The 114,372-nt window shown below is 73.7% G+C and carries 99 protein-coding genes and 3 pseudogenes; 58 read left to right on the forward strand and 44 right to left on the reverse strand.

The genetic code is table 11. The features are described 5' to 3' along the window. Positions 1–124: 124 nt before the first annotated feature. From ACFYOV_RS18920 to ACFYOV_RS18960, 9 genes are read left to right on the forward strand one after another with little or no spacing between them, the layout of a single operon-like run. Complete coding sequence (locus ACFYOV_RS18920) at positions 125–625, forward strand: hypothetical protein (protein ID WP_389089101.1); 501 nt, start codon at positions 125–127, stop codon at positions 623–625. Next, a complete protein-coding gene (locus ACFYOV_RS18925) occupies positions 622–1,584 on the forward strand; it encodes a hypothetical protein (protein WP_389089102.1) in 963 nt (320 codons plus the stop codon). The genes ACFYOV_RS18920 and ACFYOV_RS18925 overlap by 4 nt, the downstream gene beginning before the upstream one ends. Beyond that, positions 1,571–3,070: a V-type ATPase 116kDa subunit family protein gene (locus tag ACFYOV_RS18930; protein WP_389089103.1), complete on the forward strand. Its 1,500-nt coding sequence runs from the start codon at positions 1,571–1,573 to the stop codon at positions 3,068–3,070. The genes ACFYOV_RS18925 and ACFYOV_RS18930 overlap by 14 nt, the downstream gene beginning before the upstream one ends. After that, positions 3,067–3,483, forward strand: coding sequence for an ATP synthase subunit C (locus ACFYOV_RS18935; protein ID WP_389089105.1), 417 nt, complete (start codon positions 3,067–3,069; stop codon positions 3,481–3,483). The genes ACFYOV_RS18930 and ACFYOV_RS18935 overlap by 4 nt, the downstream gene beginning before the upstream one ends. Continuing rightward, a complete protein-coding gene (locus ACFYOV_RS18940; protein ID WP_389089106.1) occupies positions 3,480–3,713 on the forward strand; it encodes a hypothetical protein in 234 nt (77 codons plus the stop codon). Before ACFYOV_RS18935 ends, ACFYOV_RS18940 begins: the two co-directional genes overlap by 4 nt. Continuing rightward, positions 3,710–4,237 (forward strand): hypothetical protein, encoded by a 528-nt coding sequence (locus ACFYOV_RS18945; RefSeq protein WP_389089108.1) that lies wholly within the window; start codon positions 3,710–3,712, stop codon positions 4,235–4,237. Before ACFYOV_RS18940 ends, ACFYOV_RS18945 begins: the two co-directional genes overlap by 4 nt. After that, positions 4,234–5,994, forward strand: coding sequence for a V-type ATP synthase subunit A (locus ACFYOV_RS18950; RefSeq protein ID WP_389089109.1), 1,761 nt, complete (start codon positions 4,234–4,236; stop codon positions 5,992–5,994). Before ACFYOV_RS18945 ends, ACFYOV_RS18950 begins: the two co-directional genes overlap by 4 nt. Next, complete coding sequence (locus ACFYOV_RS18955) at positions 5,991–7,403, forward strand: V-type ATP synthase subunit B (protein WP_389089111.1); 1,413 nt, start codon at positions 5,991–5,993, stop codon at positions 7,401–7,403. Before ACFYOV_RS18950 ends, ACFYOV_RS18955 begins: the two co-directional genes overlap by 4 nt. Beyond that, a complete protein-coding gene (locus ACFYOV_RS18960) occupies positions 7,400–8,077 on the forward strand; it encodes a V-type ATP synthase subunit D (protein ID WP_389089112.1) in 678 nt (225 codons plus the stop codon). Before ACFYOV_RS18955 ends, ACFYOV_RS18960 begins: the two co-directional genes overlap by 4 nt. Before the next feature lie 80 nt (positions 8,078–8,157). Here ACFYOV_RS18960 and ACFYOV_RS18965 read toward each other — a convergent pair whose 3' ends face one another. The 8 genes from ACFYOV_RS18965 to ACFYOV_RS19000 form a co-directional block, all read right to left on the reverse strand. Then, positions 8,158–8,814: a potassium channel family protein gene (locus ACFYOV_RS18965; protein ID WP_389089114.1), complete on the reverse strand. Its 657-nt coding sequence runs from the start codon at positions 8,812–8,814 to the stop codon at positions 8,158–8,160. Next, positions 8,811–9,470, reverse strand: a complete 660-nt coding sequence (locus ACFYOV_RS18970) for a potassium channel family protein (protein WP_389089115.1) — start codon at positions 9,468–9,470, stop codon at positions 8,811–8,813. Before ACFYOV_RS18970 ends, ACFYOV_RS18965 begins: the two co-directional genes overlap by 4 nt. Beyond that, positions 9,467–12,199, reverse strand: coding sequence for a cation-translocating P-type ATPase (locus tag ACFYOV_RS18975; protein WP_389089242.1), 2,733 nt, complete (start codon positions 12,197–12,199; stop codon positions 9,467–9,469). Before ACFYOV_RS18975 ends, ACFYOV_RS18970 begins: the two co-directional genes overlap by 4 nt. Before the next feature lie 846 nt (positions 12,200–13,045). Next, positions 13,046–14,638, reverse strand: coding sequence for an ABC transporter permease (locus tag ACFYOV_RS18980; protein WP_389089117.1), 1,593 nt, complete (start codon positions 14,636–14,638; stop codon positions 13,046–13,048). Then, entirely contained in the window at positions 14,635–15,639 is a 1,005-nt protein-coding gene (locus ACFYOV_RS18985) for an ATP-binding cassette domain-containing protein (protein WP_389089118.1), read from the reverse strand. Before ACFYOV_RS18985 ends, ACFYOV_RS18980 begins: the two co-directional genes overlap by 4 nt. Positions 15,640–15,737: 98 nt before the next feature. Continuing rightward, positions 15,738–19,301, reverse strand: coding sequence for a sodium/proline symporter PutP (putP, locus tag ACFYOV_RS18990; protein ID WP_389089243.1), 3,564 nt, complete (start codon positions 19,299–19,301; stop codon positions 15,738–15,740). 162 nt (positions 19,302–19,463) lie between these two features. Then, complete coding sequence (locus ACFYOV_RS18995) at positions 19,464–19,844, reverse strand: hypothetical protein (RefSeq protein ID WP_389089120.1); 381 nt, start codon at positions 19,842–19,844, stop codon at positions 19,464–19,466. Next, on the reverse strand, positions 19,841–20,428 hold the full coding sequence (locus ACFYOV_RS19000) for a TetR/AcrR family transcriptional regulator (protein WP_389089122.1): 588 nt from the start codon (positions 20,426–20,428) through the stop codon (positions 19,841–19,843). The genes ACFYOV_RS18995 and ACFYOV_RS19000 overlap by 4 nt, the downstream gene beginning before the upstream one ends. Positions 20,429–20,600: 172 nt before the next feature. Between ACFYOV_RS19000 and ACFYOV_RS19005 the strand changes: the two genes are divergently transcribed. Then, a complete protein-coding gene (locus ACFYOV_RS19005) occupies positions 20,601–20,975 on the forward strand; it encodes a hypothetical protein (RefSeq protein WP_389089123.1) in 375 nt (124 codons plus the stop codon). 51 nt (positions 20,976–21,026) lie between these two features. Then, on the forward strand, positions 21,027–21,539 hold the full coding sequence (locus tag ACFYOV_RS19010) for a flavodoxin domain-containing protein (RefSeq protein WP_389089125.1): 513 nt from the start codon (positions 21,027–21,029) through the stop codon (positions 21,537–21,539). Between the two features lie 174 nt (positions 21,540–21,713). On the opposite strand, the gene ACFYOV_RS19015 is transcribed toward ACFYOV_RS19010, so the two are convergent. Both ACFYOV_RS19015 and ACFYOV_RS19020 read right to left on the reverse strand, forming a co-directional pair. After that, entirely contained in the window at positions 21,714–22,001 is a 288-nt protein-coding gene (locus ACFYOV_RS19015; RefSeq protein WP_389089126.1) for a hypothetical protein, read from the reverse strand. A 107-nt stretch (positions 22,002–22,108) separates the two neighbouring features. Further along, a complete protein-coding gene (locus tag ACFYOV_RS19020; protein WP_389089128.1) occupies positions 22,109–23,041 on the reverse strand; it encodes a universal stress protein in 933 nt (310 codons plus the stop codon). Between the two features lie 544 nt (positions 23,042–23,585). On the opposite strand from ACFYOV_RS19020, the gene ACFYOV_RS19025 reads away from it, so the two are divergent. The 4 genes from ACFYOV_RS19025 to ACFYOV_RS19040 all read left to right on the forward strand — a co-directional run bounded on the left by ACFYOV_RS19025 (position 23,586) and on the right by ACFYOV_RS19040 (position 28,032). After that, a complete protein-coding gene (locus tag ACFYOV_RS19025) occupies positions 23,586–24,566 on the forward strand; it encodes an ABC transporter ATP-binding protein (protein ID WP_389089129.1) in 981 nt (326 codons plus the stop codon). 6 nt (positions 24,567–24,572) lie between these two features. Beyond that, a complete protein-coding gene (locus ACFYOV_RS19030) occupies positions 24,573–25,742 on the forward strand; it encodes an ABC transporter permease (protein WP_389089131.1) in 1,170 nt (389 codons plus the stop codon). Further along, positions 25,739–26,914, forward strand: coding sequence for an ABC transporter permease (locus tag ACFYOV_RS19035; RefSeq protein WP_389089132.1), 1,176 nt, complete (start codon positions 25,739–25,741; stop codon positions 26,912–26,914). The genes ACFYOV_RS19030 and ACFYOV_RS19035 overlap by 4 nt, the downstream gene beginning before the upstream one ends. A gap of 131 nt (positions 26,915–27,045) precedes the next feature. Further along, positions 27,046–28,032 (forward strand): GerMN domain-containing protein, encoded by a 987-nt coding sequence (locus ACFYOV_RS19040; RefSeq protein ID WP_389089134.1) that lies wholly within the window; start codon positions 27,046–27,048, stop codon positions 28,030–28,032. 205 nt (positions 28,033–28,237) lie between these two features. Here ACFYOV_RS19040 and ACFYOV_RS19045 read toward each other — a convergent pair whose 3' ends face one another. From ACFYOV_RS19045 to ACFYOV_RS19060, 4 genes are all read right to left on the reverse strand, one after another. Then, positions 28,238–29,128, reverse strand: a complete 891-nt coding sequence (locus tag ACFYOV_RS19045) for a universal stress protein (RefSeq protein WP_389089135.1) — start codon at positions 29,126–29,128, stop codon at positions 28,238–28,240. A 34-nt stretch (positions 29,129–29,162) separates the two neighbouring features. Beyond that, positions 29,163–30,041: a universal stress protein gene (locus ACFYOV_RS19050; protein ID WP_389089136.1), complete on the reverse strand. Its 879-nt coding sequence runs from the start codon at positions 30,039–30,041 to the stop codon at positions 29,163–29,165. A 211-nt stretch (positions 30,042–30,252) separates the two neighbouring features. Next, a complete protein-coding gene (locus ACFYOV_RS19055; protein WP_389089245.1) occupies positions 30,253–32,613 on the reverse strand; it encodes a glycoside hydrolase family 65 protein in 2,361 nt (786 codons plus the stop codon). Positions 32,614–32,653: 40 nt separating this feature from the next. Beyond that, on the reverse strand, positions 32,654–33,532 hold the full coding sequence (locus tag ACFYOV_RS19060) for a universal stress protein (protein WP_389089138.1): 879 nt from the start codon (positions 33,530–33,532) through the stop codon (positions 32,654–32,656). A 501-nt stretch (positions 33,533–34,033) separates the two neighbouring features. Between ACFYOV_RS19060 and ACFYOV_RS19065 the strand changes: the two genes are divergently transcribed. Both ACFYOV_RS19065 and ACFYOV_RS19070 read left to right on the forward strand, forming a co-directional pair. Beyond that, entirely contained in the window at positions 34,034–34,486 is a 453-nt protein-coding gene (locus ACFYOV_RS19065) for a cyclic nucleotide-binding domain-containing protein (protein ID WP_389089139.1), read from the forward strand. Between the two features lie 121 nt (positions 34,487–34,607). Then, the gene (locus ACFYOV_RS19070; RefSeq protein WP_389089140.1) at positions 34,608–35,273 is read left to right on the forward strand and encodes a CBS domain-containing protein; all 666 of its coding nucleotides are present in this window, start codon (positions 34,608–34,610) and stop codon (positions 35,271–35,273) included. A gap of 117 nt (positions 35,274–35,390) precedes the next feature. Here ACFYOV_RS19070 and ACFYOV_RS19075 read toward each other — a convergent pair whose 3' ends face one another. Both ACFYOV_RS19075 and ACFYOV_RS19080 read right to left on the reverse strand, forming a co-directional pair. Continuing rightward, on the reverse strand, positions 35,391–36,101 hold the full coding sequence (locus ACFYOV_RS19075) for a CBS domain-containing protein (protein WP_389089142.1): 711 nt from the start codon (positions 36,099–36,101) through the stop codon (positions 35,391–35,393). Between the two features lie 89 nt (positions 36,102–36,190). After that, positions 36,191–36,616: pseudogene (locus ACFYOV_RS19080) on the reverse strand (pyridoxamine 5'-phosphate oxidase family protein); the annotation flags it as partial. A gap of 544 nt (positions 36,617–37,160) precedes the next feature. Between ACFYOV_RS19080 and ACFYOV_RS19085 the strand changes: the two are divergent. Beyond that, on the forward strand, positions 37,161–37,895 hold the full coding sequence (locus ACFYOV_RS19085) for a dienelactone hydrolase family protein (RefSeq protein WP_389089143.1): 735 nt from the start codon (positions 37,161–37,163) through the stop codon (positions 37,893–37,895). A gap of 322 nt (positions 37,896–38,217) precedes the next feature. Here the strand turns inward: ACFYOV_RS19085 and ACFYOV_RS19090 are convergent, their stop codons facing one another. Together ACFYOV_RS19090 and ACFYOV_RS19095 are read right to left on the reverse strand one after the other, a co-directional pair. Beyond that, positions 38,218–38,784: a DUF4383 domain-containing protein gene (locus ACFYOV_RS19090; RefSeq protein WP_389089145.1), complete on the reverse strand. Its 567-nt coding sequence runs from the start codon at positions 38,782–38,784 to the stop codon at positions 38,218–38,220. A gap of 124 nt (positions 38,785–38,908) precedes the next feature. Then, entirely contained in the window at positions 38,909–39,418 is a 510-nt protein-coding gene (locus ACFYOV_RS19095; RefSeq protein ID WP_389089146.1) for a MarR family winged helix-turn-helix transcriptional regulator, read from the reverse strand. A gap of 75 nt (positions 39,419–39,493) precedes the next feature. Between ACFYOV_RS19095 and ACFYOV_RS19100 the strand changes: the two genes are divergently transcribed. Both ACFYOV_RS19100 and ACFYOV_RS19105 read left to right on the forward strand, forming a co-directional pair. Beyond that, on the forward strand, positions 39,494–41,626 hold the full coding sequence (locus ACFYOV_RS19100) for an MMPL family transporter (RefSeq protein ID WP_389089147.1): 2,133 nt from the start codon (positions 39,494–39,496) through the stop codon (positions 41,624–41,626). A gap of 300 nt (positions 41,627–41,926) precedes the next feature. Then, a complete protein-coding gene (locus tag ACFYOV_RS19105; RefSeq protein WP_389089149.1) occupies positions 41,927–43,066 on the forward strand; it encodes a polyprenyl synthetase family protein in 1,140 nt (379 codons plus the stop codon). A gap of 879 nt (positions 43,067–43,945) precedes the next feature. Here ACFYOV_RS19105 and ACFYOV_RS19110 read toward each other — a convergent pair. Further along, complete coding sequence (locus tag ACFYOV_RS19110) at positions 43,946–44,959, reverse strand: MerR family transcriptional regulator (RefSeq protein ID WP_389089150.1); 1,014 nt, start codon at positions 44,957–44,959, stop codon at positions 43,946–43,948. A 223-nt stretch (positions 44,960–45,182) separates the two neighbouring features. On the opposite strand from ACFYOV_RS19110, the gene ACFYOV_RS19115 reads away from it, so the two are divergent. From ACFYOV_RS19115 to ACFYOV_RS19160, 10 genes are all read left to right on the forward strand, one after another. Beyond that, a complete protein-coding gene (locus tag ACFYOV_RS19115; protein ID WP_389089246.1) occupies positions 45,183–45,737 on the forward strand; it encodes a sigma-70 family RNA polymerase sigma factor in 555 nt (184 codons plus the stop codon). 103 nt (positions 45,738–45,840) lie between these two features. Further along, positions 45,841–46,680, forward strand: a complete 840-nt coding sequence (locus ACFYOV_RS19120; protein ID WP_389089152.1) for a DUF4397 domain-containing protein — start codon at positions 45,841–45,843, stop codon at positions 46,678–46,680. Next, positions 46,673–47,317: a class F sortase gene (locus ACFYOV_RS19125; RefSeq protein ID WP_389089153.1), complete on the forward strand. Its 645-nt coding sequence runs from the start codon at positions 46,673–46,675 to the stop codon at positions 47,315–47,317. Before ACFYOV_RS19120 ends, ACFYOV_RS19125 begins: the two co-directional genes overlap by 8 nt. Before the next feature lie 79 nt (positions 47,318–47,396). After that, on the forward strand, positions 47,397–47,900 hold the full coding sequence (locus ACFYOV_RS19130) for a hypothetical protein (RefSeq protein ID WP_389089155.1): 504 nt from the start codon (positions 47,397–47,399) through the stop codon (positions 47,898–47,900). Between the two features lie 41 nt (positions 47,901–47,941). Further along, positions 47,942–48,169, forward strand: a complete 228-nt coding sequence (locus ACFYOV_RS19135) for a DUF2945 domain-containing protein (protein WP_389089156.1) — start codon at positions 47,942–47,944, stop codon at positions 48,167–48,169. Further along, on the forward strand, positions 48,166–48,507 hold the full coding sequence (locus ACFYOV_RS19140) for a DUF3140 domain-containing protein (protein ID WP_389089158.1): 342 nt from the start codon (positions 48,166–48,168) through the stop codon (positions 48,505–48,507). Before ACFYOV_RS19135 ends, ACFYOV_RS19140 begins: the two co-directional genes overlap by 4 nt. A gap of 321 nt (positions 48,508–48,828) precedes the next feature. Continuing rightward, positions 48,829–50,334: an amino acid permease gene (locus ACFYOV_RS19145; RefSeq protein WP_389089248.1), complete on the forward strand. Its 1,506-nt coding sequence runs from the start codon at positions 48,829–48,831 to the stop codon at positions 50,332–50,334. A gap of 158 nt (positions 50,335–50,492) precedes the next feature. Further along, positions 50,493–51,740: an arginine deiminase gene (locus ACFYOV_RS19150; RefSeq protein ID WP_389089159.1), complete on the forward strand. Its 1,248-nt coding sequence runs from the start codon at positions 50,493–50,495 to the stop codon at positions 51,738–51,740. Between the two features lie 53 nt (positions 51,741–51,793). After that, complete coding sequence (gene argF / locus ACFYOV_RS19155; protein ID WP_389089160.1) at positions 51,794–52,801, forward strand: ornithine carbamoyltransferase; 1,008 nt, start codon at positions 51,794–51,796, stop codon at positions 52,799–52,801. A gap of 4 nt (positions 52,802–52,805) precedes the next feature. Continuing rightward, on the forward strand, positions 52,806–53,729 hold the full coding sequence (locus ACFYOV_RS19160) for a carbamate kinase (RefSeq protein WP_389089162.1): 924 nt from the start codon (positions 52,806–52,808) through the stop codon (positions 53,727–53,729). A 192-nt stretch (positions 53,730–53,921) separates the two neighbouring features. Here ACFYOV_RS19160 and ACFYOV_RS19165 read toward each other — a convergent pair whose 3' ends face one another. From ACFYOV_RS19165 to ACFYOV_RS19175, 3 genes are all read right to left on the reverse strand, one after another. Further along, positions 53,922–54,719: a VOC family protein gene (locus tag ACFYOV_RS19165; RefSeq protein ID WP_389089163.1), complete on the reverse strand. Its 798-nt coding sequence runs from the start codon at positions 54,717–54,719 to the stop codon at positions 53,922–53,924. 159 nt (positions 54,720–54,878) lie between these two features. Next, positions 54,879–58,253 (reverse strand): pyruvate carboxylase, encoded by a 3,375-nt coding sequence (locus tag ACFYOV_RS19170; RefSeq protein WP_389089164.1) that lies wholly within the window; start codon positions 58,251–58,253, stop codon positions 54,879–54,881. Positions 58,254–58,421: 168 nt separating this feature from the next. Beyond that, positions 58,422–59,633: a S8 family peptidase gene (locus tag ACFYOV_RS19175; protein ID WP_389089166.1), complete on the reverse strand. Its 1,212-nt coding sequence runs from the start codon at positions 59,631–59,633 to the stop codon at positions 58,422–58,424. A 580-nt stretch (positions 59,634–60,213) separates the two neighbouring features. Here ACFYOV_RS19175 and ACFYOV_RS19180 point away from each other — a divergent pair. Beyond that, positions 60,214–60,588, forward strand: coding sequence for a hypothetical protein (locus tag ACFYOV_RS19180; RefSeq protein WP_389089167.1), 375 nt, complete (start codon positions 60,214–60,216; stop codon positions 60,586–60,588). A 200-nt stretch (positions 60,589–60,788) separates the two neighbouring features. Then, positions 60,789–61,154 (forward strand): ArsR/SmtB family transcription factor, encoded by a 366-nt coding sequence (locus tag ACFYOV_RS19185; RefSeq protein WP_389089169.1) that lies wholly within the window; start codon positions 60,789–60,791, stop codon positions 61,152–61,154. 9 nt (positions 61,155–61,163) lie between these two features. Here the strand turns inward: ACFYOV_RS19185 and ACFYOV_RS19190 are convergent, their stop codons facing one another. From ACFYOV_RS19190 to ACFYOV_RS19245, 12 genes and pseudogenes are all read right to left on the reverse strand, one after another. Continuing rightward, positions 61,164–62,375: a cysteine desulfurase-like protein gene (locus ACFYOV_RS19190; protein ID WP_389089170.1), complete on the reverse strand. Its 1,212-nt coding sequence runs from the start codon at positions 62,373–62,375 to the stop codon at positions 61,164–61,166. Between the two features lie 105 nt (positions 62,376–62,480). Beyond that, the gene (locus ACFYOV_RS19195; protein WP_389089172.1) at positions 62,481–63,452 is read right to left on the reverse strand and encodes an endo alpha-1,4 polygalactosaminidase; all 972 of its coding nucleotides are present in this window, start codon (positions 63,450–63,452) and stop codon (positions 62,481–62,483) included. Continuing rightward, positions 63,449–64,123 carry a spherulation-specific family 4 protein gene (locus tag ACFYOV_RS19200; RefSeq protein WP_389089173.1) on the reverse strand — a complete coding sequence of 225 codons (675 nt, stop codon included), beginning with the start codon at positions 64,121–64,123 and terminating at the stop codon, positions 63,449–63,451. The genes ACFYOV_RS19195 and ACFYOV_RS19200 overlap by 4 nt, the downstream gene beginning before the upstream one ends. Positions 64,124–64,404: 281 nt before the next feature. After that, positions 64,405–65,280: pseudogene (locus tag ACFYOV_RS19205) on the reverse strand (NAD-dependent epimerase/dehydratase family protein); the annotation flags it as partial. A 7-nt stretch (positions 65,281–65,287) separates the two neighbouring features. Beyond that, positions 65,288–66,001, reverse strand: a complete 714-nt coding sequence (locus ACFYOV_RS19210; protein ID WP_389089175.1) for an NDP-sugar synthase — start codon at positions 65,999–66,001, stop codon at positions 65,288–65,290. A gap of 51 nt (positions 66,002–66,052) precedes the next feature. Next, positions 66,053–67,054 carry a GDP-mannose 4,6-dehydratase gene (locus ACFYOV_RS19215; protein ID WP_389089177.1) on the reverse strand — a complete coding sequence of 334 codons (1,002 nt, stop codon included), beginning with the start codon at positions 67,052–67,054 and terminating at the stop codon, positions 66,053–66,055. A 110-nt stretch (positions 67,055–67,164) separates the two neighbouring features. Continuing rightward, complete coding sequence (locus tag ACFYOV_RS19220; RefSeq protein ID WP_389089178.1) at positions 67,165–68,577, reverse strand: hypothetical protein; 1,413 nt, start codon at positions 68,575–68,577, stop codon at positions 67,165–67,167. Next, entirely contained in the window at positions 68,574–70,208 is a 1,635-nt protein-coding gene (gene pelF / locus ACFYOV_RS19225) for a GT4 family glycosyltransferase PelF (RefSeq protein ID WP_389089180.1), read from the reverse strand. The genes ACFYOV_RS19220 and pelF overlap by 4 nt, the downstream gene beginning before the upstream one ends. Before the next feature lie 86 nt (positions 70,209–70,294). Further along, complete coding sequence (locus tag ACFYOV_RS19230; protein ID WP_389089181.1) at positions 70,295–72,433, reverse strand: hypothetical protein; 2,139 nt, start codon at positions 72,431–72,433, stop codon at positions 70,295–70,297. Positions 72,434–72,828: 395 nt separating this feature from the next. Beyond that, complete coding sequence (locus ACFYOV_RS19235; protein ID WP_389089182.1) at positions 72,829–73,353, reverse strand: hypothetical protein; 525 nt, start codon at positions 73,351–73,353, stop codon at positions 72,829–72,831. A gap of 1,073 nt (positions 73,354–74,426) precedes the next feature. Continuing rightward, on the reverse strand, positions 74,427–74,909 hold the full coding sequence (locus tag ACFYOV_RS19240) for a DUF3618 domain-containing protein (RefSeq protein ID WP_389089183.1): 483 nt from the start codon (positions 74,907–74,909) through the stop codon (positions 74,427–74,429). A 332-nt stretch (positions 74,910–75,241) separates the two neighbouring features. Continuing rightward, the gene (locus tag ACFYOV_RS19245; protein ID WP_389089185.1) at positions 75,242–75,790 is read right to left on the reverse strand and encodes a phosphatase PAP2 family protein; all 549 of its coding nucleotides are present in this window, start codon (positions 75,788–75,790) and stop codon (positions 75,242–75,244) included. A 405-nt stretch (positions 75,791–76,195) separates the two neighbouring features. On the opposite strand from ACFYOV_RS19245, the gene ACFYOV_RS19250 reads away from it, so the two are divergent. The 4 genes from ACFYOV_RS19250 (at position 76,196) to ACFYOV_RS19265 (ending at position 80,556) form a co-directional block, all read left to right on the forward strand. Further along, a complete protein-coding gene (locus ACFYOV_RS19250) occupies positions 76,196–77,914 on the forward strand; it encodes a SpoIIE family protein phosphatase (protein ID WP_389089249.1) in 1,719 nt (572 codons plus the stop codon). 95 nt (positions 77,915–78,009) lie between these two features. Beyond that, positions 78,010–78,990 (forward strand): hydroxyacid dehydrogenase, encoded by a 981-nt coding sequence (locus ACFYOV_RS19255; protein ID WP_389089250.1) that lies wholly within the window; start codon positions 78,010–78,012, stop codon positions 78,988–78,990. A 281-nt stretch (positions 78,991–79,271) separates the two neighbouring features. After that, complete coding sequence (locus ACFYOV_RS19260) at positions 79,272–79,469, forward strand: hypothetical protein (protein ID WP_389089187.1); 198 nt, start codon at positions 79,272–79,274, stop codon at positions 79,467–79,469. A gap of 331 nt (positions 79,470–79,800) precedes the next feature. Then, positions 79,801–80,556, forward strand: coding sequence for a carbonic anhydrase (locus tag ACFYOV_RS19265; protein WP_389089188.1), 756 nt, complete (start codon positions 79,801–79,803; stop codon positions 80,554–80,556). Positions 80,557–80,801: 245 nt separating this feature from the next. Here ACFYOV_RS19265 and ACFYOV_RS19270 read toward each other — a convergent pair whose 3' ends face one another. Genes ACFYOV_RS19270 through ACFYOV_RS19280 form a run of 3 tightly spaced genes read right to left on the reverse strand, consistent with a single transcriptional unit; the run spans position 80,802 to position 84,043 of the window. Beyond that, entirely contained in the window at positions 80,802–82,211 is a 1,410-nt protein-coding gene (locus ACFYOV_RS19270) for an NAD(P)/FAD-dependent oxidoreductase (protein WP_389089189.1), read from the reverse strand. Further along, entirely contained in the window at positions 82,204–83,394 is a 1,191-nt protein-coding gene (locus ACFYOV_RS19275; RefSeq protein ID WP_389089190.1) for an MAB_1171c family putative transporter, read from the reverse strand. The genes ACFYOV_RS19270 and ACFYOV_RS19275 overlap by 8 nt, the downstream gene beginning before the upstream one ends. Positions 83,395–83,443: 49 nt before the next feature. After that, the gene (locus ACFYOV_RS19280) at positions 83,444–84,043 is read right to left on the reverse strand and encodes a toxin-antitoxin system, toxin component (protein ID WP_389089192.1); all 600 of its coding nucleotides are present in this window, start codon (positions 84,041–84,043) and stop codon (positions 83,444–83,446) included. Positions 84,044–84,217: 174 nt separating this feature from the next. Between ACFYOV_RS19280 and ACFYOV_RS19285 the strand changes: the two genes are divergently transcribed. Beyond that, positions 84,218–84,511 (forward strand): ArsR/SmtB family transcription factor, encoded by a 294-nt coding sequence (locus ACFYOV_RS19285; RefSeq protein WP_389089193.1) that lies wholly within the window; start codon positions 84,218–84,220, stop codon positions 84,509–84,511. Further along, on the forward strand, positions 84,508–84,894 hold the full coding sequence (locus ACFYOV_RS19290; protein WP_389089194.1) for a VOC family protein: 387 nt from the start codon (positions 84,508–84,510) through the stop codon (positions 84,892–84,894). The genes ACFYOV_RS19285 and ACFYOV_RS19290 overlap by 4 nt, the downstream gene beginning before the upstream one ends. 33 nt (positions 84,895–84,927) lie before the next feature. Here ACFYOV_RS19290 and ACFYOV_RS19295 read toward each other — a convergent pair whose 3' ends face one another. Together ACFYOV_RS19295 and ACFYOV_RS19300 are read right to left on the reverse strand one after the other, a co-directional pair. Then, positions 84,928–85,176 carry a helix-turn-helix domain-containing protein gene (locus ACFYOV_RS19295; RefSeq protein ID WP_389089196.1) on the reverse strand — a complete coding sequence of 83 codons (249 nt, stop codon included), beginning with the start codon at positions 85,174–85,176 and terminating at the stop codon, positions 84,928–84,930. Next, positions 85,177–85,674, reverse strand: coding sequence for a DUF2975 domain-containing protein (locus tag ACFYOV_RS19300; RefSeq protein ID WP_389089197.1), 498 nt, complete (start codon positions 85,672–85,674; stop codon positions 85,177–85,179). It abuts the gene before it with no gap. A 604-nt stretch (positions 85,675–86,278) separates the two neighbouring features. Here ACFYOV_RS19300 and ACFYOV_RS19305 point away from each other — a divergent pair. The 6 genes from ACFYOV_RS19305 to ACFYOV_RS19330 all read left to right on the forward strand — a co-directional run bounded on the left by ACFYOV_RS19305 (position 86,279) and on the right by ACFYOV_RS19330 (position 91,489). Beyond that, a complete protein-coding gene (locus ACFYOV_RS19305) occupies positions 86,279–87,451 on the forward strand; it encodes a sensor histidine kinase (protein WP_389089199.1) in 1,173 nt (390 codons plus the stop codon). Then, positions 87,448–87,849, forward strand: coding sequence for a roadblock/LC7 domain-containing protein (locus ACFYOV_RS19310; RefSeq protein WP_389089200.1), 402 nt, complete (start codon positions 87,448–87,450; stop codon positions 87,847–87,849). Before ACFYOV_RS19305 ends, ACFYOV_RS19310 begins: the two co-directional genes overlap by 4 nt. Beyond that, positions 87,846–88,223, forward strand: a complete 378-nt coding sequence (locus ACFYOV_RS19315) for a DUF742 domain-containing protein (protein WP_389089201.1) — start codon at positions 87,846–87,848, stop codon at positions 88,221–88,223. Before ACFYOV_RS19310 ends, ACFYOV_RS19315 begins: the two co-directional genes overlap by 4 nt. Beyond that, the gene (locus ACFYOV_RS19320; RefSeq protein WP_389089202.1) at positions 88,198–88,791 is read left to right on the forward strand and encodes an ATP/GTP-binding protein; all 594 of its coding nucleotides are present in this window, start codon (positions 88,198–88,200) and stop codon (positions 88,789–88,791) included. The genes ACFYOV_RS19315 and ACFYOV_RS19320 overlap by 26 nt, the downstream gene beginning before the upstream one ends. A 16-nt stretch (positions 88,792–88,807) precedes the next feature. Next, complete coding sequence (locus ACFYOV_RS19325) at positions 88,808–90,160, forward strand: cytochrome P450 (protein ID WP_389089204.1); 1,353 nt, start codon at positions 88,808–88,810, stop codon at positions 90,158–90,160. 207 nt (positions 90,161–90,367) lie between these two features. Then, positions 90,368–91,489 (forward strand): tryptophan dimethylallyltransferase family protein, encoded by a 1,122-nt coding sequence (locus tag ACFYOV_RS19330; protein WP_389089205.1) that lies wholly within the window; start codon positions 90,368–90,370, stop codon positions 91,487–91,489. Positions 91,490–91,545: 56 nt separating this feature from the next. Here ACFYOV_RS19330 and ACFYOV_RS19335 read toward each other — a convergent pair whose 3' ends face one another. Then, on the reverse strand, positions 91,546–92,844 hold the full coding sequence (locus tag ACFYOV_RS19335; RefSeq protein WP_389089206.1) for a flavin-containing monooxygenase: 1,299 nt from the start codon (positions 92,842–92,844) through the stop codon (positions 91,546–91,548). Positions 92,845–93,072: 228 nt separating this feature from the next. Here ACFYOV_RS19335 and ACFYOV_RS19340 point away from each other — a divergent pair, with 228 nt between their 5' ends. The 4 genes from ACFYOV_RS19340 to ACFYOV_RS19355 all read left to right on the forward strand — a co-directional run bounded on the left by ACFYOV_RS19340 (position 93,073) and on the right by ACFYOV_RS19355 (position 98,662). Further along, the gene (locus tag ACFYOV_RS19340) at positions 93,073–95,751 is read left to right on the forward strand and encodes a SpoIIE family protein phosphatase (protein ID WP_389089207.1); all 2,679 of its coding nucleotides are present in this window, start codon (positions 93,073–93,075) and stop codon (positions 95,749–95,751) included. Positions 95,752–96,163: 412 nt separating this feature from the next. Further along, positions 96,164–97,054 (forward strand): class I SAM-dependent methyltransferase, encoded by an 891-nt coding sequence (locus ACFYOV_RS19345; RefSeq protein WP_389089208.1) that lies wholly within the window; start codon positions 96,164–96,166, stop codon positions 97,052–97,054. 109 nt (positions 97,055–97,163) lie between these two features. Beyond that, entirely contained in the window at positions 97,164–97,823 is a 660-nt protein-coding gene (locus ACFYOV_RS19350; RefSeq protein WP_389089210.1) for a lysophospholipid acyltransferase family protein, read from the forward strand. A 161-nt stretch (positions 97,824–97,984) separates the two neighbouring features. Next, the gene (locus tag ACFYOV_RS19355; RefSeq protein ID WP_389089211.1) at positions 97,985–98,662 is read left to right on the forward strand and encodes a CBS domain-containing protein; all 678 of its coding nucleotides are present in this window, start codon (positions 97,985–97,987) and stop codon (positions 98,660–98,662) included. Positions 98,663–98,676: 14 nt separating this feature from the next. Here the strand turns inward: ACFYOV_RS19355 and ACFYOV_RS19360 are convergent. Beyond that, a pseudogene (locus tag ACFYOV_RS19360) lies at positions 98,677–99,288 on the reverse strand (glycoside hydrolase family 16 protein); the annotation flags it as partial. A 780-nt stretch (positions 99,289–100,068) separates the two neighbouring features. Here ACFYOV_RS19360 and ACFYOV_RS19365 point away from each other — a divergent pair. The 10 genes from ACFYOV_RS19365 (at position 100,069) to cysK (ending at position 111,136) form a co-directional block, all read left to right on the forward strand. Further along, a complete protein-coding gene (locus ACFYOV_RS19365) occupies positions 100,069–101,316 on the forward strand; it encodes a GAF domain-containing protein (protein ID WP_389089212.1) in 1,248 nt (415 codons plus the stop codon). 115 nt (positions 101,317–101,431) lie between these two features. Beyond that, positions 101,432–102,949, forward strand: coding sequence for an aldehyde dehydrogenase (adh, locus tag ACFYOV_RS19370; protein ID WP_389089213.1), 1,518 nt, complete (start codon positions 101,432–101,434; stop codon positions 102,947–102,949). Beyond that, the gene (locus tag ACFYOV_RS19375; RefSeq protein ID WP_389089214.1) at positions 102,949–103,362 is read left to right on the forward strand and encodes a DUF779 domain-containing protein; all 414 of its coding nucleotides are present in this window, start codon (positions 102,949–102,951) and stop codon (positions 103,360–103,362) included. The genes adh and ACFYOV_RS19375 overlap by 1 nt, the downstream gene beginning before the upstream one ends. A 270-nt stretch (positions 103,363–103,632) precedes the next feature. Beyond that, positions 103,633–105,477 carry an AMP-dependent synthetase/ligase gene (locus tag ACFYOV_RS19380; protein WP_389089216.1) on the forward strand — a complete coding sequence of 615 codons (1,845 nt, stop codon included), beginning with the start codon at positions 103,633–103,635 and terminating at the stop codon, positions 105,475–105,477. A 115-nt stretch (positions 105,478–105,592) separates the two neighbouring features. Further along, positions 105,593–106,162, forward strand: a complete 570-nt coding sequence (locus tag ACFYOV_RS19385; RefSeq protein ID WP_389089217.1) for a redoxin domain-containing protein — start codon at positions 105,593–105,595, stop codon at positions 106,160–106,162. Positions 106,163–106,174: 12 nt separating this feature from the next. Beyond that, positions 106,175–107,020: a cytochrome c biogenesis CcdA family protein gene (locus tag ACFYOV_RS19390; RefSeq protein ID WP_389089218.1), complete on the forward strand. Its 846-nt coding sequence runs from the start codon at positions 106,175–106,177 to the stop codon at positions 107,018–107,020. A 115-nt stretch (positions 107,021–107,135) separates the two neighbouring features. Then, a complete protein-coding gene (locus ACFYOV_RS19395; RefSeq protein WP_389089220.1) occupies positions 107,136–107,567 on the forward strand; it encodes an NfeD family protein in 432 nt (143 codons plus the stop codon). Positions 107,568–107,570: 3 nt separating this feature from the next. Further along, on the forward strand, positions 107,571–108,638 hold the full coding sequence (locus tag ACFYOV_RS19400) for an SPFH domain-containing protein (RefSeq protein WP_389089221.1): 1,068 nt from the start codon (positions 107,571–107,573) through the stop codon (positions 108,636–108,638). Between the two features lie 1,000 nt (positions 108,639–109,638). After that, the gene (epsC, locus tag ACFYOV_RS19405; RefSeq protein WP_389089222.1) at positions 109,639–110,289 is read left to right on the forward strand and encodes a serine O-acetyltransferase EpsC; all 651 of its coding nucleotides are present in this window, start codon (positions 109,639–109,641) and stop codon (positions 110,287–110,289) included. Continuing rightward, a complete protein-coding gene (cysK, locus tag ACFYOV_RS19410) occupies positions 110,216–111,136 on the forward strand; it encodes a cysteine synthase A (RefSeq protein WP_389089224.1) in 921 nt (306 codons plus the stop codon). The genes epsC and cysK overlap by 74 nt, the downstream gene beginning before the upstream one ends. 290 nt (positions 111,137–111,426) lie before the next feature. On the opposite strand, the gene ACFYOV_RS19415 is transcribed toward cysK, so the two are convergent. Genes ACFYOV_RS19415 through ACFYOV_RS19425 form a run of 3 tightly spaced genes read right to left on the reverse strand, consistent with a single transcriptional unit; the run spans position 111,427 to position 114,339 of the window. Continuing rightward, positions 111,427–112,080 carry a NifU family protein gene (locus tag ACFYOV_RS19415; RefSeq protein WP_389089225.1) on the reverse strand — a complete coding sequence of 218 codons (654 nt, stop codon included), beginning with the start codon at positions 112,078–112,080 and terminating at the stop codon, positions 111,427–111,429. 7 nt (positions 112,081–112,087) lie between these two features. Then, positions 112,088–114,037 (reverse strand): ferrous iron transporter B, encoded by a 1,950-nt coding sequence (locus tag ACFYOV_RS19420; RefSeq protein WP_389089226.1) that lies wholly within the window; start codon positions 114,035–114,037, stop codon positions 112,088–112,090. Further along, complete coding sequence (locus tag ACFYOV_RS19425) at positions 114,034–114,339, reverse strand: ferrous iron transport protein A (protein WP_389089227.1); 306 nt, start codon at positions 114,337–114,339, stop codon at positions 114,034–114,036. The genes ACFYOV_RS19420 and ACFYOV_RS19425 overlap by 4 nt, the downstream gene beginning before the upstream one ends. Positions 114,340–114,372 lie beyond the last annotated feature (33 nt).

A 114,372-nucleotide genomic window follows, 5' to 3' on the forward strand; every position in this document is an offset into this window, starting at 1 on the left:
TCCACCGGTGGAGCCCGCGGGCCGAACGGTCCCCTGTCGGGGACGGATGGCCCGGCACGGCGCGACATGCTCGCGCCCGGCGTGGACACTGAGAATCGGGATCGCGCCTTCCGAAGGAGGGTTCGTGGCTGGTTTCCGCAGCTTGCTGCGACGCTTCCGCCCCGTGGCGTCGCCCGGCGGGGCCGCGCCCGTCGGCGTCCCGGCGGACCGCTCCGCCGAGCTGCGCGCGGAACTCGCCCCGCCGCTCCTCCTGCTGGAACAGGTACAGGCGGAGGCACGGTTCATCCGCGAGCAGGCCGGGGCCCAGGCGGCGGCCCGCAGGGACGAAACCGAACAGCGGGCCCGGGAGATCGTGGCCGAGGCGCACCGGGAAGCACAACGGGTCCGGACGCGCACTGCCGAACGCACCGTGCGGGCCGCCGAGGCGGAGGCGGCGGTGGTCCGCACCCGGGCGGAACGCGAGGTGGCCGGCGTCGCCGCTCGCGCCCGCGGCCGGATGCCCGCTCTCGCCGACCGCGTGCGCGCGACGGTGCTGACGGACGCCATGGCGGGTGCGCTCCCCGCCACCCGGCCGCGGGGACGGCGGGCACCGGGCCGGGACGGGCCCGAGGAGGACGATCGGTGACCGGCGCCGGATGGGTCGCGGGCGCGACCCGGGCTCGTGCGCTGCGGACCAGGTGCCTGGGCCCCGAGGGCATCGGCATCGTGGCCTCGGCCGGCTCGCTCGACGACGCGCTGCGTCACCTGGCGGCCAGCCCGTACCGGCGTGACATCATTCCGGGCGCCACCCCGGCGCAAGCCCAGCGCGCGGTGTCGGCGGCGTTGCTGTGGCACCTGCGGATCCTGGCCGGGTGGCAGCCGGGCACCGGCACGAACGTCGTACGGGCCCTGGCCACGGGCTTCGAGATCTCCAACACCGAACGCCATGTGGAGACCCTCGTCGGCGGTCCACGAGCACCGGACGGCGGCCTCACCGACCCGCCGCCCTATCGTCTGGGGGCCCTGGCGACGGCCTGGCCGCGGCTGGCGCGCACCCGCACGCCGGCGGAGCTGCGCGCGGCGCTGGCGTCCTCCCTGTGGGGCGACCCCGGGGACGACTCGCCGGCCGCGGTCGCCACCGGGATGCGGGTGTCCGCGGCGATACGGCTCGCCGCGGACGTCCCGGGCGCGGCACGCTGGGCGGCGGCGCGGCTGGCGCTGCTGTTCGGGCGCGAGATGTTCGTCGCCGACCGCCGCCTTCCGGACGTCTCGGTGCGCCGGGCGGCCCGGGTTCTGGGGGCGCGCGCGGTGGGCGCGACCTCGTATCCGGACTTCCGGCAGGCGCTGCCGGACACCGCACGGTGGCTGCTGGAGGACGTCGGCCGGGCGGCGGATCTGTGGCGGGCGGAGGCACGGTGGTGGGATGCGGTCGAGCAGGACGGCCGGGAGCTGCTGCGCCGGTCCCGCTTCGGTCCACCACCGGTGGTGGGGGCGGTGGCCCTGCTGTCCGTGGACGCGTGGCGGACCCGGGGCGCCCTCGAGCTGGCGGACCGGGGAGGCGGACCCCGTGGCGGACCGGGGGAGGTCCTCGGTGTTCCGGGCTGAGACGGCCGTCCCGGTGCGGATGCGCAGGGTGGCCGTGGTGGCCCCACAGGCCGCGCTGCGGGAGACCCTGGTGCGGATCGCCGAGGCGGGCTGCGTGGAGCTCGACCTGGCCCGTGATCCGGGGCCGGACATCCGCGGGCCCGCAGCGGCACGGCTGCAGCGGCTGCGCTCCGCGCCGGTCCGGGCCGTGCTCAGTCGGACGCCCCCCGACATCGAGAGCCTCGAACGGGAAGGCCGCACGGACCTGCTGGCCGGTGAGGCGGAGCTCGAGGAACGGCTCGCCGGCGCGGTGCGGCACGGCTCGGTGGCGGCGCTGGCCGGGTGGTGTCCCGAGGGGGCGGTGGGCGCGACGGCGGCCCGGCTCGCCGGGGCCGGAGGCACGCTGGTCCCGCTGCGGACGCCGCCGGGGGTCACGCCGCCGACCCTGCTGGCCGGGGCGGACGCCGCTCCTCCTGCATGCGCGGCGAGGCCGCTGCGCCGTTCCTTCACCCCCCTGGTCAGCACGTACGGCACCGTGCCGTACGCCGACCTCGATCCGACGATGGCGGCCGGAGTCGTCTATGTGGTGATGTTCGGCGTGATGTTCGGCGACGCCGGGCACGGACTGCTGCTGGTCGCCGCCGCCCTCCTGCTGCGGGCGGGACGGCCGCGCCGGGCGGCGGCGCTGCGCCCCCTGTGGCCGTTCGTCGCCGCGGCCGGTCTGGCCGCCACCCTGGCGGGGGTGGCGTACGGTGAGTTCTTCGGCCCCACCGGGGTCCTGCCCGTGCTGTGGCTGGAGCCCCTTCAGGAGCCCATGCGGCTGCTGACCGCCGCCGTGGCACTGGGGTCCGTGCTGCTCGCCGCCGCCTACGCCGCCGGGATCGTCAACCGATGGCGGGAGGGCGGGCCGGTGGCCGCCTTGTACGCGACGACCGGCGTCGCCGGGGCCGCCGTCTTCCTCGGTCTCGCCGCCCTCGTCGGCTTCCTGTGGCTCGGACGGCCGGGGTACGGCCTCGGGGGCGCCGCCGTCGCCGTCCTGGGGCTGGCGCTGGCGGGCAGGGGACTGTACGCGGCGACGGCGGGCGGTCCGGGCGGGGCCGTGCAGACCGGCATACAGCTCTTCGACGTCGTGGTGCGGATCGGCTCGAACGTCGTCTCCTTCGCGCGGCTCGCGGCCTTCGGGATGACCCATGCGGCACTCGCCGGGATCGTCTGGGAGGGCACGGCAGCCCTGGCGGGACGGGGCCCGCCCGGCGTCGTCGCCGCGGCGCTGCTGTTCCTCACGGGCAACGCCCTGGCGTTCACGCTGGAGGCGCTGGTGGCGGGTGTCCAAGCGCTGCGCCTGGAGTTCTACGAGCTGTTCTCCCGGCTCTTCGAGAACGAGGGCCGCCCCTTCAGACCCTGGCAGCTACCTGTGCGGCACCCCACCGGTGCGGCCGTCGGCGCGGCGCCGCCCGCTCCGGCGCGGTCCGCGCGGACCGGCCCGGCCACGGAGGAGGCACTGTGATCACCTGGTTCCTGGCCCTGCCCGTCGTCGCGGCGGGATTCGTCGCCGTACGGCTGGCGCTGCGGCGCTCGGGCCGGACGGCGCTGTGGTGGATGGTCACCGCCGACGCCGTGCTCCTGGCGGCCGCCACCGTGGTCCTGACCCTGGCGCTCGGCGGCGGGTCCGCCGAGGCCGCGACCTCCGCGGCCGAGGACTCGGGGTCCGGCTCCGCCGCCCTGATCGGTGCCGCGATCGCGGTGGCCGGCTCGACGATCGGAGCGGGCATCGCCGTGGCCTACACCGGTGCGGCGGCGCTCGCCGCGCTCAGCGAGCGACCCGAGCTGTTCGGCCGGGCCATGGTCGTCGTCGGCCTGGCCGAGGGCATCGCCATCTACGGACTGGTGGTCGCGATCATCCTCATCGGGCAGGCGTGACCGTGGGCCGGGTCGCCGCCATCGGCGAGCGCAGCCGGGTGGCCGGGCTGGCACTGGCCGGCGTGCTCGTCCTGGCCGCCGAGGACGCCACTGCCGTACGCCGGAGCTGGCGGGCGCTGCCGGACGGCGTCGACCTGGTCGTCCTCACCCCCGCGGCGGCCGAGGCGCTGGGAGTCCGCACGGAGCCGTCCGGGCCCCGCGGCCCGCTGATCACGGTGATGCCGTCATGACGCGCCCCGTCGCCGACCGCGCCGCGGAGGCGCTGGCCCCGGTGCGGGCGGAAGTGCTGCGGGCGGCTCGCGCCGACGCCGAGCAGATCCTGGCCCGCGCCGCCGCAGAGGACGCTGCCCGGCTTGAGCGGGCCAGGACCGAGGCCCGCACGATCCTCGGCGAGGCACGGCGTCTGGGCGAGGCGGACGGCGTGGCCGCGGCCCGCGGCCTGCTCGTCGCGGCCCGGCGCGAGGCCCGGGCCCGTGCCCTCACCGTGCGCCGGGAAGCGTACGAGGACTTGCGCCGCACGGCGGCCGAGCGGGTCGGGCAACTGCGCGACACGGCCGAGGGCGCCTTGCTGCGCGAACGGCTGGAGGAGCGGGCCCGTGCCCTGCTGGGGCCCGGGGCAGAGGTGAGCGGGCACCCCGACGGCGGCGTGGTGGCCCGGGCGCCGGGCAGACGGGTCGACTTCTCGCTGACCACGCTGGCCGAGCGGGCCCTGGACCGGATGGGGGCGGAGGTGCGGCACCTGTGGGAGCCATGACGGAGTCCGCCGGGATCCACCGGACGTCCCTCGGGCGGGCGGCCTGCCGGATCCTGCGTGTCACGGGGCCGCTGGTCGAGGTGGAGTACACGGCCGGCATCGCCATGCACGACCAGGTGGCGATCGGCCCGGCCGGGCTGCCCGGCGAGGTGGTGGCCATCACCGGTGACGTGGTGACCGTGCAGGCGTACGAGTACACCGGCGGGCTGGCGCCCGGGCAGCCGGTCCGGCCGGAGGGCCGTCCGCTCTCGGTCCGACTCGGCCCGCAGCTCCTCGGTGGGATCTTCGACGGTCTGCTGCGTCCTCTGGCCGGCGCCGGGGACTGGCTGCTGCCCACGGCGCAGCTCGGCGCGGCCGGGGACGGAGTGTGGGCCTTCTCCCCCTTGGTGGCCGGCGGCGAGCAGGTCGCCGAGGGGCAGGCGCTCGGGGAGCTACGGGGCACGGGGCCGGTGCCGGTTCGGGTGCTCGTGCCGCCCGGCTGTGGTGGCACGGTGGAGGAGATCGCCAGTGCCGGAGAACACCCTCCGGACGCGGTGGTGGCGGTGGTGGACGGCGTCGACGTGACGCTCGGCCCGGTGTGGCCGGTGCGCCGGCCGCGCCCCGTGCGCGAACGCGTCCGCACCCGGGAGGCACTCGGCACCGGACAGCGGGTGATCGATCTGCTCTTCCCCGTGGCGCGCGGCGGTACGGTCGCGGTGCCCGGCGGCTTCGGCACCGGCAAGACGATGCTGCTCCAGCAGATCGCCAAGTGGTGCGACGCGGACGTCATCGTGTACGTCGGCTGCGGGGAACGCGGCAACGAGATGGCCGACGTCATCACCGAACTGTCGGAACTGCAAGATCCGCGCACCGGCGGCCCCCTGGCGGACCGTACCGTGACGATCGCCAACACCTCCAACATGCCGATGATGGCCCGTGAGGCGAGCGTGTACACGGGCATGACGGTCGCCGAGTACTTCCGGGACATGGGACTGGACGTCGTGGTCATCGCCGACTCGACCTCCCGCTGGGCGGAGGCGCTGCGCGAGTTCGCCTCACGCACGGGAGCGCTGCCCGCCGAGGAGGGCTACCCCGCGGGGCTGGCGTCCTCCATCGCGGCGTTCTACGAGCGGGCCGCCGCCGTGACCACTCTCGGGGGCGACCGCGGGTCGGTGACGGTGATCGGCGCCGTGTCCCCGCCGGGCGGGGACATGACCGAGCCGGTGACCGCGCACACGGAACGCTTCGTGCGCTGTCTGTGGACCCTCGACCGTGATCTCGCCTATGCCCGCCACTATCCGGCGGTCTCCTGGGCGGGGTCCTTCTCCCGGGACGTCCCGGTCCTGGCCGAGGGTCACCGCGCGGCCGGCGATGGGGCGTGGGCCCTGCGGCGGGACCGGGTGGGGGGCGTGCTGGCGGAGGCCGACCGACTCGCCGACCTGGTGGACCTGATCGGGATCACCGCCCTGCCGCCCCGGGAACGGATCAGTGTGCTCGCGGGCCGGCTGGTGCGGGAGGGTGTGCTGCAGCAGAGCGCGCTGTCGCCGCGGGACGCGTACTGCGCCCCCGAGAAGACGGCCGCCCTGGCCGACGCCGTGCTCGCGGTCGTCGGGCGCTGCCGCGAACTGGTGGACTCCGGCGTCCCTGCGTCCACAGTGGAGGCCGTGGACTTCGGACCCCTGGTGCGTGCCCGGGAGGAGAGCGGCCCGCACGACGCCGCCGGGGTGGCGGCCCGCCGGGACGCTCTGCTCGCCGGGCTGGAGGAGGTGCGGTCGTGAACCCGTCCGGTGGTGGCATCGCGTACACGTCGGTGCGCGAACTGCGGGGCCCGCTCGCGGTCGTCGAGGGGGTGTCGGGCGTGGGCTGGGACGAGTACGCGGACATCACCCTCGAGTCGGGTGAGCGCCGGCACGGCGTGGTCCTGGAGGCCGACCGCGACCTGGCGGTGGTTCAGGTGCTGGAGGGCACGGCGGGGGCGGACCCGCGCGGCGTGCGGGTGGCCTTCTCCGGCAGCCCGCTGCGCGTGCCCGTCGGGACGGAATGGCTGGGCCGGGTCTGCAACGGCCGGGGCGAGCCGCTCGACGGGGGCCCGCCGGTCCTGTCCGGGCTCGACGCCGAGGTGGGCGGCGCTCCCCTCAACCCCTTGCGAAGGGAACCTCCGTCCGAGGCGGTGCTCACCGGTGTCGGGGCCGTCGACGCCCTGGCCACGCTGGTGCGGGGCCAGAAGCTTCCGGTGTTCTCGGTGGCCGGTCTTCCGCACCTGGAGCTGGCCGCCCAGATCGCCGCACAGGCCACGGTCGCCGGTGAGGCGTTCGGCGTCGTCTTCGCCGGGATGGGTCTCACCCACGCCGACGCGTCCTTCGTGCGCGACGCCCTCGAGGAACGGTCCGCGGCCGGGGAGCTGGTACTCCTGCAGAACACCGCCGACGATCCGGTGATCGAGCGCATCCTCACCCCGCGGATCGCGCTCACCGTCGCCGAGCACCTCGCCTTCGCCGAGGGGCGGCACGTGCTGGTGGTGATGACCGACATGACCACGTACGCGGAGGCGCTGCGCGAGGTGTCCGCGGCACGCGGCGAGATCCCGGCCCGCCGTGCCTACCCGGGCTACCTCTACAGCGACCTGGCCTCCCTGTACGAACGCTGCGGACGCATCCGCGGCCGTCCCGGCTCGGTGACCGTGCTGCCGGTGCTCACCATGCCGGCGGGCGACATCACGCATCCCGTGCCGGACCTGACCGGTTACATCACGGAGGGACAGATCGTGCTCTCGGCCGAGACGCACGCCCGGGGCGTGTATCCGCCGCTGGACGCGCTGTCGTCCCTGTCCCGCCTGATGCGCAAGGGGGCGGGCCCCGGCCGTACCCGTGACGACCACCTGGACGTCGCGGCACAACTGCTGGCCGCGCTGGCCCGGGCCCGGCAGGTCCGGGACCTGGCCGACCTCGTGGGTCAGGCGGCGCTGAGTCCCACGGACCGCCGCTACCTGGACTTCGAGGAGGCCTTCCTGCGGGACTTCACCGACCAGGGCAGAGAAGAAGCGCGCACACTCGACGCCGCGCTGGAGCGCGGATGGCGGGTGTTGCTCACCTTGCCCCGCGGTCAGCTCTCCATGCTGCCCGCCGCGATGCTCGACAGCCACGGGGCCACGGATCCCGACGGCCCGCCGGAGGAGGTGCCCGGATGACCGGTGTCCGCCGTACGCCTCCGGGTCGCGCAGGCCGGCTGAGGCTGCGGCACAGGCTCGAGGTGGCCGAGCGCGGGGCGGGCCTGCTGGAGCAGAAGCTCCGGGTGCTGCGGGTCGAGCACGAGCGGCTGCTCGCCGCGCAGGAGGCGGCGGAACGCCGCTGGCACGAGGCGCTGTCCGAGGCCGAGGGCTGGCTGCTGCGCGGAGTGCTGCTGGGCGGCGAACGGGCTCTCGAGGCAGCGGCGGCGGGGAGGGGCCCCGCCGGGATCTCGGTGCGCTGGACCACGTCCATGGGGGTGCGCCGTCCGGCGGCGGTCTCCGTGTCCGTTCCCGCCCGTCCGCCCCGCGCCGCCACCCCGGCCAACACGGCACTGCTGCACGCGGAGGCGGCCTACGGTCGTGCCGTGCGTGCGGCCGCCGAGCATGCCGCCGTCCGGGCCGCCACCGGGCTGGTCGGTGCGGAGCTGGTCGGCACCCGGCATCGTGTGAGGGCGCTGCGGCGGCACTGGATTCCCCGGCTGCGGCAGGAGCTGGACCGGGCCGGAATGGCGTTGGAGCAGGCCGAGCACGAGGACGGCGTACGGCGACGATGGTCGGCAGGGGCGGGCGGGTCTCCCGGTTCCGGAGGCGGGCGAGTCAGCGGGCCCGAGCCGGGCGGGTCGCCCGGGCAGTGACCGCAAGGCGTCCGTGCGCGTGCCGGGCAGTCTCCCGGGGCGGGTGCCGCGGTGCCCGTCGGGGCGCGTGCCGGGGCCCGTCACTGGAAGGCGGCGTGGATCTCCTGTTCGCTCGCCGTGTGCGAGACGAGGAGCAGTTCGTCGCCGGGCCGCAGGCGCACCGCCGGATCCGGCACGGTCGGCTGCCCGTCACGGACAATGGTGGCGACGACGGTCCCTGCGGGCAGCCGGACCTCGCCCAGGGCACGGCCGACGGCCCTGGAATGCTCCGTGATGGCTGTTTCGATGACGTCGACGCCGGCCTTGCTGAGGCGCAGCAGGGCGACCGTGTCGGTGGCTCCCGTGGCCTCCTCGATCAGGGAGATCAGGGGCGTGGCCGCGGGGACCGCGACATCGACGCCCCAGCGGTCGTCGAACAGCCAGGCGTTGTCCGCGTCGTTGACCCGGGCGGCCACGCGGGGCACCGCGAACTGCCGCTTGGCCAGCAGGCTGATCACCAGGTTGTCCTCGTCGTCCCCGGTGGCGGCGACGACGAGGTCGGCGGTCAGCACGCCGGCGTGTTCCAGGAGGGCCGGTTCGCAGGCGTCCCCGGCGACCAGCCGCGCCGGGACGCGGCCCTCCAGAGCGGCGACACGGTCGTCGTCGGCGTCGATCAGGGTGACCTCGTTGCGGGCCGCGGCGAGCGCCTGGGCGATCTGAGTGCCGAGCCGCCCCGCGCCTGCGATGAGCACCTTCACGTCCCCAGCTCCTTGTCGAGGAAGCCGCGCAGCCGACCCAGCGCGGTGGCGGCCACGGCGAAGGTGACCAGGTCGCCCGCCTGTGCCGGCGTGCCGTGGGCGGGAATCAGGGAGCGACCCGCGCGGGTGACCTCGACAACGCGGATCTCGCCGTCGACGTCGAACTCGGTCAGGCGCCTCCCCACCAGGTAGGAGGGCACCTCCGAGCGCAGTAGCAGGGTCTCGCCGTTGCCGAAGCTGAGTTCGGGGCTCAGGTGGCGGTGCAGCAGCATCAGGTGGATCTGGTGCACGGTCCAGCGGACGCTGGCAATCGTGGGAATGCCGAGATCGCGGTAGATGTCCGCGCGCCGGGGATCGTGGATACGGGCGAGGACGACCGGCACCCGGAAGGTCTCCTTGGCGGTACGGGCACTGACGATGTTGCTGTTGTCCCCGGAAGTGACGGCGACGAGGGCGTCGGCGTCCTCGATCCCGGCGGCCCGCAGCACGGCACGGCTGTAGCCGTTGCCCGCGTGGAAGCGGATGCGGGCGCTGTCCGGCAGCCGACGGGCCGCTTCGGGGCGGCGGTCGACCACGTCCACGTCGTGCCCCTCCGAGGCGAGCAGGCCGGCGAGGGCCGAGCCCACCCGTCCGCAGCCGACGACGATCACTTTCACCGTGGGTCTCCCTTCCGGTGGCCGGTGCGGTGGCGCAGCCATCCCTTGCGGGCCTCGTCGGCGATCAGCGGCAGGGTGCCGAGCCCGGCCAGGATCGCCCAGTCGGCGGCGTCGAGCGGAGCGGTGTTGAACACCTGCTGCAACGGTGGCAGGTAGCTGATCGCGGCCATGAACGCGACGCCGAAGCCGCCCGCCGCGAGCAGGGCCGGATTGGACAGCAGGCCGATGCTTCGCAGGCTCTGCCGGTCGGTGCGCACGGCGAGGGCGATGAAGAACTGGCTGAGCACGATGCCGCCCTGGGCCAGGGTGACGGCCTCCCGGTAGACGGGATCGTCCTCGGTGAACTCGCCGAACGGAATGCCGGAGGAATGGATGTGCCAGAAGAACACCGCGCACACACCGAGCGCCTGAATGCCCCCCAGGAACAGGATGCGCCCCACCACGGCGGTGGAGAACAGCCGCTCGCGCCGGGAGCGCGGCGGGCGGTCCATCACGTCCGGTTCCGGCCGCTCCGCACCCAGCGCCAGAGCGGGCATCACGTCGGAGCCCAGGTCGATCGCCAGGATCTGCACCGCGCTGATGGGCACCAGCGGGAAGCCCGCGAACGTCGCCACCAGGATGGGGCCGAGTTCGCCGATGTTGCTGCTGAAGACGTAGACCAGGAACCTGCGGATGTTCTGGTAGACGGATCTGCCGAGCCGCACGGCTGTCGCGATGGACGCGAACGAGTCGTCCAGCAGCACCATTGAGGCAGCCTCCCGGGCCACGTCGGTCCCCGAGGCACCCATGGCCACACCGATGTCGGCGTGTTTGAGCGCCGGGGCGTCGTTCGCCCCGTCCCCGGTGACCGCGACCACCTCACCCCGCCGCTGGAAGCCGGTGACCACACGCATCTTGTGTTCGGGACTGACCCGGCACAGCAGCAGTTCGGACGGCTCGGCCAGCAGCGCGTCCAGCGCGGCGTCGTCCATCGCGTCGAGCCGGGAACCGGTGACCACAACCGGGTGCGGCTTGCGCACGATCCCCACCCGGCGGGCGACGGCCTCGGCGGTCAGCGGGTGATCACCGGTCACCATGACGATACGGATGCCGGCCCGGTGACAGGCGGTCACCGCGTCGGTGACCTCCGGGCGCGGCGGATCCAGCATGCCGACCAGCCCGAGCAGGGTCAGCTGGGACTCGGCCTCGTCCTGCGCGGGGCGCGGGCCGGGCAGCTCCCGGCGCGCGACCGCCAGCACCCGCAGCCCCTGCGCCGCCAGCGCGTCACCCGCCGCGGCGACCTCGGTGCGGCCCCGTTCGGTCAGCGGCCCGCGCCGCTCCCCCCATTCCGCGTCGGTGCAGCGCGCCAGCAGCTCTGCGGGCGCTCCCTTGACGCACGCCTGATGACCCGCGGCACGCCGGTGCACGGTGGTCATCAGCTTGCGGGCGGAGTCGAAGGGGAACTCCGTCGTCCGGGGGGCCGCGGCCTCCTCGGCAGACAGGTCCAGGCCGGCCTTGACCGCGGCGACCAGCAACGCTCCCTCGGTGGTGTCCCCCAGCACCCGCCACTGCTCCCGGCCTCCTGGGCCGTCCGGAGGCACGAGCCGGGCGTTGCAGCACAGGGCGGCCACCCGGAGCAGTTCCCGCACCCCCGTGGGGTCGCCCACCACGCCGTCCGGTGCGTACCCGACCCCGCTCACCGGGTGGGTCACGCCTCCCGACCAGACCTGGGTGACCGTCATCTCGGCCTTGGTGAGCGTTCCGGTCTTGTCCGTGCAGACGACCGTGGTGGATCCGAGTGCTTCCACCACGAGCAGTTGCTTGATCAGGGCCCTGCGGCGTGCCATCCGCCGTACGCCGATCGCCAGCGAGACCGAGAGGGTGGCGGGCAGCCCTTCCGGCACCAGCGCCACCATCACCCCGAGCGCGAACACGAAGACGGTCACGGGGGACTCCCCGGTGGGCAGCCGCACGGCGAACATCAGCGCGCCGATGGCCAGAGCGGCGCCGGCCACCCGGCGGGCCATCGACGCCACCTGACGCTGCAGGGGGGTCCGTTGCCTCGGGGCCGTGGCGGCCAGCCGGTAGATGCGCCCGAACTCGGTCCCTGCGCCGGTGCCATGGACCACCGCCCACCCGGCACCGGTGACGACGTCGGTTCCCATGAACACGCAGTTGCGCGCCTCGAGCGGCGACCCGGCCCGCACCGGGGCGGCGGTCCGGCCGACGGCGTGGCTCTCCCCCGTGAGCGGCGCGTTGTTCACGGCCAGTTCGTGCGCCTCGACCACCCGGCAGTCGGCCGGTACGGCGTCTCCTGCCTCCAGCACCACCACATCGCCCGGGACCAGTTCCCCGGCGGGCAGCTCCCGCCGCTCGCCGTCGCGCAGCACCCGGCAAGTGTGCGGCACCATCGCCTCGAGTGCCTGGGCCGTCCGCTCGGCGGAGAACTCCTGGGCGAAGCCGATGACGGCGTTGAGCACGACCACCGCCAGGATCGCCACCGCCAGTTGGTAGGTCCCCTCCTCGCGCGGCTCCTCCAGGGCGTACGCCAGGAAGGTGATCCCGGACGCGACGACGAGCACGACCGCGAAGAGGTCCGTGAACTGCGCTGCCAGCTGCCGCCACCAGGCGCGGCCCCGCGCGCGGGGCAGTTCGTTCCGCCCGTACCGCTCCAGTCCGGACTGTGCCTGCTCAGTCGTCAGACCGCGCCGGGAGGTGCCGAGCGCGGTGAGGATCTCCTCGGGGGACATTTCCTGCACCGCGCGGTGTGGAGCGGCGCCGGACGCGGCTGCGAGTTCCTCCTTCCCCTCGCCGCCCGGAGTCCGCGATGTCGTCCCGGCGGTCATCGCACGGTCCCGTACGACCGCGGCGTCCTCGCCGCCAGTGGAGTCACCCGCGTTGCGCGCAGGGCTTCGGACACGGCTGCCATGACGGTCTCCCGGGGCCGACGGGCCTCTCGCCGGTGCGCCGACCGGCGGTGCCCTCTCATCGTGCGGCGGGCCGGTCCGCACCGCCAGGCCCGTCCGGGACCGGCGTACGGGCCGTTCGACGTCTTGCGCCCGCTCCGGGACGGCAGGTTTCCCGTGTCGGCGGGATCACGCAGCCGGGGCCGTGACGTGCGGGGAGACCTGCGTGCGGACCACTCGGTTGACCCCCGAGGACGTCGGGGAACGGCTCCTGGTCCCGCCCGTTCGATGGGCGGCCCGTGGTCGTCCCGCCCGGCGTGTCACGGCGGATCGGCGTTCCGGGGCGTGGCCGGGTCACGGCGGCAGCCCGTGGCGGTCGCTTCGCCGGTGGCCACGGCCGGCGCCGTGGGTGCGGGACGGGCGGGGGGCGCCGCCGTACCGCGGGCCCGACGTGGCACCGAGGGGCAATGTCCCCATCCACCACTGCCGGCCGTCGCTCGCCCGTCGGTACCGACACGCAGGCCCCGTCCGTCGTCCGCTGTTCCCTGCGGGCCGGCAGCCGCCCGGCGTCCGTCGTCCGCTGTTCCTTCAGCCTCGCCCCGGCCGCCCCGCGCCGCCACGCCACCACGTCACCGGCCTGCCGCCCCCTGGCCGGTGAGCAGGCGGCGGGGCGGACCCGCGGGCGGCGTGTCAGCCGACGTCGCGGCGGCGGAATCCCGCCAGTCCGGCCGCGGTGAGGGCGGCCGCGAGCGCCGCGAGGAGCACCGGCGTGCCGAGGCTCACCTCGTCGACGGGCAGGTGGGGCACGTGCTCGAAGGGTGAGAGGTCCCGGGTCCAGTCGGGCAGGTCGAGGGCCTGGCCCAGCAGCCCGATGACGAAGCACCCCGTGAGGACGGCCCACGCCGTGCCCGAAGCACGCGGCACGATCCCGAACAGTGCCGCTGTGAAGCCTGCGAGCAGCCACAGCGCCGGGCTGTAGACGAGCGCGGCGCCGATCAGGCGGGGGACCTGGCCCGGTTCGCCGCGGGCGGCGCCGAAGGCGAGTCCCGTGCCGAGGCCGGCCGCGGCGAGCACCACGACGCTGCCGGCGAGCGTCACGGCGAGGTGGCCGGCCAGCCAGCGTCCCCGGGACAGGCGGGTGGCGAGCACCGGCTCGGCCCGTAGTCCGTTCTCCTCGCTCCGCACCCGCAGGGCGGACTGCACGGTGAATCCCGCGCCGAGGAGGGCTCCCACCAGCAATGACTGGGAGAGGTAGGAGTCGGTGAGGCTCGCGCCCGCTGATCCGGCGATCAGCTCCGCGATGGCCTCGTTGTCGGCGATGAAGTCCTCGACGTCGTCGGCCACCGAGCCGTAGGCGAGACCGGTCAGGAACACACCGAGGCTCCAGCCGATCAGCGAGCCGCGCTGGAGCCGCAGCGCCAGCCCCACCGGGCGGCCGAGACCCGGTTGGGCCCGTGGCGGGCCGGGCCGCGGGGCGACGAGGCCGGCGCCGAGGTCCCGTCGGTCGGACAGTGCGTGTGCCACGGCGACGGCGGCCACGGCGGCGGCCACGGGGACGAGCAGGGGCCAGAGGCGTTCGCCCGCGTAGGGCCGGGCCTTCTGGACCCAGCCGATGGGCGAGAACCACGACGCGGTGCCGTCCCCGATGTCACCGATGGCACGCAGCACGAACGCCGCGCCCAGCACGGCTCCGGTGACGCCGTGCACGACCCGGGTGTTCTCGGAGATCTGGGCGACGACGGTGGTGATGCCGGCGAAGACCAGGCCGACCGCGCAGAAGGACAGCCCGAGCACGACGGAACCGGTCACCGGCAGGTCCATGGCGATCAGGCCCAGCGCGACCAGGGTTCCGACGGCCGCGTTCATGCCGGCCACGACCAGCAGTGCGGCCGTGGTGCCGGCGTGCCGGCCGACCGGCAAGGAGGTGATCACCTCGGTGCGGCCGGCCTCTTCCTCGGCACGGGTCTGCCGCCCGGTCATGAAGGTGCTCATCAGGGCCACCAGGACCAGCCCGAAGGTGCCGACCTGGAAGGCCACCTGCCCGCCCGGTGTGTCGAGTCCCTGGGCGGGGCCGTTGAAGGCGATGGCCGCGGCGTTGTCCTCACTGACGGCTGCCGCCACGTCGAGGTCGTGCTGGGTGGGATAGAGCCCCTTCACGCTGGCCGCCGTCAGCAGCACCAGCAGCGGAAGGGCCGTCGTCCAGACCAGGATGCGGAAGCGCTCACGGCGCAAAACCAACCGGGTGAGTACGGCGGTGCCGGTCTGCTCGGTGAACAGGGTCATGACATGCCCCCGGTGCGCGGTGCGAAGGCGCCGTCGCCCGCCTCGTCGCCGTACGACCGGCCGTCGGCCGCCTCGTCGCCGTAGTGCCGCAGGAACAGCTCCTCCAGCGTCGGCGGCTGACTGGTGAGGGTGCGGATACCGAAGCGAGTGAGGTGGCGCACGACGTCGTCGAGCCGTTCGGTGTCGACGTCGAAGCGGGCCCGGTGGTTCTCGGTGCGCAGATCGTGCACACCCCCGAGGGCGTCCAAGCCGGTGGCCGCTCGCACCGTCTCGACGTCGATCGACGTGCGGGTGAGGTGCCGCAGCTCGGTCAGCGTGCCCGACTCGACGGTGCGGCCCGCGCGGATGATGCTGACCCGGTCGCACAGGGCTTCCACCTCGGCCAGGATGTGGCTGGAGAGCAGTACGGTGCGTCCCTCGGCCTTCGCCTCCCGGATACAGTCCTGGAAGACGCTCTCCATCAGCGGGTCCAAACCCGAGGTCGGCTCGTCCAGCAGCAGCAGTTCGGCGCGGGACGCGAGTCCCGCCACGAGTCCCACCTTCTGCCGGTTGCCCTTGGAATAGGTGCGTGCCTTCTTGGTGGGGTCGAGCTCGAAGCGCTCCAGCAGTTCGTCCCGCCGCGCCGGGTCGAGGTCGCCGCGCAGCCGCCCGAAGACGTCGATGATCTCGCCGCCGGTGAGCTTGGGCCACAGGCTGACGTCGCCGGGTACGTACGCCAGGCGCCGGTGCAGGGCGACGGCGTCGCGCCAGGGGTCGCCGCCGAGCAGCCGCACCGCTCCCTCGTCCGCGCGGAGCATACCGAGCAGAACCCGCAGGGTGGTGGTCTTGCCCGCGCCGTTGGGCCCGAGGAATCCGTGCACCTCTCCTGTGGCCACGGTCAGATCCAGCCCGTCCAGGGCACGGGTGCGTCCGAAGGTCTTCACCAGCCCGGCGGCCGCGACTGCCGCGGAGCCGTCGCCGCCGGGCCGGCCGTGGCGGCGTGCTACGGAAACGGTGGACATCGTGGGCGCCTCCCGCGTTCGCTCTCTTCGACGCTGTCGCCCCGCGGGCGGTCCGGACAGGGGCCTAAGGTCCCCGGCGGCTCCGCGTGGGCCCCGGGCTACTCGGCGGCCAGGGCCTGCTCGGTCCAGATGATCTTCCCCGTGGAGGTGTAGCGGGTGCCCCACCGGGGGGCGAGCTGGGCCACGATCATCAGGCCGCGCCCGCCCTCGTCGGTGGTGCGGGCGTGGCGCGGACGGGGCGCGGTGCTGCTGCCGTCGGACACCTCGCAGATGAGGGTGCGGTCCCGGATCAGGCGCAGGCACACCGGACCGGCCGCGTGGCGGATGGCGTTGGTCACCAGTTCGCTCACGATGAGCTCCGTGCTGAACGCCAGGTGGTCGAGGCCCCACTCCCCCAGCTGGCGGACGGCCAGGGTGCGGGCGTGGGCGACGGCGGCGGGGTCGCCGGCCAGCGGCCAGGAGACGACCTGGTCCGGGGGAAGGGCGCGGGTGCGGGCGAGAAGGAGGGCCGCGTCGTCGGGCGGGGGGCCGGTCAGCAGTGCGTCGACCACGCCACGGCCGATCGCCTCCAGCGACGGTCCGGGCACGGCCAGGGCGGCCCCCAGCCGGGAGATTCCGACGTCGATGTCCCGGTCGCAGGTCTCGACGAGGCCGTCGGTGTAGAACGCCATGAGGCTGCTCTCGGCCAGCTCCAGTTCGACGGACTCGAACGGCAGGTAGCCGAGGCCCAGCGGCGGTCCGGCGGGCAGGTCGACGATCCGGGCGGCGCCGTCGGAGTCGACGATCAGGGGCGGCAGGTGTCCGGCCCGGGCGAGCGTGCACCGCATGCTGACCGGGTCGTACACGGCGTACAGGCAGGTGGCCCCCAGGAAGGCGGTGCCCCCCGCTTCGTCGTGCGCCGGGGGCTGCCTGTCGCCGTCGGCCCCCATGAGGCCGATGACCAGGTCGTCGAGGTGGGCGAGGAGTTCGTCGGGAGGCAGGTCGAGGTTGGCGAGGGTGCGCACGGCGGTGCGCAGCCGCCCCATGGTCGCGGCGGCGTTCATGCCGTGGCCGACCACGTCGCCGACGACCAGGGCGACCCGGGCCCCGGACAGCGGGATCACGTCGAACCAGTCGCCGCCCACACCGTTGGGGGCATCGGCCGGCTGGTACCAGGACGCCACGTCGAGGGCGGATCCCCCGGTGAGCGCCTGGGGCAGCAGGGCGCGTTGCATGGCGCGGGCCGCGGTGCGTTCCCGGGTGAAGCGGCGGGCGTTGTCGACGCACACCGCGGCGCGGGAGACGATCTCCTCCGCGAGACGCACGTCGTCGTCGTCGAAGGGGCGGTAGTGCCGGGACCGGGCGAAGGTCGCCACGCCCAAGGTGACGCCGCGGGCCCGGACGGGAACCACCATCAGCGAACGGAAGTCGTAGTTGAGGATGGACGCGCCGAGCGAGGGGTCCTCGGTCACCCAGGGGCTCGCGGCGCGGTCCAGTGTCCGTTCCACCAGGGTTTCGCTCTCCAGCAGGCAGCGGGTCACGGGTGACGAGGGGGCCCGGCGCACCGCCTCGCCCACGGCCAGGCTGCCCTCCGGGCAGCCCGGGCGCACCGAGGCCTGCCCCGCGCGGCGGATGACGGGTGACATGCCGACGGGCCCGGGGGCCGGCTCCTCACCGCGCATCACGGAGTCCAGCAGGTCGACGGCGACGAAGTCGGCGATGGGCGGCACGGCCTCCTCGGCCAGTTCCTGCGCCGTCCGGGTGATGTCAAGCGTGCTGCCGATGCGGGCACCGGCGTCGTTGAGCAGCGCCAGGCGCTGCTGGGCACGCCAGCGTTCGGACACGTCGATGACCATGTAGAGGATGCCCACCGTGCGCCCGTGGCGGTCCTTCATGCCGAAGAACGACACGGAGATGGCGCGGCCGCGGTCGGCGCCGCTCTCGACGCGGAACTCGCAGTCCATGACCGGGTCCCCGGTGTGCAGGACCGTGCGCATCTGCTCCTCGAGGAGTTCGGCCTCCGCCTCCGGCAGGACGTCGCCCACCTGCCGTCCGAGTCGTTCCTCGAGCGGTATCAGGCGGTCCAGGGGCTCGTTCACCCAGACGAACCGGAGATCCGTGTCCAGGACCGCCATGCCGACCGGTGCGTGGGTGAGGAACGGGGTGAGCACCAGCTGGGTCACCCCTCCGCCCGGCATCCGCCAAAAGGCCCGCCTCGGCGGCCGGCCGACGTACCGGCCGAAGAGGAGGGCGGCGGCCGTGGCCACCAGGACGCCCGGGACCATCTCGTAGATGCCCGACTCGAGCGGCCCGAGCAGCGGGTTGATGTCGTCCCACAGCAGCACCGTGAGCGCGCCCGACACGATCCCGGCCATGGCCCCGGCCCAGGTCATGCGCGGCCAGTACAGCGACAGCAGGACGACCGGGCCGAAGGCGGCGCCGAAACCGGCCCAGGCGTGCGCCACGATGCCCAGCACCCCGTCGCCCTTGAGGGCAATCACGAAGCCCACCACGATGACCACGACGACGGCGCCGCGCCCGATGCGCACCAGCGTCCGGTCCGAGGCGCGGCGGTTGAGGAACGCGTGGTAGAAGTCCTCCGTCAGCGCGACCGAGGACACCAGCAGCTGACTGTCGGCGGTCGAGATGATGGCGGCCAGCACGGCGATCAGCATCACGCCGGCGACCCAGGGATTGAGCAGGACCTGGGACAGGGAGATGTACACGGTCTCGGGGGCGGACAGCGCCGGGTCGAGCCGGCCGATGCCCGCGAGCCCCACCAGGGTGGCGCCGGCGAGGACGACCACGACCCAGGCCGTCCCGATGCGGCGGGCCACGGGGACGTCCCGGGCTCTGCGGATGCCCATGAAGCGGGTCAGGATGTGCGGTTGGCCGAAGTAGCCGAGGCCCCACGCGAGCAGCGAGAGGATGGCCACGGCGCCGAGCGAGCCGTCGGCCGACCACTGGCCGGCGTCGTACCCGACGCGTGCACCGAGATCGTGCAGACCCGGCTGTCTGCTGTCGAGGGCGTCGCCCAGGGGACCGAAGCCCCCGAGGTCCGCGAGGGCGACGATGGGCAGCACGACGAGGGCACAGGCCATGAGCAGGGCTTGGAGCACGTGGGTCGTGCTCACCGCCAGGAAGCCGCCCAGGCAGGAGTAGACGACGATCACCAGGGCGGTGAGCGTCACGCCCACTCCGTAGCGGACGCCGAAGACGGTCTCGAACAGCAGTCCGCCCGCCACCAGGCCGCTGCCGACGTAGACGGTGAAGAAGACGAGGGTGACGGCGGCCGAGACCAGCCTGAGCATGCGGGTCCGGTCCTCGAACCGTTCCTCCAGGTACGCCGAGAGGCTCACGGCGTTCTCGGCCCGCTCGGTGTAGGTGCGCAGCCTGGGCGCGACGAAGAGCCAGTTCAGATAGGTGCCGACCGCCAGGCCGACCGCGATCCAGACGTACCCGACACCGGCCGCGTAGACGGCGCCGGGGAGGGCGAGGAACAGCCAGCCGGACATGTCGCTGGCCCCGGCGGACAGGGCGGCGACCGACGGGCTGAGCCGGCGGCCGCCCAGGGCGAAGTCGGCGAAGCGGCGCGTGCGGGTGTAGGCCCAGACCCCCGTTCCGATCATGGCGGCCGCGTACACCACGAACAGGGTGACGTTCGGCGCACTCAAGTTGACCATGCTGTCCTCGCCCGCGCGGTTCGCGATCAGGGGTGCGGTCACCGGCCCGCCCGACGACTCACTCCCTGGCGACAAATCTACCGATACGGGTCAGCAATGAGCATGCGGGCGCGGATCGCGTGAACGAGGGGCCGCACAGCGGCCACCCCGCGGCCCCGCCCCTCACGCCAGGGCTCCGGCGGCCGCCAGCACGCCCACGGGCAGCAGCAGCAACCACTGCGGCAGACGCAGCCACGGTTTGGACCAGCCGGCCGTCAGCGACACCGCCAGGAACACCACCGCGTAGGCGACGAAGTGGGCGGCCAGCAGCCACGCGACGGGACCGCCCGCCGGGTGGGGACGCAGACCGAGCCACGTCAGGGCGACGGCCGCCAGGAGGAGGTCGGCGGTGACCATGTGCCACACGGCGTGCAGGACGCGGCGCGGCTCTTCCGGCACGGCGCCGGCCAGCAGCGGCCGGACGACGTCACGGCCACCGGCGACGACGTGGATCGCGGCGACGGCGGCGCTGGAGAGGCCGGCGGCGAGGAGCCATCCGTTCACCGGACCTCGATTCCCCGGCCGATCAGGCCGGCCAGCCTGGGCGCCAGTTCCGGGCCGGCCGGCGCGCCGACGAGCCCGACGTGGAAGAGGACGGCTCCGGCCAGGGTGTCGAGCACCAGGTCCACCGGGACGGCGCCGCGGGTCTCGCCGCGCCCGGCGGCCCGCTCGAACACCTCGGTCAGTCCGTCCTTGGCGGGGGCCAGGAAGCGGTCGCGGATACGGGTCTGCAGTCCGGGAGTGGCGGCGAAGTCGGCCAGCAGGCCGGGCAGGGCCGCGGCGGCGGCCGGGGCGGTGAACTCCTGGATCAGCGCCTCCACCAGCGCCGTGAGGTCACCCGCCAGACTGCCGGTGTCCGGTACCGGGGCGGACTCGGTGGCGGTGAACACCGCTTCGTACACCAGCTCGGGCTTGCCGGACCAACGCCGGTAGATGGTGTCCTTGCCGGTGCCCGCCCGTGCCGCCACCGCACCGATGGAGGTCGCGGCATAACCGGCCTCGGTCAGCAACTCGGCCGTGGCGGTGAGGATCGCCCGGTGGGCACGGCTGTCTCTGGGGCGCCCGCGCGGGGCCTCGGGATGCGTCATGGAATAACCATACGGGACGGCTCGTTTGATAAACAATCCGGGATCGACGGCACCGGACGGAACGTCGGCACTGGCGGGGTCACGCCCCGCCGCGCAGGGTGGAGAGGACGGACCTTCGCCGCAGCGATCCCGTTCCGGGCGGGTCGGGGCGGCCACGAACCGGAGGTGGCCCATGACGACCTTCCTCGTCTCGGCCTTCCTGTTCCTGCACGGCTTCGTCCACCTGCGGGTGTGGCTGGCACGGCCCGGCGGCAACGAGCCCGACCCCCGTCATTCCTGGGCGCTGTCCCGCGCGGACGGCCCCGGCACCCGCACAGTCGGAGCCGTCGCCGTCGGGCTGGCCGCGGTCACCGCCATGTTGTACTTCTTCGCCGGCATCGCCGCCACCGTGCACAGCGGCACCTGGCCGGTCGCCGCGTTCCTCGCCGCCTGCGCCGGGCTGCTGCTCAAGATCCTCTGGTTCAACCCGTGGCTGTCACTGGGTGTGCTGCTGGACGCCGGCGTCCTGGCCGCCGTTCTGGCCCAGTGGCCGGCGTCGATGCACTGAGCCCCGTACTGCTGGGCGCGGCGGAAGAACCGACGGGAACGAGGTGGTCCCATGGACGTGCTGGTCGGATACGCGACGGGGCACGGGTCGACCCGGTCGCTCGCCGAGCGCATGGCTCTCGTGCTGCGCCGCGCCGGACGGACGGCCGAGGCCAGGCCGATGGCCGAGGTCGCCCACGCCGACGCCTACCGCGCGTTCGTCCTCGGCAGCGCCGTGCACGGGCAGAGCTGGCTGCCCGAGGCCAGGGCGTTCGTAGGGAACAACCTGGACGTACTCGCCGCACGCCCCGTGTGGATCTTCAGTGTGGGCATGCCGGCGGCGCTGCGCGGGCCGTGGCGGCGCATGGGCGCCAGGGAGGTGCCGGTGATCGAGGAGGGCCTGCCCTCGGGGCTGGGACAGCGCGACCACCGCCTGTTCTCCGGCATCGTCGAGCAGAACCAGCTGCCCCGTGCCGGACGCCTCGCGTTCCGCCTGCTGGGAGGCAGGTTCGGCGACTTCCGCGACTGGGACGCCGTCGAGGCGTGGGCCACCGGCATCGCCGCAGAACTCCGGGCGGAGGCTTGAGGTCCGGCGCGGGAGCACCGCCCGGTGCCCACGGCTCGGCGGCACGCGGGCGCGGCCGGCGGCACACCGGCCGCGCACGCCCGCCGCCGCCCAGGAGTGCTGCGGACGGCCGCTCCGTGGCAGGTGACTCGGGTGACGAGGTTGGCCGGTGTCGGCCGAGGGGCTCGCCGGCGATCAGGGCCGGAGCAGGTTCACCCAGCACCTCTCCGACTCGTCATACACTCCAAGGCTTTCCGGACCGATGTCCGCCAGAGCCACCCACTCGTCTTCCAGTGCCCACGAAGCGCCGCCGGTCGCCTGGAAGCAGACGGGGCTGGGAGCCCACGACACCAGTGCTTCGGTGCCGGTTACTTCCTCCACCCATCCGAGGAACTCCCGCCCGTCCGCAAGGGTGAAGCCGATTCTGTCCCCCCGCTCGGCACACGTCTCCAGCACCCGTCCCAGCATCCTCGAATCCCCCATGCCGAGAGTGTATTGACCGCCAACAGCGTGACGACCGTGCGAAGGGATCGTGGGGCGGCTCCGATTCCTGACGCCGCCCACGATCGGCAGGGGCGCCTCCCGCAGCGTCAGTCGTGCGGGACGACGGCGACGGGGCAGGCGACGTGGTGCAGCACGGCGTGGGTCACCGGTCCGGCGTGGGCGCCCGGCCCGCTCCCGACGGTGCGGCGCCCGACGACGAGCAGGCCGGCCTCGCGGGCGGCCCACACCAGCGCGGGCGCGGCGCGGCCCGTGGTGACCGTCTCCGTCACCCTGACGTCCGGGTACTTCTCACACCAGGGGCGCAGCGCCGCGACCACGGCGTGCTCGACGGAAGCCAGGGCCTCGGGAGAGGCCACCGGGACCGGCGGGACGGCCGGGGCCATGACCGTCGAGGAGTCGAAGGAGGGCTGCTGCGGCATCCGGAAGGTGTGCACGACGTGCAGGCCGGTGCTCCTGCGCCCCGCTGCGTCGAAGGCGAAGGCGATGAGTTCGTCGCAGGGATGCCCGAGATCCAGCCCCAGGACGACCGAACGGTAGGGGGTCCGGGCGATCTCCTCCGGGGCGACGCCGTCCGTCGCCGGCAGGTGCTCGTCGGCGGCTCCGCGGCCCGCGCGCACCAGCACGACGGGGCGCGCCGCCCGGGCCACCACCCGCTGGGACACGGAGCCCGTGACGAACCCGCTCACCCGGCCGAGGCCCAGCGATCCCAAAACCAGCAGTTCCGACCGGGCGGCCGCGGTGACGAGGGCCGTGACCGGTGCCTGCTGCACCAGCTGCTCGGTCACCGGCAGCCCCGGGTACGCCGCGCGGACGCTGTGCACGGCGGCCCGCAGGGCCTGCTCGGCCGCGTCGCGGCCGGTGCCCGCGGACACGGCGCCGGAGGCGGGCCGGGCCTGCGGGTGCCAGGCGTGCACGACGTCGAGCCCGGTGCCGCGGTGCACGGCCTCGTGGGCCGCCCAGTGCGCGGCGGCGAAACCGGCGGGAGAGCCGTCCACTCCGACGGCGACGTTGCCCTGCATGACGCATCCCTCCCGGAACCCGCTGTCCACTGCGTTGGATCGGATGGTTCCAGCCTCGCCCGGTGTGCCGCGCGGGGCCAGAGCCGCACAGCCCTGGCGCGGGGGGCCTTCGGCCCCATCGCGGCGCGAGGGTGCCGCGCACCGCCTCCAGGCGGCGAAGCCCCGCTCGACCAGAGGCATCGAGCGGGGCAGGAGGGCGCGGAAAGGACCATCCGCTTCTCGCGGGTCCTGATTGCGCGGTGCGCGGTCACCGACCGCTTCTCCGCGTCTGTCGAGTCATCCTTTCCGCTGACTCCATACCAGCACCGCGCCCGAGGCGGCACGAGGGCCGGACAGTACCCACGGCGGGGCCGACCGGCCCCTCCCCCCACCGGGGGCGCTCGGCGCGGGGCGGGCCCGCATGCCGGTCCTCGCGGGCCAGGGCCGGACGGCGGACGCACGACGTGCCGAAAGACCCTGCCCGCGGCGTGCCGGGGCCCACGACCCTGAACACGACGGCTCACGTGAGCGAACCACAGGCGAGGGGGCCAGGGGTGATGACATCATGCGCTCCCCGGTGAGGCGGCCGCCCGGTGACGGGCAGGCGGTGCTGGACTGCGTGCATCTCGTCCGGCGGTTCGGCGACCGGACCGTCGTCGACGACGTCGGTCTGCGCATCGCGCCCGGCGAGACGTACGGACTGCTGGGGCCGAACGGGGCGGGCAAGACCACCACGATCCGGATGGTGTGCGGGTTGCTGAGGCCCGACTCGGGCACGGTGACCGTGGCGGGCCGGCCGATGACCACGGCCGCCGGACCCGCGAAGCGGCTCGTCGGTTTCGTCCCGCAGGACGTCGCCCTCTACCCGGACCTCAGTGTCCGCGAGAACCTCCGCTTCTTCGGCCGGCTGTACCGGCTGCCGCGCCGTCGGCTGGAGAGCCGACTGGACGAGGTGCTGGCGCTGATCGGTCTCACCGATCGCGCCCGCGACCGGGTGGACTCCCTGTCCGGCGGCATGCGCCGGCGGCTGAACATCGGCGCGGGCCTGATGCACGCACCCACCCTCCTGGTGCTCGACGAACCGACCGTGGGGGTCGATCCGCAGAGCCGGCACGCCATCCTGGAGAGCGTCACCCGCTTCGGTGAGGAGGGCATGGCCATCCTCTACACCACGCACTACATGGAGGAGGCCGAGCGGTTGTGCGACCGGGTCGGCATCATCGACCGGGGACGCCTCGTCGCCGAGGGGACCACTCGCGAACTGGTGTCGAGGGTGGCCGAACGGGACCGGGTGCGGCTCACGGCCGTAGGTGACCTGACGCGCTACGCGGACGCCTGCCGGAACCTGACCCGGGTGGAGGGCGCGGCGCGCACCGGCGAGCGGGGGGACACGGTGGAGGTGGTCGTCAAGGACGCGCGCAGTCTGCTGCCCGAACTGCTCGGCCTCGCCCATGAACAGGGCGTCGACGTCCGGAGTGTGGAGATCGACGAACCGGACCTGGAGGCGGTCTTCCTCCATCTGACCGGCACCGCGCTGAGGGAGTGAGCCACCGTGGGCGTCGTACTCGCCATCGCGGCCAAGGATCTGCGCCAGCGGCTGCGCGACCGCTCGGCCTGGGTGATCGTGTTCCTGGCGCCGGTGCTGATGGCGGGGCTGATGGCCATGGCGTTCAGCGGCAGCTCCGCCTTCCGCGCCGACCTCGGCCTCGTCGACCTGGACGACGGCCCGGCCGCCACCGGTCTCGTGCGGGTGCTGGAGAGCCCTGAGCTGGAGCGCACCGTGCGGATGCGCACGTTCGAGGACGAGACGAGCGCCCGCGAGGCGGTGGACGACGGGCGGGTGCACGCGGCGATCGTCGTCCCCGAGGGGTTCACGGCGGCCTTGCGCGGCGGCACCCCCGCACCCGTCACCGTGCTGGACAGCGTCGACTACGGGCTGCAGGCGCAGTTGGCGCGGGCGGTCACCGAGTCCTACGTCGCCCAGGTCAACGCCGACCGGTTGTCGGTGGTCACCGCCCTGGCGGCCGGTGCCGGGCACGAGGACGTCCCCGAACTGGCGGCGAAAGCCGCGCTGTTGCGTCTGCCCGAGCAGGTGCGACCGCAGGGGCTGACCGACGACCCGCTGAAGGTGATCAGCTACTTCGGGCCCAGCATGGGCATGTTCTTCGTCCTGTTCACCGTCGGCTTCGCCGCTCGCGGTTACTTCGGCGAGCAGCGGCAGGGCACCCTGGACCGGATCGCGGCGGCCCCGGTCGGCCGGGCCGCGCTGCTGCTGGGCAAGTCGCTGTCCACGTTCGTCTACAGCCTGGCCGGGCTGGCCACCGTCACGCTCGTGTCCTGGCTGGCCTTCGACGCCAGTTGGGCGGACCCGGCCGGCGTCGCCGTCCTCAGCACCGCCATGGCGGTCGCCGTGGTCTCCCTGACCGCGCTGGTGATCGCGCTGTCCCGGACCGAACAGCAGGCCGAGCAGCTGTCGTCGGTGTTCGTCTTCGGGCTCGCCCTGCTGGGCGGCAACTTCGTGTTCGCGTCCGGCACCTCGCTCCTGCGCGGTCTGGCCCTGCTCACCCCCAACGGCTGGGCACTGCGCGGGTTCACCGATCTCGGCACCGGGGTGCGCGGGTGGGCTGCGGTCGGCGCTCCGCTGCTCGGCATCGCGGCCTTCTCGGCGGTCGTGACCCTGCTGACGGCCCTGGTGCTGTGGCTGAGGAGGAGGACGTCATGACCGCGTTCGCCGTGACCCGGGCCACCGTCGCACGGGCCCTGCGCGACCGGGCCGCGCTGTTCTTCATGGTGCTGCTGCCCGTCGCCGTCATCGTGGTCATCGGGGTCACGGTCGGCGGGTTCGACCGGTTCCGGGTGGGCGTGGTGCCGGACGGCCGGGCGGGGCCGGTGGCGCGGGAGCTCACGCGGGACCTGGAGAACGCGCCCGGACTGCGCACCCGTACCTACGACAGCGTCGCGGACGCACGGACCGCGCTGCGGCGCACAGAGCTCGACGCCGTGGTCGTGGTGCCGTCCGGGCTGGACGGGCAGGTGCGCGACGGACGGCCGGTGGCGGTGCCGGTGCTGGTGGAGCCGTCGGGCGGGGCCGGGCAGTCGGCCGTGTCGTCCGTCTCTTCGCTCGTGGCCCAGCACGCGGCGCGCCTGCAGGCCGCCCGGTTCGCGACCGACGAGGCGGGCGGCACCTTCGACGCCAACCTGACCCGGGCGCGTGGCGCAGAGGCCGCCTCGTCCCCCATCGGGGTGACGACGGTGACGGTCGACGGGGAGAGCTCCTACCTGCCGCTCGGCTACAGCTACAGCACACCGACCATGCTGGTGCTGTTCGTGTTCATCAACGCGCTGGCGGGCGGAGCGGCCATCGTCCAGACCCGCCGGACCGGCGTCTACACCCGGGCCCTGGCGGCGCCCGTCTCCGCCCGCACGCTCGTCTTCGGTGAGACGGCCGCCTACCTCCTGCTGGCGCTGCTGCAGTCCGTGCTGATCGTCGGCATCGGTGCGCTGGTCTTCGGCGTGGACTGGGGGGACCCGCTCGCCGCCGCGCTGCTCGTCGTCGTGTGGGCCCTGGTGGGCACCGGGGCCGGTGTCCTCGCCGGGGCGGTCTTCCGCACCCCGGAGCAGGTGCACGCCGTGGGCCCCGCGCTGGGCATCGGGCTCGGCATGCTCGGCGGCTGCACCTGGCCGCTTGCGCTCGTTCCCGGCTGGCTGCGCGCCGTCGGCGGGGCGGTGCCGCACTCCTACGCCGTCGACGCGTGGACCACGCTGATGTCCCGTGACGGGAATCTGGGCTCGGTCACCGGCGACCTGCTGGTCCTCGCCGGATTCGCGACGGCGCTCCTCGTGCTCGCCTCCCTGGCGCTGCGGCGCCGGCTCACCGCGCCCGGCACCGGCTGACACCCCCTCAGCTGCGACGGGTCCGGGCGCCGTTGCGCCGCGACCTGCCGTTCGGCTGTGCGCCAGGGCCGAACGGTCCCTGGCAGCGGGTCGTGCGCAGCGGTTCGCTCGAGGTAGCGGAGGAGGTTGTCATGAACGAGAACAAGGTGACGACGCAGCCTCGAGCGCGCCGTCCCAAGGTGTGCGCGGTGGCGCTGGTGCTGCCGCTGCTCGTCGTCGGCGCGTGCGGGACGGACTCCGGTGTGCGCGCACCGGGCGACACCGGCCGACCCACCGACTCCCCCACCGGCGGAGGGAGCCCGGGAACCGCCCCGGCCACGCCCGCTCCGTCCACCGGCACCCCCGGCACGGGTTCAGCAACTCCCCGGCCCTCCACGAGCCGACCGGCGGCGCCCTCTGCGGCCCGCACCGTCCGCACGGGGGTGTACTTCCTGCACGGTGAGCACGTCTCGGCCGTGCCGCGCACCGTCACCGCTCCGTCGACGGCAGCCGGGGCCGTCCGTGCCCTGCTGGCCGGCCCGGGCCGGTACGAGCGGGCCCACGACCGCACCACCGCCATTCCCTCCGGCACGGCGCTGCGCTCGGTCGCGGTCCGCGACCGGGTGGCGACCGTCGACCTCTCCGGGCGGTACGACGACGGCGGCGGCAGCCTGTCCATGCGGGCCCGCCTCGCCCAGGTGGTGTTCACCGTCACCCGCTACCCCACCATCGACAAGGTCCGCTTCGCACTCGACGGCAAACCGGTGACGTCCTTCGGCGGCGAGGGGATCGTCCTCGAGAAGCCGGTGGGGCGGGCCGACTTCGAGGACCTGGCCCCCGCCGTGCTGGTGGAGGCGCCCATGACCGGCGACACGGTTCGCAGCCCGGTCCGGGTCTGGGGCAGTGCCAACACCTTCGAGGCCGAGTTCCGTCTGAAGGTCACCGACGCCTCGGGCCGCACCGCGACCGACGTGCAGGTGCGGGCTACGTCCGGGACGGGAACCCGCGGCTCCTTCGACGTGACGATCCCCTACAGGGCGACCCGTTCCGGCGGCGGGCTGCTGACGGCGTACTACCTCTCCCCCGAGGACGGCAGGCCGGTGACCGTGGACACGGTGCCGCTGTCCGTCAAACGCTGACGCGGTCCCGCCGACGCCCCGGGCCCCGGCGTCCGCTCGCCTCTCGGTGAGCGGGCGCCGGGGCCTTCGGCGCGTGAGGCCGTGCTGCGGGACGTCACCACCCACCGCGGTGAGCGGTGAGCACCGAACGACGCGGCCACGCACCACCGGTCGATGCCCCGGGCGTTGCGGAACATCGCCGCGGCCCGCCTTCCCCGGCATGCCGTCAGTCGTGCGCCACGACGGCCACGGGCCGGCCGACGTGGTGGATCAGCGCGTGGACGACCGGCCCGATGTGCGGGCCGAGCGCGGCGCGCCTGCGGCGGCGACCGGCCACCAGCAGGCCCGCTCCGCCCGCGGCCCGCACGAGGACCTGCGCCGGGCGGCCCTCGTGCAGGTTCTCCTTGACGCAGACGCCGGGGTACTTGTGCCGCCACGGCTCCAGGACGGACTGGAGTTCCTGCTCCGCCGACTGCCGGACCCGGGCCCGCTGTCCGGCATCGGCCAGACCCTGCGCGAGCGGCACGTGCCAGGCGTGCACGACCCGCAGCCGGGCCCGCCGCAGTTCGGCGGCGTGGAAGGCGAACTCCAGAAGGTCGTCGCTGGGCCCGCCGAGGTCGACGGCGACCGCGACGTCACGGTACCCGGTGCGGGACGACGGTGCGCCGGCACCGTCCGGGAGGTGTTCGTCCTCGGGTTCCTCACCGGCCCGCACCAGGACGACCGGTGCTGCGGCGTGCGCCACGGCGGTCAGCGCCACCGACCCGGTGACCAGGCCCCCGACCGCGCCGGGTCCCCGGCTGCCGACGACGAGCAATGCGGCGTCCTCCGCCGCGGCCGCGAGCGCCGGGGCGGGCGCCCTCCGCATCTTCTCCACCGCCAGGTGCAGTTGCGGGTACCGCTCCTCGATCCGGTCCGCCGCCCGGCGCAGCACCCGGTCGGCCCGTGCGGCCCGGGGTTCGTCGGGACCGTCTCCGGTGTCGTCACCGGACGGGTCCCCCCAGGCGTGCACGAGCCGCAGCGGAAGTCCCCGGCGCAGGGCCTCCGCCGCGGCCCAGTGGGCAGCGGCGAGGCTCTCGGGGGAACGGTTCACGCCGGCCACGACGGGCCTCGTCATCGGACTCACCTCCACCTCTCCACCTCTCGCACGATCAGGGGTGCGGTACGACGGCCACGGGGCAGTCGGCCTGCCGGATCGCGGCGTGCGTGACCGGGCCGGTGCGCGCGACTCCGGGCCGCTCGGTGATCCGGTGGCCCACGACCAGGAGGCCGGCTCCGGACGCGGCCTGCGGCAGGGCGTCGGCCGGATCGTCGGTCACCACCGTCTCCAGGACCTCCACCTCGGGGCACGTGTCGCGCCACGCCCGGAGTACGGCGGAGAGGTAGCCGAGCCACTCCGCGCGCTGTGCGGCGCCGTCGGCCAGGCCGAGTTCCCCGGGCCCCAGGGTGAGCGGGCCGGGTGCGCGCCAGGCGTGCACGACCCGCAGCCTCGCCCGTCGCACGCGTGCCGCCTCGAAGGCGAAGGCGAGCACGTCGTCGCACGACTCGGTGACGTCGGCGCCGACGACCACGTCGGCGTTGCCGGAGCCTGCCGGTGTCGCCGTGCCGCCGGTGCCGGACCGTACGAGCACGACGGGACCCGTGGCGCACGCGACCACCCCGAGGGCGACCGAGCCCGCGACGAGCGCGGACAGCCGGCCCAGCCCTCGGGAGCCCAGAGCCAGCAGTCCGCCGTCGCCGGCCGCCGTCGCCAGGGCCGCCGTCGCCGGTCCCTCGGCCTGCTCGCCGTACACGCGCACGCCCGGGCAGCCGGCGCGGACGTGTTCCTCGCACCGCCGCAGGATCCGGCGCGCCGATCGCTGCCGTGCCGCTGCGCGTGCGGTACCGGCGTCGTCCTCGCGCGGATGCCAGGGGCCCACGTGCAGCAGCCGTAGCTCCCACCCGCGGCGGACGGCCTCACGGGCGGCCCACTCGGCGGCGGCCAGACTTTCGGTGGAACCGTCCACACCGGCGGTCACACGTGCGGGCATGAGGCACACCTCCGGAACGGATTCCTTCCCCGATCTCAGCATCACCCGGGCCTCCGCGCCTGCGCAGGGGCCGCAGAGGGCCTCGCCGAGGGCCGACAGGCCCTGGTCGGCAGGCCCTGGTCGGCAGGCCCTGGTCGACAGGCCCTGGTCGACAGGCCCTCGTCGGCAGGCCCTCGTCGGCAGGCCCTCGTCGGCAGGTGATGCACAACGGTCACTCGGGCAGGATCAGACGGCAGGTCTCACCCGGTTCGACGCTCACCGCGCGGTCGGCCAGTTGGACGTCGATCGGCGAGCGGTCGGACGGCGGCACCTCGATCTGCAGCAGACGGCGCTCCAGGCGCAGCCGTACGCCCCAGTGGCCGTGGTAGCGGATGGCGAAGCCGTACGCCGACAGTTCGGGCAGCGGCACCGGGTCGAGCCACAGGCAGTCCGCGCGCGTCTCCAGTCCGGTGAGTCCCCGCTGGACGAGGTCGAGGGTGCCGGCCATGGCGCCCAGATGGATGCCCTCGCCGGTGGTGCCGCCCTGGAGGTCCGCGATGTCGCCGCGCAGGGCCTCCTGGCAGAACGTCCATGCCTCGGCACGCCGGTCACGGGCCAGGATCCATCCGTGGACCAGGCCGCTGAGGGTGGATCCGTGGCTGGTGCGGGCCAGGTAGTGGTCCACCGTGCGCTGCCAGGTGTCCGCGTCCAGACGGTGCCCGAGGCGGTGGAGGACGCCCCGGAGTTCGGACGGGGAGAACAGGTAGCCGAGCATCAGCACGTCGGCCTGTTTGGACGCCTTGTAGCGGTTGACGGTGTCGCCCTCGGCCTCCAGGATCCGGTCCAGGCGCCGGATGTCGCCGTACCGCTCGCGGTAGGTGGCCCAGTCGAGTTCGGCGAGGTCGCCGTAGCCCTCGAACTGGCTGATGACGCCGTCGTGGAAGGGCACGTACAGGGTGCGGGAGACGTCCTCCCACTGCTCGAGCTCGCCCCCGTCGAGGCCGGTGCGCTCGACGAGTTCCCGGCGGCGGGGTTCGGGCAGCGCACGCAGCAGCTCCAGCGTGCGCGTCAGCACCCAGGCGGCGGTCACGTTGGTGTACGCGTTGTCGTCGAGGCCGGCGGTGGCCGCGCCGGGATAGGCGTCGTGGTATTCGTCCGGGCCGACGACCCCCCGGATACGGTGCCGGCCCAGGTCGTCGTCCCAGGTGGCCGAGTCGGCCCAGAAGCGCGCGATCTGCAGAAGCATCTCGGCGCCCTTGGTGTGCAGGAACTCCGCGTCGCCACTGGCCTCCCCGTACTGCCACACGTTGTACGCGATCGCCGAGGCGACGTGGTGCTGGAGATGTGAGTGATCGGGCAGCCAGCGGCCCGAACGCGGGTTGAGGTGAAGCCGCTGTGTCTCCTCCCGGCCGTCACTGCCGCTCTGCCAGGGGTACAGCGCGCCGCGCCGGCCGATCGCGCGTGCCGCCGAGCAGGCCTGTTCCAGGCGGCGGTGCCGGTAGCGCAGGAGCGCCCGGGACACTTCCGGGAAGTGCAGATTCAGGTAGGGCAGGACGAACAGCTCGTCCCAGAACACGTGCCCCCGGTACGCCTCGCCGTGCAGTCCCCGCGCCGGTACCCCCACGTCGAGGTCGGCGGTGTGCGGGGAGAGGGTCTGCAGGACGTGGAAGAGGTGGAACCGCAGGATCTCGCCCGCCTCGCCGGGTACCTCGATGTCGGCCCGCCGCCACAGCAGGTCCCAGGCCGTCATGTGGCCGTCGACCATCTCCTCGAAGGAGGGTGCCCGGTTCACCCGGTCGATCGCGGCCTGCAGCGGATCACTGATCGCGGGGTCGCGGGAGGTGTGCAGGGCGATCGTCTTGTCGACCGTGACGGTGCGCCCGGCGGTCAGCGGCAGGCGCACCCGCTGGACCGCGCGCGGCGGCTCGTGCCCGGTGACGACGGTGCGGTCGCCGGTCAGGCGGGACGCCATGCCGATGCGGATGTCCGAGGTACGGGTGCGGCAGCGCAGCCACACGGTGCCCCGGTCGGCGTCGCCGGTGTGCACGTGGGTCAGGTGGTGGCCGTCCAGGTCCCGGTAACGGGGCACACCGGCGTTGGTGACGCCGCCGTCGAGGGCCGCCTCGATCTCCACGTCGGCCGATGCGCCCTCGAGGACGAGCTCGGTGCGCAGGGCGGCCAGGTGGGGGTCGGCCATGTGCACCAGCCGCTGCTGCCGCACCGACAGGGTCCGGCCCTCCCCCAGGTCGTAGCGGGTGCGTCGCTCCAGGAGGCCCGCGGCCAGATGCAGGACCAGCCGGTGCTCGAGCACGGGCGCGGTGTCGGGGGTGATCCACTGCCCGCCGAGGAGCCGGAAGCGCAGCGGCAGCCAGTTGGGGACGTTGACCATGTCCTCGTTCTCGACGCTGCGGCCCGCGATGTCGGACGTCAGGCGGTTGTAGCAGCCGGCGACATAGGTGCCCGGATAGTGCACGCCGTCGGCCGCGCATTCGGGCAGCGCACCGCGTGTGGCGAAGTAGCCGTTGCCCAGAGTGCACAACGACTCCCTCAGGGACTCGTCGGCCGGCTGGTAGCCGTCGTACTCCCATGTCATGTCGGGCACGGCGGTGATCCCCCTTCGGTCGTCCTCTCCGTCACACCCGCTGCGGCACGACCGCCACCGGGCACTGTGCGTGGTGCAGCAACGCGTGACTCACCCGACCGATCTGCAGACCGACATGGCTCTGCCGGCGTCGGGCGCCGACGATCACGAGGTCGGCGGCGGCCGACCGGGACACCAGCACCTTCCCGGCCGGTCCTTCGACCGTCGCCGGGCGCACCCGTACCCCCGGGTGGCCGGCCATGGTCTCACGCAGCAGCTCGTCGAGCCGCGCGGAGGCGCGCGCCTCCTGTTGACGCGCCGGTTCACCGTTCGGTGGCCGCGGGCGTCCGGCGGGCTCGTACGCGGGGCTGCGCCATGCCCGTACGACGTCGAGGACGCTTCCGCGGACCTCGGCCTCGTGGAAGGCGAACCGTAGGGCCTCGCCAGAGGTGTCGGGGTCACCGGCTCCGAGCAGGATCCGCTCGTGCCGGCCGGCCAGTCCGGCCGGGTCACCCCGGACGACGACCACCGGGCAGTGCGCGCGTGCCGCGACGGCCAGGCCGACCGACCCCAGGAGCAGCCCCTTGAGACCACCGTGGCCCCGCGAACCGGTCACCAGCAGCGAGGCGTTGTTCCCCTCGCGCAGCAGGGCGTCCACCGGCTCCTCGGGCAGGACCGCGGTGGAGACCTCGACGGTGGGGTTGCGCCGTCCGGCACGCTCGGCGGCGGACGCGACGACGTGTTCGGCCGTCACCTGGGCCGGGGTGCCCTCCCGCTCCGGGGCGGGCTCGCCCTCGTAGCGCTCCCACAGCGAGGCGTGCACCAGCCGCAGCGGCAGGCCGCACCGTGCTGCCTCGTCCACGGCCCAGTCGACCGCCAGGAGACTCGGGTCCGATCCGTCCACGCCCAGAACAAGGGGCAGTCCGGTCATGTGGCCCACCGCCTCTCGCCACTCCGGTGCTGCCGCGCCGGAGCCACCGACTCGTTCTCCACCGTCTCACGCGTTCCGCCGTGCGACGAGGGGACGCTCGGCCCTGTACGGGGTCGCTCGGTCCATGGCGGGGTTTTGCGCGGCACGGTGGCAGCCGTGGGTCGTCACTCGTTCGGGCCCTTCCTCGGTGGTGGAGCCTGCGGTCCACAGCAGTGGAGGTCCCGGTTCCGCGTATCCGGCGCCCTATGGGGAGGCGCACGGCACTCGGCACTCCCGGCTGGGGCCGAAAAGCCCTCGGGGTGGCCCGGGCGGCCTGTGGCGCCCACCGGGCCACGGGCCCAGTCTGGAATCAGCAGCCTTGCGGCGGCACGGAGGACCCGTGACGGACCCGCGCACGGCCCGCCCTGCGGGCGCCGTCCACGCCCGGCCGGTCGCCCCCGCACGCCCCGGCCGGGAGACCGGGGCCGGCCGCGGCGGCTGGAAGGAAAAGGAGACGGAGCGATGACACCCACCACCCTGGCCGCCGCCCTCCCCGCCGAGCACCGCGAGCGGCTGATGCAGTACGGCCGCGAGGTGTCCTTCGACGCCGGGGTCCGCCTGTTCGAAGAGGGCCGGCGCGCGGACCGGTTCTGGATCATCAGGACCGGTACCGTCGCCCTCGACCTGCACGTCCCCGGCCGCCGCGCCGCCGTCATCGAGTCGCTGGGCCATGGGGAACTGGTGGGCTGGTCCTGGCAGTTCCCGCCCCACGTCTGGCACCTCGGCGCCGAGACCACGAGCCCGGTGCGCGCCTGGGAGTTCGACGCGGAGGCCGTTCGGGAGCTTGCGGCCCGGGACGCGGAGTTCGGCCGGGCGATCGCCCTGTGGATCGGCCGCGTGGTGTCCCAGCGGCTGCACTCCACCCGGATCCGGCTGCTGGACCTGTACGCCCCCTACGGCAGCGGAAGCCGGTGACGGCGGGGCCCGTCCGTCCCGCCCGGGGCGGGACGGACCCCCTGCGACGGCCGGGCCGCGACCCGCGCGTCCGTTCGCCGCGGCCTTCCTCGACCGCACACGACAGCACGAGGAGAAGACCATGAACGACAGCCCGCGCACCGTGAGCGACGTCATGACGCACACCGTCGTGGCCGTCGGGCGGGACGCACCCTTCAAGGAGATCGTCCAGCTCATGGATCAGTGGAAGGTGAGCGCCCTGCCGGTGCTGGAGGGCGAGGGGCGCGTCGTGGGTGTCGTCTCCGAGGCCGATCTGCTGTCCAAGGAGGAGTTCCGCGACAGCGACCCGGACCGGTTCACCCAGATGCGCCGCCTGGACGACCTGGCGAAGGCCGGGGCGCTGACCGCCGGAGAGCTGATGAGCACTCCGGCGGTGACCGTCCACGCCGGGGCCACGGTCGCCGAGGCCGCCCGCATCATGGCGCTGCGCAAGGTCAAGCGGCTGCCGGTGGTGAACGACGAGGGTCTGCTCGAAGGCGTCGTGAGTCGCGCGGACCTGCTCAAGGTCTTCCTGCGCACCGACGACGACATCGCCGAGGAGGTTCGCCGGGACGTCGTCGCCCATCTCTTCCCCGCTTCTCCCGAGCCGGTCCGGGTGGCGGTGTCCGAGGGCGTCGTCACGCTCACCGGCCGCGTCCGGGACACGTCCCTGGTGCCCGTCGCGGCCCGCGCCGTGCGCGCGGTCGAGGGGGTCGTCGACGTCGAATGCCACCTCACGGGCGGATCGTCGCCGCAGATGACCGGCTGACGACCGCCGTTCGGGATCCTCCGGCCGGACGGCGGATGTCCTCACGCGCTGCGACCGGCCCCGCGCCCCGGAAGGCAACCGGGCGCGGGGCCGGTCGCGGTCACGTGCCGACGACCGTCACGCCCCGGCCGACGGCCCGGGCGGGCGATCGTCCGGGAAGTCGGGGTCCAGGGCCGGGCGACCGTGCGGGCCGGTGAGCTCACAGCGCACGTCCACCACTCCCTCCACGGCCCGGAGCAGGCGCACCGCGACGGGCACGAGGGAGGCGTCGGGCACGTGACCGGTCATGGTGACCACTCCGTCGCGGACCTGCACGTCAACCGCCTCCAGGGAAGCGGGGAAGCGGCCGGCGACCACCTCGCCGCGGATCTCGTCGGCGATGTCGTCGTCCGCCCGCAGGAACACCTTCAGCAGGTCGGTGCGGCTGACGACGCCTTCGAGGGCGCCCGTGTCGTCGACGACGGGCAGTCGCTTGACCCGGTGCCGGGCCATGATGCGGGTGGCCTCGGCGATCGTGGCGTCGGCGTGGACGGTCACCGCCGGTGCGGTCATCAGTTCCTCCGCGGTGACGGCGGCGGCCTTGTCGAGATCGGGCAGGCGGCGCAGGAACGCGGGCCGTTCGGGGACGCTGTCGCGGTACTCCTCCTTGCGCAGCAGGTCGGCCTCGGAGACGACCCCGATGACCTTTCCCTCGCCGTCCAGCACCGGCATGGCGCTGACCGCCCACTCCTCCATGGTCTCCACGATGTCCTTGAACATCGCCCCGCCGGCCAGGGCCACGACGGTGCGTGTCATGACGTCGCTCACGATGTGCGGGGAGCCGTGCATGGCGTCCTCCAACGGGGTCGTACGCTCTCGGACGGTTCGTCAGCGGGTCCTTCCCCGTGCCGGTGCACGTCACGGGGTGAGGGACCCGTGGTGCGTCGGCCGACGAGTTCCCGGCCGGCGAGCACTTCGGGAAGGATCCGCACGAAGACCTCGTCGGGGACCTCCTCGGGCCCCTCCACCCACGCACGGGGGCCGGTCCGCAGGAGCCGCTCGTGCTCCTCCCGGTCCGTGACCACGGCCGCGGAACCGATGACGACCACGCTCCAGCCGGAGCGGGCGACCGGGTCCACGTCGTCGGCCTCGAAGGCGACCACGGCACCGTCGATCGCCCGGACCAGTTCCGAGGCGGCCGCGGTGCGCAGCAGTACCGCTCCGTCGTGGTCCAGGCCGAAGCCGACCGGCAGCACGGCGGGCAGCGCCCGGCGGGTGTGGACGACACGGCCCACGCGCACCCCGGCCAGCAGCCGGAGGCACTCCGGCCGCTCCAGTTCGCGAAATCCGTCGTTCCAGTACATCAGCCGACTCGTCCTCCGCCCGGTACAGCGTGGGTACGGTGCACTTCCATCGTGCGGACAGCGGGTCTCCCGGGCCGAGGGCCGTGGGTCCCGGCCGGGCAGCAGAACGGCCCGGAGGAACGGCACCGCCGACGCGCGAGTCCCCCGGGGCGCCGGAGCCCCGCGCGGCCCTGCCGGTGCGGGGCGTGCGGCACGCCGTCGTTCGTCGTGTCGCGGGGCCGGTCCGGGTCGATTCCGGGCGTACGGCGCGCCGTTCCCGGGCCGGCCGGGGCGGGCGGCCGGATACCGGGCCGTCCGGCCCTGTCACGGGCCGGTGCGAGCCGCTGCAATGGACGGTGAGACGGTTCTGCCCGCGCCGCGCGTGAGGGGATGTCACATGCGTTTCGACGACCTTTCGGACACCTCACGGCACCTGGGCCGGTGCGCTCGGCGGCTCCACGGCGCCACCGACGTTCTGCTCGGTCTGGTGCGGAGCGGTCCTCCCGGGGCCCGTCGCCGCGTCCGCGCCCGGCCCGGCACCGCCACCCGGGGAGGTGAGGGGAAGGTGACCGCGCCGCTCGCCACGCCCCGCGTCCCCGGGTCACCTGCCCGGTCACCCGGCCGGTCGCCCGCAGCCACGGGGCCCGCATCGGACCACGACGTCGAGGTCGGTGCCGGATCCGTCGCGCTCACCGCCCGTCTGGCACTGCCCGCGACGGTCCGGGCGGTGGTCGTCTTCACGCACGGCGGCTCGAACCGGCCGGACGCGGCCCTCGGGTCCGTCACCGCCGCCCTCGGCTCCGTGGGAGTCGGCTCATTGGTGCTGGACGTGCTCTCCGGTGAGGAACTGCGCGACCGGCACAACGCGTTCGACATCGTCCTGCTGGCCCGGCGTCTTCGGGCCGCCTCCCACTGGGTGCGTCAGGAGACGGCGCTGCCCGTGGCCTACTTCGGTTCCGGTACGGGCGCGGGTGCCGCCCTGGAGGCAGCGGCGGGCGACGACATCCGGGCCGTCGTCTCCTGCGGCGGGCGCCCCGACCTCGCCAGCCCGGCGGCACTGTCCCGTCTTCGCGCTCCGACGCTGCTCCTGGTCGGCGGTCTCGACACCCGGGTGCTCGGCCGCAACCGGATCGCGGCCGACTGGATGCTCTGCGAGCACCGCGTCGTCGCGGTCCGGGGCGTCGCCGACCTGTTCACCGAACCCGGCGCCATGGACACCGTCGCCGACGTGGCGCGCGACTGGTTCACCGCCCACCTGGCGGGACCGGACGCGGCGGCACCCCCACCGCTGTCTGCGTGACCGCTCTCCGGACCCGGCCGCGGCTGGGTCCGGACGGCCCGGGGTCGGGGCACCTCCCGGGTGCTCACGCCCAGCCCGCGGGCACCGGCATCGCAGACGGCCCGGTCCCGGCGCAGGACCCTGGGCCGCAGCGGTCGCCCGGGCAGCCGACGGGCCCGCCGGGCCGCGCACGTCCGCGCCCGGCGGGAAGCGGGGCGAGCGGGCGAGCGAGCGGTCGGTCAGGGGGACGGCCGCTCGCCGTCGGGGCGGGACAGGTGCCGCCGCGCCCTTGCCGGCCGGCCCGGCCGCCGGTCTATACGCGTCCGGGCCGGCGACCGGGTGCTCAGCCCTGGTGGCGCGTGGCCATCTCGGTCGGCCCGGCCTCCGGTGCCGCCGCGAGCGCCGCGGCACGGGCCCGGCGCCGGGCCGCGAGGGACTCCCGTGCCGCTTCGCGCGGGTGGCGCCGGCGCCAGTACGGGTTGTCGTGCGGCAGCTTGCCCGACACCCGTCCGTACATTCCGAAGGTGAGGATGAGCAGCGCCATCAGAAACGTGAAGATGACGTTGGTCATGCCGAAGCCGAGGATGTTGGCGGGCTTGTCGAGCACGAAGATGTGGGCGAAGCCGCTGAGCAGGAACAGCGAACCGACGATCATGTTGAGCGTCGAGGCGAAGTTGCCTCCGACCACGGCGCCGCCGATCAGGACCAGGCCGACGACGACCGAGAGGAGACTGAGTGCTCCGTTGCTCGTCATGCCGGCGATCTCCGTGCCGTCCGTGGTGAAGGGACTGAGCCGGTCGGCGAAGCCGAGGCAGCCGAACACCAGCAGGATCACACCGCACAGCCCGGCCCCGTAACGGTAGACCGTGGCCAGTGCGTGGTCGACGGGAAGTTCGTCGCGCAGCCTCATGACGCATCCTCTCCGACGCGGGGGCGGGGTCACGGGCGGACGCCTGTCCGTCCGCCTGTGCCCTGTCTTCCCCTCGTGGAGGGCGGGTGGTTGCACCCGAGGGCGAGGGCCACCTCGCCGACGGTTACGCGTCGGGGGCGCTGTCGCGGCGCAGGAGGACCAGTTCGCGGTTCATCTCCGCCAGGAAGCGCGCGACGACGGCGAGTTCCCCGTCGGTGAAGCGCTCGAGCGCGCTTCCGGTGCTGCTGGCCAGGGGACGGAAGTACTCCCTGGCGACACCTCTGGCCGTCTCCGCGTAGTGCAGGTGCACCACACGGCGGTCACCGACCGCCCGGACGCGGCGGATGTGCCCCGCCTTCTCGAGACGGTCGAGGCACGCGGTCACCGCACCGGACGTGAGATTGAGCTGCTTGCGCAGCCGACCGGGCGTCATGGGGCCGTTGTCGGGATCGGCGTCCAGGATCGCGATCAGCGCCTGCACGTCCGTGAGGTGCAGGCCCTGCGTGTGGGCGAACTCGTACGCGATGCGATTGAACTCGGCGTTCATCCGGCGCAGGAGAACCGCGAACGACTGCAACCCGAGCGGGCCCTCCTCGGGAAGTGATGCCGAGGGGTGGTCGCCGGTGCCGTCCATGGCGGCAGTATATATTCTCTCAATCATTGAGATACTTGATGGATTAGATAATTCGGCTGCTGTCTGGGGATGTCCATGAGAACGACGTCGCGCTGGGCGCGATGGCTCGTACCGCTCGTCCTGCTGGTCGTCTGGCTGGGGGTGGGCGGAACGCTGGGGCCCTACGCGGGCAAGCTCGGCGAGGTGGCCACCAACGACCAGGCCGCCTTCCTGCCGAAGAGCGCCGAGTCGACCCTTGTGCTCACCGAACGCGAGGCGTTCGACCAGTCCGAGTCCCTGCCCGCCGTCCTGGTCTGGACGGCGGACGGCGGGCGGGTGACCGAGCGGCAGCAGGCGGACGCCACCCGTGCGGTCGGCGAACTCGCCGGACGGCCCGGGATCGTGGGCCGTCCGTCACCCGCCCTGGTCTCCGAGGACGGGAAGGCGATGCAAGCCGTCGTGCAGCTCGAACCCGACCTGGGAGAGGGCCTGCCGGACGTTCTCGGCGAGGTGCGCGGTACGGCGCGGAGCGTGCCGGACACCACGGCACAGATCGCCGGCCCCGCGGCGAGCCAGGCGGAGCTGTCGGACGCCTTCGCGGGGGTCGACGGCCTGCTGCTGGGGGTCGCCCTGGGGGCCGTGCTGCTGATCCTGCTGCTGGTGTACCGGAGCGTCCTGCTGCCGTTCCTGATCATTCTCGGCTCCGTCTTCGCCCTGGGACTCGCGTGCGCCGTGGTCTACGCGCTGGCGGAACGGGACGTGGTGCGGGTGGACGGCCAGGTGCAGGGCATTCTGTCCATCCTCGTGATCGGTGCCGCCACCGACTACGCCCTGCTGCTGTCCGCCCGCTTCCGCGAGGAGCTCGCCGTACGCGGTGACCGGGCCGCGGCGGCCGTGGCGGCGGTGCGCCGCTCCTTCGGGGCCATCACGGCCAGCGCGGCCACCGTGGCACTCGGCCTGCTGGCGCTGCTCGCCAGTGGCCTCACCAACAACCGCGCCCTCGGGCCCGTCGGCGCCATCGGCATCGCGTGCGCCGTGATCTCCACCCTCACCTTCCTGCCGGCCGTCCTGGCCCTGCTGGGCCGCACCGCCTACTGGCCCTCCAGGCCGAAGGAGTCCGACGCTTCCGTCGAGGGGCACGGCGTGTGGCGCCGGGTCGCGGCGAAGGTGGACGCCCGACCGCGCCGGACCTGGGTGGTGACCGCACTGGTGCTCGGGGTGTTGGCGGCCTTCTCCCCCTCCCTGTCCGCCAAGGGCGTGCCGCTCGACGAGATCTTCGTGAACGACTCGCCCTCGGTCAGTGCCCAGAAGACCCTCGGCCGTCACTTCCCCGGCGGTTCGGGCAATCCCGCCGTGATCATCGCCGACGCCGACCGCGCCACTCGGGTGACGGCCGTGGCGGAGGGCACCGACGGGGTGGCCTCGGCGACGCCGGTCTCCGCCTCGGGCCGGCCGAGCGCCGACGACCCGCTCGTCGTCGACGGCCGCGTCCAGATCAACGCCACGCTCGAGGCGGCGGCCGACAGCGACGCCGCCAAGGCGACCGTTCAGCGGCTGCGCGAGAACGTGCACGCGGTCCCCGGCGCCGACGCACTGGTCGGCGGGTACACCGCGCAGCAGTACGACACCCAGCGGACCGCCGCGGACGACCGCACCGTCATCGTCCCGCTGGTGCTCGCCATCATCCTGCTGATCCTTGTGGTGCTGCTGCGCTCGCTGCTGGTCCCCGTCCTGCTGGTGGCGACCGTGGCGCTCAACTTCCTGGCGACGCTGGGGGTCTCGGCCCTCGTGTTCCAGCACCTGCTCGGCTTCACCGGAACGGACGCCTCGGTGCCGCTGTACGGGTTCGTCTTCCTGGTCGCCCTCGGGGTCGACTACAACATCTTCCTGATGTCCCGGGTGAGGGAGGAGGCGGTCACGCACGGCACCCGGCAGGGCGTGCTGCGCGGGCTGACGACGACTGGAGGGGTCATCACCTCGGCCGGTGTCGTGCTGGCCGCGACGTTCGCCGCGCTGGTGGTCATCCCGCTGGCCTTCCTGGTGCAGATCGCGTTCATCGTGGCCTTCGGCGTGCTGCTCGACACGCTCGTGGTCCGTTCGCTCCTGGTGCCCGCCCTGGTGATCGACTGCGGCCCGCGTGCCTGGTGGCCCAGTGCCCTGGCCCGCGACGAACGCACCGGATCCGGCGGCCGTGACCGCCCCAGGACGGTGACCGCCCCAGGACGGTGACCGCCCGGGGACGGTGACCGCCCGGGGACGGTGGCCACCCGGGGATGGTGGCCGTCGTGTCGAAGCGGCCGGCGGCCCACCGGTCACGACGGGCGCGCCCGGGCCGACGGCGGCCGGCCACGGCCGGATCCGGCGGCCCGTTTCCGTGGCGGTCCACGGCCGTGTCCCGCGTGCCGCTGCCCCGATGGAGTGAGCAGTTCCCCGGACAGACCCTCCACAAGGCGGTCGGTCACCGCATCCGCCGGCCGACCGGGTACAGAAACCCTTGGTGTCCGGTGACCGCTGGCGAAGGGGCTGTGCATGCTGGAACTACGGCGGACGGCGGCCGAACCGACCGGCCTCGTCGACGACCCGCTCATGGCCGGCGACGTCGGCGGGGCCGCCGAAACGGTCCTGGGCCGCGTCCTCGACGCCCGGCTGGCCCGGGCCCGGGAGGTCGACGCCGTCTTCTCCCGGGACGTCGCCGGCCGCGTCACGGCGTTCGTCCGGCGTGGCGGAAAACGGCTGCGCACGGCCTTCGCGTGGTGCGGATGGCGGGCCTCGGGCGGGTCGGGCGACCTCACGGCGGTACTGGAGACGGGAGCCTGCCTGGAACTCCTCCAGGCGTGCGCCCTGATACACGACGACGTGATGGACGGATCGGTCCTGCGCCGGGGAGCGCCGGCGGTGCACGTCGATCTCGCCCGTCGGCACTGGGCCGCACGGATGGCCGGCTCCCCGGAGTCGTTCGGGGCGTCCGCCGCCGTCCTCGCCGGCGACCTGGCACTGGCGTGGGCGGACGACCTGCTCACGGAGATCGCGCTGGGCTCGCCGCACGGTCCCGCGCTGTACCGGGAGTGGCAGGCGATGCGCACCGAGATGGTCGCCGGGCAGTACCGCGACCTCCACGCGCAGGCGACCTGTGCCTCGGGACTCGACGAGGCGGTGACCATCGCCACGCTGAAGAGCGCCCTGTACACCGTCGAGCGGCCCCTGGCGCTGGGCGCGTCGCTGGCCGGCGCCGACGAGCACGCCCTGGAGGCGCTGCGCTCCGCCGGCCGGTGCGCAGGGCTTGCCTTCCAGCTCCGCGACGACCTTCTCGGCGCCTTCGGCGATCCGGCGCGGACCGGGAAACCGGTCGGCGACGACCTGCGGGGACGCAAGCTCACCTACCTGCTCGCGGTGGCCCTCCGCCTCGCGGACGCCACCGGGGACGAGGAAGCCGCCGCCGCGCTCGCCCCGGGCGGAGCCGCGTCGGGTGACGCCGTGGAACGCGTACGGGCCGCGCTGGAGCGGACCGGGGCCCGCGCCGTGGTGGAGTCCAAGATCACGGAGCTGGCCGCCATGAGCCTGCGGCACTTCGGGCGGACCGGAGCCGAGCCCGCCGTGCGGCGGGAGTTCGCGGCCCTGGTCGAACGGGCCTCGGGCACCGCCCCGCAGCGCACCGCGGACAGCGGGTGAGGACGGTCCCGGGAGCGCCGGTCGGGTCGTCGGGTCGGCACGGGGGTGACCGACCACGCCCGTGCCCCGCACCGGCCGGGCTCCGGGGTCCGCGGTCGCGGTCGCAGTCGCGGTCGTGGACGCGCCTCCGGAACGGGCGGCGGGCCCCGCCGCGTGCGGATCGGCGGACCGCAGGACCCCCCTGCGCGTCTGATGCCGGTGAAACGCCGCGGCACCGTGGAGGCCGTACGCCTTCACCCGCTGGGGCGGTCGGCCTCGTCCACGACCTCACCGGCTCCGGGCGCCCGGCGCCGGACGGCACAGGGCCGCGCACCGGCAGCGGTGACGAGCCCGCCCTCCCGGCCTTGCCGACACCCGACCGCCGCCAGAGTCGCGCAAAGGACCGGAGCGCGACGCCGGGCGCCCCCGGAGAGCTGCCCGCACGACACGGGGCCACCCGCCAACAGCGGTCCGGGCCCGCCCCACAGGCCATGACCGACACGACCGCCGCCAGAGCCGCACAAGGCGTGGGAGCGGTGGCGCGCGCGTCCCGTTTCCTGCGGTGCCGCGGACGAGGGCGACCGGCGCGGCCGATGACCCGGTGCAGGGGTGCGCCCGCTCCCGGGCACATCGTCCCGGCCCTGCGACGACGTCCTCTCGGGGCCTGGCTGTCCGGACGCTCCTCGTTCTCCGTCTGCGGGATCGATCGGCCGTGCCTCGTGCGGCGGACGCTCCCCGCCCTCCCCGCACCGACGCGAGCCCCGGGCGACTCGCCGCTTCGGCCACCGCCCTCGCCGGGCCAGTCGTCGCCTCGCCCACGGCTCCCGACGGACCGGCCGCGCCGGACCGGCCGCGCCGATCCGGCCGGGCGCCGACCCGTCCCCGAGGACCGGCAGGGCGTCACCCCCGGACGACGGACTCGATGACGTCGACGGCCTGCGCCAGTCCCGCGGGGCGCGGCAGTCCGGGCAGCGCGTGGCCGGCCCAGCCGGGACCGAGGGTGAGGACGACCGGCCTTCTGCGGGCGCCGCGCACCCCCCATTCCATCGCTGCCACGTGCTGCGCGAGCGGTCGGCTGGCGGTGGTGCGGGACTGCGCCCAGAGCCCCACCGCGGCCGGTCCGGTCCTGCGGACCGCCGTGACGAGGGACTCCACGGGCAGGGCCCCGCCGAACATCAGGACGGGGAGGGCGCGTTCGGCCAGCGCGGCGGTCAGTACTTCCAGCGGCAGGGTGTGGTTCTCGCCCGGCACGCAGGCCAGCACCGTGGTCGCCCCCTGCCGGTCGGCGGCCACCGGCGCGGAGCAGCGCCGGAGCGCGCCCGAGACGTGCCAGGTCAGGAAGTGCTCGACCTCGACGTACCGCTCCCCCGAGCCCTCCCACTTGCGGCCGACCGCCTGGAGCGTCGGCATGATCACCTCCGTCCAGGCGGCCACCAGGCCGTGCTCCTCGATCGCCTCCGCCAGCAGCCGGTCCACCACGGCGGCGTCGAGGCGCAGTGCGGCGCGGGCGATTCCCTTGCATTCCTGGCGCACATCGCCCAGCCGGAGGCCGCTTCCCGCCCGGCCCCCGGCGGATCGCTGCGGCCGCTGAGACGCGGTGGCGGCCCGCGCGGGCGGCTCCGTCTCCAGCGGCAGTTCGTCGCGCGCCATGCGGGCGGCCTCGGCCGGCGGGATGCCCGTCGCGGTCAGGGCGCACATCCGCTCCAGGCGCGCCACGTCTCCGGCCGTCCAGCGGCGGTGCCGACCACCGGTGTGCGCATCGGGGCCCAGCCCGTAACGGCGGTCCCACGAACGGATCGTCGTCGGGGCCACGCCCAGCCGCCGCGCCACCTCGCCGGTGGTCAGTCCGCCGCCGCGCGCCGTCTCGTCGTCGTGGTCGTCGTGGGTGTCGCTCACACCACCACGGTACGCCATTTACGACGCACAAACGATGCATGTTGGCTGCGTCGTTTTACTGCCCCAAGACTGGCGGCAGACGCGGGGCCGCCCACGCCGGGCAGCCCGCCCCGAGGCGGTCGGACCGGCGCCCTGGGCCCCGCACAGGGAACACGGCAGGAGGAACCGGGCCATGAGCACGAAGCGATGCGTCACCGCCCTCTCCCCCGCAGTGCGGGAAGCGCCGCACGACTGGGAGACGATGCTCGAGGACGAACTGGCCCGTGGCCTCCTCGCCGCCGACGAGATCGCGTTCGCCGCGATCTACCGGCGCTGGGGAGCCCTGGTCCACACGCTGGCCACCCGGTCGCTCGGTGACACCCACGAGGCCGAGGACGTGACCCAGCAGGTGTTCCTCGGCGCCTGGCGGGGCCGGGCCGGTTTCCGTCCGGAGCGGGGCCCGCTCGGCGCCTGGCTCGTCGGCATCACCCGACGCAAGATCGTCGACGCGCTGGCGGCCAGGACCAGGCGGGCGGAGCTCGCCGACTCGTCCGCCCGCGGCGCCGAGGCGTCCGGCCGGGACGAGGCGGGTCCGGAGGAGGTACTGGACCGGGTCCTGCTGGTCGACGAGCTCTCCCGGCTCCCGCACCACCAGCGGGAGGTGTTGTGCCTCGCGTTCTACGCGGACCTGACCCAGGCTCAGATCGCCGAGCGGACCGGACTGCCCCTGGGCACCGTGAAGAGCCACGCCCGCCGGGGTCTGTACCGGTTGCGCCAGGCGATCGAGCAGGGCCGCGACGCCACGGAGGCGGCATGACCGTGCCGGAGAAACGCCCCGGCGCGCATCCACGACGGCACCCGCACCCGAAACACGATCGACACTCCACCAAGGGCAACGCCCCCTGAAAGGGATGAATCCCATGACGTACCGAATCCCCACTGTCGTCGCCGCCTCGGCCGGTGCCTGCGCCCTGGTCCTCGGTGTGAGCGCACCCGCCCTCGCGGCCGCTCCCGCACAGGACGGCGACCAGGCCATGGTGTCCGTCTTCCACGGTGTCCCGGGCCTGACCGTGGACGTCTACGCCAACGGTGAGGAGCTGCTCGGCGACTTCGAGCCCGGCACCGTGACCGAACCGCAGGCCCTCGACGCCGGCACCTACGACATCAAGGTCTTCGAGGCGGGACAGGGCCCCGACGGAACACCGGCCGTGGAGAAGAAGATCGAGGTACCGGCCGGAGCGAACGCCACGGTCGCCGCCCACCTCTCCGCCGACGGCAAGCCCCGGCTGACGGCGTTCGTCAACGACGTCTCGGCGGTCGACGCCGGAAAGTCCCGGCTGACGGTGCGTCACGTCGCTGCCGCACCGGCCGTTGACGTCCGCGCGGGCGGACAGCCGGCGTTCACCGGCCTGGAGAACCCGAAGGAGGACACCACCACGGTCGACGCGGGCACCGTGAGCGCCGACGTCGTGCTCGCCGGCACGGACACCGTGGCCATCGGCCCGGCCGACGTGGACCTGAAGGAGGGAACCAGCAACGTCGTCTACGCCTGGGGCAGCGCCGAGGACAAGAACCTGGCGCTGAAGGTCCAGACGTTCAGCGGCATGGAGTCGGCGCCCAACGCCGTCAATGCCGGGCGGGCCGGCGTCGCCGTCGCCCCGAACTCGTCGGAGGGGTGGCAGGCCTGGGTGGCGGCCGCCGGGGTGGTGACGGTGACGGGCGTCCTGGTCGGCCGCCGGTTCGCGAGCCGGCGTGCCTGACACAGGGGCACGGCTCACCCTGCTGACGGTGTCGGCCGCCGCGCTGACGGTGGTTCTCACCCTGCCGGATGCACCGGCGCGGCCCTCCCCGCCCCCGCCGGACTTCGGGACCGTGGCTCCCGTCCGGGACGCCGCGGCGACCCGGACGGCGAGCCCTCCGCCACGCGAAGCCGGCGCTCCGCGCCACGACCCGCCGCCCGAGCGGATCATGGTGCGCGGCGCCGGCCTCGACGCCCCGGTACGCCCGGTGGGCGTCACCGGGGACGGCGCCATCGCCGTGCCCGCGGATCCGGCCGTCGCCGGGTGGTACCGCCACGGCCCGGCCCCGGGGGCGAGCGAGGGGGCGGCCGTGCTGGTCGGTCACATGGACGACGACACCGGCGCCCTGGGCGAGTTCGCCGCCCTGTACGACATACGGCCCGGGGACCGGGTCGAGGTCCGGCGCACGGCGGCGGAACCCGTGGTCTACCGCGTCGTCGCCCGTGCGACGACCCCGAAGGACGACCTTCCGCCCGACACGTTCCGCAGGACCGGCGCCCCGGTCCTGCGGCTCGTCACCTGCGCGCCGCCGTTCGTCCCCGGCGAGGGCGGCTACCGGGCCAACCTCGTCGTCACGGCCGAGCCGCTGCGGGACTGAGCGCACCGCGGCCGGTCCGCACGCCGGGGATCGTGCGGGACAGCACCCGGAGCACGGAGCGCGAGGAACGGGAGGGCACGTGGCACACGTCGAGGCCGCACACCTGGTGGAGCTGGCACTGGGGCACCCCGTCCCGGGTGACGGCACGGAGGCCCAGCGGCACATCGCCCGGTGCGAGCACTGCCGTGGGGAGCTGGCGCGGCTGACGCGCGTGGTGGCCGCCGCCCGCGGCATCGGCGCACCGGATCTCCCGGCCGCGCCCCCGGAGCAGGTCTGGTCCCACATCCAGCGGGAACTTCTCCGGGACGTCCAACGGGGACAGTCCCGGCAGGCGGCGGCCGGGCCGGCGCGGACCGCACCCGCCTCGCCGCCCGACGAGGACGCCGCGCGCCCTGTGTCCCGCACCGCGCTCGGCGCGTGCGGATCCGGCCGCGGCGGCGGTCACGGCGTGCGTGCCCTCGTCGTCGTGCTCGCCGCGGTCGCCGTCGTGCGCTGGTCGAGACGGGCCGGGGTTCACCGCCTCGACGGGCGGGATGCCGGTGGCGGCAGCGAATGCGTGACGCGGCGGCGTCCTCGAGGCTGATGACGTGTCCCGTCGCACGAACGACGGACGAAGGAGGAGTCATGCCGGAGAACGACGATCTGCACAAGGGTGACAAGGTCTCGTGGCGGAGCCACGGCCGGGAGGTGACCGGGCGGATCAAGAAGAAGATCACGGAGCGCACCCGGGCGGCCGGCCGCACCGTCGACGCCTCGAAGGACGAGCCGCAGTACGAGGTCCGCAGCGACAAGTCCGGTCGCTCGGCGGTGCACAAGCCCGGCGCCCTGCGCAGGAAGCGCGGCGGGTCGTGACGGCGGGGAACCGGCGGAACGACCACGGGGAGGTCCGGGCCGAGTTCCACGACGCGGTCAACATGACCCCGGGTGAACTGGAGAAGTGGCTGCGGACCGAGGAGTCGAAGAGCGCCGGGCAGAGCGACGGCGGTGAGAGCGTCGGCCATGCCTCCGGTCGACGCATCGTCGAGTTGCTGCACACGAAGGCGTCCGACCTCGGCGACGACGACATCGCCCATATGCGCAAGGTCGTCGGCTACGTCCGCCGCCACCTCGCGCAGCGTCCCGACGGGGACGTGACGCACACCCCTTGGCGCCACTCACTCATGAACTGGGGCCACGACCCCCTCAAGTGACGGACCGCGCCCTTCCGGCCCCGCCCGCCCCCGTCCACCGGGGCCCGGGACGGGGCCGGCTCCAGTACGGCCCCCTCGGCGCCGGGACCTTCGGCCGCCCGGTGCCGGGCCGGTCAGGCACGGGTGGGGACCGAGTGGCCGGTGCCCGGCGACCGCGCGTACGAGCAGCATCGGAGGTGATCAAGGGACCCGCCCCCGGCGGGAGCAAGGAGTGCGGCCATGTCTGCCCTCGAGAGGAACCCGGCGCCCAGAGCCGGAAGCAGCGCCACAGGCGGTGACGGACCGGCCAAGGCGCTGGGTCTGCCCGCCGCAACCGCCCTGGTGGTCGGGAGCATCATCGGCACCGGGGTCTTCGCCCTGCCGTCGGCCCTCGCGCCGTACGGCCCGATCGCCCTCGTGGCCTTCGTCGTCGTCACGGTCGGCGCGCTGGCCCTGGCCGTCACCTTCGGCGGACTGGCCCGGCGCAGCCCCGGCAGCGGTGGCCCGTACGTCTACGCACGGGAGGCGTTCGGCGAGTTCGCCGGCTTCCTCAACGCCTGGTCGTACTGGATCACGGCGTGGGCCGGCAACGCGGCCATCGCGGTGGCCTGGGTCGGGTACGTGGAGGTGTTCGTCAACACCGGGCACCGCACGGCCTGGTCGGTGGTGCTCGCCCTGACCGGGCTGTGGATCCCGGCCGTGGTGAACCTGACCGGCGCGCGGAACACGGGCATCTTCCAGGTCGTCACGACCGTGGTGAAGTTCGTCCCGCTGGTCCTGATGGCCACCGTCGGTCTGTTCTTCGTCGACCCGGACAACTTCGGGGCCTTCAACGCCAGTGACCAGTCCGCGATCGGCGCCGTCAGCGCCGCCGCGGCGATCGCCCTGTTCAGCTACCTCGGCCTGGAGGCTGCATCGGTCGTCGCCGGCCGGGTCCGCGAGCCGGGGCGCAACGTTCCCCGGGCCACCGTGTACGGCACGCTGCTGTGCGCGGTGATCTACATCCTCGGCACGTTCGCCGTCTTCGGCAGCGTGGCGCACGGCGATCTGCTCACCTCCACCGCCCCGTTCAGCGACGCGGCCACCAACATGGCCGGTGGTGGCTGGGCCGGCGACCTGGTGGCCGTGGCGGCCATCGTCTCCGGGATCGGCGCGCTGAACGGCTGGACGATGATCTGCGCCGAGATGCCCTACGCGGCCGCCCGGGACGGGCTGTTCCCCACCGCCTTCGCCCGGCTGCGCGGCCCGCGCGACGTCCCGGTGTTCGGCATCGTCGCGTCCACCGTGCTGGCCTCGCTGATCACGGTGTTCAGCTACACCCGGTTCTCCGACGTCTTCACGAAGATCGTGCTGCTGAGCGTGCTCACCGCGGTCATCCCCTACCTGTTCTCGGCGGCGGCCCAGCTGCTGTGGCTGGTGACCGAGGGGCGGTCGGCGGTGCGCGGGGGCCGGCTGGCCCGTGACCTGGCGGTCACGGTGACCGCCCTGGCCTTCTCCTACTGGTCGATGCAGGGCAGCGGTTACCAGACCGTGTACTACGGGCTGTTCGTGCTCCTGCTCGGAGTGCCGGTGTACGTCTGGCTCAAGCACGGTCAGTTCCGCGCCGACGCGGCTCCGGTCGCGGCCGCGGCACCGGGAAGCGGTGAGGGCGCGGCCGACCCGGCCACCGGTGCCGGTGCCGTACCGGCCGACACGGCCGAGACGATGTCGGAGACGGACGGGGACGTCGCCTCCCCCGCCCGGCCACCGGAGACCCCGTCGGCCCCGGAGACCCGGCAGCGGCTTCCGCGGCGGAGCGCGGCCGGCATTCCCAGGCCCCGCGCTCCCTGGACCCGCCACCACGACTGACGGCCACGCCCGGCGGGCGGGCCCGTCCCGCCCGCCGGGTCCCGACGGCACCGGCGGCCCGCCCCATCCGCGGACCGCGCCCGGTGCGACGGGAGTCCGGCCGAACCACCCTCCCGGCCGACCCCGTGTCCCTCTCCCCCTCCCACAAGGAGCCCACCATGAACCGCCCCACCCCGGCGCCCGCCTTCCACGTCGACTCGGAGGTCGGACCGCTGCGGCAGGTGATCCTGCACCGTCCCGGCCTGGAGCTGTCCCGGCTGACGCCGCGCAACGTCGATGCCCTGCTCTTCGACGACATCCTGTGGGCCAAGCGGGCGCGCGAGGAGCACGACGCCTTCGCGCAGGCGCTGCGCGACCGCGGCGTGCGCGTGCACCTGTTCGCCGATCTGCTCGCGCGGACACTGGAGCTCCCGGACGCCCGCGACTGGCTGCTGGACCGGGTCGTCACCAAGGAGACCGTGGGCCCGGCCCTGGTCGAGCCCGTGCGCACCCTGTGCACCGACCTGGACGGCGAGACGCTCGCCGGCTACCTGATCGGCGGGCTGATCAAGGACGACCTGCCGTTGACCACCGGGGACAGCCTGGTGTGGAGCGCGCTGACCGACGACGACTTCGCCCTGGCCCCGCTGCCCAACCACCTCTTCCCGCGCGACAACAGCTGCTGGATCTACGACCGTTGCTCGGTCAACCCGATGGCCCGTCCGGCACGGCGCCGCGAGAGCCTGCACGCCGCCGCCATCTACCGCTTCCACCCCCTGTTCTCCGGGGTGCGCCGTCCTCCGCTGCTCCGGGGCGACAGCGACGCCGTCACCCCCTCCACCCTCGAGGGCGGTGACGTCCACGTCCTGGGCGAGGGCGCCGTCATGGTCGGCATGGGCGAGCGCACCTCGCCCTCCGCGGTCGAGGAACTGGCCGCCCGGCTGTTCGCCGAGAACACGGCACGCCGGCTGATCGCGGTCCAACTGCCGCGCAGCCGGGCGTTCATGCACCTGGACACGGTGCTCACGATGGTCGACCGCGACGCGTTCGTGGTCTACCCGGGGCTGGCCGACGGACTGCGCTCCTGGACCCTGCTGCCGACCGACAAGCACCGGCCCGGCTTCACCGTCCACCCGAACGACGACCTGGCCGCCGCCCTGGCGGAGGCACTCGACCTGGACAAGGTGCGCATGCTGTCGGCACCGCAGGACGTCCGGGCCGCCGAGCGCGAACAGTGGGACGACGGAAGCAACTTCCTCGCGGTCGCCCCGGGCGTGGTCGTCGGCTACGAGCGCAACGTGGCCACCAACACCTACCTCCGCAAGCAGGGCATCGAGGTGATCACCATCGCCGGTGCCGAACTGGGCCGGGGACGCGGCGGCCCCCGCTGCATGAGCTGCCCCGTCGAACGCGACCCGGTCACCTGACCGGCGCACCGCTCCCCCGCCCGCCGGAACCGCACCCGAACCAAGGACCCGAGATGACCACCACCATCGACCTGCGCGGCCGTTCCTACCTCAGCGAACTCGACTTCACCCGCGAAGAGATCGTCCACCTCCTGGACCTGGCGGCCGACCTGAAGCGGGCGAAGGCCACGGGCACCGAACGTCCCGCGCTCAGCGGCCGCAACGTGGCACTGCTGTTCGAGAAGAGCTCCACCCGCACCCGCTGCGCCTTCGAGGTCGCCGCCGCCGACCAGGGGGCCCACACCACCTGTCTGGGCCCGGACGACTCGCACATGGGCCACAAGGAGTCGATCGCCGACACCGCCCGCGTCCTCGGCCGCATGTACGACGCGATCGAGTACCGCGGCTCCGCCCAGTCCATCGTGACGGAACTGGCCGCCCGTTCCGGAGTGCCGGTCTACAACGGCCTGACCGACACCTGCCACCCCACGCAGAGCCTGTGCGACGTCTTCACCATGCGGGAGCACAGCGCCAAGCCGCTCGGCGACATCGCCTACGCCTATCTGGGAGACGCCCGCAACAACGTGGGCAACTCGCTGCTGTCGATGGGCGCGCTGCTGGGCATGGACGTGCGCATCGCCGCCCCGCGCGCCCTGTGGCCGGCGGACGCACTGGTGGCGACCTGCCGCGAACTGGCCGCCGCGAGCGGCGCCCGGATCACCCTCACCGAGGACGTCGAGGAGGCGGTGCGCGGCGCCGACTTCGTCCACACCGACGTATGGGTCTCGATGGGTGAGCCCGCCACCAGCTGGGCTCCGCGCATCGAACTGCTGCTGCCCTACCGCGTGGACGCCAAGGTGCTCGCCGCCACGGGCAATCCCGGTGTGAAGTTCCTGCACTGCCTGCCCGCCCTGCACGACCACGGCACCGCACTCGCCCGGGACCTCGCCGACGAGCGGGTGCTCGACGGGCTCGAGGTCACCGACGAGGTCTTCGAGTCCGCTGCGTCGGTCGTCTTCGACCAGGCGGACAACCGTCTGCACACCATCAAGGCCGTCCTCGTCGCCACCCTCGGAGCGTGACACCGTGCGCATCGTCGCCGCCCTCGGCGGAAACGCCCTTCTGCAGCGGGGTGAACGCCCCGACGCCACCGTGCAGCAGCACCACGTCGACGAGGCCGTCACCGCCCTCGCCGCGCTGGCCCGGGGCAACGAACTCGTCATCACCCACGGCAACGGCCCCCAGATCGGCCTGCTGGCCGTCGAGAGCGCGAACGACCCGGACCTGAGCGTCCCGTATCCGCTCGACGTCCTCGGCGCCCAGACCCAGGGCATGATCGGCTCGCTGCTCGCCCGGGGCCTGCGCGACGCGCTGCCCGAGCACCGGGTGGCCGCCCTGATCACCCACACCCTGGTACGCGCCGACGACCCTGCCTTCGCGCACCCGACCAAGTTCATCGGACAGAGCTACCCCCACGAGGAGGCGGTGCGCCTGGCAGGTTCGCGCGGCTGGCGCATCGCCCCGGACGGCACGGGCTGGCGGCGCGTGGTGCCCTCGCCGCGCCCCGAGGGCATCGTCGAGTCCGACGTCATCACCGCCCTGCTCGGCGAGGACACCGTCGTCGTCTGCGGCGGTGGCGGTGGCGTGCCGCTGGTGCGCGACCCCGCCACCGGACGGCTGACCGGCTCCGAGGCCGTGGTCGACAAGGACGCCACCGCCGCGCTCCTGGCCGAGCGGCTCAGGGCCGACTTCCTGCTCGTCCTCACCGACGTGCCGCACGTCTACACCGGCTACGGCACCCCCGGCCAGCGGGCGCTGCTGGACATCACCCCCGGCGAACTGCGGCGCATGGGCTTCCCCGAGGGGTCCATGGGCCCGAAGGTCGAGGCCGCCGCCCGTTTCGTCGACCTCACGGGCGGTCTGAGCGCCATCGGCGCCCTGAAGGACGCGTACGACATCGTCCACGGCCGCGCCGGCACCCTGGTGCGGCCGGACCTGACGGGCGGGTGAGGCACGGGGCCGACGGGCGTGGCCGACGGGACGGAGTGCGCCGTCCCGGCCACGCCGGCTGCGGTGCACGGCGGGACCGGGTGGGGCGTCCCGTGACGTGGGCGAGACGGTTCGCCCGGTCGGGGTCGAGGCGAAGCAGTGGGAGGCACGACCTCGTCGGAGCCGAGGTAGGTGAACGCGGCGGTCTCCGAGTCAGCTCTCGGCCGGGGTGAGCACCACGAAGTCCGCCCCGGCCGGGTCGACGCAGACGGCCAGGCGGCCGACGCCCTCCGCGTCCTGCGGGCCCATCTGCACGCTGCCGCCGTTCTCGGTGACCTTGGCGACGGCCGCGTCGCAGTCGGTGACGGCGAAGACCGGGTGCCAGTACGGCCGTCCGTTCGCCAGGGACAGGTCCTCCTTGCCGACCTGCATCAGACCACCGTGCATGCGCTCCTCCGGGAGCCCGGCCGGGGTGATGAGGGAGTACGTGCCGCCACCGCCCGGCAGTTCCATGTCGCTGAACCGCCAGTCGAACACGCCGCCGTAGAAGTCCTTCGCGGCCGCGGCGTCGCTCGTGTACAGCTCGGTCCAGGACAGCGAACCCGGCTCGTCCACCAGGTCGACGCCCTTCGTCGTGCCGGGCTGCCATACGGCGAACTGGCCCCCCAGCGGGTCGCTGTACTGGGCCATGCGGCCCCACTCCTCGAGGTCCATCGGCGCCACCCGGACGGTGCCGCCCGCACGCTCGACGGCCTGGGTCGTGGCGTCGGCGTCGGGGACGCTGTAGTAGATCATCCAGGCGGAGCGGGCACCCTCCTCGGTGAGCTTGCCGAGACCGGCGACGATCTTGCCGTCCTTCCGGAACATCCCGCCTTCCATCTCCTCCCCCTCCCCCATGGACTCGTAGTCCCATCCGAGGACCGTGCCGTAGAAGTCGGCGGCCGCCCGGACGTCGGGGGCACCGAGGTCGAGCCAGCAGGGGGAGCCGGGAGCGAAGTCAGTGGTGATCACCGCGATGTCCTTTCGCAGATGCTCTTTGGCCACAGCCTTGCACCTGGCACTGACACTCGCCCGTCGGCGTGCGCCCGCCGCGCCCCGGACGGCGTCCGGCCGCCCACGCGCGCCGCCTCTCGGAGGGGAGGCGGGTGGGCGGCCGGGGCGCGGTGGGGATCAGGCGAGTTCCACCAGGAGGTCGCCCCCCTCCACCTGCTGGATGCGGTTGATGGCCAGCCGGGTCACCGTGCCGGACTTCGGTGCGGTGATCGCGGCCTCCATCTTCATCGCCTCGATGGTGGCCACGGTGGCCCCGGCCGCCACTTCGTCGCCCTCGGCGACCGCGAGGGTCACCACTCCGGCGAAGGGCGCGGCGACGTGGCCGGGGTTGGCGCGGTCGGCCTTCTCGGTGACGGGGACGTCGGAGGCCGCCGCCCGGTCGCGCACCTGGATCGGCCGCAGTTGGCCGTTCAGGGTGGACATCACGGTGCGCATGCCGCGCTCGTCGGCTTCGCCCACGGCCTGGAGCTCGATGAGCAGGCGCACACCGGGGTCGAGGTCGACGCTGTACTCCTTGCCGGGGCGCAGCCCGTAGAAGAAGTCCTTGCTGTCCAGCACGCTGGTGTCGCCGAAGGTCTGCCGGTGCGTCTCGAACTCGCGCGTCGGTCCGGGGAACAGCAGCCGGTTGAGCGTGGCGCGGCGGTCCTTCGTCAGCCCGGCGCGGTCCTCGGCGCTCAGTTCCGCCACGGGCTTGGCCTCGGCGCGGCCCCGCAGTGCCCTGCTGCGGAACGGCTCGGGCCAGCCGCCGGGCGGGGTGCCGAGTTCGCCGCGCAGGAAGCCGACCACGGAGTCGGGGATGTCGAACCGGTCCGGCTCCGCCTCGAAGTCCTCGGGGGCCACGCCGGCGCCCACGAGGTGCAGGGCCAGGTCGCCGACGACCTTGGACGACGGGGTGACCTTCACCAGACGGCCGAGCATCCGGTCGGCGGCGGCGTACATCGCCTCGATCTCCTCGAAGCGGTCGCCGAGGCCGAGTGCGATGGCCTGGGTGCGCAGGTTGGAGAGCTGACCGCCGGGGATCTCGTGGTGGTAGACGCGGCCGGTCGGCGAGGCCAGGCCCGCCTCGAAGGGGGCGTAGACCTTGCGGACGCCCTCCCAGTAGGGCTCCAGGTCGCCCACGGCCTGGAGGTCGAGGCCGGTGGGCCGCTCGGAGTGGTCGGTCGCGGCCACGATGGCCGACAGGGACGGCTGCGAGGTGGTGCCCGCCATGGACGCCACCGCTCCGTCGACGGCGTCCGCGCCCGCCTGGACAGCGGCCAGGTAGGTCGCGAGCTGCCCGCCCGCCGTGTCGTGGGTGTGGATGTGGACCGGGAGGTCGAACTCCCGGCGCAGCGCCGCGACCAGCGTCGCGGCGGCCGGCGCCCGCAGCAGCCCCGCCATGTCCTTGACCGCCAGGACGTGGGCGCCCGCCTCCACGATCTGCTCGGCCAGGCGCAGGTAGTAGTCCAGCGTGTAGAGCCGCTCGGACGGGTCGGACAGGTCGGAGGTGTAGCACAGGGCCACCTCCGCCACGGCCGTCCCGGTCTCGCGCACGGCGTCGATCGCGGGGCGCATCTGGGAGACGTCGTTCAGGGCGTCGAAGATGCGGAAGACGTCGATGCCGGTGGCCGCCGCCTCCTGGACGAAGGCGTCGGTCACCTCCGTCGGGTACGGGGTGTAGCCCACGGTGTTGCGGCCGCGCAGCAGCATCTGGAGGCAGATGTTCGGCACCGCCTCGCGCAGCGCGGCCAGCCGCTCCCACGGGTCCTCGGCGAGGAAGCGCAGGGCGACGTCGTAGGTGGCGCCGCCCCAGCACTCCAGGGAGAGCAACTGGGGCAGGGTGCGTGCCACCACCGGGGCGACGGCGAGCAGGTCCTTGGTGCGCACGCGGGTGGCGAGCAGCGACTGGTGGGCGTCGCGGAAGGTGGTGTCGGTGACGCCGATGGTGGGCGAGGCGCGCAGCCAGCGGGCGAAGCCCTCGGGACCGAGTTCGGCGAGCCGCTGCCGGGAGCCGGGCGGCGGCGCGTCGTCGGTCACGGGCGGCAGCTTGGTCATCGGGTCGATCAGCTCGGGGCGCTCGCCGTGCGGCTTGTTCACGGTGACGTCCGCGAGATAGGTCAGCAGCTTGGTCCCGCGGTCGGCGGAGTGGCGCGCGGTGAGCAGGTGGGGGCGCTGCTCGATGAACGACGTGGTGACCCGCCCGGCCTGGAACTCCGGGTCGTCCAGCACCGCCTGGAGGAAGGGGATGTTGGTGGCCACGCCGCGGATGCGGAACTCCGCCACCGCGCGCCGGGCGCGGTTGACGGCGGTGGTGAAGTCCCGGCCCCGGCAGCTCAGTTTCACCAGCATGGAGTCGAAGTGGGCGCTGATCTCCGTGCCCGCGTGGGTGGTGCCGCCGTCCAGCCGGATGCCGGAGCCGCCGGGCGAACGGTAGGCGCTGATCCGCCCGGTGTCCGGGCGGAAGCCGTTGGCCGGGTCCTCGGTGGTGATGCGGCACTGCAGGGCCGCTCCCCGCAGGGTGACGGTCTCCTGGGCGAGGCCGAGGTCGGCCAGCGTCTCCCCGGCGGCGATGCGCAGCTGGGCCTGCACCAGGTCGACGTCGGTGACCTCCTCGGTCACCGTGTGCTCGACCTGGATGCGCGGATTCATCTCGATGAAGACATGGTTGCCGTCGCGGTCGACGAGGAACTCCACGGTGCCCGCGTTGCGGTAGCCGATCCGGCGGGCGAACCGCACGGCGTCGGCACAGATGCGGTCGCGCAGCGCCGGGTCGAGGTTGGGCGCGGGGGCGAGTTCGATGACCTTCTGGTGACGGCGCTGCACCGAGCAGTCCCGCTCGAACAGGTGGATGACGTTGCCCTGCCCGTCGGCGAGGATCTGCACCTCGATGTGGCGGGGCTCGACGACGGCCTTCTCCAGGAAGACGGTGGGGTCGCCGAACGCGGAGGCCGCCTCACGGGACGCCGCCTCGACGGCCTCGCGCAGCTGGGCGGGGTCCTCGACGCGGCGCATGCCGCGCCCGCCGCCGCCCGCCACGGCCTTGACGAACACGGGGAAGCCGATGTCGTCGGCGGCCCGGGCCAGTTCCTCCACGTCGGTGGAGGGTGCCGAGGAGCCCAGCACCGGCACGCCCGCCTCGCGGGCGGCGGCCACGGCTCGTGCCTTGTTCCCGGTCAGTTCCAGGATGCCGGCGCTCGGTCCGACGAACGTGATGCCGGCCTCTTCGCAGGCCCGGGCCAGTTCGGGGTTCTCGGACAGGAATCCGTAACCGGGGTAGACCGCGTCGGCTCCCGCGCGGCGTGCCGCGCGGACGATCTCCTCGACGGAGAGGTAGGCCCGCACGGGGTGACCCGGCTGGCCGATCTCGTAAGCCTCGTCGGCCTTCAGGCGGTGCAGCGAGTTGCGGTCCTCGTGCGGGAAGACGGCGACGGTACGGGCACCCAGCTCGTAACCCGCGCGGAACGCCCGAATCGCAATCTCACCGCGGTTGGCGACCAGCACCTTGCGGAACATTCTTGATCCCTTCGGCCTCCTGGTGAAGAGGACCATCGTGGCCGCGGCGGGACCGGAACGCCATGTGAGCCGGGCCACTCACCGCGCCGGCCCGGGCACCGAGGCGCGGGGGGCCGCGGAGCATCCTCGCCTCCGCGGCCCCTGCGACCCGTGACTGCGGGTGAGCTTCTACTCGGTGACCTTCAGCAGCTTGTTCGGCGTGCCGGAGCCCGGGTTGCCGATCTTGTCGGCGGTGGCGGCGCCGGTCAGCGCCGTCGTCACGGCCGCCGGGTCGGCGTCGGGGTGGCCCGCCAGGTAGACGGCGGCGGCACCGGCCACGTGGGGGGAGGCCATCGAGGTGCCGGATATCGTCTTGGTGCCCGTGTCGCTGTCGTTCCAGGTCGAGGTGATGTCGGAGCCGGGGGCGTAGAGGTCGACGGCCTTGCCGAAGTTGGAGAAGTCGGACTGGGCGTCGTCCTTGGTGCTGGAGGCGACGGTGATGGCCTCCGGCACGCGGGCGGGCGAGCCCTGGCCGGCGTCGGCGGACTCGTTGCCCGCTGCGACGGCGAAGGTGACGCCGGAGGCGATCGCCTTGGCGACCGCCGCGTCCAGGGCCGGGTCGGCGCCACCGCCGAGGCTCATGTTGGCAACCGAGGGTCCCCGGTGGTTCTTGGTGACCCAGTCGATACCGGCGATGACCTGCTCGGTCGTGCCGGAGCCGTTGTCGTCCAGGACTCTGACGGCCACGATCTTCGCCTTCTTGGCGACACCGTGCGAAGCGCCGGCGATGGTGCCGGCGACGTGCGTGCCGTGCCCGTTGCCGTCGTCGGCGGTGTCGTCGTTGTCGACGGCGTCGTAGCCGTGACTGGCGCGGCCCTCGAAGTCCTTGTGGGTGACGCGCACGCCGGTGTCGATGACGTAGGCGGTGACGCCCTCCCCGGCCCGGTCGGGGTAGGTGTACTTGCCGTCTCCGGCGGTGTCCGCCTGGTCGACGCGGTCCAGGCCCCAGGAGGGCGGGTTGTCCTGGGTGTCCGTGGCGTGCAGCGTGCGATTGGCCACCACGGCGCTGACGGCGGGGTCGGCCGCGAGCCGCTTGGCCTCGGTCTCCGTCAGGCCCTTCGCGGCGAAGCCGTCGACCGCCGCCCCGTAGGCCCGGCTGAGGCTGCCGCCGTATTCCCGGGCCAGGTCCTTCTTGCCGTCCTGCGTGGTCCTCTCGTCGAGGAGGACGATGTAGCTGCCGGCGACGGCTCCTTCGGCACCGAGGCCGTGGACGGTGCCCTCGGCGGGTTCCTCGGCCTGCGCGTGCGAGGCACCGAGCAGGGCTGCCGTGGTCGCGGCCGTCGCCGCGATCGTGGCGGCGGTGAGCTTCCGTGCACGGGTACGCCTGTGATGGGTCGTCATGAAGAGGGATCTCCTCGTCGGATGTGGGGGGATCGGCCCCCTCCGGCGCGGTGTCACGCCGGGGGGTGACGAGAAGATTGACCACTTGTCGCGCTCAGATCAATGCCCCCGCACGGCGACCGGCCCGGCGTCCGGGAACATCTCCACACGGTCCGCGCAAGTCCGAGCCAACCGACGGACGAACGCCCAGGTGATCACGTTGATTGAGGACCGAACCAGTGACTGCGCGAAATCTGTGACGATCTCCTCACCCGACCCTCACGCGCCGGATGTTTTGCGCCCGCCCGGGGACGGTGACGCAAGATTCCCCGTCGATCCGTAGAACGAACGCAAGAGTCCGGTGGCCGCCGGGCGGGCGCCGGGGAGCACTCCACCCCGATCCTCCCAACGAAGCCTTTCGAACAGACCTCGATCAAACAGCCGTTCCCTGACGCAAGCATTCGATCATTAGGGGTCACCCCTGGAAACACACCCCCTCACGCCCTGGCCGCCTGCCTACGGTGCCACCACCGGACGGGGCGGGAAGCACCGCCCCGTCGAGGTCGACGCAACCGAAGAACCGACAGAAGAGGGAACGTCCATGGCGAGTGTGGAAGTGTCGCTGAAGGAAATCATGACCGCTGTCGAAGGGGCCGTCGGCGCGGCCGTCGTCGACTACTCCAGCGGCATGGCGCTGGGCACCCTGGGGGGAGGCAAGGACCTGGACCTCACCGTGGCGGCCGCCGGCAACACGGACGTCATCAGGGCCAAGGTGCGCACCATGGAAATGCTGGGCCTGTCGAGCCAGATCGAGGACATCCTCATCACGCTCGGAAGCCAGTACCACCTCATCCGGCTGGTCACCGGCCGCAGCGGCAACGGCCTGTTCGTCTACCTGGTGCTCGACAAGACCCGCTCGAACCTGGCCATGGCCCGCCACCAGCTCAAGCGGATCGAAGAGCAGTTGGAAGTGTGAACGACCCGGGATCCGGGCCCACGTGCGCCCATGATGTGAAGAATTCTTCAAGTCACCACATCAACATGATCCCAATCCGTGGATGCGCGCCGCGCCGAGCAAGAAGGATCTGCTTCGAAGGACACAGGGTGCGGCGGCGCGTCGCCGGGGCGCCGCCGCACCCCGGAGAACATCCCCGATGCGGCAGGGAGTGCGCACACATGCAAGTCCCCCTCTACCAGGCCAAGGCAGAGTTCTTCCGCATGCTGGGTCACCCTGTGCGCATCAGGGTTCTGGAACTGCTGCAACACGGGCCGGTGCCGGTGCGGGACCTGCTCGCCGACATCGACATCGAACCGTCCAGCCTCTCGCAGCAACTGGCCGTTCTCAGACGGTCCGGCATCGTCGTCTCCGTCAGGGAGGGCTCCACCGTCCGGTACGCCCTCGCCGGCGGCGACGTCGCCGAGCTGCTCCGCGCGGCCCGCCGGATCCTCACCGAGCTGCTGGCCGGGCAGAGCGAACTGCTCGCCGAGCTCCGGCAGACCGACGCCCCCGTCCCGACGGCGTACCGGAGCGGGCGCGGCTGAGACAAGCCCCTACGGCGTCCGGCCCAGGAAGGCGGACAGGCCCTCCAGGAGCCGGTCGACGTCCTCCGCGCTGCTGTAGGGGGCGAGGCCGATGCGCAGCCCGCCGGCGTCCCCCAGGCCGAGCCGGCGGGACGCCTCCAGGGCGTAGAAGGAGCCCGAGGGCGCGTGGACACCGCGCTCGGCCAGGAAGCGGTAGGCGTCCACGGTGCGTCGCGCCCCGAGGGTGACGAGCAGGGTCGGGGTGCGCCGGGCGGCCCGGGAGCGGAGTGTGACCTCCGGGAGGGCCGCCAGTCCCTTCTCCGTCCGGACGCGCAGCGTGTCCTCGTGCTCCTCGATCATCGCGAACGCCGAGCGCAGGCCCTCACGGCGGCTGCCGGCCGGCTGCGCGGCGAGGCCGGCCAGGAAGTCGACGGCCGCGCGGGTGCCGGCCAGGAACTCGTAGGGCAGCGTGCCGAGTTCGAAGCGTTCGGGCACCGCGTCCGTGGACGGCAGCAGCTTGTCCGGCCGCAGGGTCTGCAGGAGCTCCGGGCGAGCGGCCAGGACGCCGTGGTGCGGGCCGAGGAACTTGTAGGGGGAGCAGACGAAGAAGTCCGCGCCGAGCTCGTCGACGTCGGTGAGGCTGTGCGCGGCGTAGTGCACGCCGTCGACGTACAGCAGCGCGCCGGCCTCGTGCACGAGCTGCGCGATCCCGGCGACCGGCGGGCGGGTGCCGATGAGGTTCGACGCGGCGGTGACCGCCACCAGACGGGTGCGCGCGGACAGCACGGCGCGGATGTCGTCCGCGGTCAGCTCGCCGCTGTCCGGGTCGAAGTCCGCATGGCGCACCGTGGCGCCCACCTGTTCGGCCGCCTGCACCCAGGGGCGGATGTTGGCGTCGTGGTCCAGCCGCGTGACGACCACTTCGTCACCGGGCGTCCAGGTCTTGGCCAGGGTGCGGGAGAAGTCGTAGGTAAGCTGGGTGGCGCTGCGTCCGAAGACGATGCCGGCCGGGTCGGCGCCCAGGAAGTCGGCCATGGCGCGGCGCGCCTCCACGACGATGGTCTCGGCGTTGCGCTCGCCGGGCAGGCCGTCGCCCCGGATCGACAGCGGCCGGGACAGCGCCGCGCCGATCGCCTCGATGACCGGCAGCGGTGTCTGGGTGCCGCCGGGACCGTCGAAGTGCGCGGTGCCGGCCGCCAGCGCGGGAATGCGGGCGCGCAGGTCGGTGAGGTCGTACGTCACGTGAGGCTTCCTGTCTCGAGGACCCTCCGGGGAAAGGGCTTGGACGGCAGCGTCGCACATCCCCCGTCCGGGCCGGAGCCCCGGCGGCCCTGCGGCGGACGCGGGTCAGCAGGGGTCGCGCCACACCCCCAGCTCCGGTTTCTTCCGCATGGACGAAAGCTTCAGCCTGCGGGACGCGGCGCAGAACTCGCCGGCCGGCTCCGCGTACTCGACGTGGAAGACCGCCTTGCCCGCCTCGACGAACGGGGTGAGCTCGGCGCACTCCCCGTACTGCGCGCACTCCTCGTTGACGGCGAAGTCGAAGTCGTCCACGAGCTGCGGGATCTGCGGCAGGTCGTTCTTGAGGCCCACCGACATGCCGCGCTCGTGCGCGAGGCGGGCGATCATGCGGTTGTAGCGGAGCTGGTCGGCTGCGGTGAGCGGGAACCCGGTGTCGTTGCCGTAGCCCTCCATCAGGTCCGGCTCGACGGCGTCGAACCCCTTGTCCCGGCACATGTCGAACCGCCGTTCCATGATCGGCCCCAGCACGGAGATCCGGCGGATGTCCAGCCAGCGCTCGCCCTCCCAGCCGTTGGTCCGGCCGAGCACCGAGCGGGGGAACGCGTCCCGGTCGGGCCGGAAGTCCTCCCAGGCGCCGACGTTGACGTAGCAGATCACCTTGCGGCCCTCGCGGTGGAGGCGGGCCACGTCCGCGGCGGTGTTCTCGAAGCCGTCGATGTCGTAGACGGGCACGTCGGCCGACGGCTCGACCCTGCCGTCGAGCTGCCACTGCCAGGCGAGGCCGGGGCGCGGGCGCCACCGTGTTCCGCCGCGGGCGGACGGGGTGCGGGTCGGGGCCGGTCTCGTGCGCGGCGGCGACGGCGAGGTGCGGGGTGCGGACGGTGCGGCGCCGCTCCCGGTCGGCGGGGCGGCCGGCGAGGTGCGGGCCCTGGCGGGCGGACGGTCCGCGCTCGCTCCGCCGTCCGGTGCGGAGCATCCGGTCAGCGTGGTGGCCAGCACGGTCAGCACGGTGGCCGGCACGGTCAGCACGTCCGGCCCCGGCAGCAGGGTCGTCCGCCGCGGTGTCGTCCTGCTCATCGTCGCCCCCCGGGCACGCTCGGGGTCAGGGCCGGTGTCAACGTGGCCCAGGGATTCGGCAGTTCACCCGTCACGGGACCGCAGATCCCCGCGCCGCGGTCCCGCGCGGTGCGTACGGCCAGGGGCACGAGCACTTCGGGGACCCCGTAGACGAGGTGGCAGATCCGCTCCGGTCGGTGCCGGACCGCCCGGGCGGAGCGGCTGAACGCGGAGACGTACGTGGACCAGTGGCCCTCGAAGGTGACGGTCAGGTCGGCGAGGGCGACGTAGCCGGGCGCCGGTTCGACTCCCGGGTTGAGCACCACGGTCCGGGCGCCGGCCCGGTGCAGGCTCCGGACCAGCTTCCGGCAGCCGGGCAGGCCGCCCGGCCCCGCGGTCACCCGGTCCAGGAAGCAGCCGTCCACCGCGTACCACTCCCGGTGCCGGCGCAGGTCGGCGGTGACCGCGGACGGGTCCCGCCCGCCGTAGTCGGTGTCGACGTAGCCGAGCAGCCGGGCGCCCGCCGCCCGCAGCGCGTCCGCGGCCGCCGCGAAGGCCGGGTCCGGTCCGGGCCCGGGGCCGTTCGCGGGGTTGAGCACCACGGCGTGGGTGCGGGCGGCGGCCGTGATGAGCCGGTGCCAGGCGCCCGGGTCCTCGGCCGGATGGACGTAGAGGGGGATCAGCAGGCTCACGGCGCCCGGTCGCCCCCCGTGTCACCGGCACGCGACCTGCCGGCGGCCGTACCGGACGCGCCCGTCCCACGAGCGCGGGTGTCACCCGTCGCACGGGCACGGGTGTCACCCGAGCCGGTACCAGGCGCTTCCGTGGCATCCGCGCCGCGCCCGCGGCCGGCACCAGGAGCGCCCGTGCCGTCGGCACCCGGCCCGCCACGGCCTCCGCCGGGCGCCCCCGCCCAGCCGGGCCCGCGGCCGGCACCGGAGGCATCCGCGCCGGCCGCGCCCCACCCTGGGTCGGCCCACAACGCGGCCAGTGACTCCTCGAGGGTGTGGGACGGCTGCCAGCCCAGTGCCTCGGCCGCCGCGGTGATGTCGGAGCACTGCCAGGACACCGCCGCCGAGCGGGCGGAGCCCTCCGTGTGCTCCTCGATGCGTCCCGCGAAGCCCGCCCGGCGGGCCAGTCCGTGCACGAGTTCGCGCACCCGGACCGCCTCACCGCCACTGATGTTGAGGACGGGCGGCAGGGGTCCGGCCGCCGTGGCGGCGAGGACGGCAGCGCGGGCGACGTCGCGCACGTCGACGAAATCGCGGTACGCCGACAGGTCGCCGAGCCTCAGCACCGCGTCCGGGTCCGGCCCGGTCTCGCGCAGCAGGGCGGTCACCCGGCCGGGCAGACCCGTGGGCGGCGCACCCGGGCCCACCGGGTTGCCCACCCGCAGCACCACCGCGTCCAGGCCGGAGGCGGACACCACCACGGTGCCCGCGAGTTTGGTCGCTCCGTAGGGGCCCAGCGGACGGGTGGCCGCCGACTCGGGCACCTTGCTGCCCGGTTCACCGGGGCCGTACTCGGCCGCCGATCCCAGGTGGACCAGGCGGGCCCGGGGAGCGGCCCGCCGCAGGGCGGCGCACACGGCGGCCGGGCCGCGGGCGTTGACCTCGGCCATCGTGACCGCGTCGCCGCCGGTCGCGCCCGCGCAGTTGATCACCGCGTCGGGTGCCGCCTCGGCCAGGGTTTCGGCGAGCCGCTCCGGGGAGTCGCCCGCCAGGTCGACCCGCAGGTCGGCGCCGGGTGAGCGGCCCGCGGCGGGCAGGTGCGTGTCCGGCCGTCCGCGCAGGTGGGCGACGACGTGACGGCCCAGGTAGCCGGTGCGGCCGAGGACGAGAATGCGCATGGGGTGCTCAGGCTCCCTTGAGCAGCATGGACTTGCGGGTGGTGAACTCCGCGTTCGCCCGGTCGTAGTCGTCCGGGCGCCCGATGTCCAGCCAGTACCCGTCGAACTCGTAGGCGTGCGGCGGGCGCCGGGCGGCGAGGAGGTCCAGGACGAGTTCGTCGAAGCCCAGCGGCAGACCGGGTGTGTAGCCGTCGAGGGTCGAGCGGGACAGACCGTAGACGCCCATGGAGACGCGGCAGTCCATGCTGGGTTTCTCGGTGAAGGCGACGACTTTGCTCGCCTGCGTGGTCAGCACGCCGAAGTCGATGTGGACCTTGCGGGCGTAGGTCGCGATGGTCAGCGGTGCGCCGGACGCGCGGTGCCGGTGCAGGACGTCGGCGTAGTCGAGGTCGGTGAGGACGTCGCCGTTCATCACCAGGAAGGTCTCGGGCAGCCGCTCGCGCAGGGTGAGGAGGGGGCCCATGGTGCCCAGGGGGCTCTCCTCGGTGGCGTAGTCGATGGTCATGCCCCACTGGGAGCCGTCGCCGACGTAGGCACGGATGATCTCGCCGAGGTGGCCGATGGCGATGGTGCAGTGGGTGAAGCCGGCCGTGGACAGCTGGCGCAGCACGATCTCCAGGATGGCGTGCTGGTCGCCGATCGGGACGAGCGGCTTGGGGAGCGCCGTGGTGTAGGGCCGCAGCCGGACGCCCTTGCCTCCCGCCAGTATCACTGCGTGCATGGGGCTTCTCCTTAGGATCCTCGTGTTCCCCGTGGACGTGCCGGACGCCGGTCAGATGTTGTAGATGCCGGTCTTGTAGCGGGCCAGGTTGGCCGGGTCGCGGAAGAACTTCACGGTCCGGGCGAGACCCTCCTCCAGGGTGCGGACGGGCTCCCAGCCGGTGGCGGCGGCGAGCCGGGAAGCGTCCGCGACCAGCCGCATCACCTCGGAGCCCGTGGGCCGCAGACGTGCCGTGTCCTCGCGTACGTCGAGGGCGGTGTCCATGACCTTGCCGATCAGCGCGACGAGGTCGCCGACCGAGATCTCCCCGCCGGTGCCGGAGTTGAAGGTGCGACCCACGACCCGCTCGGCGGGTGCGGTGCCGACGGCGAGGAACGCCTGCGCGGTGTCCTCGACGTAGGTGAAGTCCCGCGTGGGGCGCAGGTCGCCGAGGGTGATGGTGCGCTCCCCCGCCGCGACCTGGCCGATGACGGTGGGGATCACCGCGCGCATGGACTGGCGGGGCCCGAAGGTGTTGAACGGCCGCAGGGTGACCACCGGGGTGCCGAAGCTGGCGTGGTAGCTGTCGGCGAGCCGGTCCCCTCCGGCTTTTGAAGCGGCGTACGGGGACTGGGTGTTGATGGGGTGGTCCTCGGTGATCGGCACCGTGCGGGCGGTCCCGTAGGTCTCGCTGGTGGAGGTGTGCACCAGTCTGGGCGTGCCCAGCTGGCGTACCGCTTCGAGCACGTTGAGGGTGCCCGTGACGTTGGTGTCCACGTAACTGTGGGGCGCCCGGTAGGAGTACGGGATCGCGATGAGCGCGGCCAGGTGGTAGGCGCAGTCGGCCCCTTCGAGCAGGCCGCGCACCGAACCGGGATCGCGGACGTCGCCGAGGACGATCTCCACCTGGTCCAGGACGTCAGGGGCGAGGGTCTCCAGCCATCCGTAGGAGGAGAAGGAGTTGTACTGGGCCATGGCACGGACGCGGTGCCCGGAGGCGACGAGCGCCTCGGTGAGATGCGAGCCGATGAAGCCTTCGGCCCCGGTGACGGCGGCGAGCGGTGCGGAGGTCAACTCGGTTGTCCTTCCTCTTGGTTGCTTCAGGGGTGAGCGGGTGGGGCGGGCGGTGCCCGGCCCTCGCGCGGCGGTTCGGGTGGGCGCGGCGGGTGGTGGGCGCCGGGGCCTCAGGCGTGCACGGCGGGCCGGCCGAGCAGCCGCAGGACGCAGACCGACAGACACAGGGCCGCGACGCCGCAACTCAGGGACAGCACGTCCGGTCCCGGTGGCGGACCGAGCACGCTGGCCGCGGTGGCGCAGCCCGCGGCGGTCAGGCAGATCAGGGCGGGGGGCCACGCGACACCGAACGCCTGGAGCAGCAGCGCCGTCCACAGGGTGGCGGCGAGGAGCAGCAGGGCGGCCGGGTCGGCCCCGGTCAGGAGGGCCGCCGGCGTCAGCGGCAGGAGCCAGACGAACAGGCAGAGGCCGAGCAGGGCTGCCGACCGCAGGAGGAACCCGCCGGGCGTGGCGGTCACCCGCAGCGCGGCCACCGACCAGCCGCGGTAGCGGTAGAGCAGCCACTCGGCCGGGCCCATGCCGACGGTCAGCACGATCACGGCGTACGGGTGCTCCCGGGCCTCCAGCAGGACCAGCAGCGCGGCCGAGAGGCCGAACAGTCCGTAGGGCAGGGAGGCCGCGAGCGGGGGCCGGGGCGGGGCGGCGGCGGGCGCGGCGGTGAACGCGTCCCGCAGCACCCAGCCGGTGGCGGCGAGCGTGGCTCCCAGCGCCAGCAGCGGAAGACCGGCGCGCCCCACGGGTCCGGGCTCCCACCACGGCAGCACGGCGGCGCCGACTACCAGCGGGGTCAGGGCGGCCAGCAGCAGCCGTTCCCGGGCGAGGACCAGCAGCACTCCGGCGGCGGCCAGGTACAGGGACTGTCCCGCGGCGGCCAGGGTGACCGGTCCACCGCCGGCCACGACGGCCGCGGTCGCCGTGGCCAGTGCGGCGCCGAGGGAGGCCCCGGCCAACAGGGTGCGGCCAGCCTCCCGGCGTCCCGTCGCCAGGCGCAGGTGGGCGCGGTGTCCCAGCGCCTGCCCCCAGGCCCAGGAGACGACACCGGCCGCGATCAGGGACGAGGCGTGCCGCGCGGGGTGCCACAGGGGTGCGGCGAGCAGGTGGGCGAGGCCGGGCAGGGCGAACAGTGCCCCGCGCAGCAGACAGCGGACGGTGTCGGGGCGCCAAGGGTCGGGGGCGGGCGGGGGCTCGGGGAACACCCGGGGGACGCGCTCGTACAGGGCGGAGGCCAGGGAGAACACGGTCGGATGGCCGTACTGCCTCGCGATGACGTCCGCGGAGAGTCCTTCCGCCTCCAGCAGCGCGGCCACTTCGTAGGGGTGGACGGCCGGGCCGATGCGGTCGGCCATGTCGGCGGCGAGGCGGTCGACCTCCTCCTGATCCGGTACCGGCCGTGGCAGCCGCACGACGAGGGTGGGGTCGTCCGCGGGGCGGGGCCGTGACAGCCGCCCGGCGGTTCCGGCGAGCCGGAGCGCCAGCGTGTCCTGTTCGGCCCCGCCCGGCTCCAGCGCCATGGGCCCGCTCATATGGCCACGCTCCTCGTCGCCAGGGGTGCGGGAACGTGCGGCGGCTCATGCAGGGGCCGGACGTCCGTCACGGTGTCCGGGGCGTGCGGGTCCCCGCCGGGACGCCGGTCGTCCGGGGTGGCGGGGCGGGCCGGCGGCTGTCCGCGGGTGCCCGTTCCCTCCGGCGCGGCCGTCCGTGCCGGGTGCCGCCGGGAGCCGGACAGTTCCAGGTAGATGGCGCGGAAGGTGTCGACGGTACGGCGCAGGGTGAACTGCTCGATGACGCGGAGGCGGGCCGCCTCGCCCATGGCCCGGCGCCGTGCAGGGTCGTCGAGGAGTTTCAGCGCGGCGGCGGCCATGGCGTCCGGGTCCCGCGGCGGGACGACGAGACCGGTGTCCCCGACGGCCTCGCGCACACCGCCGACGTCGGTCGACACCGTCGCACGCCCGCAGGACATCGCCTCGATCAGGGTGAACGGGAAGCCCTCGCTGATGCTGGACAGCATCACGACGCTGCCCGCCGCGTAGGCGTCCTTGATGTCCTCGACGCGGCCCTCGAAGGTGACCGCGCCCCCGTGACCGAGTTCGGCGGCGAGCGCCTCGCAGCGTTCGCGGTACGCCTCCCCACCCCGGGGCGTCCCGCCGAACAGCCGCAGCCGGACGTCGGGGCGTTCGGCCCGGACGAGGGCGACGGCCCGGATCAGGGTCTCCAGGTCCTTGATCGGGTCGACGCGGCCGGCCCAGCTGAGGGTCGGTGCGTCCGGCTCGGGTCCGGCGGGCGGGAAGGCGTCCGGGTCGACGCCGTTGTAGACCGTGCGGATCGCCGCCGGGTCCGCCCCGCCCTCCTCCTCCCACAGCCGGTTGTAGCGGTTGCCGGGGGTGATCAGGGCGGCCCTGCGGTAGCTCTCCTCGGCCAGGAGCCGGAAGAAGCCCAGGATCACCGCCTTGACCGGCCAGCGGTAGGGGGCGGTGCGGTAGCCGAGGTAGCGCTCGCGGAGGTAGACGCCGTGTTCGGTGAGCAGCAGCGGCACGCCGTGCCGTTCCAGGGCGGCGAGTCCCGGCAGCGCGGCGATGCCGCCGCTGACCGCGTGGGCGACCCCTTCCCGCGGCAGGGGCGCGGCCAGCGGGCGCAGGGCGTGCTCCAGCAGTCCGGTGGCGGTGACGGCGTCGTGCAGCGTGGGCCAGGCCTCGCGGACGACCAGACCGCGGCGGTTCCACACGGCGCTCATGACGGCGACCGCCCGGTCGCCGCGCAGGAACGGGCCGAGACTTCCGTCGGCGGCGGCCCGCGCCATCGTGTACAGGGCAGGGGCGAACCCGGTTTCCGCGCAGGGGTCGAGCAGCGCGGTCAGGAACTGTTCGTAGGCGCCGGTGAGGCGGTTGCGCAGGCGTCCGCGGGGCGGACGCCCCTGCGGCGGAGTCCCCCACATCGGGACGGACAGGACGTCCGAGACGTGCGCGGGCAGGTCCCACACGACCGGTTCGCGCCCGGTGCCGGTGACGGCGAGGACGGCGAAGTCGATGTCGGGCATGCCCCGGACGAGCTGGTCGCACCAGACGCTCACACCGCCGTGGCTGTGCGGATAGGTGCCTTCGGTGAGCAGGGTGACGCGTGCCGCGCGGTGGCGTCGCGCGCCGCGGTGAACGTGCATCGGTGTGCTCCACGGGCGGGTGTGGGTGTGGTGGTGCCGGTCCCGGCCGCGGGTGGGCGGACGGGGCGTGGGTGTCGGTGCGCCGTTCAGCTCCGTGCCGTGTACGGGACGCGTGCGCGCACTCCGGCCGGGACCCGGGTGTCCGGGGCCGGCTCGGCGGGCCCGGTCGTCGTGTCCGGGGCCGGTGCGGTGGCGGCATCGGCCGGGGCGGACGACGGCAGGGTGAGGGTCAGCGGCTGTCCGGCCGACGGTGTCCAGCCGGACGCCCGGCCGGCGTACGCCTCGCCGAACTCCCCGCCCGCGAGGGTGGTTCCGGTGGGCATGGTCGCGGTGACGGTCGTGCCGGCGGGCGCCTCGACGGTCACCGTGGAGCCGATGCGGTAGGCGGTGACCCGGTCGTCGTGCAGGGCGGCGGCCCAGGCGGCGCGGCGCTGGAGTTCGCGTCCGATGTCCTTCATCCGCAGGTTCACCACGGGGGCGCTGTCGGCGAACAGGGCCTGGTAGCCGTCGAGTACGCCGTCCAGTACGGGGTAGGCGATGCGGTCCTCGGCCAGGTTGGACTGGTGGATGAAGTGTGGCTTGGGGTCGTTGGCGAGGACGTGCCCGAGCGCGATCCGGGTCTCCAGGGGGACGATGTGCTCGGCGTACCCGCTCGCGGTGTCCAGCGGGGCCGGCAGGCACGTGGTGGTGTCCGGGTTGTCCTCACAGATGCCGCTGCCGCCCTGGGCCCGGCCGGTGTAGATCCAGTTGTACTCGTCGACCTGCTCGGCTGCCCGTCCGGCGTTGTAGAAGACGTTCATCGGGTGGCGGGAGACGGTCGTGGCCGGGCCGACCCGGCGCTGCACGGGGTCACGGGAGTTGTCCGAGGCGAGCCATGCGATGCCGTTGTCGGCGAGGGCGGGCGCCAGGTTGGGGTTGTCGCCGGGCTGCTGCGGCAGAATCTTGAGCCCGGAGTGCTCACCGGTCACCAACTCGTCGTCGTGCAGCGGGAGTCCGGCGGTCCTGCCCCAGACCCGGTTGGTGGCGATCTCGTCGGAGATCGTCGTGCGGCCGACCCACTGGGTACTGCCGTCCTGGGTGGTGGCGCATCTCCACGGCACCACCGTGGTGTCCTGCTCGCAGCCGAGGAAGGCGTGCGTGTACGTGTGGTTGATCCAGCGGAACCGGTCGCGCTCGGCGATCAGTTTGTCCGCCAGCGGGTCGTCCCCGTCGTGGTCCTCGCGCTGGTCGACGCTGCCGGCGCCGTTGTAGGCGAGGTCCAGGGTGAAGTTCCGCCTGCGTTGCCAGGCGGTGGCGTGATCGACGTCGGCGGGGGTCATGCGGATGGGGTCGGGCGTGCCCTCGCCCTCGGGGCAGTCGACGTCGCCGGGAGTGCAGTTCAGCCGCGTGTCCCAGCGGTCGTCGGCGGCGAAGACGTCGTCGACGTGGACGGCGAAGTAGTTCCTGGAGGCGCCCAGGTGCGCACCGCCGGTCATCCAGTCGACGATGCCGCGTGCCAGGAGGCGGAACTGCTGCTGGTACTGGTTGTACACGAAGGTGACGACGAGTTCCCGCCGTCCGTCGTGCCGGTACTCACCGACCAGGGAGCCCCGCTGGGTCCGGCCGGGGATGGCGGCCTCGACGTAGGGGGTGAAGTCCGCGCCGGTCACGGGCGTGGAGAGGTAGGCGTAACTCTCGCCCACGGTGGGTGAGTTGTCCTCGAAGGGGACCTGGCCGTCCAGATAGCCGAAGGGGCCCTCCCGCCCGGCGGCGGTCACCTCGGCCCGCGTCCCGTCGATGCTGCCGGCGTAGCCGCCGTACACCGGGTACTGCAGGCCCGCTTCGGGGCGTGCGTAGGTGTAGGCGTCGACCTGCGGGATGTCGTAGGTGCGCTCGTAGGCGGCGAGGGCCGTCGTCTCGGGCGAGTCGGCCGGGAACGGGTTGTCGTTGGGCAGGACCACCGCCTGGTACTTGGCGCGTGGTCGTCCGTCCACCGTGTCGGCGAGGAAGCCGGCGTCGATGGCGGGGCGGTCGGAGCGGGTGAGGTCCACCTCGGTGTACGGAGTGCCGGCGGCCTCGAGTTCGGCCGCGATGGCGTCCACGGCCGGGCCTCCGTCGCTCACGACGAGGACGCGCAGGTCCACGCGGGGCAGGGCGTCGTCGGCGTGTGCGGCCGCGCTCGGCAGGCCGAGGGCGGCGATGAGCGCGCCCACCGTGAGCGCGGCGGTGCGTGTGGTCCGCTTCATGCGGTGCAGTCCCCTCCCGAGGGCAGGGGCGGACACCGCTCCGACGGAGCCGACGCACCCCCTTGCGTCGGGCCGGCGTCCCCCTCAGAAGCCAGTCCTCGACGCGTTCGTCGCGTCAATGGTGGTGTCTTTGTGTGCCAATTGTGGGCACGCTGCGAAACCTGACGGAAAAACGTGGGCGTCCATCAGGACATCAACGGTCCGAAAGTGACCGATGCGCGTACCGGGGCGCGGGGGGACGGAGCGGACCCGTGGAACGCCGGAGCAGGTCCAAGCGGTGACCGGAGCACCGGCGGGCCGTGGTGGCCCGTCGGTGCCACTGCCGGAGGTCTGTACCTCAGGCCGATTCGGTGCCGGAGCGAAATCGGTCACGGCGGCGTGGGCCGACCGGTCCGTCAGGCACAGAGCACCCGCGTGCGGGGCGTGTGGACGGGGCCGCCGCTCGTGTTCGCGCTGTCGCTGAACTCGGCGTAGTAGTACGAGTAGAAGCCGATGTCGCCGTTGCAGCCGGAGTCGGGCGCGATCCGGAGGGTCAACGTGACGGTCCGGCTCTGACCGGGCGGGACGGTGGTGCCGTAGTTGGCGCCGAGGTTGGCGGGCCCGGTGCCCGGGCAGGGAGTGCTGCCGTCCGCGGTGGCCAGGGTGCAGCCGGTGAAGCCGTACTTCAGGTCGGGGCGCTGGGTGGTGAGCCACGTGGGGTCGATCGTCTGGTGGACGAACCAGATGTCGTAGGTCCGGTTGTTGGTGAGGGTCATCGACAGCTGAACCGTGCCGCCGGGGGTGGTGGTGGCGGTGTCGGTGGTGAACGTCAGCTCGGCGGGCGCGGGTTCGGCCGCGCCGGCGCTGGGTGCCATGCCGGACACGGCGAGGAGGAGACCGAGAACGGTGGCCAGCCCGAGGCGTCTCAGTGGTGATCGCATGACCCGGGAGGCTAGGCACGCGACGCGGAACCCGTCTTCCCCACGAGCGCCGCAGGGCCCGCGCGCCGACCGAAAGCACACCCCTGTGAAGAACCTGTGCACGAATGGTGAGGTCCGCCGTCCGGTCGCGTCACCGCACAGCACGGGCGGTGCGGCGGAGGGGTCCGGATATGTGGGCGCGGCAGGGGACCGGGTCGTGCCGCCGGGGGATTTTGGCGCGTACCCCTTCGGTGCCGGCCGGTGGGCCCCAGGTCTCACCGACCACCATGTCCGGGCCGAAGCAAGCGCGCGGCCACGTTAGGCGATCGGCGCCGCCGGCCGTCCTCCACCGGGTGCGGCTCGCATGCACGCACAACCGCTCCGCGATCACCATCCACGGCGTACGGACCAGCCGTTCGCGGCGCGAGATCGACCACCGGGCGCGCGAACGCCTCCGCCGAAACCAGCACCGGCCGGGCGCGGGCACGACGGCGGCGTCGGTCCGCTTTCCCATGCGGGCCTGTGGCACCGGCGTCGGCGTCTCGGCCACCTGGATTCCGGCAGGGGTGAGGGACCCACCCGCCGGACCGGAGGTACGCGCCGCCGGAACCGCGTTCCCTCGGCCGTCGCGGCCGTCTCGCCTCCGGACGGCCGTTCCCCTTCCCCGCCTGCCCGAACCGGGACCTGGAACCGACGCAGCGCCCCCGGTGCCGTCGCCCGCCCTGGGCTCTGACTCCTCGGAGCCCGGGGTCGCGTCCCGCGACCATCGCGGGCCCCAGCCAGGTGACTCCGGTCCGCCGGAGGAGGTCCCGTGCCCGGTGGCGTGGCGCGAGCCGAGCGGTCGTCCAGGCATCTCCGGCGGACGGGGCCCGACCCGTGCGGCGGAGCGGTCCCGCGCGTCGGGGACGGCGGCACGTCGGCCGTCCCCGACGCGCGGCCGCGGGCGTCCGCGGGCGCGCGACAGGGGGCACTCACCGCTCGCGCCGATGACGTGCGCGGGCACGGTGCTCCCCAGCGGTGAGACATCGGTCTCGTCCCCGTGCACGCCCGCGCGGCGATTCGAGCCACCGCGGAATCAGGGTGGCCCTGCCGGGTCAGGCCTTCCGGCGGCGGCAGGCCAGCCAGACCAGGGCCGCGGCGCCTGCGGCGGCGAGCAGCACGGTGCTGTTGTCGCGGGCCGCGCGAACGCCCCGGGCCGTCTTCTGGCGTACCGGCTCCGGTGCCTTGTCCTCCCAGAGCCGGCCGGCCTGCGCGGCCCTGGCCCGGGCCTGCTCGGCCGCCAGCGCGGCCTTGCCCCTGACCGGCTCGGGCAGCTTGTCCTGCACCTGATGCGCCGCTTCGGTGGCCCTGGCCCTGAGTTCTCCCGCCTTGGCCGCCGCCTGCTCCTTGAGCTCACCGGCCTTGGCCGTCGCCTGGTCCTTCACCTGGACGGCCTTCGCCTGGGCGCGGGCCCTGACGTCGGTGCGGGCCGCGAGTTCCTCGACGGTCTCCCCGAGTTCCTGACGGGTCCGGGCAACCTGCTCGCGCAGTTCCTCGGGACTGGACGCGGTCGGCGCGTCGTGGGGTGGCTGGGTCATCGGTGTGCACTCTCCTCGGTCTCGGCCACATCGGCCTTCACGTTCTCGACCGCCCACTCGGGCGCGGGGGCGCGGCCGGGTCGACCTGCACGGCGCGGCCTGCCCAGGCGTGGGTCGGCTGCGTGCTCGACACGGTGGTCACCTCCCGTCTGCTCGGTCGTACCGGCCGGGGCCGTACTGGCGGGCCCCGGTGTCGGTGCGCACGCGAGTACCCCGAAAGGGCCGGTTCAGGGCGGGCGGCATGGGAGCCGTCCCCGGGCAGCGGCACCGGGGTGGGCGTCCGGGTTTGCGGGTCCGGGGCGGCGCGTCCGGGGCCGCGTGCGGGAAGGCGCCTACAGCCGACGGCGCAGAAACAGGCGCGGAGCGCGTCTGGTGAGCCGGGCGGCGGCCAGTCCGATGACGGCGCCGGCCGCTACGTCACTCGGGTAGTGGGCGCCGGACTGCACCCGCTCGACGAGCACCGTGGCGGCCGGAACCGCGCACAGGGCGGCGGCCGACGGCCACGTGGGAGCGACGGCGGCGGTGAAGGCGACCGCCGCCGCGGTGTGCCCGGAAGGGAAGGAGGAGGAGTCGGGGCGGTCGTCGACCTCGTCGTGCGGGATCCACTCCTCGGGCGGCCGGGGACGGTGTGTCAGCTGTTTGCACAGGCCGTTCGAGAGCAGCTGTGCAACAGCCATGGCCGCCAGGCCCGCCACCGCCGCCGCACGGCCCCGTCCGCCACCGCACCAGGCCATCGCCGCGGCGGCTCCCCACCACAGCTTGGTGCTCTCCGCCGACTCCTCCACGGTCGACAGCACCCTGCCGACACCAGGTGGAATGCGGGAAGCGGCCCGCTGGGTCAGACACCGGTCGGTTGCGCGCACTTCCGCCAGCAATCCCATGCACTGCCGGTTTCCCCGCAGGTCACGGCTCCACACCGGCGGGACACGGGCGGGCGCGGAGGGGCAGCCGCGCGGGCCTGCTTCCTGCGCGGTGGCCCGCCTCGGGCGATGCTGGAGGCGAACCGCCCGACCGGGTTGCCGTGGGGCCGGTCCTGCGGTTGGCTACGGCGGACACCGTGAGCACACGGCCGTGACCGGCGTGACGGCCCGCTCGGGGCCGCTCCCGCTGCCGGCGCCCCCGGAAGGCTCCGGTGCCCGCACCGGAGCAGAATCAAGGTGTCACGGCGAAGCCGACCCAGGATGGAGGTGCACGGTATGGCCCCCCGCGGTCGGGCTCGTCCGTCCGGGCGTTCCGGGCTCGAGCGGCTCGGTGGAACGTTCCGGCGAGTCGTGGACGCCGTCACCATGGGGGCCGAGGCGCGGCGCCTGGCATGGCTCAACGAGGCGGACGGGCGCATCGGCAGCACGCTCGATCTCCAGCGCACGGCACAGGAGCTGGCCGACTTCACCGTGCCGAGCCTGGCCGACGGGGCCGCGGTCGATCTGCTGGAGTCCGTCCTGCGCGGCGGCGGGAACGACCGGCCGGGGCCCAGGGTGCCGAAGACCAGGGCCATGGCGGTGGCGGTGATCGACGAACTGCGGCACCTGGAGCCCGACCCGGTGGGTGAGCTGTCCACCCTGGGCGAGCCGGCCGCCCCGGGTCAGGGGTCCGCCCTTCAGGCGGCGCCCAAACTGGCCTATCAGTGTCTCCTGACGGGCCGCCCGATCCTGGTTCAGCGGATCACCCCGGAGCAGTTCCGGAACATCGCTCCCACCCCTCACTCGGCGCAGCTGATGCGTCGGGCGGGCGTGCACAGCTACATGGTGGTGCCGCTCATCTCCCGGGGGCTGCTGATCGGTGCCGCCGACTTCGTCCGGTCCGGCGACCGGCCGCCCTTCGGCCCCGCCGACCTGGCGCTGGCCTGCGAACTCGCGTCCAAGGCCGCGGTCCTCGTCGACAACGCCCGGCTCTACGGCCGGGAGCGCGAGGTCGTCGTCACCCTCCAGCGCACCTTGCTGCCCCGTGCCGCGCCGCCCACGCCGGGGCTGGAGGTCGAGTCGAGCTACCGGCCGGCGGCCGACCCGAGCAGTGTGGGCGGCGACTGGTTCGACATCGTGCCGCTGCCGGGCGGCCGGACGGCGCTGGTCGTCGGTGACGTGATGGGACACGGTCTGGAGGCTGCGGCGACCATGGGCCGGTTGCGTTCGGTCGCCCGGACGCTGCTGAGTTTCGACTTCTCACCCGAACGGGTACTGGCGCGGCTGGACCTCGCGGCCCGCGATCTGGAGGAGGACCAGGTCGCCACCTGCCTGTGCGTCCTGTACGACCCGGTCGGGCAGACGTACCGCCTGGCCAGCGCCGGGCATCTGCCGCCCCTGCTGATCGACGCAGCGGGGAAGGCGGAGTTCGTGGACGTGCCCGCGGGCGCACCGCTGGGAGCGGGCGTCATCCCGTACGACCCGGTGACCGTGCGGGCGCCGGAGGACAGCCGGATCCTGATGTGCACGGACGGTCTGATCAAGGACCGGGCCGGAGACGTGGAGACATGGCTCGAGCGCCTTCGTCTCGCGGCCACGGGGCCGCGGCCGGCGATGCCCGGCAGCTGCGACGTGATCTGGGAGAGGGCGGCCGTCGACGCGGGGCCGAGGACGGACGACGCCATCATTCTGATCGCCGCGCCCCGGAAGCTCGACGGCCGGGTGATGTGCGAGTGGCCGCTGCCGGCCGACGGCACGGCGGCGAGGGTGGCCCGCCGCCTGGTGCGGGGACAGCTGGACCACTGGGAGCTGTCCGATCCGACCGAGGTGACGGAGTTGGTCGTCAGCGAACTCGTCGGGAACGCGATCCGGTACGGGGGCGGCCCGGGCCGGCTGCGCCTGCTGCGCCACGAGCGCCTGTGCGTGGAGGTGTCGGACACCGGGCCGGACCTGCCCCAGATCCAGCACGCCCTGCTCAGCGCCGAGGGCGGCCGGGGCCTGCAACTGATCAACACGCTCTGCCGACGGTGGGGCTCGTGCCGGACGCCGACGGGAAAGGTCGTCTGGGCCGAGCAGGACCTGGCCGCGGCGACGGCCGAGCCGTGAACGCCCCGCGCCCGCCCGCCGAGCTCGGCGCCCGACCAGGAGGTCGGTGACAGGTGACCTCCCAGCTCCTGCGGCGCCCCCGTACCGTCCTGGCGATGGACCCGTCCGTGCGCGAGGCACTGTTCGACGGGGCGGCGCTCGACCGGCTGACCGCGCTCGCCGACACCGATCCCGCGCTCGTGGTCCGGAACTTCGCGGCCCCGGCGGCCGCCGGGGCACTCGCGCGGGCGGAGGTGCTGCTGACCGGGTGGGGCTGCCCGTTGCTGACCGGCGAGGCCCTGGCCCGCATGCCGGAGCTGCGCGCGGTGATCCACGCGGCGGGCTCGGTCAAGCACCACGTCACGGACGCCTGTTGGGAGCGGGGCGTCACCGTCGCATCGGCGGCCTCCGCCAATGCCCTGCCGGTGGCCGAGTACACGGTCGCCGCGATCCTGTTCACCGGCAAGCGCGTGCTGCACGCCGCCCGCGTCTACCGCGAGGGGCGCACGCGGAGGAACGCCCTCGACGTCATCGGCACCGGTGGCAACCACCGCCGGACGGTGGGCGTCGTCGGCGCGTCCAGGGTCGGCCGCCGTGTCGTCGAGCTGCTGCGCCCCTACGACCTGCACGTACTGCTCCACGATCCGTACGTCGACGAGGACGAGGTGCGGGCTCTCGGCGCCGAGCCCACCTCGCTGGACGTGCTCGTCGAGCGGAGCGGCACCGTGACTCTGCACGCCCCCGAACTCCCGGAGACGTACCGTCTCTTCGACCGCCGTCGGCTCGCCCTGCTGCGGGACGGCGCGACCCTGGTCAACACCGCCCGCGGCTCGCTCGTCGACACCGAGGCGCTGATCCGGGAGCTCGTGCCGGGGCGGCTCAACGCCGTCCTGGACGTGACGGATCCGGAGGTTCTGCCGCCCGACTCGCCGTTGTACGACCTGCCGAACGTGCTGCTCACCCCGCACATCGCGGGTTCCCTGGGCAATGAGCTCGGCCGACTGGCACACGCGGCTCTGGACGAACTCGAGCGCTACGCGAGCGGCCTGCCGTTCGCGGACCCGGTGCACCCGGAGCAGCTCACGCGCTCGGCCTGAACCCCGCACCGACCGGATCAGGCGTGCCTCGATGAACGCCCGGACGCCCTGCTGACCGCGGCACGGGAGGCCGGGGTCGAACGCGTGGTGCTGCTCTCGTCCCGGATCAACTCCACACGCCGGCAGGCACCTTCGCACGCAGGGCTGCGTGCGTACGAGGCGGCGGTGCGCGGCTGCGGGCCCGACTTCACGGTCCTGCGTCCCGGCGGGTTCGCCTCCAACGCCTTCGCCTCGCGGACTCCGTCCGGACGAAACGCACGGTTTTCGCGCCCTTCGGCGATGTGGCGCTGCCGGTCGTCGATCCGGCCGACATCGCCGAGGTCGCCGCGGCCGTACCGCGCGAGGGCGGGCACTCGGGCCGTACGTGCGAGCTGACCGGCCCCGAGCCGATCAGTCCGCGCGGGCAGGCGGCGGTGATCTCCGAGGCACCGGGCGAGGAGGTGGCCCTTCGGGGAACTGTCCGGGGAGGAGGCCCGTGACCACCTGGCGCGGTTCATGCCCGAGGAGGTCGTCGGCGGCACGCTGGACGTCCTCGGCGTCCCGCTGCCGGCGGAGCGGGCGGTCGGCCCCGACGCGGCGCACGTCCTGCACCGCCCGCCGGGGCCCTTCGGCGAGTGGGTCACCCGTAACTGCCCGAATTTCGGTACGCGTTCCACCGACACGAGCTGTGCCTCCGGGCACACGGGTGTCCGCGCCCGGGGCACTCCCCCGTCAAGGGCCGGCCAACGCCTGCTCATGAATGCCTCATGGCCGGGTCACGAAGGGGACAGCAGGAGGAAGCGGCTCCGGCCCCGCACATACGTTTCCTTCATGAACTCTCCTTCGACCGCGGCGACTTCACAGCCGGCCGTCAAGACCGGACCTCCCCGCCGTTCGCTGCTGCGCGGTGCCCTGACCGGAGTCGCGGCCGCCGGCGCCGGGCTCGCCGTCGACGTCTCCCCCGCGTCAGCGGCGCCCGCGGCCCCGGCCGGCCGCTCTCGGCCCGGCACTCCCGACGAGGCGCTTCGCGCGCTGGCCGCGGGCAACGCGCGCTGGCGTGCGTACCGTGAGAGGCATCCGGACGAGAATCGGGCCGTCCGCCGCGAACTCGTCCACGGACAGCATCCGTTCGCCGTGATTCTCGGCTGCGTCGACTCCCGTGTCCCTCCTGAGCTGGTGTTCGACCAGGGGCTCGGTGACCTGCTCACCGTACGCAGCGCCGGCGAGGTGCTGGACGAGGCGGTGCTCGGCAGCGTGGCCTACGGGGTGCTGGAACTCGACGTACCGCTGGTCATGGTGCTCGGACACCAGTCGTGCGGTGCCGTGCGGGCCGCGGTGGAGGCCGAGGAGTCCGGCGAGCGGCTGCCGGCGCACATCCAGTACCTGGCCGACCGCATAGCCCCGGCCGTCGACCACGGCAAGGAGGGCAACGCCCGCGTCGACGCGACCATCGACGCCAACGTACGGCTGATCCACGCGCGGCTGCGGTGCGAACCGGACCTCGCCGCCCGGGTGTCCGCCGGCCGGCTCGCCGTCGTGGGAGCCCGCTACGAGCTGACGAGCCAGCTGGTGCACCGGATCGCGTGACGAGCGGGACGACGGACGGGGCCGGGACGGCACGGGGCACGTACGACCGGCCGGCGTTCCGAGGCCGGGCAGGCTACGAGCCCGCGGAACGGCGCGGGACCGGTGACCGGCGGCCGTGCCGGCCGCGCCCGTGGGCGACGTACCGAGCGGGCACCCCCGTATCCGGCCCCGCCGCCGTCCGGGCGGCGGCCGCCGACCCGTCGCTGCCGCTCGCCGTGTCTTGGAGGGGACGCCGTGCGGAGCCGCTATCCGGCGGTCTCCAGGCCCTTGAGCAGGATGCGTTCGACCGGCGTGAACGGGGGACCGGCCAGGGGCGGGCGCAGCGGGCCGAGCAGGGCGGTCAGCAGCACGCCCGGTCGGACCAGGGACGTGGGCGGGGCCTGGAGGGACAGGACGTCCGTCAGGGCGGTGGCCGCGTGGAAGGAACCGGTCGCGGTGCGGGACAGCCGGCTGACGTAGCGCCGCAGGAGACGGTCGGCGACGGTCGCCCGCTTGCCCGTCGTCGCCGGGAAGTGGACGTCCTGCCCCACCGAGAGGGCCCACGCCATGTCGACACGGCGGCCGATGGCGCGCTGGGCACGGCGGGCCGCGCCGGGCGTCAGGCCGTGCGACAGGCTTGCGCGCAGCGCGACGGCGCTCTGGGCGGCGACCGACATACCCTGCCCGTACAGGGGGTTGAGAGCGGCGACGGAGTCCCCCAGGGCCACGAGGCCGTCCGGCCACGGGGTGAGCCGTTCGTAGTAGTAGCGCCGGTTGGCGGTGCTGTGGGTGACCTGGACGTCGGTGAGGGGTTCGGCGTGCTCGAGGAGGTCCGCCATGACGGGGTGGCGCAGGGTGCGGGCGAAGGGGACGAAGGCGTCCGGGTCGCGGGTGGGCTGTCCCCCGGGTGCGCCCATGAGGCTGACGTGCCAGCGCTCGCCCTCGACCGGCAGGATGCCGCCCGCGTTGCCGGGCCGGGGCAGGCTCGGGTCGGCCTGGATTCCGATCACCGGCCAGTCGCGGGTGGGCACCGGGGCCCGGTAGAAGCGGCTGGCGTAGACGAGCCCGGAGTCGACGTGGTCCTCGGTCAGGCCGGTGACGCCCAGCTCGGCGAGCCATTGGGGCGTGCGCGAGGCCCGGCCGGAGGCGTCCACGACGAGGTCGGCGCGCAGCTCCGTCTCCGCGTCGTCCGCGGCCCGGATCCGGACGCCGGTGACCCGGCGGCGGTCGCCGAGCAGTCCGACGGCCCGGGTGTGCGTGCGTACCGCCACCCGGGGGTCCTGGAGGAGCCGGCCGCGCACGACGGAGTCGGTGAGGTCCCGGCTGGCGGTGATCAGGTAGTGGGTGGCGCGCTGCCAGCGGCGGTACCAGCCCTCGGGCGAGTGGACGACCATGCGGGTGGTCTCGGGTATGCGGTGGGCCCCCGCGGCGAGGAGCCGGCCGACGGTGCCCGGCAACAGAGCCTCGACGGCCTCGGCGCCCCCCGTCTGGAGGAAGTGGATGTGCACGGCCTGGGGGACACCGGTGCGCGGCTGCGGCCCCTCGGGCATGTCGTGGGCCTCGATGATCTCGACCTGGTCGACGTGGTCCCTGACCGCGGCCGCGGCGAGCAGGCCGGCGATACTGCCCCCGACGACGACGGCACGGGTCGCGCGGCGGCGCGGGGCATCACTCATGGTGGGCTGCTTTCTGCGGAGGCGCGCAGGGCGCGTGGAGGTCGTGGACGAGGGGCGAGGCGAGGGCCCGGGACAGGGAGACCAGATCCTGCGCTCGCCACGACAACGGAGGCGGGGTGTCCGGGAGTTCGTCCGGCACGGCTCGTCGGCGCTCGCGGGCGGCGAGGATCATGGCCGCGTCCGCGGCGAACGCGGCGTCGGCCTCGCCGCGGCCGTCGTTCAGTGCCGCGCGGTGGGCGGCCTCGCGCACCGCCGGGTCGCAGTAGGGGGTCAGCGCGAGGATGGCATCGTACAGGGCCGTTCTGCGCCCGGTCAGGAGCACGGCCGGGGGGTTGCGCCACCAGCACAGCGGGGCGCGGACCGCACCGGGGGTGGACACGTCCCGCAGGGCCCGCCACAGCGGATCGAGTTGCCGCAACTCCCTCACGACCCGGACGGTCTGTGCCACGCGCGGTCCGGCGAGCGGCAGGGTGAAGCCGAGGGCGCCCAGGAGGCACGCGGGGGCGGAGAGCCGGGGGGAGACCTCGTCCACGAGGAAGTCCAGGTCGTGCCCCGCCCAGCGGGCGGCCACCGCGACCAGCCTCAGGACGACGTAGCAGACGTTGAGCAGGTAGGCGACGGCGAGGACGAGCAGGCCGGCCCGCAGCGAACCGCGCACCTCGGCGGACCATCGCCGGCACAGGACGCTCGCCGCCATCATGGCCACGCCCTGGGCGACCAGATAGAGGACGATCATCTCCCGGATGAACGGCGTCGTGGCGTAGTAGGCGTCGAACAGGGTGCGTTGCTCGACGGGCGCGCTGCCCGCCCGGAACAGCACCGCGATGGCGAGGATGGCCAGGCCGTACACGCCGACGCACAGGCGGGAGTAGCGGCGGGTCTGTGCCGCGGGCGCCGGCCGCCAGTTGATGAGCAGCAGCAGGCTCGCGCCCGCGAACGCGGTCATCGTCATGTAGACGACGGGGGCGGCGAAGTTGGCGATCCCGGTACGGCGGTTGAGTTCCGCGATGGAGCGCGGAGCGGCGAGGATCATGAGGCAGCCGGCGGCCAGGAGCAGCAGACAGGCCGCGCGCAGCAGCGGGTCGTGCCGCCTGCGCAGCAGCGCCGGGACCTTCGCGGCGCAGACCAGCAGGAGCATGACCCCGTACAGGTAGAAGCCGAGGCTGCCGGGTGCGGATGTCACCTTGCTGCATCCTTCGTCGGTACGGGGAGGGGACGGCGGAGGGGGCGTGTCAGCCGCGGTGGAACCGGTGCGCCATGGAGGCCTGGAGGCGTCCGGCCAGGTGGTGCGGGTCGCCTGCGGCCCGGGCCTCCTCGAGCGCGGCGCGCACGTCCGTCGCGAAGCGGAAGCCGAAGCGCTCCGCGGCGAGTTCTTCGTCGGCCCTGCGGGTGTCGGCGCGCGCGGCGAAGTGCAGTGCGGCGTCCGTGGGTTCGGTGAGTGCCCCGGTCGTGCCGGTGGCCCGGGCGCACAGGGCGGCCACGAGCTCCGCCGTCGTCCGTGCCGCCTCGCCCCGGGACGCGGTGGGGCTGTGTCCGGTGCCGGCGCAGTGGCCCTGGAACATGTGCCACACCTCGTGGCCGATGATCACGAGCTGGTGCTCGGGGTCGGTGTTCTCCTCGTAGACGATCAGGTCGTGGTCGCCGCGGTCGATCCACACCCCGCTGGCGGTCGCGGGCGGGAAGGCCGCGGCGTGCAGCCGGACGGGGCGCCCCCGCACCCGGCTCAGGGCGTGGCCCAGTGCCGGCACGAGGTCGCCGTCACCGGTGGTCCGCGGTAAGTGCTCCACCAGTCGGGCACTGAGCCGCCGCATCCCCTTCGCTCCCGTACTCATCGGTCGTCTTCGCTTTCGTCGAGTTCCGGCAAGGACCTGCCGCTTGCATCGGGCACCGGAGGTGCGCGGCCGCACCCTAGCGCGCCCGTCCGGAGGGGGAAGCTCGACGATCGCTTACCGGCCACCCTCCGCCACCCCTTGATAGGCAAGTCCATGCTTGCCTATCGTGCGGTCGTGGCCGATGATGTTTTCAAGGCACTGGCCGATCCCACCCGTCGGCACATCCTCGACGAGCTGGCACAGCGGGACGGGCAGTCGCTGTTCGAGATCTGCGCCCGGCTGGCGACCAGGCACGGTGTGGGAATGTCCCGCCAGGCGATCAGCCAGCACCTGGCGGTGCTGGAGGCGGCGGACCTGGTCCGCACCCGGCGCGAGGGCCGGTACAAGTTCCACGATCTGAACACCGATCCGCTTGAGCGCATCGTGACCCGGTGGCTCAGGCCCGAGGGCCCGGAGGGCACCGCATGAGGATCCATCTGTCGAGCATCCACGTCGACGACCAGGACAAGGCGCTGCGCTTCTACACCGAGGTGCTGGGCTTCGTGAAGAAGACCGAGGTCCCGCTCGGCGAGTACCGGTGGCTGACCGTGGTCTCACCGGAGAACCCGGACGGCACGGAGCTGGTGCTGGAGCCCGACGACCATCCGGCCGCGCGGCAGTACAAGGCGGCGCTGGCCGCCGACGGCATCCCGATGACCTCCTTCGCCGTGGACGACGTGCAGGCGGAGTTCGAGCGCCTGCGCGGGCTGGGGGTGCGGTTCACCCAGGAGCCGGTGGACATGGGCCCGGTCACCACCGCGGTACTGGACGACACCTGCGGCAATCTGATCCAGATCGCCCAGGCGAAGTGACCGCCACGCGGGCGCCGGGCGGCGGCCCGGCCGTCAGCGGCCGGCGCCGGCGGCCGCCCCGGTCTGCCGTGCCGCGCTCTCCGGCTCCCAGCGGAGCAGGTCTCCCGGCTGGCAGTCCAAAACCTCGCAGAGCGCGGCCAGGGTCGAGAACCGCACGGCCTTGGCACGGCCGTTCTTGAGGACGGCCAGATTGGCGGGGGTGATGCCGACGCGCTCGGCCAGCTCCCCCACGGACATCTTCCGCCGGGCCAGCATCACGTCGATGTCGACGGCGATCGGCACTCAGATCACCTCCGCCAGCTCGGCCCGCATCCGCGCCGCCTCCACGTCGCGCGCGACGGCCTGGGCGAGCAGCATCCTCAGCACCAGCACGATCAGTGCGACGGCGAGGATCGCCAGGGCGACGCCGCCCAGCAGCAGCACGACGCCCGGGGCCACGGCCTCGCCCGGTGCCAGTACCACCCCCAGCGCGCACACCAGGAGCGCGGCGGCCACGAACGCGCCGATGACGACGTGCACGTACCGGAAGGCCGCGTGGGAGAACACGGTGCCGCGGCGCACCATCGTGACCAGCCGCCACACGCAGACCAACACGGTCTGCGCCGCCAGGAGGCCGAGGACCACGATCACCGGGACGGCGGTCCGCAGGTGTGCGACGTCCGCGTCCAGGTCCTCCAGGTCCGCGGCCAGCAGCGGCACCATCACCGTCTGCACGAGGACCGAGCCCGCAAGCAGCGCCGCCAGCACCGTACGCAGGGCGAGCACCGTCAGGTGTCCCATCACGCCTCCTTCTCTCGACCAACGATGGGAATCTATCGTTTGTCGATAGACACGACAAGTGACACCGGAGGGGTGGTGATCAAGGTGACCCGGAGGGCTTGAGCCGGCCGTTCCCGGGTAGCCGTAGGCTGCTGACCGGGGACGGGCCTGACGCCTGGGGAGGTCGAGCGGGTCCGTCCCCTGTCCGTCGCACCGCGTCCGGACGGGTCCACGCACACCGGGGCGCCCGACCGGTCCCGGTCACAGGACCACGGCCGGGCCGACGAGCGACACGGCCGCGCCGGGGAGCGTCGCGGACCCGCCCGGGAGCGGCGCGGACACGCCGGGGCCCTTTTACCACGCCGAGCACCGCCGTTCACCGGATGCGTCGGCGGCTGAAACCTGATGGACTCCAACCGCTCATCTACGCACGACTCTTGACGTCATTTCATCTGTTCGGCCGGTGATACGATCACCGCGTTTGCGGAGCGGGCGGACGAGTGAACGACGACATCTCCGACTGCGGGGACAGCCTGGGCGGCGATCCCGGCGTGGGCGGTCCGCCCGACCGCCCGCATTGACGGGACATCAGCAAGCCGGCCGTCAGTCGCCTGAAGAGAGTCTTATGACCGAGTACACAGGGAACCCATTGCTCTGGGCTGTTCTCGTCGCCCTCATTGCCGCCGTCGCCCTCGTCGTCCGCCAGCGCAGGGCGGCGCGTGCTCTGCGGCAGGAGATCGAGGGCCTGAGGAGCCACTACGCGGAGCTGGAGCACGATTACGGAAAGTCGGTGCGGGCGGCACAGGAACGGGCCGAGGAAGAGACCAAGACCGTCCTGAAGTCCGCCATGCGGACGCTTCAGGGCCTCGCCGCCGAGCAGCAGCTCGTACTCTCCCGGCTCCAGACGAAGTACGGCGACTCGGCGATCCTCCAGGACCTGCTGGAGATCGACCACACCAATTCCCAGTTCGGCCGACGTGCGCAGTCCATCGCCGTGCTGTGCGACGGCTGGCTGGGCGGACGGCGCGACACCGCCTCGGTGTACGACGTGGTGCGCAGCGCCCAGGGCCGGATCCGGCACTTCCGCCGGGTCGAGATCCTTTCCCAGGTCGACTTCGGCATCACCAGCCGGGCCGTCGAACCCGTCGCCCTGGCCCTGGCCGAGCTGCTGGACAACGCCACCAGCTACTCCAGCCCGGACACCGTCGTCGAGATCAACATCCGCACCGTCCCCAAGGGCATCTGTGTCGTCGTCGACGACGCCGGTGTCGGCATGAGCGACGAGGAGCGCGCCCGCGCCGAGAAGCTGCTCTCCAGTGAGCGCGCCTCGGGCGTGGCGGGGCTCGGCAACCCACCGCAGTTCGGCTTCGCGGTCATCGGCCTGCTGTGCGAGCGCTTCGGGTTCGAGGTGTCGGTGGACTCCTCCTCCCCCTACGGCGGTGTGCGCGCGGTCGTCCTGCTGCCGCACGAGCTGCTCACCGCCATGCCGGAGAAGAGGACACCGGCCCCCGCCGTCCGCCCGGCCGGCCGGCCCGTCCTGGAGGGGGGTCCCGACGCCGTGCTCCCGCCGTCCACGACCGCCGACGGCCTTCCCAAGCGGCGCCGCAAGCGGCCGATGGCCATCGTGCCCGGCAGCGCCGCCACCCCGCGTGCCGCGGGCCGCTCCGAATCCGAACAGGCCCAGATCATGGGTGCCTTCCAGCGGGGCACGCAGTCAGGCCGGGCCGCGCAGCCCCAGGCCGCGGACCGGACGAGCAGCACACCTGGTGCAAGCAGTGAAGGACATGAGGTCTCGTGAAAGACGATCTGTCATGGATGCTCGACAGCGCCCTGGAGATTCCCGGGGCCCTGCACGCGGTCCTGATATCCGCCGACGGGCTGCTGATGGCCCGGACGAAGGACTTCGACAAGGATGACGCGGACCGGGTCGCCGCCGCGATGAGCGGTGTGCAGTCGCTGAGCCGCACCCTCGGGTTCTTCTGCGAGGACCCGCATCACCGCTGGCGGCAGACCCTGGTCGAGTTCGACGGCGGCTGGGTCTTCCTGATCTCCGCCGGTGAGGGCGCCTACCTCGGCGTCTCCGCCACCCCCGACGTCGACATGGCCGACATCACCTTCCGGATGCAGCAACTGGTCGCCCGGCTCGGCAAGGAGCTGACGACTCCGCCGCGCGAGAACCTCGGCACCCGCTCATGACGGGGCACGACGGCTGGGAGCCGGAGGCCCCGGAATTAGTGCGGCCGTACGTCATCACCAAGGGACGGGAATTGCCCGACGACGAGCAGCTGTCCCTGATCAGCCTGGTGACCGCCGCACCCGACCGGGGGCAGCGGCCCAAGCGGCTGTCGCCGGAGGAGCAGACGCTGCTGGACCTCTGCTCCGCCGGCTACCTCTCGGTCGCCGAGATCGCCGGGCACACCCGGTTGCCCCTGGGCGTCGTGCGGATCCTGCTGGCCTCCCTGAGGGAGGGCGGCCGGCTGATCACCCGCCCGCCGGTGGCGCCCGCCCGCCTCGCCGACAGGGAGATCCTGGAGGAGGTGCTCAATGGTCTCCGCGCCAAGTTTGGGTGAGCAGGCCTACGTCCGCGGCGGGGCCACCCAGACGGCGGTGAAGATCCTCGTCGTCGGTCACTTCGCGGTGGGCAAGACCACGTTCATCGGCTCGATTTCCGAGATCGAGCCGCTGTCCACCGAGGAGACGATGACCCGGGCCGCGGAGTCGGTCGACGACCTCAAGGGCGTCCAGGGCAAGACCACCACCACGGTCGCCATGGACTTCGGGCGTCTGACCATCAGCGACCGCGTCGTGCTCTATCTGTTCGGGACGCCGGGCCAGCAGCGCTTCGTGCAGATGTGGGAGGACATGGCCCGCGGCGCGCTCGGCGCGCTGGTCCTGGTCGATCCCGAGCGGCTGGCGGACTCCTTCCCGGTGATCGACCTGATCGAGCAGTACGGGCTGGATTACGCCATCGCCGTGAACCACTTCGACGGTGCGCCGCCGCGCGACGAACGCGCGCTGCGCGAGGCACTGGACCTGCTCGACGACACTCCCGTCGTCACCTGCGACGCGCGCGACGAGGGCTCCTCGGCCGCCGCACTGACCACGCTCGTCCGCTATTTGCTGGACCGTGCCCACTAGGAACCTGAGAGCAGACATGGACGCTCACGACAACGCCCCGGCCCCTCCCCCCGGCTGCCCGGCCCACGGCTCCGGCGGCCGGGTGCCGCTGTACGGGCCGGAGTTCGCCGCGGACCCGCAGGCGTACTACGACTACCTGCGTCACTACGGGCCCGCCGCGCCCGTCGAACTCGCCCCTGGTGTGGAGGCGACGCTGGTGACGGACTATTCGGCGGCGCTGCAACTGCTGCAGGACTCCGGCACTTTCCGCAAGGACGCGCGCCGCTGGCGGGCCTTCAACGAGGGCAAGGTGGGTCCGGACAGCCCGGTCACACCGCTGCTGGCGTACCGGCCCAACTGCATGTTCGCCGACGGCGCCGACCACCTGAGGCTGCGTCAGGCGGTCACGGACAGCATGGCCCGGGTGGACCCGCGCCGGCTGAGCCACAGCACCGAGCAGATCTCCGGCTACCTCATCTCCCAGTTCAGCGCCCGGGGTTCGGCCGACCTGCTCGGCGACTACGCCAAGCAGCTGCCGTTGTTCGTGTTCAACGAGCTCTTCGGCTGCCCCGCCGACATCGGCGACCGGGTGCTGTTCGGCATCTCCGGCATGTTCGACGGCATCAACGCCGACAAGGCCACCGAGGTGCTGTTCCAGGCCGTCGGGGAGCTCGTGGCGCTCAAGCGACGCAAGCCGGGCGACGACGTCACCTCCTGGCTGATGCAGCATCAGGCCCGGCTGGACGACGAGGAGATGGTCCACGAGCTGGCGCTGCTGCTGGGCGCGGGCGCCGAGCCCCTGCGCAACCTGATGGGCAACACACTGCACCGGCTCCTCACCCACGAGCGGTACGCCCGCGAGGGGGGACTGATCGACGAGGCGCTCGACGACACGCTGTGGGAGAACCCGCCCATGTCGAACTACGCGCCGCACTACCCGGCCACCGACATGGAGTTCGCCGGACAGCAGCTGCAGGCGGGCGACCTGGTGCTGGTCAGCTTCGCCGCGGCCAACACCGGCCCGTCACTGGCCGCTTCGCGTCAGGCCGGAAGCAACCGCGCGCACCTGGCCTGGAGCGCGGGCCCGCACGCCTGCCCGTCCAAGGAACCGGCCCGGCACATCACCGTCACCGCGATCGAGAACCTGCTCAACGAGCTGCCCGACATCGAGCTGGCCGTCCCCGAAAACAGCCTGACCTGGCGTCCCGGTCCCTTCAACCGTGCGCTGGCCACCCTCCCGGCCCGTTTCACGCCCGTGCAGCCCGTGCGGCACGGCGGCCGGCAGAGCGCACCGGCGGCAACAACCCCGCCCGCGCAGCAGGCCGTTGCTGCAGGCAGGCCCGAACGCGCGGGGCTGTGGAGCCAGTTCCTCAACTGGCTCACACGGTGACGTGCGCGACATCCTCCCAACCAGTCGCTTCCGCATGAAGCTTCAACGGCAGGGGTAGTGAGCAACGCGGCATTCGAGTAGCTCACGAAGCAAAGGAGGTGTCATGGACCACATATCCACCGACGCCGCATTCCTGCCGAGACCCCCGATACCCGCCCTCCGGGGCGGGTATCTTCACGAGCGCGGCCGCCGGCCGGGGACGGGCCGGTGACCGCCCGCACGGCCGGTGCCGAAGTGCCCGGCATACCCACCCTCGGCGCCTTCACCGGCGGCCAGTTGCGCGGACTGTGCGAGGTCGCCGGTCTGTCCGACGCCGACGCCGAGGTCTACGTCCAGGTCCTCACCGAGTACCTGGGCCCGGTGGCCGCACGGCCGCTGGACCTGCCGCCCCCGAACCCCACCTTCCTGTCCGACGACCACACCCCGGTGGAGTTCTCGCTCTCCTTCCGGGCGGGCACGGCCCCCTCCCTGCGGGTCCTCGTGGAACCGGGCTGCGGCGCAGACAGCCTGGCCGAGAACGGCCGCGCCGGACTGGAGGCCATCCGTGCGATGGCGAGGCGCTGGGACTTCGCCACCGATCCGCTCGAGGAACTGCGGGACCTGTTACTGCCGGCCTCCCCGCGGGGACCGCTGGCCCTGTGGTGCGCACTGGAGCTGCGGCCCGGCGGCGTGCCCCAGGTCAAGGCGTATCTCAACCCCGCTGCCCGCGGCGCGGACCGAGCGGGGCGCACGGTGCGCGAGGCCCTGGAACGGCTCGGCCACCGGCGCGCCTTCGGGAGCCTGCCCGAGGCGGACGGGTACCCGTTCCTCGCCCTGGACCTCGGGGACTGGGAGGAGCCGCGGGTGAAGGTCTACCTGCGCCACGACAACCTCTCGGCGGCCGAGGCGGGGACTCTGTCCCGCATGGAGGGCGGCCCCGCTCCCGCGACGGTCGAGGAGTTCTTCCGCGCGGCGGCGGGCGCGGGCGACGAGGGCGTGTGGCTGACCGGCCGGCCCGGCCTGAGCTGCCACTCCTTCACCGACACCGCGACCGGATCGCCGAGCGGCTTCACCCTGCACATCCCCGTCCGGGACTACGCCGAGCACGACGGGGAGGTACTGGAGCGTGCGGTGACCGTGCTGCGCGGGCACGGCATGGACCCCTCGGCGCTCACCCGCTCCCTGGCCGCCGTCACCCACCGGCGTCCCGAGGACGGCGTGGGCCTGATCGCCTACCTGGCGCTGGCCCACCAGCGGAACCTTCCGCCGCGGGTGACCGCCTACCTCTCCGCGGAGGCGTACGCGGTCGGACCGCCGGCCGGGCGGCTGCTCGCCGCACAGGGGCGGTAGACCGTACCGACCCCTGGCCGCACGGGCCGGGGGTCGGGTGTTCGGATCAGGTCGGCCTAGACGCTCAGGACTTCCCGCAGGTCCGCGGAGTACGGGCCCACGTCGACCTGGATGGAGGCTCCCTGGGTACGGCCGTAGCGCCGGACGATGTCGTCGAGGTAGGCGGTGATCTCCTCGTGCATCACCTCCGCCGGCGGCAGCGCGACCCCGCCCTCGATGATCCGCGTCACCCACTGGGCCTGGGCCTCCACCAGCCGGGTGATCGCGCCGACGGGGCGGACCAGGCCGACGAAGTACAGGCCCGGAGTGCCGGGCGCGACGACCCGCTTGTAGAGCTTGACCGCGCCGTCGGGCCCCGCCGGGCAACCGTCGGGGAGGAAGGGGAAGGACATGCGGAATCCGGTGCAGTAGACGACCGCGTCCGCCTCCTCGCAGGTTCCGTCGGTGAAGTGGACCCGGCCGCCGTCGAAGGAGGCGATGTCGGGCCTCGGGGTGACGGCGCCGTGGCGTATCCGGCTGAGGATCTCGTCCGAGATGGTCACGGCGGAGGAGAAGACCGGGTGGTCGGGCTCGGGCAGCCCGTAGTCCGAGAGCTTCCCGCGCGACACCAGCAGCGCCTGCTCCACCCAGTCGCGCTTCTCGGCCAGGGACATCTCGTTCCACCAGGGGGCCTCGGCGATCTCGTCGAGCGACTTCCCGTAGAGCTGCTTGGGCACGATGTGCAGGCCGCGGCGCACCGAGAGCACGGTCCGCGCGGCGTGCCGGGAGAGGTCCGCCGCGATGTCCACGGCGGACGCGCCGAGGCCCACCACGACCACGCGCCGACCGGCGAAGTCGCTGCCGTCGCGGTAGTCGATCGAGTGCAGGACCGTGCCGGCGAAGGACTCCGTACCCGGCGGAAGGGGGTCGGGCAGGGACGGCTCCCGGTGGTGCCCGGAGGAGACGATCACGTGGTCGAACCGCCGCCGCACCTCGGAGCCCTCCGCGTCGCGGCTGACCACCGTCCAGGTCCCCACGGCGTCCTGACGCACGGAGACCACCTCGGTGCGCAGTTCGACGCGGTCCAGGACGCCGGCCCACTCGGCGAAGGACCGCAGATAGGCGGCGACGTCGCTGTGGCGGGGGTAGAGCGGATAGGAGTCCGGCATCGGGTAGTCGGCGTAGGCGGTCAGTTGCTTCGCGGTGTTGAGGTGCAGGGACAGATAGCCGGGGCCCCGCTCACCGGCCTGGGGCTGACGCCAGATGCCGCCCACGTCGGGCGCCTGCTCGAGGCAGTCGAATTCGATGCCCCGGTCGTTCAGGGCATGGGCCACCGCCAGCCCCGACAGACCCGCACCGATCACGCACACGCGCACAGTTTCTCCCCAGTTCGGGCACCTCTTCCCCGGCACGCATTCACTGCCCACCCGAAGCTTCTCGCACACCAGCACCAGTACCGAACAGGTGTGTTGGTACTCACGTTTCCCCCCTGGTGGGCCGCACCGGTCGGCGGCGCGGGCCCCGTCACCCCGTCCCCTCACCCGTCCGGCACGCCCGGGGGGACGGAAGCGGAGGGGACGGGTCCGGTGAGGCACACTGAGGTCATGGGCGACCTCCCTGTCCCTCGGGCATCGTCGCGCCGGCTCCCGCGGGAGCCGAAGAGCGCGGCCAAGGCCCGGCGGTTCGTGCGGGCCGCCCTCGGCGACGTCCCGCCGGACGTGGCGGACACCGTTCAGCTCCTGGTCAGCGAGCTGGTGACCAACGCGGTGCTGCACGCCCGCACGGAGGTCGAGGTGTCGGCCCGGGTCGACGACGGCACCGTCCGGGTGGAAGTGACCGATCGCCGGCCGGATCTCGCGCTCGTGCCGCAGACGTGTCCGCCGTACGCCGGTACGGGTCAGGGGCTCGCGCTGGTCGAGCGGCTGGCGTCCCGGCACGGCACCGACACCGGTGACGGGGACAAGACAGTGTGGTTCGAGCTGGGGCCGGAGGGCGCGCCGTCCCGGTCACAGGGCTGGGAGGCGGCGGAGCTCCGCCCCGGGACCGGCACCGGATCCGCCACCGGCCTGGTGGGCACCGTGACGCTCGTGGACGTGCCCACCGCGCTGTACTCCGCGTGCCGGCAGCACCGGCACGCCATCCTGCGCGAGGTGGGCCTCGCCGTGGCGGCCGGACACGACGTCGGAGTGTCGCCGGAGGACCTCGTCGCCGCCCAGGACGTGAGCAACCTGATCACCGCCTGCGTGGCGGCCGCGCTGCGCGGCCGGGCCGGAGAGACGGAGGTCGGGTCCCTGCCCCTGGCCGTGCCGCCGGACGTGGGACCGTCCGTGCGCACGCTGCGCGCCGTTCTCGACCTGGCGGAGGAGGCGGCCCGTGAGGAACGTCTGCTGACCCTGCCGGCCCTGCCGCGCCGGCGTGTCTTCCACCAGTGGCTGTGGGACCAGATCATCGACCAGCTCGACGGGGGGCAGCCCACCGCGTGGACGGTGGTGCCCCACGAGCCGGGCGCCGGCCCCTCGGAGCTGGTGCCGTGGGAGCCCGGACAGGTCCACACGGGCAGGGCCCCGACGATCGCCGCCGACGAGCGGGACCGGATCGTCGCGGTCAACGGCCCGGCGGCGGACCTGCTCGGCTGGCACCCGGACGACCTCGTCGGCCGGCCGCTCACCATGCTCGTCCCCGAGCACCTGCGCAGGCGCCACCTCGCGGCGTTCACCTCCCTGTTGCTCAGCGGGCAGCCCCGGATCCTGGGCCGTTCGGTACCGCTCCCCGCGCTGCACCGTGACGGCACGCTGATCCCCGTCCGGCTGTTCCTCCAGGCCCAGGAGACGACCGACGGCCGCACCGTCTTCGTGGCTCAGCTGTCCCCCCGGGCCACCGAGCCGGGCCCGTCGGCCCGCCCGCCCACCCGCGTGCGGGCCACGCCGCCGGAGACCGCCGCTGCACCTGCCGCCGCGCCGGGGACCGCCGGGGCGTCCGTCACCGCCGAGGCGCGGCGCGGCCCCGTCCCCGCGGGCGTGTCCGCGCTGGAACGGCTGACGCTGCTGGCCGACACCGGGTCCGCGCTGAGCAACGCACCGGACCTGGACGAGGGACTGCAGCACGTGGGCCGGATCCTCACCGACCGGCTGGCCGACTGGTGCGCGGTGGACCTTTTCACCGAGGACGCCCGGGTGGAACGGGTCTGCATCGTCCACCGCCCCCCGCAGGCAGGATGTCCCGAGGGATACGAGGGCCGGCTCCCCGCGGTGACCGAGTCCGACCGGGGTCCCCTGGCCCGCGCGCTGCGCGGCGCGGGCCCCCTGCTGCTCGCCGGGCCCCTGTCACCGGAGGAGTCCACGAGCCCGCTGGACTCCCACTTCCTCGGGCTGTTGCGGGACATGGGGACGAACAGCGCCGTCGTCGCGCCGCTCCGGGCCCCCCGGAAGATCATCGGTGCCCTCACCGTGGCCCGCAGTGGTCGAGAGAGGCCCTTCACGGAGAACGAACTGCCGCTGGTCGACGACCTGGTGCGGGCCATCGCCCTGGGCGTGGACAACGCCCGCCTCTACCAGGAGACGCGGAACATCGCCGAGCGCCTCCAGCGCTCGCTGCTGCCCGTGCTGCCGGAGATCCCGCACCTGGAACTGGCCGCCCGCTACGCGGCCTCCTCCACCACGGCGCAGGTCGGCGGGGACTGGTACGACAGCTTCGTCCTGCCCAGCGGGGACACGGCGCTGGTGATCGGCGACGTCACCGGGCACAACCTCGACGCGGCGATCGCCATGAGCCAGTTGCGCAGCATGCTCCGCGGCATCGCCGTGGACCGCCAGGAGCCACCGGAGACGGTCCTGCGCCGCCTGGACATGGCGAATCACAGCCTGCACCGGGAGGCCACCGCCACCTGCATCTACGGCTTGATCAAGGGGCCGGAGGACGGGCCCTGGGACCTGGTGCACTCCTCGGCCGGGCATCTGCCGCCGCTGCTGGTCAGCGAGGACGGCCGCACCCGGTTCCTCGAGGACGGTGCGGGCCTGCTGCTCGGCATGGATCCCGACATGGCGCGCCCGCGGGCGCGGGACGCCGTCCCGGCCCGCTCGACCGTGCTGCTGTACACCGACGGACTCATCGAACGCCGCCACGAGTCACTGAGCCGGGCCATGGAGCGGTTGAGCCGGCATGCCGCCGAACTGTCCCGCGAGCCCCTGAACGTCTTCTGCGACGAGCTGCTGATCGGACTGGGCGCCGACAGCGAGGACGACATCGCCGTGCTCGCGGTCCGCCCCGCCCCGCCACCACGCTGACGGTTGTGCCGCCCCGGTCTCCGCCCGTGCCGGCTCCGGTCGCGGCGGCGGGGAAGGATCGAGCCGCCCGGCCGCGCCCCGTGCGCCGGCCGGGCCCGGGCGGGTACGGGGGCGAGCAGACCAGGGGGTCGGTCACGGTCCCCCAGGAGCGCGACACCGCCGGCCTCCGCTGCCGGAGGAGATCCCCTCTGCCGGACGGCACCGTCCAGGTGTGCGCCCTGATCGTCCTCCTGGCCGCCGAGGCGGTCACCGTCGCGCTCACGGTGGAACGCGCCGCTCGGCGCGCGCTCCCCCGCGACCCCTCGCCGCGACCACGGCGGCGACGGGCTGCCAGGAGGTCCTGGTCCTGAACCCGGCCGGGCCTCTTCGGGAAGGACCCCCACGGGGCGTGCGGGACGTCATCATGGGCGTCATGAGCGATGCGGCGGCGGACACGGACGGCGGCAGGGGCCCGCGCGAGGCGGGCGAACCGGTGAACATCCAGCAGGCGGCGGCGTGGAACGGTGACGAAGGCCGCCACTGGGCGGAGCACCAGGACCGCTACGACGCCATCAACGACGGGGTCAACGCCCCGCTGCTCGACGCGGCGGCCCTCACCCCCGCCGACCGCGTCCTCGACATCGGCTGCGGCACCGGCCGCGTCACCCGGCTCGCCGCCCGCCGCGCCGCCTACGCCCTGGGCGTCGACCTGTCCGCGCCCATGCTGGAACGGGCGCGGGCGAGCGCCGCCGCCGAGTCGCTCGGCAACGCGGAGTTCCTGCAGGCCGACGCGCAGGTGCACCGCTTCGAGGAAGGGGGTTTCGACGCCGCCGTCAGCCGCTTCGGCGTGATGTTCTTCGCCGACCCCGTCGAGGGGTTCCGCACCGTCGCCCGCGCGCTGCGCCCGGGCGGCCGGCTCGCCTTCGTGTGCCCGCAGCGCTGGGACCGCATGGACCAGTCCGCCGTCTTCGCGGCGATCGGGACCCACGTACCGCTGCCCGACCTGTCCCGGCCCTCCGGCCCGGGCCCGCTGGCCTTCGCCGACCCCGCCACCGCCCGCCGGGTGCTGGACGGTGCCGGCTTCGTGGACGTGGCCGTCCAGGGCATCGAGCGCACCGAGTACTGGGGCAAGGACGTCGACGACGCGGTCGGGTTCCTCTTCGGTTTGAGGCCGCTGCGCCACTGGCTGCGCGAGGCGGACGCCGACGACGCCACGGAGCAGCGCGCCCGGCGCGCCGCGGCCGACGTCTTCCGCACCTTCCGGCACACCGACGGCATCCGGCTGACCGGCCGCTGCTGGCTGGTCACCGCCCGCCGCCCCTGAGTCCGCGAACCGGTACGGGCACACGGACCGACCAGGTACGCGTACTCAGGCGTGGGGGCGGTGGAGGCATCAGGCTGGCGGCCAGTACCGCACTCCGAGAGGAACACCCTTGCTCAGTCGTGCCGCCGACGCCCTGGTTCCGTTCTTCGGCCGGCTCACCGTCACCCGTGAGGCGGACGCGCCGCTGCTCGCGGGCAGTCTCTTCGTCGCCAACCACGACTCCCTCGCCGACCCCGCGATCGTGCTGGCCGCGCTGCGGTCGGTGGACGTGACGCCTGTCGTCATGGCGGCGGCGGGGCTGTGGCGCGTGCCCGTGCTCGGCAGGGCGCTCACGGCGGAAGGGCACATCCCCGTCCACCGCGGCTCGGCCCGTGCGGCCCGGGCGCTCGACCTGGCGGCGGACGCACTCAGGTCCGGGCGTCACGTCCTGGTCTACGCCGAGGGAGGGCTTCCCCCGCGCCGGGACGCGGCCAGTGCCCCACCGCTGCCCTTCCGCACCGGCGCGGCCCGGCTCGCGGCCGTCACCCGCGCCCCCGTGGTCCCGGTGGGCCAGGCGGGGGCCCGGCGTCTGACCTCGGGGTCGTCGGTGAAGCAGGTGGCCGGCGTGCTCACGGCCCCGGTGCGCCGCCCGCGCTTCCACGTCCACATCGGCACCCCCGTGCGCCTGCCGGCGGACACGGCCGACGGCACGGCGGCTGCGCACCGTGCGGTCAGCACGGCATGGCGGCGAGCGGCACGGGCGATCGGGGAGCCGGTGCCGACGGGCTGAGGCCCGCGGGGCGGCCCGGGACCGGCACTCCGAACGCGGCCGCCACGCCCCCAAGGCCCCGGTTCCCGCCTCACGCCGACGATGATGTCGTGGACGGCCGCTTGCGCACGCCGGCCGTCCGTACGTCGGCCTCGGGCCGGGAGCAGAGAGGGAGCACTGCGATGAGCCACCAGAAGGTGCGCGACGTCATGAGCGACGCGGTCGTCCGGATCCAGAGCGGGACGCCCTTCAAGGAGATCGCCCACCTGCTGCTGGAGTACGACATCACCGCCGTGCCCGTCGTGGACGACGACAACCGGCCCGTGGGGGTGGTGTCGGAGGCGGACCTCCTGCACAAGATGTGGGGCCGCCGGGCCGACGACGGCAGGGAGCACGACGGCATGGAGCGGGGGGAGGCGTCCCGGCCCGCCAAGGCCCGGGCCATCGACGCCGCGGGGCTGATGACGTCGCCCGCCCTGTGTGCCACCGGGGACTGGAGCGTAGTCGACGCCGCACGGGCCATGGCCCGGCACGGCATCAAGCGGCTGCTGGTGATCGACGGCGAGGGCCGGCTGACGGGTGTGGTGAGCCGGAGCGACCTGCTCAGGGTGTTCCTGCGCCAGGACCGGGCGATCCGCACCGAGATCGTCGAGGAGGTCCTGGTCAAGGCGCTGGGCGAGGCGCCCTCGGCCGTGCACGTGGATGTGACGCACGGGCACGTGGTGCTCAGCGGAGCCCTCTCCTCCGCCGACACCGTCCGCGAGCTGGAGGAGCTCTGCCGCAACGTCGACGGGGTCGTGGACGTCGAGTTCCGGCCGGTGCCCCAGGGGCCCCCGTCGGGTGGTGACGGCGGCCCCTGAGGGGTGGCGACCGGTCAGGGGGCCGGGACGTCGTCGACGAAGGACGTGCCGGCGGTGCGGTAGGCGGCGACCTTTGCTGCCACCTGGGACGGTGTGAGGACCTGGTCCTTGACGTGCAGGACGTGGTCGACCCCTTCGTCGTAGGCGCGCGGTGTCGTGGACGTCTGGCCGGCGAGGTCGATCAGCCACTGGTTGAAGTTGATCGACATCGGACGCTCGGGCAGGTAGCGGGCGTCGTGCGTGCCGAAGTGCCGGCCGTCGACGTAGTAGGTGATCGCACGGTCGTCGATGGTGACCACGAGGTCGTGCCAGCCGGCGAAGCTCTGCCGGCTCTCGGTGTGCTGGTTGACGGCCTGCCAGGGGTCGGGGTCGTAGGTCTCCCAGGACGTCGTGTACAGGATGTTCGAGGGCTCGCCCCAGCCCCCGTTGGGCAGGTACTCGAAGTCGTACTCGGCATAGTCGTCGGCCATCGGTGCCTTGAGGTCGTTGATGGTGAAGAACGTCTGCACCAGGCGGTCGCCGTCGGGGCCGTACGTGGGTGCGTCGGAGAACCTCACCCGGGCGGCGTAGGTGCCGTTCCGGAACTTCGTTTCCTGGGTGAGGACTTCGGTGTGCCGGGTGGACGCGCGTACGTTCACTCGCTCTACCGAGGGGACCGCTACCGCATCGTGTCCCGGCTGACGCTGGGCCCGCGCACCCGGCCCTCCGGGGCCCCGGGGGCGCCCCGCGAGGGGCACCACCCCGGGATCCCCCCGGGCGACCTGGCCGACGGCAGGCCCGTCACCCTCTCACCCGCGGGGTGGTCCAGGACGGCGACGGCGCGGCCGCCGGCCCGGGCTAGCGCCCGGAGCGCCTGCCGTCCGCGGCGCGCAGTCCGCGTCACCGCGCGCGTCCGGTCCCTCCCGCCCTCCAGTACGCGCGTCGTGATCGCCTCGACCGGTCCGACGGCGGGCACGGTCGCAGAGCCGCGTAGTGGGCGGTCCGCGGGGCGGTCCGGCTCCGTGCACGCGCTGCCGGTGCCGGATCACGTCCTCGCGGTCGTCGGGCCGGCCACGCCTCAACAGGCGTCCGACCACGACACGGACGACGGAGCGCAGCCCCACGCGCCGCAGGTGGCCGGCCTCGCCGGCCCAGCCCGCCGGAACATGACCCTGGATCACCACGACGCCGGACGTGAGCGACACGCGACCTCTCGCGGACTGGGGTCCGCACTGTTGGCAACCTTGCTTTTTCCTGCTTGATTGGCCGATAACACTGTCGTGAAGCCGAACACCGAGCCAGGCGCCCGGGCCGGGGCGCGGCACCTGCCCGTTCGGACAGGGTCCGGGTGCCCGGCCGGCCGGCTGTGTCGGCGAGGGCGTTGCGGACACTAGTCGGTCGACCCCGTTCTACGGCAGGGGAAGCAGATGTCACAGCAGGGCACGGATCTCCGGGAACGCCGGGCGGCGCTGGAGAACGAGTGGTCGCGCTGGGTGCCGAGGCTCAGGGTCCCGGGGACCCGGCCGGGCGGCAGCGAGGCGCTGCGCCACGAGGTGACCGAGTCCTGGGTGCGTTCGCTGATCAGCGTGGACCCCGGCCGGGACAGCGCCCCGGTGGCCGACGGCGGCACCGTGCACCAGCGCTGGCGGTCCTCCCCGCTGCGCCGTCCGGTCGCCGACCTCGCCGACGAGCTGCACAGCATCGCCGAGGACGCCGGGTTCGTCACCGCGGTCACGGACGAGTCCGGCACCATCCTGTGGACGTGCGGCGGGCGGACCATGCGGCTCCGCGCCGAACGCGTCAACTTCGCGCCGGGCGGCCGGTGGGACGAGCAGGCCATGGGCACCAACGCCCTGTCGCTCGCGCTGCGCACAGGCCGCCCCTGTTCCGTCTTCTCGGCCGAGCACCTGGTGAGCGCCCTGCACGGCTGGGTCTGCTACTGCGCCCCGATCCACAGCCCGGAGGGCAGGGTGCTCGGGGTCCTCGACCTGTCCACCACCTGGGACCGCTCGCATCCCCTGGCCATGTCCACGGTCCGCACGCTGGTGTCCACCATCGAGACCCGGCTCGCCGCGGAGCCCGTCGGCACACCCCCGGCCCCCGGCGCCTCCCCGACGGTGCACCTGACCTGCCTGGGCAGCGAGCAGGCCGTGCGCGAGGCCCGGCCGCTGCCGCTGCGCCCGCGGCAGCTGGAGATCCTCACCCTGCTCGCGCTGGAGCCGGAGGGCTTCTCACCGGACCGGCTGCGCGAGGCCCTCTACGGCGACCGGCCCGTGACGGCGTCCACGTTCAAGGCGGAGATCTCCCACCTGCGCCGGGCCCTCGGCGGCGGGATCGCCACCCGCCGCTACGCCCTGACCGTCCCCGTGTGCTGCGACGCCACCGATGTGCTGCGGGCCCTGGAGCACGGCGACACGGACACGGCGCTGCGGCTGTACCGGGGGCTGCTGCTCCCCCGGTCCGAGGCGCCGGGCATCGAGGAGTGGCGCACCCGCATCGAGGTGGCCGTGCGCGAGGCGGTGCTCGCCAGCCCCAGCCCGGAGCACGCGTTGCGCTACGGCGAGCGGGCCCCGTACGACGCGGAGGTCCACGAGCACGCGGTGCGGCTGCTTCGCGCGGGCGACACCCGGCGTGCCCTGGCGGCGGGCCGGCTGACCACGGCCCTGCGTGACTGATTCCGGTGCGCCGGCGGCACCAACCTCACGCCAACCTCCCGGCGGGACAGTGAGCGGCGTCACGGCGGCGTGGGCCGTCGGACGACCGTTCCGCCCTTCACCGAGGAGAGCCGCCATGGTGTACGCGCAGCCCGGATCAGACGGCAGCATCGTCGAGTTCGCCCGCCGCTACGACAACTTCATCGGCGGCGACTGGGTCGCCCCCGTCGAGGGCCGGTACTTCGAGAACATCTCGCCGGTGACCGGCAAGGTGTTCTGCGAGGCCGCACGCTCCACCGCGGCCGACGTCGAGCTGGCCCTGGACGCCGCGCACGCGGCGGCCGGCCAGTGGGGCCGCACCTCCACCACCGAGCGCGCCAACGTCCTGAACCGGATCGCGGACCGGATCGAGCAGAACCTCGAGAGGATCGCCGTCGCCGAGACGTGGGAGAACGGCAAGCCGGTCCGCGAGACCCTGGCCGCCGACATCCCGCTCGCGGTCGACCACTTCCGCTACTTCGCCGGGGTGGTGCGCGCCCAGGAGGGCAGCATCGCCGAGATCGACGCGGACACGGTGGCGTACCACTTCCACGAGCCGCTGGGTGTGGTCGGCCAGATCATTCCCTGGAACTTCCCGATCCTGATGGCCGCATGGAAACTGGCGCCCGCGCTGGCGGCCGGCAACTGCGTGGTCGTCAAGCCGGCCGAGCAGACCCCGGTCAGCCTGCTCTACGTCATGGAGCTGATCGCCGACCTGCTGCCGCCGGGCGTGGTCAACATCGTCAACGGCTTCGGCGTGGAAGCGGGCAAGCCGCTCGCGTCCAGCCCGCGCGTGGCGAAGGTGGCGTTCACCGGCGAGACCACGACCGGCCGCCTGATCATGCAGTACGCGAGCGAGAACATCATCCCGGTCACGCTGGAGCTGGGCGGCAAGAGCCCGAACATCTTCCTGCCGGACGTCACGGCCGCCGACGACGACTTCCTGGACAAGGCCGTCGAGGGCTTCGTGATGTTCGCGCTGAACCAGGGCGAGGTGTGCACCTGCCCGTCCCGCGCCCTGATCCACTCCTCGATCTACGACGAGTTCATGGCCCGCTGCGTCGAGCGCACCAAGGCCATCGTCAGCGGCGACCCGCTGGACCCGGACACCATGATCGGCGCCCAGGCCGGCAACGACCAGTACGAGAAGATCCTGTCGTACATCGACATCGGCCGGCAGGAGGGCGCCGAGGTGGTCACCGGTGGCGGGCCCCGCTCGGTGCCGGGCCTGGAGGGCGGCTTCTACGTCGAGCCGACCGTCTTCCGCGGCACCAACGACATGCGGATCTTCCAGGAGGAGATCTTCGGCCCGGTGGTGTCGGTGACCACGTACGACTCGGTCGACGAGGCCCTCAAGATCGCCAACGACACCCTCTACGGCCTCGGCGCGGGCGTGTGGACCCGCGACGGCAACACGGCGTACCGCCTGGGCCGCGAGATCAAGGCGGGCCGGGTGTGGACCAACTGCTACCACGCCTATCCGGCGCATGCGGCGTTCGGCGGCTACAAGAAGTCCGGCATCGGCCGGGAGAACCACAAGATGATGCTCGACCACTACCAGCAGACCAAGAACCTGCTGGTCAGCTACTCGGCGAAGAAGCTCGGATTCTTCTGATGGGCACCCGGGTGACACGGGTGGAGCTGACGCCGGCCGCCGAGGACCTGGTGCGGCGGCTGGCCGGGACGCACGGGCCGGTGATGTTCCACCAGTCCGGCGGCTGCTGCGACGGCAGTGCTCCGATGTGCTACCCGCGCGGCGAGTTCCGGGTCGGTGCCTCGGACGTGCTGCTCGGCCACGTGGCCGGTGACACCCCGTTCTGGATGAGCGCGGACCAGTACGCGTACTGGTCGCACACCCACCTCACCGTCGACGTGGTCGCCGGCCGGGGCGGCGGCTTCTCCCTCGAGGCCCCGGAGGGCGTGCGCTTCCTGCTGCGCTCCCGTCTGCTCACGGACGAGGAGCTGGAGCGGGCCGGCACGGAGCCGCCGCTGCCGAGCGGGGCGGACGACCCCGGCGCGGGCGGCTGATGCGGCGCGGGCGGTGACGGGGGCGGGGCCGGGCCCGGTCGGGCGCGGCCCCGCCCGGACGTTCCTCGACGTCTGCCGCGACGGACGCCCCCAGGCACGAAGGCCCGGGGAGACCGGGCGGCCTCGACTCCGCCCCGGCGCGCGGTCACGAGGCAGCACCCTTGACCGTCCCGTAATCGCGCACGTGAGCGATCGGCGCGGGGCCCCTAGGCACCCCGCCCGGTGGCCGGTATCTTGCGCCCCCTGCCCACCGCGAGGTGCGGCACAAGAATGGCTCAACCAGGGGGTGTCGTGCGCGAATTCAGCCTCCCGCCGCTGGTGGGGACCCTGCCGGCCGGTGGCCTCGCGGACTCGGTGTACGAGGTCGCCGAGCGTGATCCGAAACTGGACCAGCTGTCCAGGCGGGCCGACGGGGAATGGCTGCCGGTCACCGCGGCCGAGTTCCGCGACGAGGTCACGGGGCTGGCGAAGGGGTTACTGGCCAACGGCATCCGGTTCGGGGACCGGGTCGCCGTGATGTCCCGCACCCGCTACGAATGGACGCTGTTCAGCTACGCGCTGTGGGCGGTCGGCGCCCAGGTCGTCCCCGTCTACCCCACCTCCTCGGCGGACCAGGTCCGCTGGATCCTGTCGGACGCGCAGGTGACAGCCGTGGTGGTCGAGCACGAGGACCATGCCATGACCGTGGGCGCAGCCTGTGACGGGCTCCCGATGCTGCGGGCGATCTGGCAGCTCGACGCGCACTGCGTGCGGTGGCTGACGGCTCAGGGCCGGGTCGTGCCGGACTCCGTGGTGCACCGGCACCGCCACGCGGTGCGGCCGGAGTCGGTCGCCACCATCGCCTACACCTCCGGCACCACCGGGCCCCGGCCGAGGGGCTGTGTGATCACCCACGCGAACCTCGCGGTCGAGTGCGACACCCTGTACGCGGGCTGGAAGGAGGTCCTGGCCGAGCCCGGGGAGCAGCCGACCGTCCTGGCCTTCCTGCCGCTGTCCCACATCTACGGCCTGATGGTCCAGGTGGTCTGCCTGCGCGGCGGCATCCTGCTGGGACACCAGCCCGACCTGTCCCCCGCCGCGCTGCTGCCGGCACTCGCGTCGTTCCGGCCGACGTACGTCTTCGCCGTGCCGTACATCTTCGAGAAGGTCTTCGCCGCGGCCCGGCGGGCCGCCGAAGAGGCGGGCCGGGAGGGGCTGTTCGACCGGGCGGCGGACATCGCGGTGCGCTACTCCGAGGAGACGCAGCGCCGGGACAGGGGCGAGGGAGCGGGGCCCGGGCCGATGCTCAGGGCGGCGCACGCGGTCTTCGACCGCCTGGTGTACGCACGGCTGCGGGCCGTGCTGGGCGGCCGTGCCCGGTATGCCACGTCCGGCGGGTCGCCGCTGGACCGGGAACTCGGCCTGTTCTTCGCCGGCGCCGGGATCACCATCCACGACGGCTACGGACTCACGGAGTCCACCGCCGCCGTGACCGGCCAGCCGCCGGGCCGTCCCCGGTTCGGCACCGTGGGCAGACCGCTGCCGGGGTGTGCCCTGCACATCGCCCGGGACGGGGAGATCTGGGTGCGCGGAGGCGTCGTCTTCGCGGGCTACCACCGGGACCCGGTGGCCACCGAGGCGGTGCTGCGCGACGGCTGGCTCGCCACCGGCGACGTGGGCTACCTGGACGACGACGGCTTCCTGGTGATCACCGGCCGCAAGAAGGACATCCTCATCACCAGCGGCGGGAAGAGCGTCAACCCCCGGGTGCTCGAGGAGCGGCTGCGCCGGCACCCGCTGATCTCGCAGTGCCTGGTGGTCGGTGACGACCGGCCCTACGTGGCGGCCCTGCTCACCCTCGACCCCGAGGCCGCGGAGCACTGGCAGCGGCTGCCCGGCCGGGCGCTGTCGCGCTCCCACGGGGTGACGGCGGAGCAGGAGCTGCACATGGAGATCCAGCGGGCCGTGACCATGGCGAACAGCGCGGTCTCGCGGGCCGAGGCGATCCGGGCGTTCCGGATCGTCCCCAACGAGTTCAGCACGGCCGACGGCCTCATGACACCGTCGCTCAAGCTGCGGCGGGCGGCGATCGTGGAGGCGTACGCGGCGGAGATCGAGGCTCTGTACGAGAACTGACGGTCGAGCGGACACGCGCACCGGGCCGACGTCACCGATCCGTAAGACGTCGGCCCGCTGACCGCGTGCGCCGCTCCCGGTACGGTCGCCGTCGTACCGACCCCGAGGAGTCCCCTTGCGCGCCCGCATCCTGCTTCCGGCCCTGCTGACCGCCGTGTTCGTCACCGTCACCGGTTGCGGCTCGGACGACCGCTCCCCCTCCGCCGCGGATACGGCGGAGGCCGCCCCGTCGAAGGCGGCGCCCGCCTCCGGGGGCGGCGGATCGAAGGAGGGCGCAGTGCCCGGTGTGCTGGACTTCACCGCCACCACGGTGGACGGCAAGCCGTTCGACGGGGAGTCCCTGGCGGGCAGGCCCACCGTGCTGTGGTTCTGGGCGCCGTGGTGTCCCACGTGCAAGGGACAGGCCGCGCGGACCGCCGAGGTCGCGGCCGACCACGAGGGCCGGGTCAACGTCGTCGGCGTCGCGGGCCTGGACGGGACCGCCGCGATGCGCGACTTCGTCGCCGACACGGGTACCGGCGCCTTCCCCCACCTCGCCGACGAGAGGGGGGACGTGTGGAAACGGTTTGGGATCACCGAGCAGAGCCACTACGTGATCCTCGACAAGTCCGGGAGGACCGTCTACGAGGGCGTCCTTCCCGGCGGCGAGGGCCTGGCCGGCAAGCTGGCCGGCCTGACGGGCTGACGGGCCGACGTCATGACGGACCTGCCCCTCGCGCTCGCACTCGGCGCCGGCCTGCTCGCCGCCGTGAACCCGTGCGGCTTCGCCCTGCTGCCCGCCTACCTGTCCCTTCTCGTGCTGGGCGACGAGGCTCCCGGGCGCGTCGTCGCCGTGGGCCGCGCGCTCGCCGCCACGGCCGCGATGACCGCCGGATTCGCCGCTCTCTTCGGCGTGTTCGGCCTCGCCGTGCAGCCCGTCGCCGGTCAGGTCCAGGAACACCTGCCCTGGTTCACCATCGCCTTCGGCGTGCTCGTCGCCGCCGCGGGGGCGTGGCTGCTCGCCGGGCGCCGACTGCCGGCCCCGAAGCTGCGCCGCGCCCCGGTACTGACGCGCTCCCTTGCCTCGATGGCGCTGTTCGGCATGGCGTATGCCACCGCCTCCCTCGGCTGCACCATCGCCCCGTTCCTCGCCATCGTCGTCTCCGCCTTCCGCAGCGGCTCGACGGGTGAGGGCGTGGCCCTGTTCGCGGCCTACGCCGCCGGGATGGGGCTGGTCGTGGGCGCGGCCTCCCTGACCGTGGCGCTGACCCGCACCACAGCCGTCACCCGGCTGCGCCGCCTCGGGGCGATCGCCCCACGGCTCGGCGGCGGCCTGCTCCTCGCGGCGGGCGGGTACGTCGCGTACTACGGCTGGTACGAGATCCGCGTGCAGCGCGACCCCGCCACGACCGACCCGGTCGTCGAGGCGGCGGGCACGGTCCAGCGCACCGTCGCCGACGCACTGGACGCCGCGGGCCCGGCGCTCCTGGCCGTGTTCGTGCTCCTGCTGCTCGGTGCCGCGGCAGTCCGCCGCCGGCGCTCCCGTTCGACCGCGGACTCCTGACCGGTCCCGCGAAGCGGCTCATTGCCCGGCCTGTTTCCGGGCATATACCGTTATGTCCGGCATCGTGCGAACAGGCCGCCCGGCCGCTCCCGCACCCGCCGCCAGGAGGGCCGTCATGGATCCATGGCTGATCTGGTTGATCGTCGCGGGGATCCTGGTCGTGGCGGAGATCTTCACGCTCACCGCCGCGCTCGGGCTGCTGGGCGCCGCCGCCCTGGTCACCGCCGGGGCCGCCGCGCTCGGTGCCCCGGCGCCCGTGCAGTTCCTGATCTTCGCCCTCGTCTCCACGGTCACGGTGCTCTTCGTCCGCCCCCTCGCCCTGCGCCACATGGTCCAGCCCCAGACCCAGCGGTTCGGCACGGACGCCCTGATCGGCAGGGCCGCCCACGTGGTGTCGGAGGTGACGGCCCTGGGCGGCCGGGTGCGCATCGACGGCGAGGAGTGGACGGCACGCGCCTACGACGAGACGCTCGTGATCCCCGCGGGAGCGACCGTCGACGTCATCGAGATCAGTGGCACGACCGCACTCGTCTACCCCCGGGAATGAGCCATGGAAGTCTCCGCCCTGCTCATCGCCGGCCTGATCGTCGCGCTCATCGCCGTCTTCACCATCGTGCGGGCGGTGCGCATCGTGCCCCAGGCACGCGCCCGCAACGTCGAACGGCTCGGCCGGTACCACCGCACCCTGAATCCGGGGCTGAACCTCGTCATCCCCTACATCGACCGCGTTCATCCCGTGATCGACCTGCGGGAACAGGTCGTCTCCTTCAAACCGCAGCCGGTCATCACCGAGGACAACCTGGTCGTCGAGATCGACACCGTGCTGTACTTCCAGGTCACCGACCCGCGAGCGGCCTTCTACGAGATCGCGAACTTCCTCCAGGCGGTCGAGCAGCTCACCGTCACCACCCTGCGCAACGTCGTGGGCTCCATGGACCTGGAGAAGACGCTCACCTCCCGGGACACGATCAACAGCCAGTTGCGGGGTGTGCTGGACGAGGCCACCGGGAAGTGGGGGCTGAGGGTCAACCGCGTGGAGATCAAGGCGATCGATCCCCCTCAGTCGATCAAGGACGCCATGCAGAAGCAGATGCGGGCCGAGCGCGACAAGCGGGCCGCGATCCTCGGGGCCGAGGGCCAGCGCCAGTCGCAGATCCTGACCGCCGAGGGCGACAAGCAGGCCGCGGTACTGCGGGCGGAGGGCAACCGCACCGCCGCGATCCTCAAGGCAGAGGGTCAGTCCCGGGCCATCGACGAGGTGTTCCAGGCGGTGCACCGCAACGACCCCGACCCGAAGCTGCTCGCCTACCAGTACCTCCAGATGCTGCCCCAGCTGGCGCAGGGTCCCGGCAGCACCTTCTGGGTGATCCCCAGCGAGGTCACCTCCGCGCTCGAGGGGGTCTCACGGGCCTTCGGGGAGGTGCTGCCCCGGTCGCCCGCCACCCGTGAGGAGCCGCGGGACGACAGGGCCGCCCAGGCGGCCGACGACACGGCCCGCGCCGCTCAGGCCGCGGCCCAGGCCCTCGCCGACGCCGCCGAGGCCGACCGCACCGCACCCGAGGCCCTCTCGCCCGCCCCGCCCGGCCCCGGGCCCGACGGCGCACCGCCGTCGGCATGAGCACGGCACCGCTGCCGCTGGGGCTGCCCGACGGGCTCTGTGGGTACGTGCCGGTTTCTGGATGAGGCGCCTGACCTGGCCCATCCCCAGGTCAGGCGCCCTCTCCCCTCGCCGCGTGCCGCTCGGCAGGCTGGAGCGGGTCGCGACGGCTTCCGGCCGGCGAGTCGGCCGGAGACCGTGGTGCCACTTGTCCGCCACGCCCCATTCGCGGCCGGTGCAACGGCCGACCGGCGTGGGACGGACGCCGGCGGTGGGGCGTGGCGGACCACCGTCCGACGGTGGCAACCGGGTGGCCGGACGGCGACCGGAGCGGGAGGGCGTCGAGTCGGTCACGGCCTCGGGCACGAGAAGACGAGGCCGGCCGACCGCGACGGTCCGTGGATCCTCCCGTCCGGTCAGGGCAAAGCCTGCCCTGCCGCGGGCCCCCGGCACCCGGGCCGAACGGCCCTCCCCCCACTGTCCGCCGGTCCTCGGTCATCCCTGCCGGGGAAGGCCGAAGGGCCCTGTGGCAAAAGGTCCTTCGCCCCGGGTGCGGCGCACCCGTGCCCGTCTAGCGTCCGACCCATGGACCACGGCAGCCATCCGCACCACCCGGACCTCCGTGCGCGGCGACACCGTCGTCGCCGCGCCGGACGCGTGCTGCCCCGATGTCAGGCGGGCTGACGGACGACCCCCGCTTCCTCGTGCGAGGACCGCGTGTCAGGGGCGCCGGCCGGCGCCCGGCACCCCTGTGGCGCCGTGCGGTGTGACCCACCCCCGCCATTTCTCGGACGCCGCCGCCCGCTACCCCGGACAGGCGCCGTCCTGTGCCGGGCTGCCCCCGCCCACCGCCCGTCGGTCCCTCGACGCCTCCTGACCCCCGCTCCCACGGCGGACCCCACGCGCGCCGGCCCCACCGCACCGCCCGCCCCCGCGCACGCTCCCGCCGCACCCGCGCCGTGCAGCCGACGACGACGCCGCGCACCACCGACCCGCCGCAACGCTCGCAGAAAGACGCCCCATGATCCTCGAAGATCTCCGGACGGCCTGCCGGAAGGACCCGGCCCTGCACGGCGCGCACCGCGTCGAGGTGCTGCTGTACCCGGGGCTGTGGTCCCTGTGGTCCCACCGGGTCGCCCACCGGCTGCACCGGCTCGGCGTACCGTTCCTGCCCCGGCTCATCTCCCAGGTCACCCGGGCGTTGACCGGCATCGAGATCCACCCCGGCGCGGTCATCGGCCGCCGCTGCTTCATCGACCACGGCATGGGCGTGGTGATCGGCGAGACCGCCGTGCTGGGCGACGACGTGATGCTGTACCACCGGGTGACCCTGGGCGGCACCGGCTGGTGGACGGACACCGGCTCGGCCCGCCGCCATCCCACCGTCGGCGACCGGGTCGTGCTGGGCGTGGGCGCGACCGTCCTCGGCCCCGTGCACATCGGGCACGACACCGTCGTCGGTGCCCACTCCCTCGTCCTGCGCGACGTCCCCGCCCGCTCCCGGGTCCGGACGGCGCCTGCCGACGTCGTCACGCCCGCTCCCGGAGCGACGACGACCCCGACCTGCTCAGCGCCCCCCGCGAGAAAGAAGGAACCCCATGGTGGCGATACACCCGACGATCACCACGCTGATCGGACGCACTCCCCTGGTGGAACTGCGCCGCTTCGGTGACGACCTGCCGGCGCGCCTGGTCGCCAAGCTCGAGTCGGCGAATCCCGGCGGCAGCGTCAAGGACCGCATCGCCCTGGCGATGATCGAGGACGCCGAGGCCTCGGGCGCCCTGTCGCAGGGGCAGCGGATCATCGAGCCGACCAGTGGCAACACCGGCGTCGGCCTGGCCATGGTGGCCGCCGCCAAGGGGTACCCGATGACCTTCACCATGCCCGAGAGCATGAGCCTGGAACGGCGTGCCCTCCTTCGGGCCTACGGTGCCGAGCTGGTCCTCACCCCGGCCGCCGAGGGCATGGGCGGCGCGATCGCCCGCGCCACCGAACTGGCCGGGCGCAACGGCTGGTTCATGCCGCAGCAGTTCCGCAACCCCGCCAACCCGGACGTCCACCGCCGTACGACCGCCCAGGAGATCTGGGAGGACACCGCGGGCGAGGTCGACGTCCTGGTGGCCGGTGTCGGCACCGGCGGCACCGTCACCGGTGTCGGGCAGGTGCTCAAGGAGAAGAAGCCCGGACTCACCGTGGTGGCCGTCGAACCGGCCGAGTCGGCCGTGCTCTCGGGCGACTCGCCCGGCCCGCACCGCATCCAGGGTCTCGGCGCCGGCTTCGTCCCCGAGGTCCTCGACACCGGCGTGTACGACACGATCCGGCGTGTGTCCCTCTCGGAGGCGCAGGAGGCGGCGCGCCGTCTGGCCCGCACCGAGGGCATCCTCGCCGGCGTCTCGAGCGGTGCGGCCCTGCACGCCGCCGCCACCGTCGCCCGGGACACACGGCACGCGGGCGCGCTCGTCGTGGTGGTCCTGCCGGACACCGGGGAGCGGTACCTGAGCACGGATCTGTTCGGCTAGTGCGAGGGGCCTGCGAGGGGCCTGTCGCCCGGAACAGGACGCAGGGTGGCGACGGCGCCGTGTCACCACCGTGAGCGGAGTCCGGTGCACAGCAGCCGCAAGGCGGAGGAGGGCGTCGACGCGGAGCGCCGGCGACCGACGACAACGCCGCGGATGCGCGTACCGGACCCCGCGTCCGCGGCCTGAGCCGAACGACCGGCCCCAGGGCACCGCACGCGGGGGCCGGCGGACGACAACCGCGTCCGCCGGCCCCGCGCGCCGGGTCCCGGGCGGCCCGCCTCGCGCATCTCTCAGCCGGTGCCCCTCCCCCACGGCAGGACACGTCCGAGGCGGGAGCCCCCGGCCGGTACGGCCGTCCTCGGGGGCGCGGTGACGGCGCGTACCTCGCGCAGCCCCGGGTGGCTCCGCCGCAGCTGGTGTTCCAGACGGTGCCGGAGCGTGAACCAGGCGGCGGGGCAGCCGTGGCAGGCGCCGCCGAAGCGGAAGGTGACGATGCCGTCGCGGACACCGACGAGCTCGATGGTGCCGCCGTGGGCCCGGGCGACGCCGCCCGTCGGCCCGGCCAGCAGATCCCGTGCGGCGGCGTACAGCCTCCGGTCGTCCACCGTCTCCGGCGGCCCGTCGTCGTGGGCGGCCCCCGAGGGCCCGCCGCCCGTGTCGCCGTCCGGTACGCCGGGCAGCCATCCCTCGGGCAGTTCCAGCGCCGCGTGCAGCGCGCTGCGGACCCGAGGCCCGTCCCGCCGCCAGGAGCGCCCGGCGCCGAGGCGGGTGACGACCGCGCCCGCCTCCACCGTGATCCGGCTCAGCACGCCCTCCGTCAGCAGTGCGGCCAACGGCTCCGGGACGGCGGCGGGCCGGCCCGTGCAGGAGAGGAGGCCCGCCGGGACGATCCAGCGCAGCCGGTCGGGCCGGCCCGCGACGGGCTGGGGGTGCAGGGGGATCATCGTGGCCTCAGCCGGTGAACAGGCCGGTGAGCGTGCGGGCCAGCCAGGCCATCAGCCACGCCAGCGCCGTGAGGTACGACAGGGCGATCGCCGGCCAGCGCCAGGTCCCGGTCTCCCGGCGCAGCACGGCCACGGTGGCCATGCACTGGAGCGCGTAGACGAAGTACACCAGCAGAGCGGCGACGGTGGGCGGCGTGAAGACCTTCTGCCCGGCGCGGGGGCCGTCGGAGAAGGTCATGTCGCGCAGTGCCCGCGCGGGCTGTTCGGGGTCCTCCGCGGCGGCGACCTGCCCGAGGGTGGCGACGAAGGTCTCGCGGGCGGACTGGGCCGACAGGACGGCGACGTTGATGCGCCAGTCGAAGCCCAGCGGGTCGAACACGGGGGAGACCAGCCGGCCCAGGCCGGCGGCGTAGCTGTGGTCGACGCCGTAGGCGGACACGGCCGTGGCGTCGGTGGTGTCGACGCCGTCCGCCCGCATCTGGGCGACGGAGTGCAGCGGCAGGTTCAGCAGCAGCCACAGGGCGAGGGTCGTGGCCACGATGACGGTCGTGCACTTGCGCAGGAAGGCACGCGCCGAGGACCAGATCGCCACCAGCACCGCGCGCGGGGCGGGCAGCCGGTAGGGCGGCAGCTCCATGGTGAACGGCATCCCCTGGCCGCTGCTGCCGAACCTCTGGAAGACCCAGGCGGCCAGCAGGGCGGAGACGGCACCGAGCAGGTAGAGGCCGAACATCACCAGTCCCTGTGCGCCGAACGGGCCCGCCTTCGCGGACGGGTCGACGAGCAGGCCGATGAGCAGCACGTAGACGGGCAGTCGCGCCGAGCAGGTCATCAGCGGCGCCGCCATCATCGTGGCCAGCCGGTCCCTGGCCGAGGGCAGCGTGCGGGTGGCCATGATGCCGGGGATGGCGCAGGCGAACGCCGACAGCAGTGCCACGAACGCGCGTCCCTCCAGACCGAACCGGGCCATCACACGGTCCATGAGGAACGCCGCGCGTGCCATGTAGCCCACACCCTCGAGCAGGGCGAGCAGCAGGAACAACAGCACGATCTGCGGTACGAAGACCAGCACACCGCCGACGCCGCCGATCAGGGCGTCGCCGAGCAACCCGGCCAGCCAGGGGGTGTCGATGTGGGCGGTCACGAGGTCCGACAGCCCGGCGAACAACGCCTCCACGCCCGCCTGGAGCGGGGCGGCCACGGTGAAGACCGTCTGGAAGAACAGCACCATCACCGCGAAGAACACCGCGCTGCCCCACACCGGGTGCAGCAGCACGGCATCGACCCGCCGGGTGATCCGGTGGCGTTCGGGGGCCCGGTAACCGGCGAAGGCCAGGACCGACTCCGCCCAGGCATCGCGCTCGGCGGGATCGTCGGGCGGGGTGAGGGCGGGGGCCGGCCAGTCCCGCCAGCCGGTGAGCCGTTCGCGCAGTTCAGCGATGCCGTGGCGGCGGTGGCCGACCACCGGCAGGGCCGGCACGCCGAGCGCCCGGCCCAATGCGTCGGTGTCCACCTGCCCCTGGCGACGGGCCAGTTCGTCGGTGAACGTCACCACCACGCAGGTCGGCAGGCGGCGGGTGAGGATCTGCGCGACGAACGCCAGTGAGCGTCGCAGGGTGGTGGCGTCGACGACGACCAGCAGCGCGTCCGGCCGGTCCGCGCCGTCCAGCCGGCCGTCGAGCACGTCGACGAGGATCCGCTCGTCCGGGCTGATCGGCTCGAGGCTGTACGCGCCCGGCAGGTCCTCCAGCACGAACGAACGGCCGCCGGCCCGGCAGGTCCCGACGGACCGGGCGACGGTCACCCCGGGGTAGTTGCCGGTCTTGGCGCTCAGGCCGCTCAGGGCGTTGAAGACACTCGTCTTGCCCGCGTTGGGACTGCCGACCAGGGCGATCCGGGGCGCGTCGGCCAGGGCCGCCCCCGCCCCCTCACCGGCGTCGTGGCAGCCCTTGGTCACCGGTCCACCTCGACGACGTGCACGTGTGCGGCCTGCGCGCGGCGCAGGCACAACTCGTAGTCCTTGACGCGGTAGACGACGGGATCGCGCAGCGGTGCCCGTCGTACGACGTCCACTACGGAGCCGGGGGTGAACCCGAGGTCGTGCAGGCGGCGGGCCATGGCCGGCCCGCCCTCGACGGCGATCTCCGCCACCACGGCCCGGGCGCCGGGCGCCAGTACGGCCAGGGGGCGGCGCCGGGCACCGATCGTCGCGACCGCCGGGTCCCCCGTCCTGTCGGGCTCCCACTGGGCTTCCGTCATGTACCCCTCCGCACCACCTCGTGCCGGGCAGAC

It is taken from the genome of Streptomyces sp. NPDC005931, assembly GCF_042871235.1.
GTDB lineage: Bacteria > Actinomycetota > Actinomycetes > Streptomycetales > Streptomycetaceae > Streptomyces.

Coding starts and splice junctions, on each gene's coding strand:
- ACFYOV_RS18975 (WP_389089242.1), bottom strand. CDS start 12,199: ATGTCCCCCGAGGAGATCCTCACCGCGCTCGGCACCTCCCGGCGCGGT.
- ACFYOV_RS19355 (WP_389089211.1), top strand. CDS start 97,985: ATGAGCCACCAGAAGGTGCGCGACGTCATGAGCGACGCGGTCGTCCGG.
- ACFYOV_RS19115 (WP_389089246.1), top strand. CDS start 45,183: ATGCTCGAGGACGAACTGGCCCGTGGCCTCCTCGCCGCCGACGAGATC.
- ACFYOV_RS19120 (WP_389089152.1), top strand. CDS start 45,841: ATGACGTACCGAATCCCCACTGTCGTCGCCGCCTCGGCCGGTGCCTGC.
- ACFYOV_RS19005 (WP_389089123.1), top strand. CDS start 20,601: ATGACGACCTTCCTCGTCTCGGCCTTCCTGTTCCTGCACGGCTTCGTC.
- ACFYOV_RS18980 (WP_389089117.1), bottom strand. CDS start 14,638: ATGACCCTGTTCACCGAGCAGACCGGCACCGCCGTACTCACCCGGTTG.
- ACFYOV_RS19175 (WP_389089166.1), bottom strand. CDS start 59,633: ATGACGACCCATCACAGGCGTACCCGTGCACGGAAGCTCACCGCCGCC.
- ACFYOV_RS19255 (WP_389089250.1), top strand. CDS start 78,010: ATGGACCCGTCCGTGCGCGAGGCACTGTTCGACGGGGCGGCGCTCGAC.
- ACFYOV_RS19010 (WP_389089125.1), top strand. CDS start 21,027: ATGGACGTGCTGGTCGGATACGCGACGGGGCACGGGTCGACCCGGTCG.
- epsC (WP_389089222.1), top strand. CDS start 109,639: ATGATCCTCGAAGATCTCCGGACGGCCTGCCGGAAGGACCCGGCCCTG.
- ACFYOV_RS19210 (WP_389089175.1), bottom strand. CDS start 66,001: ATGCACGCAGTGATACTGGCGGGAGGCAAGGGCGTCCGGCTGCGGCCC.
- ACFYOV_RS19240 (WP_389089183.1), bottom strand. CDS start 74,909: ATGACCCAGCCACCCCACGACGCGCCGACCGCGTCCAGTCCCGAGGAA.
- ACFYOV_RS19095 (WP_389089146.1), bottom strand. CDS start 39,418: ATGGACGGCACCGGCGACCACCCCTCGGCATCACTTCCCGAGGAGGGC.
- ACFYOV_RS19375 (WP_389089214.1), top strand. CDS start 102,949: ATGGGCACCCGGGTGACACGGGTGGAGCTGACGCCGGCCGCCGAGGAC.
- ACFYOV_RS19290 (WP_389089194.1), top strand. CDS start 84,508: ATGAGGATCCATCTGTCGAGCATCCACGTCGACGACCAGGACAAGGCG.
- ACFYOV_RS19305 (WP_389089199.1), top strand. CDS start 86,279: ATGACCGAGTACACAGGGAACCCATTGCTCTGGGCTGTTCTCGTCGCC.
- ACFYOV_RS19380 (WP_389089216.1), top strand. CDS start 103,633: ATGGCTCAACCAGGGGGTGTCGTGCGCGAATTCAGCCTCCCGCCGCTG.
- ACFYOV_RS19280 (WP_389089192.1), bottom strand. CDS start 84,043: ATGAGTACGGGAGCGAAGGGGATGCGGCGGCTCAGTGCCCGACTGGTG.
- ACFYOV_RS19090 (WP_389089145.1), bottom strand. CDS start 38,784: ATGAGGCTGCGCGACGAACTTCCCGTCGACCACGCACTGGCCACGGTC.
- ACFYOV_RS19170 (WP_389089164.1), bottom strand. CDS start 58,253: ATGTTCCGCAAGGTGCTGGTCGCCAACCGCGGTGAGATTGCGATTCGG.
- ACFYOV_RS19075 (WP_389089142.1), bottom strand. CDS start 36,101: ATGCACGGCTCCCCGCACATCGTGAGCGACGTCATGACACGCACCGTC.
- ACFYOV_RS19045 (WP_389089135.1), bottom strand. CDS start 29,128: ATGACGAGGCCCGTCGTGGCCGGCGTGAACCGTTCCCCCGAGAGCCTC.
- ACFYOV_RS19220 (WP_389089178.1), bottom strand. CDS start 68,577: ATGAGCGGGCCCATGGCGCTGGAGCCGGGCGGGGCCGAACAGGACACG.
- ACFYOV_RS19025 (WP_389089129.1), top strand. CDS start 23,586: ATGCGCTCCCCGGTGAGGCGGCCGCCCGGTGACGGGCAGGCGGTGCTG.
- ACFYOV_RS18950 (WP_389089109.1), top strand. CDS start 4,234: ATGACGGAGTCCGCCGGGATCCACCGGACGTCCCTCGGGCGGGCGGCC.
- ACFYOV_RS19270 (WP_389089189.1), bottom strand. CDS start 82,211: ATGAGTGATGCCCCGCGCCGCCGCGCGACCCGTGCCGTCGTCGTCGGG.
- ACFYOV_RS19185 (WP_389089169.1), top strand. CDS start 60,789: ATGCAAGTCCCCCTCTACCAGGCCAAGGCAGAGTTCTTCCGCATGCTG.
- ACFYOV_RS19235 (WP_389089182.1), bottom strand. CDS start 73,353: ATGCGATCACCACTGAGACGCCTCGGGCTGGCCACCGTTCTCGGTCTC.
- ACFYOV_RS19040 (WP_389089134.1), top strand. CDS start 27,046: ATGAACGAGAACAAGGTGACGACGCAGCCTCGAGCGCGCCGTCCCAAG.
- ACFYOV_RS19415 (WP_389089225.1), bottom strand. CDS start 112,080: ATGATCCCCCTGCACCCCCAGCCCGTCGCGGGCCGGCCCGACCGGCTG.
- ACFYOV_RS19395 (WP_389089220.1), top strand. CDS start 107,136: ATGGATCCATGGCTGATCTGGTTGATCGTCGCGGGGATCCTGGTCGTG.
- ACFYOV_RS19065 (WP_389089139.1), top strand. CDS start 34,034: ATGACACCCACCACCCTGGCCGCCGCCCTCCCCGCCGAGCACCGCGAG.
- putP (WP_389089243.1), bottom strand. CDS start 19,301: ATGGTCAACTTGAGTGCGCCGAACGTCACCCTGTTCGTGGTGTACGCG.
- ACFYOV_RS19265 (WP_389089188.1), top strand. CDS start 79,801: ATGAACTCTCCTTCGACCGCGGCGACTTCACAGCCGGCCGTCAAGACC.
- ACFYOV_RS19110 (WP_389089150.1), bottom strand. CDS start 44,959: ATGGCGTACCGTGGTGGTGTGAGCGACACCCACGACGACCACGACGAC.
- ACFYOV_RS19020 (WP_389089128.1), bottom strand. CDS start 23,041: ATGCAGGGCAACGTCGCCGTCGGAGTGGACGGCTCTCCCGCCGGTTTC.
- ACFYOV_RS19055 (WP_389089245.1), bottom strand. CDS start 32,613: ATGACATGGGAGTACGACGGCTACCAGCCGGCCGACGAGTCCCTGAGG.
- pelF (WP_389089180.1), bottom strand. CDS start 70,208: ATGCACGTTCACCGCGGCGCGCGACGCCACCGCGCGGCACGCGTCACC.
- ACFYOV_RS19315 (WP_389089201.1), top strand. CDS start 87,846: ATGACGGGGCACGACGGCTGGGAGCCGGAGGCCCCGGAATTAGTGCGG.
- ACFYOV_RS19000 (WP_389089122.1), bottom strand. CDS start 20,428: ATGACGCATCCCGAGGCCCCGCGCGGGCGCCCCAGAGACAGCCGTGCC.
- ACFYOV_RS19050 (WP_389089136.1), bottom strand. CDS start 30,041: ATGCCCGCACGTGTGACCGCCGGTGTGGACGGTTCCACCGAAAGTCTG.
- ACFYOV_RS19195 (WP_389089172.1), bottom strand. CDS start 63,452: ATGAGCAGGACGACACCGCGGCGGACGACCCTGCTGCCGGGGCCGGAC.
- ACFYOV_RS19060 (WP_389089138.1), bottom strand. CDS start 33,532: ATGACCGGACTGCCCCTTGTTCTGGGCGTGGACGGATCGGACCCGAGT.
- ACFYOV_RS19345 (WP_389089208.1), top strand. CDS start 96,164: ATGAGCGATGCGGCGGCGGACACGGACGGCGGCAGGGGCCCGCGCGAG.
- ACFYOV_RS19135 (WP_389089156.1), top strand. CDS start 47,942: ATGCCGGAGAACGACGATCTGCACAAGGGTGACAAGGTCTCGTGGCGG.
- ACFYOV_RS19325 (WP_389089204.1), top strand. CDS start 88,808: ATGGACGCTCACGACAACGCCCCGGCCCCTCCCCCCGGCTGCCCGGCC.
- ACFYOV_RS19245 (WP_389089185.1), bottom strand. CDS start 75,790: ATGGGATTGCTGGCGGAAGTGCGCGCAACCGACCGGTGTCTGACCCAG.
- ACFYOV_RS19100 (WP_389089147.1), top strand. CDS start 39,494: ATGAGAACGACGTCGCGCTGGGCGCGATGGCTCGTACCGCTCGTCCTG.
- ACFYOV_RS19425 (WP_389089227.1), bottom strand. CDS start 114,339: ATGACGGAAGCCCAGTGGGAGCCCGACAGGACGGGGGACCCGGCGGTC.
- ACFYOV_RS19390 (WP_389089218.1), top strand. CDS start 106,175: ATGACGGACCTGCCCCTCGCGCTCGCACTCGGCGCCGGCCTGCTCGCC.
- ACFYOV_RS19230 (WP_389089181.1), bottom strand. CDS start 72,433: ATGAAGCGGACCACACGCACCGCCGCGCTCACGGTGGGCGCGCTCATC.
- ACFYOV_RS18945 (WP_389089108.1), top strand. CDS start 3,710: ATGACGCGCCCCGTCGCCGACCGCGCCGCGGAGGCGCTGGCCCCGGTG.
- ACFYOV_RS19250 (WP_389089249.1), top strand. CDS start 76,196: ATGGGGGCCGAGGCGCGGCGCCTGGCATGGCTCAACGAGGCGGACGGG.
- ACFYOV_RS18960 (WP_389089112.1), top strand. CDS start 7,400: ATGACCGGTGTCCGCCGTACGCCTCCGGGTCGCGCAGGCCGGCTGAGG.
- ACFYOV_RS19320 (WP_389089202.1), top strand. CDS start 88,198: ATGGTCTCCGCGCCAAGTTTGGGTGAGCAGGCCTACGTCCGCGGCGGG.
- ACFYOV_RS19300 (WP_389089197.1), bottom strand. CDS start 85,674: ATGGGACACCTGACGGTGCTCGCCCTGCGTACGGTGCTGGCGGCGCTG.
- ACFYOV_RS19340 (WP_389089207.1), top strand. CDS start 93,073: ATGGGCGACCTCCCTGTCCCTCGGGCATCGTCGCGCCGGCTCCCGCGG.
- adh (WP_389089213.1), top strand. CDS start 101,432: ATGGTGTACGCGCAGCCCGGATCAGACGGCAGCATCGTCGAGTTCGCC.
- ACFYOV_RS18985 (WP_389089118.1), bottom strand. CDS start 15,639: ATGTCCACCGTTTCCGTAGCACGCCGCCACGGCCGGCCCGGCGGCGAC.
- cysK (WP_389089224.1), top strand. CDS start 110,216: ATGGTGGCGATACACCCGACGATCACCACGCTGATCGGACGCACTCCC.
- ACFYOV_RS19035 (WP_389089132.1), top strand. CDS start 25,739: ATGACCGCGTTCGCCGTGACCCGGGCCACCGTCGCACGGGCCCTGCGC.
- ACFYOV_RS19070 (WP_389089140.1), top strand. CDS start 34,608: ATGAACGACAGCCCGCGCACCGTGAGCGACGTCATGACGCACACCGTC.
- argF (WP_389089160.1), top strand. CDS start 51,794: ATGACCACCACCATCGACCTGCGCGGCCGTTCCTACCTCAGCGAACTC.
- ACFYOV_RS19180 (WP_389089167.1), top strand. CDS start 60,214: ATGGCGAGTGTGGAAGTGTCGCTGAAGGAAATCATGACCGCTGTCGAA.
- ACFYOV_RS19105 (WP_389089149.1), top strand. CDS start 41,927: ATGCTGGAACTACGGCGGACGGCGGCCGAACCGACCGGCCTCGTCGAC.
- ACFYOV_RS19400 (WP_389089221.1), top strand. CDS start 107,571: ATGGAAGTCTCCGCCCTGCTCATCGCCGGCCTGATCGTCGCGCTCATC.
- ACFYOV_RS19015 (WP_389089126.1), bottom strand. CDS start 22,001: ATGGGGGATTCGAGGATGCTGGGACGGGTGCTGGAGACGTGTGCCGAG.
- ACFYOV_RS19365 (WP_389089212.1), top strand. CDS start 100,069: ATGTCACAGCAGGGCACGGATCTCCGGGAACGCCGGGCGGCGCTGGAG.
- ACFYOV_RS19150 (WP_389089159.1), top strand. CDS start 50,493: ATGAACCGCCCCACCCCGGCGCCCGCCTTCCACGTCGACTCGGAGGTC.